This window comes from Pseudomonas sp. B34(2017) (assembly GCF_002112915.1).
GTDB lineage: Bacteria > Pseudomonadota > Gammaproteobacteria > Pseudomonadales > Pseudomonadaceae > Aquipseudomonas > Aquipseudomonas pharyngis.
Window position 1 is genome coordinate 284,137 of the sequence record NZ_NEJA01000003.1, and the last position, 111,382, is coordinate 395,518.

111 protein-coding genes and 2 pseudogenes (2 of these 113 running past the window's edge) are annotated in these 111,382 nt (G+C 60.5%); 62 read left to right on the forward strand and 51 right to left on the reverse strand.

Annotated elements, in window-relative coordinates; genetic code table 11:
• The 11 genes from CAF80_RS10895 to CAF80_RS10950 form a co-directional block, all read left to right on the forward strand.
• On the forward strand, positions 1-1,245 hold the 3' portion of the coding sequence (locus tag CAF80_RS10895) for a type VI secretion system tip protein VgrG (protein ID WP_085667341.1). It extends 792 nt beyond the left edge of the window; only the last 1,245 of its 2,037 coding nucleotides appear in the window; its start codon lies beyond the left edge, outside the window; the stop codon is at positions 1,243-1,245.
• A gap of 5 nt (positions 1,246-1,250) precedes the next feature.
• Positions 1,251-2,264 carry a tetratricopeptide repeat protein gene (locus CAF80_RS10900; protein WP_085667342.1) on the forward strand — a complete coding sequence of 338 codons (1,014 nt, stop codon included), beginning with the start codon at positions 1,251-1,253 and terminating at the stop codon, positions 2,262-2,264.
• Between the two features lie 16 nt (positions 2,265-2,280).
• Positions 2,281-5,304, forward strand: a complete 3,024-nt coding sequence (locus tag CAF80_RS28550) for a hypothetical protein (RefSeq protein ID WP_134334180.1) — start codon at positions 2,281-2,283, stop codon at positions 5,302-5,304.
• An 8-nt stretch (positions 5,305-5,312) separates the two neighbouring features.
• Positions 5,313-5,717: a hypothetical protein gene (locus tag CAF80_RS10915; protein WP_074689954.1), complete on the forward strand. Its 405-nt coding sequence runs from the start codon at positions 5,313-5,315 to the stop codon at positions 5,715-5,717.
• Between the two features lie 78 nt (positions 5,718-5,795).
• Positions 5,796-6,185, forward strand: coding sequence for a hypothetical protein (locus CAF80_RS10920; protein ID WP_074689956.1), 390 nt, complete (start codon positions 5,796-5,798; stop codon positions 6,183-6,185).
• A 174-nt stretch (positions 6,186-6,359) separates the two neighbouring features.
• A complete protein-coding gene (locus CAF80_RS10925) occupies positions 6,360-6,758 on the forward strand; it encodes a hypothetical protein (RefSeq protein WP_074689957.1) in 399 nt (132 codons plus the stop codon).
• Positions 6,759-6,875: 117 nt separating this feature from the next.
• Positions 6,876-8,240, forward strand: coding sequence for a lysozyme inhibitor LprI family protein (locus CAF80_RS10930; protein ID WP_074689959.1), 1,365 nt, complete (start codon positions 6,876-6,878; stop codon positions 8,238-8,240).
• Positions 8,241-8,256: 16 nt separating this feature from the next.
• Positions 8,257-9,051 (forward strand): hypothetical protein, encoded by a 795-nt coding sequence (locus CAF80_RS10935; protein WP_254778417.1) that lies wholly within the window; start codon positions 8,257-8,259, stop codon positions 9,049-9,051.
• 28 nt (positions 9,052-9,079) lie between these two features.
• Positions 9,080-10,171 carry a M48 family metallopeptidase gene (locus CAF80_RS10940; RefSeq protein ID WP_254778418.1) on the forward strand — a complete coding sequence of 364 codons (1,092 nt, stop codon included), beginning with the start codon at positions 9,080-9,082 and terminating at the stop codon, positions 10,169-10,171.
• A complete protein-coding gene (locus tag CAF80_RS10945) occupies positions 10,168-10,767 on the forward strand; it encodes a lysozyme inhibitor LprI family protein (RefSeq protein WP_074689961.1) in 600 nt (199 codons plus the stop codon). The genes CAF80_RS10940 and CAF80_RS10945 overlap by 4 nt, the downstream gene beginning before the upstream one ends.
• Positions 10,768-10,771: 4 nt before the next feature.
• Positions 10,772-11,212: a hypothetical protein gene (locus tag CAF80_RS10950; RefSeq protein ID WP_254778419.1), complete on the forward strand. Its 441-nt coding sequence runs from the start codon at positions 10,772-10,774 to the stop codon at positions 11,210-11,212.
• Positions 11,213-11,268: 56 nt separating this feature from the next.
• On the opposite strand, the gene CAF80_RS10955 is transcribed toward CAF80_RS10950, so the two are convergent.
• Entirely contained in the window at positions 11,269-11,637 is a 369-nt protein-coding gene (locus CAF80_RS10955; protein WP_074689965.1) for a DUF6124 family protein, read from the reverse strand.
• A gap of 587 nt (positions 11,638-12,224) precedes the next feature.
• Between CAF80_RS10955 and CAF80_RS10960 the strand changes: the two genes are divergently transcribed.
• Entirely contained in the window at positions 12,225-12,608 is a 384-nt protein-coding gene (locus CAF80_RS10960) for an SCP2 sterol-binding domain-containing protein (RefSeq protein ID WP_039765176.1), read from the forward strand.
• Between the two features lie 36 nt (positions 12,609-12,644).
• On the opposite strand, the gene CAF80_RS10965 is transcribed toward CAF80_RS10960, so the two are convergent.
• The 8 genes from CAF80_RS10965 to exbB form a co-directional block, all read right to left on the reverse strand.
• Positions 12,645-13,406: a Fic family protein gene (locus CAF80_RS10965; protein WP_074689967.1), complete on the reverse strand. Its 762-nt coding sequence runs from the start codon at positions 13,404-13,406 to the stop codon at positions 12,645-12,647.
• Positions 13,403-13,660, reverse strand: a complete 258-nt coding sequence (locus tag CAF80_RS10970) for a hypothetical protein (protein WP_039765180.1) — start codon at positions 13,658-13,660, stop codon at positions 13,403-13,405. Before CAF80_RS10970 ends, CAF80_RS10965 begins: the two co-directional genes overlap by 4 nt.
• A gap of 137 nt (positions 13,661-13,797) precedes the next feature.
• Complete coding sequence (locus tag CAF80_RS10975; RefSeq protein WP_074689969.1) at positions 13,798-15,198, reverse strand: aminoacyl-tRNA deacylase and HDOD domain-containing protein; 1,401 nt, start codon at positions 15,196-15,198, stop codon at positions 13,798-13,800.
• 79 nt (positions 15,199-15,277) lie between these two features.
• Positions 15,278-17,353, reverse strand: a complete 2,076-nt coding sequence (recG, locus tag CAF80_RS10980) for an ATP-dependent DNA helicase RecG (RefSeq protein WP_074689971.1) — start codon at positions 17,351-17,353, stop codon at positions 15,278-15,280.
• A gap of 9 nt (positions 17,354-17,362) precedes the next feature.
• A complete protein-coding gene (locus CAF80_RS10985; protein ID WP_007954418.1) occupies positions 17,363-18,292 on the reverse strand; it encodes a hydrogen peroxide-inducible genes activator in 930 nt (309 codons plus the stop codon).
• Between the two features lie 175 nt (positions 18,293-18,467).
• Positions 18,468-19,214 (reverse strand): energy transducer TonB, encoded by a 747-nt coding sequence (locus CAF80_RS10990; RefSeq protein WP_074689973.1) that lies wholly within the window; start codon positions 19,212-19,214, stop codon positions 18,468-18,470.
• Positions 19,211-19,639 (reverse strand): TonB system transport protein ExbD, encoded by a 429-nt coding sequence (exbD, locus tag CAF80_RS10995; RefSeq protein ID WP_039765185.1) that lies wholly within the window; start codon positions 19,637-19,639, stop codon positions 19,211-19,213. The genes CAF80_RS10990 and exbD overlap by 4 nt, the downstream gene beginning before the upstream one ends.
• Positions 19,640-19,645: 6 nt before the next feature.
• The gene (gene exbB / locus CAF80_RS11000) at positions 19,646-20,599 is read right to left on the reverse strand and encodes a tonB-system energizer ExbB (protein WP_085667343.1); all 954 of its coding nucleotides are present in this window, start codon (positions 20,597-20,599) and stop codon (positions 19,646-19,648) included.
• Positions 20,600-20,787: 188 nt separating this feature from the next.
• Between exbB and CAF80_RS11005 the strand changes: the two genes are divergently transcribed.
• Positions 20,788-21,645, forward strand: a complete 858-nt coding sequence (locus tag CAF80_RS11005) for an SDR family oxidoreductase (protein WP_039765190.1) — start codon at positions 20,788-20,790, stop codon at positions 21,643-21,645.
• Between the two features lie 63 nt (positions 21,646-21,708).
• On the opposite strand, the gene CAF80_RS11010 is transcribed toward CAF80_RS11005, so the two are convergent.
• The 6 genes from CAF80_RS11010 to CAF80_RS11035 form a co-directional block, all read right to left on the reverse strand.
• Positions 21,709-22,449 (reverse strand): hypothetical protein, encoded by a 741-nt coding sequence (locus tag CAF80_RS11010; protein WP_074689978.1) that lies wholly within the window; start codon positions 22,447-22,449, stop codon positions 21,709-21,711.
• A 72-nt stretch (positions 22,450-22,521) separates the two neighbouring features.
• Entirely contained in the window at positions 22,522-22,902 is a 381-nt protein-coding gene (locus tag CAF80_RS11015) for a RidA family protein (protein ID WP_003229509.1), read from the reverse strand.
• Between the two features lie 24 nt (positions 22,903-22,926).
• Complete coding sequence (gene spoT / locus CAF80_RS11020; protein WP_007954439.1) at positions 22,927-25,032, reverse strand: bifunctional GTP diphosphokinase/guanosine-3',5'-bis pyrophosphate 3'-pyrophosphohydrolase; 2,106 nt, start codon at positions 25,030-25,032, stop codon at positions 22,927-22,929.
• A 57-nt stretch (positions 25,033-25,089) separates the two neighbouring features.
• Positions 25,090-25,353: a DNA-directed RNA polymerase subunit omega gene (gene rpoZ / locus CAF80_RS11025; RefSeq protein WP_003229503.1), complete on the reverse strand. Its 264-nt coding sequence runs from the start codon at positions 25,351-25,353 to the stop codon at positions 25,090-25,092.
• 168 nt (positions 25,354-25,521) lie between these two features.
• Complete coding sequence (gmk, locus tag CAF80_RS11030) at positions 25,522-26,142, reverse strand: guanylate kinase (RefSeq protein WP_003229498.1); 621 nt, start codon at positions 26,140-26,142, stop codon at positions 25,522-25,524.
• 13 nt (positions 26,143-26,155) lie between these two features.
• Positions 26,156-27,019 (reverse strand): YicC/YloC family endoribonuclease, encoded by an 864-nt coding sequence (locus tag CAF80_RS11035; RefSeq protein WP_039765196.1) that lies wholly within the window; start codon positions 27,017-27,019, stop codon positions 26,156-26,158.
• Between the two features lie 267 nt (positions 27,020-27,286).
• Here CAF80_RS11035 and rph point away from each other — a divergent pair, with 267 nt between their 5' ends.
• Both rph and CAF80_RS11045 read left to right on the forward strand, forming a co-directional pair.
• Entirely contained in the window at positions 27,287-28,009 is a 723-nt protein-coding gene (gene rph, locus CAF80_RS11040) for a ribonuclease PH (RefSeq protein WP_003229494.1), read from the forward strand.
• A 29-nt stretch (positions 28,010-28,038) separates the two neighbouring features.
• Complete coding sequence (locus CAF80_RS11045; protein WP_039765199.1) at positions 28,039-28,407, forward strand: DUF4870 domain-containing protein; 369 nt, start codon at positions 28,039-28,041, stop codon at positions 28,405-28,407.
• Positions 28,408-28,470: 63 nt separating this feature from the next.
• Here the strand turns inward: CAF80_RS11045 and CAF80_RS11050 are convergent, their stop codons facing one another.
• Positions 28,471-29,250: an exodeoxyribonuclease III gene (locus CAF80_RS11050; RefSeq protein ID WP_007920349.1), complete on the reverse strand. Its 780-nt coding sequence runs from the start codon at positions 29,248-29,250 to the stop codon at positions 28,471-28,473.
• An 82-nt stretch (positions 29,251-29,332) separates the two neighbouring features.
• Here CAF80_RS11050 and pyrE point away from each other — a divergent pair, with 82 nt between their 5' ends.
• Complete coding sequence (pyrE, locus tag CAF80_RS11055; RefSeq protein ID WP_011336558.1) at positions 29,333-29,977, forward strand: orotate phosphoribosyltransferase; 645 nt, start codon at positions 29,333-29,335, stop codon at positions 29,975-29,977.
• 70 nt (positions 29,978-30,047) lie between these two features.
• Here the strand turns inward: pyrE and argB are convergent, their stop codons facing one another.
• The 4 genes and pseudogenes from argB to coaBC all read right to left on the reverse strand — a co-directional run bounded on the left by argB (position 30,048) and on the right by coaBC (position 34,280).
• On the reverse strand, positions 30,048-30,953 hold the full coding sequence (argB, locus tag CAF80_RS11060; protein WP_007954443.1) for an acetylglutamate kinase: 906 nt from the start codon (positions 30,951-30,953) through the stop codon (positions 30,048-30,050).
• A 24-nt stretch (positions 30,954-30,977) separates the two neighbouring features.
• Positions 30,978-32,354, reverse strand: a pseudogene (locus tag CAF80_RS11065) (phosphomannomutase/phosphoglucomutase); the annotation flags it as partial.
• A 256-nt stretch (positions 32,355-32,610) separates the two neighbouring features.
• Positions 32,611-33,066: a dUTP diphosphatase gene (dut, locus tag CAF80_RS11075; RefSeq protein ID WP_007954445.1), complete on the reverse strand. Its 456-nt coding sequence runs from the start codon at positions 33,064-33,066 to the stop codon at positions 32,611-32,613.
• Positions 33,067-33,071: 5 nt separating this feature from the next.
• Positions 33,072-34,280, reverse strand: a complete 1,209-nt coding sequence (gene coaBC, locus CAF80_RS11080) for a bifunctional phosphopantothenoylcysteine decarboxylase/phosphopantothenate--cysteine ligase CoaBC (protein ID WP_039765205.1) — start codon at positions 34,278-34,280, stop codon at positions 33,072-33,074.
• A 134-nt stretch (positions 34,281-34,414) separates the two neighbouring features.
• Here coaBC and radC point away from each other — a divergent pair, with 134 nt between their 5' ends.
• Positions 34,415-35,089, forward strand: coding sequence for a DNA repair protein RadC (gene radC, locus CAF80_RS11085; protein ID WP_039765208.1), 675 nt, complete (start codon positions 34,415-34,417; stop codon positions 35,087-35,089).
• 132 nt (positions 35,090-35,221) lie between these two features.
• On the opposite strand, the gene CAF80_RS11090 is transcribed toward radC, so the two are convergent.
• Positions 35,222-36,808, reverse strand: coding sequence for an ABC transporter substrate-binding protein (locus tag CAF80_RS11090; RefSeq protein ID WP_074689980.1), 1,587 nt, complete (start codon positions 36,806-36,808; stop codon positions 35,222-35,224).
• 446 nt (positions 36,809-37,254) lie between these two features.
• On the opposite strand from CAF80_RS11090, the gene rpmB reads away from it, so the two are divergent.
• On the forward strand, positions 37,255-37,488 hold the full coding sequence (gene rpmB, locus CAF80_RS11095) for a 50S ribosomal protein L28 (RefSeq protein WP_039765213.1): 234 nt from the start codon (positions 37,255-37,257) through the stop codon (positions 37,486-37,488).
• An 11-nt stretch (positions 37,489-37,499) separates the two neighbouring features.
• Entirely contained in the window at positions 37,500-37,655 is a 156-nt protein-coding gene (gene rpmG / locus CAF80_RS11100) for a 50S ribosomal protein L33 (protein ID WP_003177274.1), read from the forward strand.
• An 84-nt stretch (positions 37,656-37,739) separates the two neighbouring features.
• On the opposite strand, the gene CAF80_RS11105 is transcribed toward rpmG, so the two are convergent.
• The 3 genes from CAF80_RS11105 to CAF80_RS11115 form a co-directional block, all read right to left on the reverse strand.
• Positions 37,740-37,943: an I78 family peptidase inhibitor gene (locus CAF80_RS11105; protein ID WP_039765218.1), complete on the reverse strand. Its 204-nt coding sequence runs from the start codon at positions 37,941-37,943 to the stop codon at positions 37,740-37,742.
• Positions 37,944-38,095: 152 nt separating this feature from the next.
• Entirely contained in the window at positions 38,096-38,296 is a 201-nt protein-coding gene (locus CAF80_RS11110) for a hypothetical protein (protein ID WP_039765219.1), read from the reverse strand.
• A gap of 84 nt (positions 38,297-38,380) precedes the next feature.
• A complete protein-coding gene (locus CAF80_RS11115; RefSeq protein WP_039765221.1) occupies positions 38,381-38,743 on the reverse strand; it encodes a cupin domain-containing protein in 363 nt (120 codons plus the stop codon).
• A 235-nt stretch (positions 38,744-38,978) separates the two neighbouring features.
• On the opposite strand from CAF80_RS11115, the gene CAF80_RS11120 reads away from it, so the two are divergent.
• Both CAF80_RS11120 and CAF80_RS11125 read left to right on the forward strand, forming a co-directional pair.
• The gene (locus CAF80_RS11120; protein WP_039765223.1) at positions 38,979-40,472 is read left to right on the forward strand and encodes an aldehyde dehydrogenase; all 1,494 of its coding nucleotides are present in this window, start codon (positions 38,979-38,981) and stop codon (positions 40,470-40,472) included.
• Between the two features lie 184 nt (positions 40,473-40,656).
• Complete coding sequence (locus CAF80_RS11125; protein ID WP_039765225.1) at positions 40,657-41,802, forward strand: MFS transporter; 1,146 nt, start codon at positions 40,657-40,659, stop codon at positions 41,800-41,802.
• A gap of 21 nt (positions 41,803-41,823) precedes the next feature.
• Here the strand turns inward: CAF80_RS11125 and CAF80_RS11130 are convergent, their stop codons facing one another.
• Positions 41,824-43,359 carry a phospholipase D family protein gene (locus CAF80_RS11130; RefSeq protein WP_139831671.1) on the reverse strand — a complete coding sequence of 512 codons (1,536 nt, stop codon included), beginning with the start codon at positions 43,357-43,359 and terminating at the stop codon, positions 41,824-41,826.
• A 376-nt stretch (positions 43,360-43,735) separates the two neighbouring features.
• On the opposite strand from CAF80_RS11130, the gene CAF80_RS11135 reads away from it, so the two are divergent.
• The 8 genes from CAF80_RS11135 (at position 43,736) to CAF80_RS11170 (ending at position 52,892) form a co-directional block, all read left to right on the forward strand.
• The gene (locus tag CAF80_RS11135; protein WP_039765227.1) at positions 43,736-44,398 is read left to right on the forward strand and encodes a DUF1120 domain-containing protein; all 663 of its coding nucleotides are present in this window, start codon (positions 43,736-43,738) and stop codon (positions 44,396-44,398) included.
• A 160-nt stretch (positions 44,399-44,558) separates the two neighbouring features.
• On the forward strand, positions 44,559-45,266 hold the full coding sequence (locus CAF80_RS11140) for a fimbria/pilus chaperone family protein (RefSeq protein ID WP_081353127.1): 708 nt from the start codon (positions 44,559-44,561) through the stop codon (positions 45,264-45,266).
• Positions 45,266-47,689, forward strand: a complete 2,424-nt coding sequence (locus tag CAF80_RS11145; protein ID WP_085667344.1) for a fimbria/pilus outer membrane usher protein — start codon at positions 45,266-45,268, stop codon at positions 47,687-47,689. Before CAF80_RS11140 ends, CAF80_RS11145 begins: the two co-directional genes overlap by 1 nt.
• Before the next feature lie 13 nt (positions 47,690-47,702).
• Positions 47,703-48,245 carry a hypothetical protein gene (locus tag CAF80_RS11150; protein WP_039765231.1) on the forward strand — a complete coding sequence of 181 codons (543 nt, stop codon included), beginning with the start codon at positions 47,703-47,705 and terminating at the stop codon, positions 48,243-48,245.
• Positions 48,246-48,465: 220 nt separating this feature from the next.
• Positions 48,466-49,116 (forward strand): DUF1120 domain-containing protein, encoded by a 651-nt coding sequence (locus CAF80_RS11155; RefSeq protein WP_039765232.1) that lies wholly within the window; start codon positions 48,466-48,468, stop codon positions 49,114-49,116.
• Between the two features lie 101 nt (positions 49,117-49,217).
• Positions 49,218-49,928 carry a fimbria/pilus chaperone family protein gene (locus CAF80_RS11160; RefSeq protein ID WP_085667345.1) on the forward strand — a complete coding sequence of 237 codons (711 nt, stop codon included), beginning with the start codon at positions 49,218-49,220 and terminating at the stop codon, positions 49,926-49,928.
• The gene (locus CAF80_RS11165; RefSeq protein WP_085667346.1) at positions 49,928-52,351 is read left to right on the forward strand and encodes a fimbria/pilus outer membrane usher protein; all 2,424 of its coding nucleotides are present in this window, start codon (positions 49,928-49,930) and stop codon (positions 52,349-52,351) included. The genes CAF80_RS11160 and CAF80_RS11165 overlap by 1 nt, the downstream gene beginning before the upstream one ends.
• 13 nt (positions 52,352-52,364) lie before the next feature.
• Entirely contained in the window at positions 52,365-52,892 is a 528-nt protein-coding gene (locus tag CAF80_RS11170) for a hypothetical protein (protein ID WP_039765235.1), read from the forward strand.
• Here the strand turns inward: CAF80_RS11170 and CAF80_RS11175 are convergent.
• Positions 52,889-54,310 carry a PLP-dependent aminotransferase family protein gene (locus CAF80_RS11175; protein WP_039765236.1) on the reverse strand — a complete coding sequence of 474 codons (1,422 nt, stop codon included), beginning with the start codon at positions 54,308-54,310 and terminating at the stop codon, positions 52,889-52,891. The genes CAF80_RS11170 and CAF80_RS11175 overlap by 4 nt on opposite strands.
• Positions 54,311-54,489: 179 nt before the next feature.
• On the opposite strand from CAF80_RS11175, the gene CAF80_RS11180 reads away from it, so the two are divergent.
• Complete coding sequence (locus CAF80_RS11180) at positions 54,490-54,735, forward strand: DUF1127 domain-containing protein (protein ID WP_039765237.1); 246 nt, start codon at positions 54,490-54,492, stop codon at positions 54,733-54,735.
• Positions 54,736-54,851: 116 nt separating this feature from the next.
• Here the strand turns inward: CAF80_RS11180 and CAF80_RS11185 are convergent, their stop codons facing one another.
• A complete protein-coding gene (locus CAF80_RS11185; protein ID WP_074689992.1) occupies positions 54,852-56,162 on the reverse strand; it encodes an FAD-binding oxidoreductase in 1,311 nt (436 codons plus the stop codon).
• 145 nt (positions 56,163-56,307) lie between these two features.
• Between CAF80_RS11185 and CAF80_RS11190 the strand changes: the two genes are divergently transcribed.
• Positions 56,308-56,661, forward strand: coding sequence for a YkgJ family cysteine cluster protein (locus tag CAF80_RS11190; RefSeq protein WP_007954485.1), 354 nt, complete (start codon positions 56,308-56,310; stop codon positions 56,659-56,661).
• Positions 56,662-56,775: 114 nt separating this feature from the next.
• Here the strand turns inward: CAF80_RS11190 and CAF80_RS11195 are convergent, their stop codons facing one another.
• Positions 56,776-57,264 carry an Lrp/AsnC ligand binding domain-containing protein gene (locus tag CAF80_RS11195; RefSeq protein WP_003177284.1) on the reverse strand — a complete coding sequence of 163 codons (489 nt, stop codon included), beginning with the start codon at positions 57,262-57,264 and terminating at the stop codon, positions 56,776-56,778.
• Positions 57,265-57,418: 154 nt separating this feature from the next.
• Between CAF80_RS11195 and dadA the strand changes: the two genes are divergently transcribed.
• The 6 genes from dadA to CAF80_RS11225 all read left to right on the forward strand — a co-directional run bounded on the left by dadA (position 57,419) and on the right by CAF80_RS11225 (position 63,512).
• Entirely contained in the window at positions 57,419-58,723 is a 1,305-nt protein-coding gene (gene dadA / locus CAF80_RS11200; protein ID WP_074689994.1) for a D-amino acid dehydrogenase, read from the forward strand.
• A complete protein-coding gene (locus CAF80_RS11205; protein WP_039765240.1) occupies positions 58,695-59,048 on the forward strand; it encodes a RidA family protein in 354 nt (117 codons plus the stop codon). Before dadA ends, CAF80_RS11205 begins: the two co-directional genes overlap by 29 nt.
• Before the next feature lie 95 nt (positions 59,049-59,143).
• Complete coding sequence (gene alr, locus CAF80_RS11210) at positions 59,144-60,217, forward strand: alanine racemase (RefSeq protein ID WP_074689996.1); 1,074 nt, start codon at positions 59,144-59,146, stop codon at positions 60,215-60,217.
• Between the two features lie 88 nt (positions 60,218-60,305).
• Complete coding sequence (locus CAF80_RS11215) at positions 60,306-60,854, forward strand: cupin domain-containing protein (protein ID WP_003229444.1); 549 nt, start codon at positions 60,306-60,308, stop codon at positions 60,852-60,854.
• Between the two features lie 181 nt (positions 60,855-61,035).
• Complete coding sequence (locus CAF80_RS11220) at positions 61,036-61,452, forward strand: cytochrome c5 family protein (RefSeq protein WP_039765242.1); 417 nt, start codon at positions 61,036-61,038, stop codon at positions 61,450-61,452.
• A gap of 137 nt (positions 61,453-61,589) precedes the next feature.
• Positions 61,590-63,512: an acetyl-CoA hydrolase/transferase C-terminal domain-containing protein gene (locus tag CAF80_RS11225; protein ID WP_085667347.1), complete on the forward strand. Its 1,923-nt coding sequence runs from the start codon at positions 61,590-61,592 to the stop codon at positions 63,510-63,512.
• Between the two features lie 126 nt (positions 63,513-63,638).
• On the opposite strand, the gene CAF80_RS11230 is transcribed toward CAF80_RS11225, so the two are convergent.
• Together CAF80_RS11230 and rep are read right to left on the reverse strand one after the other, a co-directional pair.
• Positions 63,639-64,211: a xanthine phosphoribosyltransferase gene (locus CAF80_RS11230; protein ID WP_007920398.1), complete on the reverse strand. Its 573-nt coding sequence runs from the start codon at positions 64,209-64,211 to the stop codon at positions 63,639-63,641.
• Between the two features lie 57 nt (positions 64,212-64,268).
• Positions 64,269-66,278 (reverse strand): DNA helicase Rep, encoded by a 2,010-nt coding sequence (gene rep, locus CAF80_RS11235; RefSeq protein WP_039765244.1) that lies wholly within the window; start codon positions 66,276-66,278, stop codon positions 64,269-64,271.
• A gap of 264 nt (positions 66,279-66,542) precedes the next feature.
• Here rep and CAF80_RS11240 point away from each other — a divergent pair, with 264 nt between their 5' ends.
• Positions 66,543-68,213 (forward strand): bifunctional diguanylate cyclase/phosphodiesterase, encoded by a 1,671-nt coding sequence (locus CAF80_RS11240; protein WP_039765245.1) that lies wholly within the window; start codon positions 66,543-66,545, stop codon positions 68,211-68,213.
• A gap of 42 nt (positions 68,214-68,255) precedes the next feature.
• Here the strand turns inward: CAF80_RS11240 and CAF80_RS11245 are convergent, their stop codons facing one another.
• Positions 68,256-69,650, reverse strand: a complete 1,395-nt coding sequence (locus CAF80_RS11245) for a NorM family multidrug efflux MATE transporter (RefSeq protein ID WP_085667348.1) — start codon at positions 69,648-69,650, stop codon at positions 68,256-68,258.
• Positions 69,651-69,808: 158 nt separating this feature from the next.
• Between CAF80_RS11245 and CAF80_RS11250 the strand changes: the two genes are divergently transcribed.
• The 3 genes and pseudogenes from CAF80_RS11250 (at position 69,809) to CAF80_RS29215 (ending at position 72,886) form a co-directional block, all read left to right on the forward strand.
• On the forward strand, positions 69,809-70,729 hold the full coding sequence (locus tag CAF80_RS11250; RefSeq protein ID WP_085606083.1) for a LysR substrate-binding domain-containing protein: 921 nt from the start codon (positions 69,809-69,811) through the stop codon (positions 70,727-70,729).
• 180 nt (positions 70,730-70,909) lie between these two features.
• Positions 70,910-72,031: pseudogene (locus CAF80_RS29210) on the forward strand (Cache 3/Cache 2 fusion domain-containing protein); the annotation flags it as partial.
• Positions 72,032-72,163: 132 nt separating this feature from the next.
• Complete coding sequence (locus tag CAF80_RS29215) at positions 72,164-72,886, forward strand: methyl-accepting chemotaxis protein (RefSeq protein ID WP_371914080.1); 723 nt, start codon at positions 72,164-72,166, stop codon at positions 72,884-72,886.
• A 105-nt stretch (positions 72,887-72,991) separates the two neighbouring features.
• On the opposite strand, the gene CAF80_RS11260 is transcribed toward CAF80_RS29215, so the two are convergent.
• The 3 genes from CAF80_RS11260 to CAF80_RS11270 all read right to left on the reverse strand — a co-directional run bounded on the left by CAF80_RS11260 (position 72,992) and on the right by CAF80_RS11270 (position 76,466).
• Positions 72,992-74,485, reverse strand: a complete 1,494-nt coding sequence (locus CAF80_RS11260; protein ID WP_074690007.1) for a YifB family Mg chelatase-like AAA ATPase — start codon at positions 74,483-74,485, stop codon at positions 72,992-72,994.
• A gap of 806 nt (positions 74,486-75,291) precedes the next feature.
• On the reverse strand, positions 75,292-75,810 hold the full coding sequence (locus CAF80_RS11265) for a Bro-N domain-containing protein (protein ID WP_039765253.1): 519 nt from the start codon (positions 75,808-75,810) through the stop codon (positions 75,292-75,294).
• A 395-nt stretch (positions 75,811-76,205) separates the two neighbouring features.
• The gene (locus CAF80_RS11270) at positions 76,206-76,466 is read right to left on the reverse strand and encodes an accessory factor UbiK family protein (protein WP_011336527.1); all 261 of its coding nucleotides are present in this window, start codon (positions 76,464-76,466) and stop codon (positions 76,206-76,208) included.
• A gap of 398 nt (positions 76,467-76,864) precedes the next feature.
• On the opposite strand from CAF80_RS11270, the gene glnK reads away from it, so the two are divergent.
• The 4 genes from glnK (at position 76,865) to sutA (ending at position 79,648) form a co-directional block, all read left to right on the forward strand.
• Positions 76,865-77,203: a P-II family nitrogen regulator gene (glnK, locus tag CAF80_RS11275; protein WP_002555808.1), complete on the forward strand. Its 339-nt coding sequence runs from the start codon at positions 76,865-76,867 to the stop codon at positions 77,201-77,203.
• Positions 77,204-77,240: 37 nt separating this feature from the next.
• The gene (locus CAF80_RS11280) at positions 77,241-78,578 is read left to right on the forward strand and encodes an ammonium transporter (RefSeq protein WP_007951904.1); all 1,338 of its coding nucleotides are present in this window, start codon (positions 77,241-77,243) and stop codon (positions 78,576-78,578) included.
• 215 nt (positions 78,579-78,793) lie between these two features.
• A complete protein-coding gene (locus CAF80_RS11285) occupies positions 78,794-79,219 on the forward strand; it encodes a secondary thiamine-phosphate synthase enzyme YjbQ (protein WP_011336526.1) in 426 nt (141 codons plus the stop codon).
• A 102-nt stretch (positions 79,220-79,321) separates the two neighbouring features.
• On the forward strand, positions 79,322-79,648 hold the full coding sequence (sutA, locus tag CAF80_RS11290; protein WP_039765264.1) for a transcriptional regulator SutA: 327 nt from the start codon (positions 79,322-79,324) through the stop codon (positions 79,646-79,648).
• A gap of 65 nt (positions 79,649-79,713) precedes the next feature.
• Here sutA and CAF80_RS11295 read toward each other — a convergent pair whose 3' ends face one another.
• The 6 genes from CAF80_RS11295 to CAF80_RS11320 are packed head-to-tail and all read right to left on the reverse strand — an operon-like array spanning position 79,714 to position 84,321.
• Positions 79,714-80,418: an HAD family hydrolase gene (locus CAF80_RS11295; protein ID WP_085667349.1), complete on the reverse strand. Its 705-nt coding sequence runs from the start codon at positions 80,416-80,418 to the stop codon at positions 79,714-79,716.
• Positions 80,415-81,314, reverse strand: a complete 900-nt coding sequence (gene xerC / locus CAF80_RS11300; protein ID WP_085667350.1) for a tyrosine recombinase XerC — start codon at positions 81,312-81,314, stop codon at positions 80,415-80,417. The genes CAF80_RS11295 and xerC overlap by 4 nt, the downstream gene beginning before the upstream one ends.
• A 2-nt stretch (positions 81,315-81,316) precedes the next feature.
• A complete protein-coding gene (locus CAF80_RS11305) occupies positions 81,317-82,042 on the reverse strand; it encodes a DUF484 family protein (protein WP_007951894.1) in 726 nt (241 codons plus the stop codon).
• 13 nt (positions 82,043-82,055) lie between these two features.
• Entirely contained in the window at positions 82,056-82,886 is an 831-nt protein-coding gene (gene dapF / locus CAF80_RS11310) for a diaminopimelate epimerase (RefSeq protein WP_011336523.1), read from the reverse strand.
• 4 nt (positions 82,887-82,890) lie between these two features.
• Entirely contained in the window at positions 82,891-84,138 is a 1,248-nt protein-coding gene (gene lysA / locus CAF80_RS11315; protein WP_064600345.1) for a diaminopimelate decarboxylase, read from the reverse strand.
• A gap of 9 nt (positions 84,139-84,147) precedes the next feature.
• Positions 84,148-84,321 (reverse strand): lipoprotein, encoded by a 174-nt coding sequence (locus tag CAF80_RS11320; protein ID WP_007951888.1) that lies wholly within the window; start codon positions 84,319-84,321, stop codon positions 84,148-84,150.
• Positions 84,322-84,560: 239 nt separating this feature from the next.
• Between CAF80_RS11320 and cyaY the strand changes: the two genes are divergently transcribed.
• The 3 genes from cyaY (at position 84,561) to rnk (ending at position 85,661) form a co-directional block, all read left to right on the forward strand.
• Positions 84,561-84,893: an iron donor protein CyaY gene (cyaY, locus tag CAF80_RS11330; RefSeq protein ID WP_007951887.1), complete on the forward strand. Its 333-nt coding sequence runs from the start codon at positions 84,561-84,563 to the stop codon at positions 84,891-84,893.
• Between the two features lie 4 nt (positions 84,894-84,897).
• Complete coding sequence (locus CAF80_RS11335; protein ID WP_074690015.1) at positions 84,898-85,122, forward strand: DUF1289 domain-containing protein; 225 nt, start codon at positions 84,898-84,900, stop codon at positions 85,120-85,122.
• Between the two features lie 128 nt (positions 85,123-85,250).
• A complete protein-coding gene (rnk, locus tag CAF80_RS11340) occupies positions 85,251-85,661 on the forward strand; it encodes a nucleoside diphosphate kinase regulator (RefSeq protein ID WP_007951886.1) in 411 nt (136 codons plus the stop codon).
• Positions 85,662-85,667: 6 nt separating this feature from the next.
• Here the strand turns inward: rnk and CAF80_RS11345 are convergent, their stop codons facing one another.
• From CAF80_RS11345 to CAF80_RS11355, 3 genes are all read right to left on the reverse strand, one after another.
• Positions 85,668-88,511, reverse strand: coding sequence for a class I adenylate cyclase (locus CAF80_RS11345; protein ID WP_085667351.1), 2,844 nt, complete (start codon positions 88,509-88,511; stop codon positions 85,668-85,670).
• A gap of 194 nt (positions 88,512-88,705) precedes the next feature.
• Positions 88,706-88,951, reverse strand: a complete 246-nt coding sequence (locus CAF80_RS11350) for a TIGR02647 family protein (protein WP_007951883.1) — start codon at positions 88,949-88,951, stop codon at positions 88,706-88,708.
• Between the two features lie 191 nt (positions 88,952-89,142).
• On the reverse strand, positions 89,143-89,427 hold the full coding sequence (locus CAF80_RS11355) for a hypothetical protein (RefSeq protein WP_007951881.1): 285 nt from the start codon (positions 89,425-89,427) through the stop codon (positions 89,143-89,145).
• 136 nt (positions 89,428-89,563) lie between these two features.
• Here CAF80_RS11355 and CAF80_RS11360 point away from each other — a divergent pair, with 136 nt between their 5' ends.
• Positions 89,564-90,223: a glutathione S-transferase gene (locus CAF80_RS11360; RefSeq protein WP_074690019.1), complete on the forward strand. Its 660-nt coding sequence runs from the start codon at positions 89,564-89,566 to the stop codon at positions 90,221-90,223.
• A gap of 110 nt (positions 90,224-90,333) precedes the next feature.
• Here CAF80_RS11360 and argH read toward each other — a convergent pair whose 3' ends face one another.
• Positions 90,334-91,728, reverse strand: coding sequence for an argininosuccinate lyase (gene argH, locus CAF80_RS11365; protein ID WP_085667352.1), 1,395 nt, complete (start codon positions 91,726-91,728; stop codon positions 90,334-90,336).
• 473 nt (positions 91,729-92,201) lie between these two features.
• Here argH and CAF80_RS11370 point away from each other — a divergent pair, with 473 nt between their 5' ends.
• The 7 genes from CAF80_RS11370 to CAF80_RS11400 all read left to right on the forward strand — a co-directional run bounded on the left by CAF80_RS11370 (position 92,202) and on the right by CAF80_RS11400 (position 98,603).
• Entirely contained in the window at positions 92,202-92,948 is a 747-nt protein-coding gene (locus CAF80_RS11370) for a LytTR family DNA-binding domain-containing protein (protein ID WP_074690021.1), read from the forward strand.
• A gap of 138 nt (positions 92,949-93,086) precedes the next feature.
• A complete protein-coding gene (hemC, locus tag CAF80_RS11375) occupies positions 93,087-94,028 on the forward strand; it encodes a hydroxymethylbilane synthase (protein WP_074690023.1) in 942 nt (313 codons plus the stop codon).
• The gene (locus tag CAF80_RS11380; protein ID WP_085667353.1) at positions 94,025-94,792 is read left to right on the forward strand and encodes a uroporphyrinogen-III synthase; all 768 of its coding nucleotides are present in this window, start codon (positions 94,025-94,027) and stop codon (positions 94,790-94,792) included. Before hemC ends, CAF80_RS11380 begins: the two co-directional genes overlap by 4 nt.
• A gap of 16 nt (positions 94,793-94,808) precedes the next feature.
• Positions 94,809-95,951 carry a uroporphyrinogen-III C-methyltransferase gene (locus tag CAF80_RS11385; protein ID WP_085667354.1) on the forward strand — a complete coding sequence of 381 codons (1,143 nt, stop codon included), beginning with the start codon at positions 94,809-94,811 and terminating at the stop codon, positions 95,949-95,951.
• Positions 95,948-97,186, forward strand: coding sequence for a heme biosynthesis protein HemY (locus tag CAF80_RS11390; protein WP_085667355.1), 1,239 nt, complete (start codon positions 95,948-95,950; stop codon positions 97,184-97,186). Before CAF80_RS11385 ends, CAF80_RS11390 begins: the two co-directional genes overlap by 4 nt.
• Before the next feature lie 221 nt (positions 97,187-97,407).
• A complete protein-coding gene (locus tag CAF80_RS11395) occupies positions 97,408-97,959 on the forward strand; it encodes a disulfide bond formation protein B (RefSeq protein ID WP_039765294.1) in 552 nt (183 codons plus the stop codon).
• A 185-nt stretch (positions 97,960-98,144) separates the two neighbouring features.
• Complete coding sequence (locus CAF80_RS11400; protein WP_007951863.1) at positions 98,145-98,603, forward strand: Rsd/AlgQ family anti-sigma factor; 459 nt, start codon at positions 98,145-98,147, stop codon at positions 98,601-98,603.
• Positions 98,604-98,663: 60 nt separating this feature from the next.
• Here the strand turns inward: CAF80_RS11400 and CAF80_RS11405 are convergent, their stop codons facing one another.
• Positions 98,664-99,329, reverse strand: coding sequence for an FKBP-type peptidyl-prolyl cis-trans isomerase (locus CAF80_RS11405; RefSeq protein ID WP_064600324.1), 666 nt, complete (start codon positions 99,327-99,329; stop codon positions 98,664-98,666).
• Between the two features lie 192 nt (positions 99,330-99,521).
• Between CAF80_RS11405 and CAF80_RS11415 the strand changes: the two genes are divergently transcribed.
• The gene (locus CAF80_RS11415) at positions 99,522-100,703 is read left to right on the forward strand and encodes an AlgP family protein (protein ID WP_085667356.1); all 1,182 of its coding nucleotides are present in this window, start codon (positions 99,522-99,524) and stop codon (positions 100,701-100,703) included.
• Here the strand turns inward: CAF80_RS11415 and CAF80_RS11420 are convergent.
• Positions 100,700-101,161: a TIGR02444 family protein gene (locus CAF80_RS11420; RefSeq protein ID WP_085667357.1), complete on the reverse strand. Its 462-nt coding sequence runs from the start codon at positions 101,159-101,161 to the stop codon at positions 100,700-100,702. The two genes, CAF80_RS11415 and CAF80_RS11420, sit on opposite strands and share 4 nt — an antisense overlap.
• A 50-nt stretch (positions 101,162-101,211) precedes the next feature.
• Between CAF80_RS11420 and CAF80_RS11425 the strand changes: the two genes are divergently transcribed.
• The 3 genes from CAF80_RS11425 to CAF80_RS11435 all read left to right on the forward strand — a co-directional run bounded on the left by CAF80_RS11425 (position 101,212) and on the right by CAF80_RS11435 (position 104,451).
• Positions 101,212-103,122, forward strand: coding sequence for an ATP-binding cassette domain-containing protein (locus tag CAF80_RS11425; RefSeq protein ID WP_074690037.1), 1,911 nt, complete (start codon positions 101,212-101,214; stop codon positions 103,120-103,122).
• Positions 103,122-103,703 carry a mechanosensitive ion channel family protein gene (locus tag CAF80_RS11430; protein WP_011336505.1) on the forward strand — a complete coding sequence of 194 codons (582 nt, stop codon included), beginning with the start codon at positions 103,122-103,124 and terminating at the stop codon, positions 103,701-103,703. The genes CAF80_RS11425 and CAF80_RS11430 overlap by 1 nt, the downstream gene beginning before the upstream one ends.
• Before the next feature lie 115 nt (positions 103,704-103,818).
• A complete protein-coding gene (locus CAF80_RS11435) occupies positions 103,819-104,451 on the forward strand; it encodes a LysE family transporter (protein WP_064600316.1) in 633 nt (210 codons plus the stop codon).
• Positions 104,452-104,511: 60 nt separating this feature from the next.
• Here CAF80_RS11435 and CAF80_RS11440 read toward each other — a convergent pair whose 3' ends face one another.
• The 5 genes from CAF80_RS11440 to CAF80_RS11460 form a co-directional block, all read right to left on the reverse strand.
• On the reverse strand, positions 104,512-105,255 hold the full coding sequence (locus tag CAF80_RS11440) for a penicillin-binding protein activator LpoB (RefSeq protein ID WP_074690039.1): 744 nt from the start codon (positions 105,253-105,255) through the stop codon (positions 104,512-104,514).
• A gap of 3 nt (positions 105,256-105,258) precedes the next feature.
• Positions 105,259-105,846 (reverse strand): penicillin-binding protein activator LpoB, encoded by a 588-nt coding sequence (gene lpoB, locus CAF80_RS11445; RefSeq protein ID WP_007951848.1) that lies wholly within the window; start codon positions 105,844-105,846, stop codon positions 105,259-105,261.
• A 36-nt stretch (positions 105,847-105,882) separates the two neighbouring features.
• Positions 105,883-106,257: a YcfL family protein gene (locus CAF80_RS11450; protein ID WP_011336502.1), complete on the reverse strand. Its 375-nt coding sequence runs from the start codon at positions 106,255-106,257 to the stop codon at positions 105,883-105,885.
• A gap of 15 nt (positions 106,258-106,272) precedes the next feature.
• Complete coding sequence (locus CAF80_RS11455) at positions 106,273-107,667, reverse strand: COG3014 family protein (protein WP_074690041.1); 1,395 nt, start codon at positions 107,665-107,667, stop codon at positions 106,273-106,275.
• Between the two features lie 203 nt (positions 107,668-107,870).
• Complete coding sequence (locus CAF80_RS11460; protein WP_074690043.1) at positions 107,871-109,244, reverse strand: COG3014 family protein; 1,374 nt, start codon at positions 109,242-109,244, stop codon at positions 107,871-107,873.
• Between the two features lie 151 nt (positions 109,245-109,395).
• Here CAF80_RS11460 and CAF80_RS11465 point away from each other — a divergent pair, with 151 nt between their 5' ends.
• Together CAF80_RS11465 and CAF80_RS11470 are read left to right on the forward strand one after the other, a co-directional pair.
• Positions 109,396-111,291 (forward strand): FTR1 family protein, encoded by a 1,896-nt coding sequence (locus CAF80_RS11465; protein ID WP_074690045.1) that lies wholly within the window; start codon positions 109,396-109,398, stop codon positions 111,289-111,291.
• A gap of 4 nt (positions 111,292-111,295) precedes the next feature.
• Positions 111,296-111,382 carry the start of a YaiI/YqxD family protein gene (locus CAF80_RS11470; protein ID WP_039765442.1) on the forward strand. 369 nt of this gene lie beyond the right edge of the window, so 87 of the gene's 456 nt are visible here — the first part of the coding sequence; it begins with the start codon at positions 111,296-111,298; the stop codon falls past the right edge of the window.

The following is a 111,382-nucleotide window of genomic DNA, read 5'->3' on the forward strand; positions in this document are numbered from 1 at the left end:
CGCGCCCGCGGCAAGTTCCTCAGCCAGCGCGCTCTCGAACGCCACCGTGCCGACTACCGCCAGGCCGAAGGTCGCGGCGACCAGACCAGACTGGTCAGCGGCCACTTCATGGAAATGTCCGACCACCCGCGCAGCGAGTGGAACGACCTGTGGCTGCTCACCGAAATCTTCCACGAAGGCAAACAGCCGCAAGTCCTCGAAGAATCGGTGACCAGCGACACCACCGACAACAAGGACGACTTCCACCAGGGCTACCGCAACCGCTTCCTCGCCACCCCGTGGGACGTGTTCTACCGCCCAGCGCTGGAGCACCCGAAACCGCGCGTGCTCGGCAGCCAGACCGCCATGGTCACCGGCCCCAAAGGCGAAGAAATTCACTGCGACCAATACGGCCGCATCAAGGTGCAATTCCACTGGGACCGCGAAGGCCTGGCCGACGACAAAACCAGCTGCTGGCTGCGCGTCTCCAGCTCCTGGGCCGGCGACCGCTATGGCGCCATCTCCATCCCGCGCATCGGCATGGAAGTCCTCGTCACCTTCCTCGAAGGCGACCCCGACCAACCCCTCGTCACCGGCTGCCTGTACCACAAGGAAAACCCGGTGCCGTACGCCTTGCCGGCGAACAAAACCCGCAGCGTCTTCAAAACCCTCAGCTCCCCGGGCGGCGGTGGCTACAACGAACTGCGCATCGAAGACAAAAAAGGCGCCGAACAAATCTTCATCCACGCCCAGCGGGACTGGGATGAAAACGTCGAACACGACCAGAAAATCCGTGTCGGGAATGAACGTCACGACACCGTAGAGAAGAACACCTACACCGAGCTCAAGGCTGAAGAACACCGCACCACGATTTCCGATCGCAAGATCGAAGCGCGGATGGACGACCACCTGACTATTGGCGAGAGCCAGCATGTGAAGCTCGGGACTGCGCAACTGACCAGTGTCGGGAAAGAGATTCACATCAAGGCTGGGGACAAGATTGTCATTGAGGCGGGAACTGAGCTGACGATTCTCGGCGGTGGCAGTTTCATCAAGCTCGATGGCGGTGGTGTGACGGTGGTTGGGCCGGTGGTGAAGATTAATGCCGGGGGCTCGCCGGGAGCGGGCACTGGCATCGGGATCAAACCGCCGGTGCTGCCGGGGGCGGCGGATAAGGATAAGGCGGGGAGTTTAATGGATCAGGCGTTGGGGAATGCGCCGCCTGAGAAGGTTAAGCCGAAGGCTTTTTTTGTGTTTTCTGAGTGATCGACATGAATGGTTTTTTGAAGAAGAGGAATGGCTTCGCCGTAGCGGCTTTCACCGCCTCGCTGCTGAGCCTGTTTCATGGCAGCGCTTATGCAGATGAGTGTCCGTCTGAGGACTTTTCCCAGTTCCTGCCGGCGTTCTCTGCGAATGCTGAAACTCAGCAGCGGTTGACTGCGATGACGGTGAAGTCGCTGGTTTTGAAACCTACTGGGGAGAATGGAAATTTTGAGCCGCAAACGAAGGGAGTCAATAGCTCGACATTGGCCTTTCCACTGATGGCACCCATAGCCACAGGCAAGGCAGAAGGCGTCGAAGTCGAAGCGGTTGATGACAGTCATTTCAACGTTGTTGATAAGCGTGCAGGTAACAGCAACATCAAGATCTTTAACTTTTCTCGCCAGGCGTGTTGGGTTCTGGAGGGCGTTGAGGATTGGTCGATTAGCGAGAAAGACCTTGTTATATCGGGTTCTCCGACCATGAGTACGGCAGAGAGCATCTGCTATCAACGCGCGCGGAATTTCGAGGGTCTAGGTGGACTGGAAAAGTATTATCTGACAGGAGAGTTTTTCGAGGCAGCGTTGGAAAACTATGTTTGCGCCGCTGCTTCGGGGGATCCTCAGGCGAGTTTGGATGCTGCGAGTTTGAGTCTCTCTGGCATGGCACCGCAGTTGGAAACAGGCAAGGTTGAGTCGCTTTTCAAAGCTGCGGCAACAACCCTCGCGGATGGCGCCGCTTCTCTATCGACATTTTATTGTTACGGAAACAACCCATCTGCAGAAGGTGCGTGCCAACACCCCGATGAGGCCGAAAAAGAACTTATTCGCTCTGCCTCAATGGGATCGAGGGATGCAATGAACTATTTAGGTTACTCCTTCGAAACGGGAGGGCTAGTAACTCGAGATTTATCAAGAGCATTAGCGTGCTATCGCTTGGCAGCGGATAAAGGTAATGAAACTGCCCTGAAAAATTTTAATCGATTGAAAGCGCAATCAGCTGAAGCCAGCAGCTATTGCTACTAATTTGCAGGAAGCAGAAATGACTGAACCACTTGATTTAAAAAGTAACTACACCGGTGGCGACTACGTTTACAAAATGGGCGGTGATGGTTTTCAAACGAACGCCGCTGGTAAGAAAAAAATTGACTGCTCTCATATGGTAAATCTGCTGCTGACAGGCGCTGGATATAATATTCCATATGAAGACACCCGTAACATGGATACCTCCAGTTACTACACAACGATTGAGCCACAGAACGTAAAGCGAGGTGATATCGCCTTATGGATCAATGCCACTCCTAACAAACCAGGTGATCCGATTTTTCATACAGGGATAATCGAGGACTACAACCCCGCTACAGAAGTTGGGCACATATTCGGTGCTCAAAATAGTACAGGGCCAGCGATAACAATATTTGGCCCCAAACCACCCAGCCACTATTGGCCGAAAGCTACAAAATTCTTAAGAGCAAAGGAAAGTTTTCGAACAGGTACAAACCCTGCACCTGCACCTGCTCCATCTACAACAGTGCCGCTAATAAACTTTCAATATCCATTTCGAAAAGCAGACGGTAAACAGTTTTCTGATGTAGAAGAAATATACAAGTTGCTCGAGAATGAAACATCCGGGCATTATTTGTTGGGAAGTAACAAGTTCTGGCATGGTGGGATTCACATCAGCAATGCCAGCGCGCCTCAATGTATTTTGAACGAACCGATTCGCTGTATGGCTGATGGTGAAGTCGTGGCCTATCGCCTTAACGAGGACTATCAAAAATCGACATTCGGCACAGGAGAAACGGCTAAAAAACTGGATTATTCCAGCTCCTTCTGTCTCGTGCGACATGAGTACAAATCTGCGCCAAATCCTGAAGATGGACCAAGCAAAGGAAAGCAAAACGAACTGGTTTTCTATAGCTTATATATGCATCTTTTGCCTTATAAGCACTATCCTCTAGCGGACAATGAAAAGCCAAATCCGATAGTGACGATGACTGTAAATGATTTTAAGGCGTATGATGACTTTCCCGATACGAATAATTTTCCATCTCCAGGAAAGTTAGCGAAGCACACAAAACTTGAGATTTTGGAAAAACGCTCAGTTGAAAATATTACCTACGCTAAGGGGAAAATACTCTCGGGTAGTGTAAAGCATGGATCAACAAAAGTTCGCGAAGCAGGGCAAGAGGTATGGTTTGCGTACTTAAAAAATAATGAACCATATCAAAACTCTAGTCACAATGCTATTTGGGTAGCAGATGTTCTACCCGAGCGCGCCAAACCGAAATATTGGCAAGGCAAGGTAAAAGCTAAAACCACTCAGCGTTTAGCTATGTTCGATGCGCCGACGAACCCTGCGAACGGGCAACCTGCAGGTGCACGCATTGAAAGCAATCGAGAAATCACAGTAGGCAGTATCATTGAGTTCGATAGCAAAGATGTAGTGAATTTGGTGGTCGGTAATAAACTAAGGCGTATGGCGCCCTGCACCCCAGTGGATGCCAGTATTTGGAATGATAATGGGGCTGTACCAAGTAGTTTTTGGGCGATTATCGAAAGCGAGAAGGATAGTCAGTACACGCAATGGGAGTCGCTCACTCCTACAGATTTTGAAGTTGTCACGACTAGCATCGGAATCAAGGCCGGTGATCCAATTGGTTATTTAGGTAAAGCTGAAAATTTAGTAAATGAAAGCGGTCTTACTGATAGTAAATTTCAAGTTCATATTGAGATATTTACAGCTCAGGCTGAAGTGAAAGACTTTCTAGATAATGTCGCTGCATTAAAAGTCGGACGTCAGTATTTACATTTGCCGAAGGGTGAGCGGCTTAAGAAAAAATCTCCAGCTACTGGAACGAGTGATCCTTTAAAAGAAGAACACGCAATTGATCTAGGCAAGGTGCCGGTTATAAAGGAAGGCAATGAGGATTGGTATGAGATTTCCGTGATTGATGAAGACCAACCGATTTCTGGGTTGGTGAAAAAATCTGACGCGAAATTTATCACTCCACACGATTGGACTAAAATGGGGTTTCAGCTGGTTGAGGAGAACAATTCCGCAGCTGACGGCTTTCTCGATCCCGATGATATGCCTGATTTTTTTAAAGATCTTTTGAAAAAAATAGACAAAAATCATGATGGAGAGATAGAGTCATCTGAACTTGCTGATGCATTGAAAAGTACGGAGACGCGGCAGCATTGGACAAAGTTAGTAGCACACCATCCTACGGAGTGGAAGGATGATACAAAATCAGAAAAATGGAAGAGATTGGATACTCTTTTAGAAGATTCTGAAAAGTTACTGAAGCATGAAAAGGAAAGAATAGATTCATTCATCTTCTGGGATAAATTGACTGATAAAACCCCAGCGGGTACGGGATTGATTTACCATTTTCACCCTATAGGCTTCGTTTCAAATTTTCTCGCGATGGAGGATGATAATGATCTGAAGTGGCTAAAGGTTGAGAAGGGACAGCTGACTTTTGATGTGGAAGGTAATGATATAGAGGATTCGTCGAATTCTTTGCATATGTATTTCAGTCGTAAAGCGCATTGGCCTGGCGGAGCATCCGGTATTACGATCGGGAGAGGATATGATCTTGGTCAAAAATCAGATCCAATGGGTGATCTAACTGCGGTAGGTATTACGGAACCATTGTTGAGTTGGTTAGTTGGAGCAAAAGGTCTAAGTGGTACTGCTGCACGGGATTATCTTAATAGCGCGAGTCCTGAAATTCGGAAAACATTCATTACGCGCAAACAGCAATATAAGTTGTTTGTTTCTGTCTATGAAATTATGAAGAATAGAGTCATAACGATTTCTGAGCAATCTTTCAACGTCGGTCATTATGGTGCGCTTAACTGGGATTCTGTTGATACAAAGATCCAAGATATGATTGTGGACTTGATTTATCGTGGCGATTATAAGCCTTCATCAAGGGAAATTGTTCAGCGACCGTTTGTTGAAAATAATAAAGCTGAGTTGAAGGCTGTCATGTCCCTTGAAGGCAATTGGCCTGGTGTTCCTGCTGCCAGATTTTCTGCACGAAAAAACTATCTCTGAGGTTGAAAATGAAAAATATTGCGCTATTGATTGGCTTAGCCTTCTCAAGCTGTGCATTGGCTACAGAGGAGAAAAAGGTAGCCACGGACGTATATAAAGCAGATACGGCCATGGTCGCTGGCAAGTTGGTTCGCTATTATCAGACTTTTGCTAGCCCCTGCGTTATGGTTCAGATTTTGAAACCGGGTGGAGGGGGGGAGGCCAGTAATTCAAGAAAATTCTGCAATATCTCAGGAAAAAATTTTAGTGATGACTTTTCTGAAGTTGTTTTGGAACGTGGGGAATTTTCGAAGGAAGATCTTTCGCTCACCATGAAGCTTATGCCTCTGACTGAAGGTGCAGATGTTATTGAAGTGTGCAGTTTTAAGGTTGAAGGTGAAGTGCTTGGCGAGCCGGAATGTAATATTAAATAGTAGATAACTAAAGGAGGCGAATTTATATGTTGTATTAATGGGCAGATTTTTTTTTGACCGGGTGGTCTTGGACTTTGCTTGGGAAAAAATAGATCTGTCCCGATCGTTCTTTTTGCAGGCAACGCACGAGAGCCGGTCGTCGATATATACAAAGCCGATGTCGCTCAAGTTTCCGGAAAGCTGGTCCGTTATTACCAAACGTTCGATAGCCCCCGCGTCAATATTCAGATTCTCAAGCCTGGGGGACAGGGGATTGCGAGCGACTCGATGGAGTTCTGCGACATTGAAGGGAAGAACTTTAACAACGGCTTCACCGATGTCTCATTGGATAGGGCCACGTTTTCCGACACCGAATTGCAGTTGACCTTCAAGCTGATGTCGTTGGTTGGAGTGAATGAAACCACCGAATTATGCAAATTCCGCGTTGATGGTGAACATCTCGCTGAACCTGAATGTACGGCGCAGTAAGGGTCGTGCATGTACATCGCTCAGCCACGCCATCGGAGAGTCAAAGTGAAAGTCGTTCCCCTGTTGTTCCTGGCGTTGACGTGGGCGTTGTCCGCAAGCGCAGCTCCAACCGGTGTCAGTACAAGCCATACAATGCCCACCGCTATGGTCGCTGCACTCACGAAGGAAAACCAAATGCCTGCCGAGAGTTTTCGCGCCATTGCAGATGGCGTGGTGAGCTGGAGCGGGGGAACGATGGCTGCCGTGGTGATTGAGGATCCGAATGGCATTTGCGCGATTTACAAGTATCAAGACGGCCGGTTGGATCTGCCTTTTGACGGCGTGCCCTGTAAGTTTCTGGGGCCACCCATGCTGATGTCGGATAGAAAAATTGCTTTGCCCGATGTCGTGTTCGCCGTCGAGTTGTTCGTCCCCAACCGGGGTGGGATGACCAAGCACAAGGTCGCGTTTTATTACGATGCCGAGAAGAACACTTATTGCGAGAGTCAGTCGCTTGCGAGTTGGTATCTGTCGGGAAATCGGGCGCTAGCTCCTGATCTTCAGGATGGGCAGTGTGTAGCGGGATCGGAATAGACCCGGCCCCAAAAAACGTAAAGCGTTGCTCAGCACCTATTGGGAAATGAACATACCCAAGCAATGCGTCACCCGGTTCGCCAAACGCAAAGCCTGAATGACTCAAGGAAGAACACAGTGAAACGTTTTGTTTTTACCCTGCTGGCCGTGCTGCTGCCTGTTTCAGCAGTGTACGCGCAGGATGACTGCAGTCATGTCACCTCAAGCCTAGAGATGGTGCCCTGCTCGGAGGCGGCGAAGAAGGCTGCCGATACGCAGTTGAACCTCAGCTACAAGCAATTGATGGCGCGGCTTGAGTCTGATTATCGGGCAGATCCGGCATTGGGCGCGGAGTACGCGGCGAAGGTCAAAGAGTCGCAACGTGCGTGGTTGAAGTTGCGCGATGCGAATTGTCCGTTGGAGGCATTCGAGATCGAGACGGGGATGCCGGCGCATGTGTTCGCGGTCAACTCGTGCATCACAAGAATGAGTCGCGAGCGCTCGGCGTACCTGGACAAGATCGTCCCTGTTCTTGCATCCGACAAGAGCACTTCGACAGCGCCGGCCAACGGCGCTTGTCCTTCGGAGGAATTCCCTGCTTTCCTGACAGCGTTTTCCGCCAGCAGTGAATCACAGCGTCGTCTCACTGCGATGACGGTCAAGTTGCTTTTGTTGAAGCCGGTTGCAGGCAAGGACCGTAGTACCTTTGAGCCTTCGACCTCGGGCGTCAGCGGAGCTTCCTTCACCTATCCGCTGATGGCCGCCATCACACCCGGCAAGACACCTGGAGTCGAGATTGAAGAGGTCGATGAGAGTCACGTCGATGTGGTCGATAAACGGGCGGGCAACAGCAATGTAAAAATCTTCAATTTCTCTCGTCAGGCGTGCTGGGTGCTTGAAGGCGTTGAAGACTGGTCGATCAGCGAGAAGGATCTTGTCGCAACACGTAACCCTGCAATGAGCCGTGCCGAGAACTTCTGTGATCAACGTGCCGAGGCTTTGGGAGGGCTGGGTTCGCTCGAGCAATACCGTCTGACTGCGGAATTGTTAGAAGCGTCCCTGGAAAATTATGTCTGTGCGGCTGAGTCGGGTGATCCAGAGGCGAGCCTGTCAGCGGCGAGCTTGAGTCTTTCGCAGATGGCGTCTCAGTTGGAAACCAGCAAGGTTGAAGCGTTGTTCAAAGCGGCTTCGAAAATACCGAGTGGTGCGTTGGGCTACGCCACGTTTCTTTGTTCAGGAAACTCCACCGACTATAACGGTCCTTGCCTTCATCCCAAGCAGGCAGAAGAGCAGGTCATTCGGGCGATTACCATGGGCTCAAAGGAAGCGATGTTTTATCTGGCATCTACCCTTGAGGGGGGCGAGTTGGGAACGAAAGATATGTCCCGGGCGTTAGCCTGTTATCAAATGGCGGCTGACAAAGGTTATCGGTCGGGCGTCGACAGTGTGGCGCGATTGAAGTCGCAAGTTCCAGAGCCGATCAAGGCGAGCCATTGCATTTGAAACTCGGAGCGCGGATGTGTCGCGATTCTTTGCCGTTAAATTCCAAGTGAGTGGAACTGTGCCTGACTTGTCGATACCGGGTTTCGTGAGGCCTCGATTTCTGCGGGTATTGCTGATCAGCGTTGCTGCGTTCGCGCAGGCCAGTCATGCCACCGCAAGTGTTGTCTCGGTGGGCAATGCGTCGGGTCAGTCGCAGATCGCGCAAGGCCCAGCCGAAGCTGCGGTCGACATGACACCTTGCCGGTTCTCAATGACGCTCTCGAAAGATCAATGGTTGCAGTTCAATACGCCTGATCTGGTATTCATTGCGGCCAAACAACTGCCTGAAACCACTAACGCCCCGCGTTTATCGCAGGCTCAGACCTCGACTGGTTATGAGTGGAATTTCGAAAAGCCCGCAAAGCTGAGCCAGCCCTGGTTCGGTGTCATGTGTGAAAGTGCCAACAACCTTTCCGCGCTCACCACTCAGAAGCCGCCGCTTGATGACGCGATTGAGTTGCAACTAGTGCGAGAAAGTAACGACCTTAAATGCCCGGCGACCCTGACCGATCATGGTTGGGAGCCGACGTTGTTGGCCGGTGATCCGCAATCCTTCACTTTCGAATCCCTGCAGAGCGCAAGTTCATCAGGATTCGTCATTGGTTACCACGGCAAGAATCCACGTCAGTTCAGCCGTATCACCTTCTGCTTGATGCATAACGAACAGGTGCTGATCGGTTCGGCGGAATCGGGTTCATCAACCTCATTGGCGATCAGCGCCGAAGGCTTTGAACAAATCAAAACAGCGGTGCGCAGCATGGCTTTTGAGTAAGCCTGCGAAGACCGAACGGAGTTACAGCGTGAAAGGATGTTCAATTCTACTCGGTGGCCTTCTGGCCATTGCCGCGTCCGTGGCTTTCGCACCACACGCGCTTGCGGCACCCCAAGTCCTCAAGGAAATCCCGGCAAGCCTGTTGGGGGATGGATCACGGCAAAACGTGTTCGTTCTGGCGGGAGACGCGGACGAGGCATCAAACCGGTTGTTGATCGCGCCGGTGCAAGCGCGCAATGAGGACATATTGCTCGATACATCCAAGGCTTTGCCGCTGACGAAGAGTCAGTACTCGTCTGATCTTCTGGATAGTTTTAGCGTTCGGGTTTTCAACGGTCGGCCTGGAGCCATGACGGTTGTGGATCCACAAGAGGAAGAGGTTCTGGTCAAACAGCGGTTCATTGAGGCGGGGGACTACATTGCGCTGGTGACCAACGAAGAAGACAACGCTGTTTATAACTTCAATCTTTTGTTCACCTTCAATAACGGCTCAAAGCAGTTTGAGCTGAAGAAAGTGCTGCAAGTGGTCAATAACCACTACTGCGATCGCTCGCTTGTGAGCGTAGCGGAGCTGCCGATTGAGACGCTTGGCCCAACCACTCTGGCTTCATTCAACGGCCTTGAAGCGCTTGAAAAGTTGCGGGCTGCAAACGTTGGCAGCCCTCAGGGCGGTTATAAAAAACTGATGACAGTCGGTTCGGCTGACCTGCTGGATAAAGCGCTGGCGGCCTATCGAAAGGGCGACAGCAGCTCGTTCAAGGAAGTGATGAGTAATATGTTGATGGGAAATGACTCGCATGGCGAGTGCTCTCCGGAAAGTTATATCGTCGGAAAATACTACTTCTCGCAGAACCCTGGTTGGTCCAACGACGTCGGTTTTCTGCTGGGCGAGGCGGGTCACTACACGGAGTCTATCCAGTTACTGAATGCAGTGATTGCCCACACCCCGGAACGGACGGTGGCTTACCTGAATCTCGCAGATAGCTATTGGGCCATGAACGATAAAGAGCGGGCGGTGCCGGCGTACAAGCAATATGCATCGCGTATGTCGGAAGCAGGAAAGGCTTCGAAGATTCCCGCTCGGGTTGCTGAGCGCAGTGCCGGAGTATCCGGATCATGATCAAACTCAAGGCGTTCTTTGGGCTGATCGCAGGTGTTTCTTTGACTGCTTTGCTGGTTCCTGCGCATGCCCAAGAAACCTGCGATCCCGACAGCTTTTCCAATCCCGATTTGATCATTTGCGGTCAGCAGACTTTCGAGAAAGTCGACGCAGTGTTGAATGAGCAATACAAGAAAGCGCTGGTCAGTTTGGCGCCCGCCGACAAGAAGCAACTGACTGACGTGCAAAAGAAGTGGGTGCGCTTCAAAGAGGCGTATTGCGAGAATATCTATCAGTCGGCCTTGCCCGGTGCAGAGGCGCCCATTGAAAAGCTTGGGTGCCTGGTGCAAACAACCAATGCCCGGTTGGGGGAATTGGTTGCTCTGCAGACTGGGTTACCCTTGGACGGTTTTTATAAAGCTGCATCGGCCATGGCGGGGCAGGATCGAGAGAAAGGTCTGGCGGCTTCGATGGAGCGATTGGGGGGTGACAACTTTGACGAACCGTTATGGAGGCAATACGTCGATTGGCACTGCGAAATGAGTGAGCGTGTGTTCCGGGAGGACATCGCTAACTGCGCAGTGCGAATGCGTTTTCAATTACCTCTTAATCGTTGAAGGAATGAACGGTTTGAAAACTGCCTCAATGTTCTTTGTTGCGTTGCTGTTTCTTTCTCCGCTTGCCGCCCATAGCGAAGTCTCAACGCGGATTTCTTGCTTTCGCTCACTTGATGGAAAAAACATCAATTTCGAATTCAGAACCTATTTCGACACTGTCACTAAATGGGGCGGCGCAGGTGTCAGGTATAGCAAGTCGAAGAAAGCTATCCCCCTTGTCTATCGGAACACCGAGGACGAGGTCATGACTGAGGAAGGCCCTCATCAGTTCACGACGACGTGGGTAGAAGTTTCTGACGGTGTGGTGACTGGAGAATATGAGATGGCAACTCAGGGTGCGAGGGTGAATTCGATGCATTACAGGAATTACAAATCGGGTAAGCAGTACTCGTTCGATCAGGACATCACCATGGAGGCGACACCTGAGACCGGTTGCCGATGGTAAGAACGAATAGTTTCGAAAGGGGACTCAACGTCCCCTTTTTTCCGCCCGCGATTCAGCTACGGCTTGGCCTGATACTCCCGAAACTCAATGTGATCAAGCGTGCCTTCGACCATCAACCGTACGCCGTCCGCCATTCTGCTCAGGCCCAGTGCCATTGAGCGGCGGGGGCCGTCGAGGTCGTCGGCCAGGTTGGCGGCGAAGGCGCTGATGGACAGGAGGTCTTCGGAGGCGTTGGCCATGAGCGCTTCGGCGTCGGCGTTGGGGCAGAGGGCGAACAGGCCACCCAGGCGTTTTGGGCGTGGGGCGGTGGGTTTGAAATGGTGGTCGAGGGCGCGTTCGGCGGCTTCGTGGAGTTTCTTTGAATCGGGGGATTCGTAGGGGGAGGTTTCTGGTGTTTCTGGTGGATTGGGTGTTGGTTTGATCATGGATGTCATCCCTGGAGTTAAGACGCTGACACCGTTTCGCTTTGCACTTCGAAATAGGTGGCAGCTGTGCGTTGGTGTGCAAGACCGGTCCAGGTGCCCGGCAGACCCAAAGGTCTCCGACGCACAGCCGCCATAACGATCCGCGAGCATAGGAAAAGGCTCGGCGAAATGCCATTGCGATTGTGCACCTGAACCGGACTTGCACGTCCGAGTCACCGATTTTGCGGTGACACATAGAGGCTATCGACGATGGTCCAGCCTGCCTAGTTCACGGACAGCACCGCAGTTTGAAGGAGATTTCCCAAGGATTTGCGGGGTCGAGGAACAAGAAACCATTGCTATCGGCAGCTCCTACAGGAATGTGTTTCTTCAGGTGTAGGACGGGGGATGGTGTGACGCGGAGCGTCACGGGATGCATTCCCACGCGGAGCGTGGGAACGATCAGGTTCGGGGGTTGGGATTCGTGACTTGGTAGTCATCTGGCAGGAAAATCGCTACATCGTCTTCTATCAATCCAGGATAGTGGCGAATCCGTCCGAATCCCTTACACTCCCCCGGCCGTTCATTTTCCTTTTGAGGCTGTGCGCATGAAATTTCGTTTTCTTCTGTGGATGCTGGGTCTGTTGATGGGTAAGGCCAGTCGGACAAATCCTGCATTCCAGCAGCAGTTGGGTGACAAGGATCTGGTGTTTCAGCTACAGACTCTGGACGGGAAAGTGGCGCGGCATTTCGTGGTGAAGGACCAGCGCATTACCAGCAAGTCCGGGGTGGTGGCGGAGCCGGCGTTTGCGATTGCGTTCAAGGACGCGGCGTTCGGGTTTGCCACGATGCAGGCGAAGAACAAGCAACTGGCGTTCATGCAGGGGATTCAGGACAAGTCGATTCAGCTCAAGGGCAACCCGGCGCTGGTCATGTGGTTTCAGGGGTTGATGAAGTATTTGAAGCCTAGGAAGGCCAAGCCGAAGTCATAGGGCTTTCAGGTAGCTTGCCGGGACAGTTCAGCGTTTTCAGCTGTCCGGTTCAGGGGGCTCGGCGTCCAGTGGCTGGCCCCGGTACGTCTTGTAGATCTGCTGGACTTTCGGGTTGTCCAGCTTCTCGTAAGCGATGTCTTCCTTGTCCAGGCCATCCAGGCCTCTGATGCCACTGATGGTCTCTGGCCATTCGTCACGACTGGATATATCGACTACGAACGGGTTGAGGTAGTTATCGAGATGCCTTTCGCGAGGTTCTCGGATCTCGTCGCTGAGTGCCCGCAAGTAGTCGTCTTTGTTTGTTCTTGACCAGTCGATGGCGAACCCGGCTCGATAACAGAGTTCCATGAAGACCAATAGAATCGCGCGTCCATTGCCGTCCAGGAAGGGGTGTGCGAAAGCCAGTTGGCCCATCACTCCACCGGGATGGTCTCTGAAGCGTTTTTTGTCTGATGCGAGCTTGAGCGCATAGTCGACAGACATTTTGATGGAGTCCGGGCGCTCGAAGACGGTGCTGCGAGGGTCGTCGAGAGAGCCCTTGAAGACTGCCAGGTGAGGGACAAGCTCGTTCCGGTCTTTTCCTGCCCAGTGATAGAAGCCGGAGAACAGGATTTCGTGAACCTTGAGTACAGTCTGGTAATCGATTGGCTTTTTCTTGGCCAGATAGGCAAGCGCCTCTTCGATACTCAATTCGAACGAAAGATGCTCTGACTCTTTTACTTCAACGGGATCTTTCAGTTGCAGCGAGTTTTGAAGATATCCAGCCTTGTCGAAGTCGCCGAATGGATCAAAAGTCATGCGCTACGTTTCTGTGCACGCCTTTCCTGAAGATAGCGCCCTTGGAGCGCCAGGATTTCAGATTTGCTCAGAACGCCTTTTCTCTTGAGATTGACGAGCAGCTGTTCGATGCCATCCAGCTCGACGACATCGCCAGACAAGCGGGTAATACCCACGGCCATACGACTCATGCCGTCACGACTGGCTGTAACCTTGTTGTCTTTGGCAAGCTTGCGCACTTCGCTTGCAACGCTGACAGCATCTGTTTGGGTCATCGGAAATTCCTCTGAATGCCGTCAAATCATAGCAGGGCGCTTGTTTGCTGTCGTTGCTGGCAAAGTGGCCGAAATCTGTGGAGCCAGGGCCCAATCTGCAATCAAAACAGGCCCTGGTTGACGTTCCGAAGAATGCTTTAAGCCTGGCTGAACTGCGAAGCCAGTTCACGCAGCAGCACTTCCGCCTCAAGCACTTTGCTGACAACGTCATTGGCCTTGTCGCGGCTCAGGCCAACACGTTCCAGCAGCGCATCCGGAATGTCTTCATCCGGGCCGGAGCCGATCCCGCGACTGCGCAACAGGCGCACGGCCAGGCAGACGAGGTTCGGGTATTCGGCGTAGGCGCCGTCGTAGTTCGGGTCGTGCTGGAAGCGCAGGGCGGTGGCCAGTTCGTCCGGCATGTCCCAGTAGCGCATCAGCCAGGAGCCGATCTGTTCGCGGCTGATGCCCAGCAGGTGTTGCTCGACATAGCTGTGGCACAGGTGCGGGTTGACCTCCAGGTGGCGGCAGATCAGCGAGAAGTGTGGCGGGAACACGTGGGCCAGCAGCAGGTAGCCGAAGTTGTGCAGCAGGCCGGCGAGGTAGGTCAGGCCGGATTCCGGGCGCTGGGCACGCGGCATGGCGCGGGTCAGGCCTTCGATGACGGCGGCGGTGTAGATCGATTGCTGCCAGTACGGCGTGGTGTGCTGCGGGTGGTCTTTCGGCAGGCTCAGGGTCTTGCCGAGGGCCAGGCCCAGCGCCAGGTTGATCACCAGATCGAAGCCCAGCACGCGGACGATCGCGTCTTCCACCGAACGGATCTTGCCCGGCGAGGCGTAGTACGGCGACGCCGCCCAGCTCACCACTTGCGCGGCCAGTGCCGGGTCGGTTTCGACCACGCCGGTGATGTCGTCGATGGTGGCGTTCGGGTCGACGCGCAGCTTGATGATTTTTTGTGCGGTTTCCGCCAGCGGCGGAATTTCGATGGTCGCTTCCAGACGCTGCTGGATGCGTCGCGCGGTGAACGCCTGCACGGCCTGGGTGATTTCCTCGCGGTCATCGTCCGGGCGGTCGAGGTTCGGGCGGATGCTGCTCAGGGCTTCGCCGAAGTTGGCGGCGCTGGCCTTGGTCAGCATGGTCTTGAAGTCTTCGCTGGCGATTTCCAGCAGCAGGCCCGGCTCGCCGGAGTTGATCAGCAACTTCGGCTCGCGCAGCAGGCCTTCTTCGTAGAGGCACGGCGAGCTGGTCAGCGCCGGCAGGCCCGGCAGCAGGCTCAGGCTGTGTTTGCCGAGCATCTTTTCCAGGCGCTCGGTGGACACGGCGGTCAGGCGACGGCCCGTCAGCTCGGCGAGGCGGTTGAGATCCAGCAACTGGCTCTGTGGAAACAGCACCATCAGCGCACCGACCGCGTCGTCCAGCAACACCGCCTGCACTTTGCGCGAGGCGTTGAGGCCGTGGTGGTCGAGCACTTCTTCGTAGGCGACGCCCAGCTTGTTGAGCAGCAGCCGAATAACAGACGGAGCGTGCGGTGATTCGGGGGCGAGAGCAGCTTCGGTCATGGTCTGTATCCGTTTTTGAAACAATTGCAGGAGTATAACCAGCTTGGTTGGAACGAGCTGTCAGAAACTGCGACGGTGCTCACACTTGGCCGTATTGCTGCCCGTGTCGCAGCCAGCGGTCGAGCAACGGGCTGACGTGGGTAGGCCAGCGTTCGAGCAAGGCCTGGGCGGCATCGCGCACGGCGGGCAGCAGATCGGCGTCGCGCATCAGGTCCGCGACCTTGAATTGCAGCAGGCCGGTCTGGCGGGTGCCGAGCATTTCGCCGGGGCCGCGCAGTTCGAGGTCTTTTTCGGCGATGACGAAACCGTCGTTGGTCTCGCGCATGATGCCCAGGCGCTGGCGGCCGATCTGCGACAGCGGCGGATGGTAGAGCAGCACGCAATGGCTGACCGCGCTGCCCCGGCCGACCCGACCGCGTAGCTGGTGCAGTTGCGCAAGGCCCAGGCGCTCGGGGTTTTCGATGATCATCAGGCTGGCGTTGGGCACGTCGACACCGACTTCGATCACGGTGGTGGCGACCAGCAGTTGCAGGTTGCCGGCCTTGAATTCGGCCATGACGGCGGCTTTCTCGGCGGGTTTCATGCGGCCGTGGATCAGCCCGACCTTTAGCTCGCCGAGGGCGGCGGTCAGGTCTTCGAAAGTGGTTTCGGCTGCCTGGCAGGTCAGCTCTTCGGATTCTTCGATCAGCGTGCACACCCAATAGGCCTGACGGCCCTCGGCGCAGGCGCTGCGCACCCGTTCGATGACTTCGACGCGGCGGGTGTCGGTGACCAGCACGGTGTTGACCGGGGTTCGGCCGGGCGGCAGTTCGTCGAGGATCGAGGTGTCGAGGTCGGCGTAGGCGCTCATCGCCAGTGTTCGCGGAATCGGCGTGGCGGTCATGATCAGTTGATGCGGGCACATGCGCCCGCCGACACCTTTCTGCCGCAACGCCAGACGCTGCTGCACGCCGAAGCGGTGCTGTTCGTCGATGATCACCAGCGCGAGGTTCTTGAACTGCACTTCGTCCTGGAACAGCGCGTGAGTGCCGACCACCATCGGCGTGCCGCTGGCGATCTGTTCCAGCGCGGCGACGCGGTTCTTGCCCTTGAGCTTGCCGGCCAGCCACGCCACGTCGATGCCCAGCGGTTCGAGCCAGCGCTTGAAGGTGATGAAGTGCTGCTCGGCGAGGATCTCGGTCGGCGCCATCAGCGCGACCTGATAGCCCGCCTCCAGCGCTTGCAGCGCGGCGAGGGCGGCGACCACGGTTTTGCCCGCACCGACGTCGCCCTGAATCAATCGCAGCATCGGTTCGTGCTGGCTGAGGTCGTAGGCGATTTCATTGCCGACCCGCTGTTGCGCGCCGGTCGGGTTGAAGCCGAGGTTGGCCAGGTATTTCGCCGGCAGCTTGGTGGCTTTCGGCATCGCCGGCGCGCGCAGGGAGCGCATGCTTTCGCGCAGGCGCTGCTGCGATAGTTGGTGGGTCAGCAGTTCTTCGAAAGCCAGGCGATGCTGGGCCCAGTGATGGCCGAGGGCGAGTTCGTCGACGTCGGCATCGGCGGGCGGGTTGTGCAGGTAGCGGATCGCGTCGGCCAGCGGCGCCAGTTGATAGTCGCGGGCCAGTTCGGTCGGCAGCCAGTCGGGCAGGGTGGATGGCTTGAGCAGGGTCAGGGTCTGCATGCACAACTGGCGCAGACGCGCCTGTGTCAGGCCTTCGGTCAGCGGGTAGACCGGGGTCAGGGTTTCATCCACCGGTGGCGGTTCGTCGCCGTTGATGGCGCGGTATTCCGGGTGGTAGATCTCCAGCCCCGAGGCGCCGGGCCGGGCTTCACCGTAGCAGCGAATCCGCGTGCCGCGCTTGAGGCCTTCTTTCTGCGCGTTGCTGAAGTGGTAGAAGCGCAGGCTCAGTCCGCCGGTGCCGTCCTGCAAACGCACGACGAGGCTGCGACGCCGGCCCATGACCACGTCGGCGCCGCTGACGGTGCCTTCGACCACGGCGTCCTGTCCCGGCCGCAACGCGCCGATCGGCACCACGCGGGTGCGATCCTGATAACGCAGCGGCAGGTGGAACAGCACGTCCTGGAGGTTTTCCAGACCGACCTTGGCCAGTTTCTCGGCCATGGCTTCACCGACACCCTTGAGTGCGGTGACCGAGACCTGCGACAGCTCAGTCATGACGCTGGCTTAACCGGCCGTAACCGGTGCGGCTGGTTTGGCGACCGAGCACAGACGAATGGAGTCGGCGAGGATCTCGATGGCTTTCGGCCGTGGGAAGCTCGCACGCCAGGCGATGGCCACGGTGCGGAACGGCACCGGTGCCGACAGCGGGCGCACTTCGATCACGCCGGGGGCGTAGTGGTGGCTGTCCACCGCTGACAGCGGCAGGATCGAGATGCCCAGACCGGACGCGACCATGTGGCGAATGGTTTCCAGTGAGCTGGATTCGACCGTGGTGTGCTTGGCGCCGTCGTTGCCCTTGGTCAGGGTCGGGCAGGCTTCCAGCACTTGATCGCGGAAGCAGTGGCCTTCGCCGAGCAGCAGCAGGCTCTTGTCGTTGAGCAGCGCGGCGTCGATGGATTCTTTCTGGGTCCACGGGTGCTGGGCCGGCATCAGGACGTAGAACGGCTCGTCGTAGAGTTGCAGGGTCAGCACGTCGGCTTCGTTGAACGGCAGGGCGATGATGATCGCGTCCAGCTCGCCGTTGCGCAGTTTGTCGCGCAGCACGTGGGTGAAGTTTTCTTCGATGTACAACGGCATCTGCGGGGCGACCCGGTGCAGTTGCGGAATCAGGTGCGGGAACAGGTACGGGCCGACGGTGTAGATCGCGCCGACTTTCAGCGGGGCGGTCAGCTGGTTCTTGCCGGCCTGGGCCAGTTCGCGGATGCCCTGGGCCTGCTCCAGCACTTTCTGCGCCTGGGCGACGATGCCTTCACCGACCGGGGTCAGGCGCACGGCGCTTTTGCTGCGCTCGAAAATCAGCACACCGAGTTCGTCTTCAAGCTTTTTCACGCCCACCGACAGGGTCGGCTGGCTGACGTGGCAACGCTCGGCCGCGTGGCCGAAATGCTGCTCTTGGGCGAGGGTAACGATGTAGCGTAATTCTGTGAGAGTCATAGCAAGCGTCCATGAAGATGCGGGCCAAGCATACCGGCTGCAATCGATAGACGCACGTTATCAGACTGAGTGATGAATGCGACACCGGGCAATGCCGGTTTGCCGTGGATGGATAAGCGAAAGGCACCTTTCGGTGCCTTTTGGGCTGGATCAGGCCGGGCTTCGCGAGTGCGAATCAGCGGCGGCGCTCCAGCGAGTACACAAACGGCGCAACGATTTCGATCGCGCCATTGGTCAGCATGTCCGCCGGTGGCTTGGGCAGCGGCTGGGCGCGGCGGATCATTTCCAGGGTGGCCCGGTCCAGATCGGCGTTGCCGGAGCGGCTCACCAGTTCGAACGACAGCACGTTGCCTTCGCCATCAACCACGAAACGCAACCGGTTCAAGCCTTCCTTGCCCCGTGCCTGAGCGCTGGCCGGGTACTTCTTGTACTTGGCCAGATGCGCGAGCAGGGTGCCTTGCCAGCTGGCCTTGGCGGCCAATTGTGCAGGCGACGGGCCCGGTGCAGGCTGGGCGGATTTCTCCGTCGGGGCCTGAGTCGGCTGGGTATCGGCCGGCTTCTCTTCGGACGGTTTCTCCTTCGGCGGATCGGGCAGTTTCTTCTCGATCGGCTTCGGCGGTTTGGGTTTCGGCTTGGGCTTGGGGTTGGGCACCGCGATCTCGGCTTTCGGCGCTTCGGCCAGTTTCGGGATCGGCAGTTCCTCAACCGGAGCCGGTGGCTGCGGTGGCGTGACGACTTTCGGCGGTGCGGGCGGTGGCGGGGCCGGAACCGGTGCCAGCTCGACCATCATTGCCTGCGGCGGCAATTCGATGGGCGGGCGGACGTTCCAGTTCAGCGCCAGCGCGATGGCCAGCGCGTGAACACCCAGCACCACGGCCAGGCTACCGCTGTAACGCGTCAGCTTATGGCGCGTGGTGATCATTTCTTGACTGCGCTCTCGAGTCCGACCAGACCGACCTTCAGGTAACCGGCGGCGCGCAGGTTATCCATCACGCTCATCAGGTCGCCGTAATCCACGCCTTTATCGGCCTGGAAGAAGATCGTCGTGTCTTTCTTGCCTTGGGTCTTGGCGTCGAGGACTGCGCCGAGGGTTTCGGCTTTCACTTCGTCATCGCCAATGAACAGGCGCTGGTCAGCCTTCACGCTGAGGAACACCGGTTTCTCAGGCCGCGGCGCCGGTTTGGCGGTCGAGGCAGGCAGGTCAACCTTGATGTCCACGGTGGCCAGCGGCGCGGCCACCATGAAGATGATCAACAGCACCAGCATCACGTCGATGAACGGCGTGACGTTGATTTCGTGGTTCTCGGCCAGATCGTCGTCTGCGCCTTCTTTCAAATGCAGGCCCATGGCCGATTACCCCACTTTCACCATGTGCGGTTGCGAGCTGTTGCGCTCAGGCTGGTGGTCGAGGTCGCGGCTGACCAGCAGCAGCACCTGAGCTGATGCATCGGACACCTGAGCCTTGTAACCGGCGATGGAGCGGGCAAAGACGTTGTAGATGACCACGGCAGGAATCGCGGCTACCAGACCCAGTGCGGTAGCCAGCAGCGCTTCAGCGATACCCGGTGCTACGACGGCAAGGTTGGTGGTCTGGGTTTTGGCGATGCCGATGAAGCTGTTCATGATGCCCCACACGGTACCGAACAGACCGACGAACGGTGCGGTGGAACCGATGGTGGCGAGGACGCCGGTGCCGCTGCTCATGTTGCGGCCACAGGCGGCAACCAGACGCTCGAGGCGGAAGCTGACGCGTTCCTTGATGCCTTCTTTCTCGCGGGCGTTGGTCGACAGGCGCATTTCTTCCAGTGCGTCGTGTACCAGCAGGTTGGCGAGGGTGCCTTCCTTCGCGGCGGTGGCGCTGGCCTCTTTGAGCGTGGCGGCTTTTTTCAGGGCGGCAATCTCGCCGCGCAGACGACGCTTGGCGCCCATCAGCTCGAAGCCCTTGGCGATCCAGATGGTCCAGGTGATGATCGAGGCGATGGCCAGACCGATCATCACGGCTTTAACGATCACGTCGGCGTTCTGGTACATGCCCCATGGCGACAGGTCGTGGGCCATGCCCAGGGTGTTGTCGGCTTCGAGGACTTCCGGCGCGTCGGCGGCGCTGGCGTCTACGGCCTGCACCGGGTCGGTCGCGGCAGGTGCGGCGGCCGGAGCGCTCTGCTCGGTGGCGGCTGGCGCGGCCGGGGTTTGTGCGTCAGCGAAGGCGGCGGCTGGCGCCAGCATCAGGCTGAGCAGCAGGGCAGCCACGGCGCTCCAGGCGCGAGGTCGGTTGGTTGGCGAAGCGGAGTTTTGAATGCGTGTCATGCTGGCCGGACCTGAGATAGAAAAACGGTAATGCTCTTCCAGGCCTCGTGAGGCCGAGAACAAAAGTGGCGTGCATTATTGCAAGTAATTCTTGTTAACAGAAGTAATAGAGTTGCTTTTTTTCCTTCATTGCTAGCCGCTCGTCCTTTGCCGAGGCTAGTCTGTCGCTTTCCGATGGGAGATTTTTGATGTCCGCGCCTTCTGTTTTGATCGCCGGTTGTGGTGATGTCGGCAGTCGTCTGGCCACGCAATTGCTGGCTGCCGGCTTCCAGGTCTACGGCCTGCGCCGTGATATTTCACGTTTGCCGGACGGCGTTATCGGTGTCGCCGGTGACTTGTTCAATGAAGATTGCCCCGAGACCTGGCCGGTGGGCGCTATCGATTACCTGGTGTATAGCGCGGCGGCCACCGATCACGATGAGGTCGGTTATCGCGCGGCTTATGTGCAGGGTTTGCAGCATGTGCTGGGTTGGCTGAACGATTACGGTCAGGAGCCGGAGCGGCTGCTGTTCGTTTCCAGCAGCAGTGTTTATGGCCAGCAAAACGGCGAATGGGTTGATGAAAAATCCGAAACCGTCGCTGCGGGTTATTCCGGTCGGGTGATGCTGGAGGCCGAGCAGGTTGCGCTCAACAGCGGCATTCCTGCGAGCATCGTGCGCCTGACGGGTATTTATGGCCCTGGTCGTGAATGGCTGCTGACCCAGGTGCGTCGGGGTTATCGCGTGGCGGTCGATCCGCCGCTGTATGGCAATCGCATCCATGCCGATGACGCGGCGGGGTTGATGGCGTTTCTGCTGGAAGCGGCTCGCAGAGGCGGGGCGCTGGATGACATCTATATCGGCGTGGACGATGCGCCGGCGCCGCTGGCCGAGGTGGTAGCGTGGCTGCGTGAGTATCTGGGTGTCACCGAGTGGTCGGAAGACGAGAGCGTGCGTCGCACCGGCAGCAAGCGTTGCAGCAATGCCCGGGCGAAGGCGCTGGGATGGGTGCCGAAGTATCCGAGTTATCGCGAGGGGTATGCGGCGATTCTTGAGGGGCGCTGCTGATCTTCGGTCGTAAAAAAGGCGGAAGCAAATGCTTGCTCCCGCCTTTTTTGTCTCAAGCGCCGATCACTGCTTCTCGAGCAACCACTTGCGTTCACCCGGGGTGAACTGCGGTTGTTCGTCCGCCAGTGCCGTGTTCACGGCCTGCAGGATTTCCAGCTCTTTGCCCTTGCGAACAAAGATCCAGTTGTTGCCCTGGCCGTTCTGCTGCAACCACATGCTGTCGTTGCCGCTGCTCATCGATGCGCAATCGCCTGCGAGGCACAGCGCATAGCGGTCGGCACCCGGCAGGCCGGAGACTTGACCGTCCGCCTGGAACTGCACGGTGGCGCCTTCGCCCTGGCCGCTGGTGATCGTCCAGTTGCCGCCCAGATAAGCGGAATACAGCGCGCGTTCGAAGCTGGCGCCGATCGGTGCGCCGTCCGGCACCGGGATCTGTGCGCGGTCGAAGACTTGTTCCGGTTCATTTTCGTTGGCAGCTTGTTGCAGTTGGCCGCCGTCGCGTTTCAGCTCGCTGGCGGAGCTGCCATAGAAGTCGACTTTCCAGGCGCCGGACTGTTCGCCGAGCAAGCGACCTTCGACGTTTTCGAAACCGTTGGTGTAGCGGGCCTGACCGGCCTTGGTGTTGACGTCCCACTCCAGGTTCGGGCCGTAAGCCTGAAGCGCTTCGCGCAGGGGGCCGCCCTTGGCAGCGGCATCGATGGCGACCTGATTTATCCAGGTGCCGCTGATGTCACGGTCGGCAGGGTTGCTGGCGCAACCGCCGAGGAAAATGGCGAGCAGCGAGAGAGCAAGCGCTTTGCGCATGGTGGAATCCTTTCAAAACCTTTTCTTTACCGCAGAGCAGTCGGCGCGGCGTCTGAAGCCGCGCCGTGCGCATTACTCGATGACCAGAATGGCATCCATTTCAACCTGCGAACCCTTTGGCAGGGCTGCCACGCCGATGGCGGCACGCGCCGGGTACGGCTGGTCGAAGTACTTGCCCATGATCTCGTTGACCTTGGCGAAGTGGCTCAGGTCGGTGAGGAAGATGTTCAGCTTGACGATGTCCTTGAACGAACCGCCGGCGGCTTCGGCCACGGCTTTCAGGTTCTCGAACACCTGGACGGTCTGGGCTTCGAAGCCTTCGACCAGTTCCATGGTTTTTGGATCGAGGGGAATCTGACCCGACATGTAAACGGTGTTGCCAGCCTTGATCGCCTGGGAGTAAGTGCCGATGGCGGCCGGGGCCTTGTCGCTGGTGATAACAGTCTTGGTCATGTATGACTCCTTGTAATGATTGAGTTATGCACGCATGCGGGTGATGCGGATCACCCCGGTCAGGGCGCGCAGTTTCTTGATCACGCGGGCCAGGTGCACACGGTCGTGGACGCTGACCACCAACTGGACAACGCTGATGCGACCATCGCGTTCGTCCATGCTGATCTTCTCGATATTGCCGTCGGCTGCGTTGACGCTGCTGGCCAGCAGGGCGATCAGGCCGCGCTGGTGCTCCAGCTCGACGCGCAGTTCGACGTTGAATTCGCCGGTGACATCCTTGGCCCACGAGAGCTGGATGCATTTTTCCGGGTTGTGACGGATTTCGCTGATGTTGCGGCAGTTGTCCAGGTGCACGACCATGCCCTTGCCCGCCGACAGGTGACCGACAATCGGGTCGCCCGGGATCGGCGTACAGCATTTGGCATAGCTGAGAACCAGGCCTTCGGTGCCGCGAATCGCCAGCGGACCTTCCGGGCTTGGCAGTTGTTCGCCTTCGCCGAGCAGGCGGCGCGCCACGACGTAGGCCATGCGGTTGCCCAGGCCGATGTCTTCGAGCAGGTCTTCGATCAGTTCGAGGCGGTACTCGGTGAGCATCGCCTTCACGCGTTCGGCCGGAATCTGTTCCAGCGCGCTGTCGAAGCCGTTGAGCACCTTGTTCAGCAGGCGTTCGCCGAGGCTGATGGATTCGGACCGGCGTTGCAGTTTCAGCGCGTGGCGAATATGGGTTCGCGCCTTGCCGGTGACCACGAAGTTGAGCCACGCCGGGTTCGGCCGTGCGCCGGGAGCGCTGACGATCTCGACTGTGGAGCCGCTTTGCAGCGGTTCGGACAGCGGCGCGAGACGACGGTTGATCCGGCAGGCGATGCAGCTGTTGCCGACGTCGGTGTGCACCGCGTAGGCGAAGTCCACAGCCGTGGAGCCTTTGGGCAGCTCCATGATCCGGCCTTTGGGCGTGAACACGTAGACCTCGTCCGGGAACAGGTCGATCTTCACGCTCTCGATGAATTCCAGCGAGTTGCCGGCGCGTTGCTGCATTTCCAGCACGCCCTTGACCCACTGACGGGCGCGGGCGTGGGTGCCTTTCGGCTGCTCGTCACCGCTGGATTTGTACAGCCAATGGGCGGCGATGCCGTTGTTGGCCATCTCTTCCATTTCACGGGTGCGGATCTGGATTTCGATCGGGACGCCGTGCATGCCGAACAGCGTGGTGTGCAGCGACTGATAGCCGTTGGCCTTGGGGATCGCGATGTAATCCTTGAAGCGCCCCGGCAACGGTTTGTACAAATTATGTACAGCACCCAGCACGCGGTAGCAGGTATCGACCTTGTCGACGATGATCCGGAACGCATAGACGTCCATGATCTCGTTGAAGGCCCGACGCTTGCCGCGCATTTTCTTGTAGATGCCGTAAAGATGTTTCTGGCGACCGCTGACTTCACCCTGGATGCCGTCGATGGCGAGGCAGTGGCCGAGGGATTCTTCGATCTTGTTGACGATTTCCTTGCGGTTGCCCCGGGCGCGTTTGACGGCCTGGTAGATCCGCGCGGAACGCATCGGGTGCATCGCCTTGAAGCCGAGGTCTTCGAATTCGATGCGGATCGCGTGCATGCCCAATCGGTTGGCGATGGGTGCGTAGATCTCGAGGGTTTCCTTGGCGATACGCCGGCGTTTTTCGCCGGACAGCACTTCCAGCGTGCGCATGTTGTGCAGGCGGTCGGCAAGCTTGACCAGGATCACGCGAATGTCGCGTGCCATGGCCATGGCCATCTTCTGGAAGTTTTCCGCCTGGGCTTCAGCCTTGGTCTCGAAGTTCATCTGGGTCAGTTTGCTGACCCCGTCGACCAGTTCGGCCACGGTTTCACCGAACTGCGCTTGCAGCGCTTCCTTGGCGATACCGGTGTCTTCGATCACGTCATGCAGCATCGCAGCCATCAGGCTCTGATGGTCCATGTGCATGTCGGCAAGAATATTTGCCACGGCAAGAGGATGCGTGACGTACGCCTCGCCGCTACGGCGGCGTTGGCCGTCGTGGGCTTGTTCGGCGTAGAAATACGCTCGGCGGACCAGGTTGACCTGGTCGTTGCCGAGGTAGGTCGATAAGCGATCGGCGAGGGCGTCTATGCTCGGCATGATGTCTCCTGCCGTAGGCTGTGATCCCGCGCCGTGCTACGTCGACCAGGCATAGGCTTAGACGGCCTCGTTGGACTCGTCCTCGAACGCAGCGAAGACAGGGTCTTCGTGGACGATTTCCTGCTCGGCGATGAACTCGTAGCTCATCAGGCCTTCAGCGATTTCACGCAGCGCAACTACGGTCGGTTTGTCGTTTTCCCACTGAACCAGGGGCTCTTTGCCGCCGGTGGCCAGTTGACGGGCACGCTTGGTAGAGAGCATGACCAGCTCAAAGCGGTTTTCCACGTGTTCTAGGCAGTCTTCAACGGTTACGCGGGCCATGGTATTCCTCGGAGCGAATGCAATATGCGCGCTGCCCGGTTGGGCGAGCGGACTCAACAGTTTAAAAAATCACCAGCGATTAGGGAAGCGCTGATTTTTTGACCAGACTCTTCAACGCGCTGCAAGTGCCAATGTAAAGCCCTTGCAGCGGTTTTGGGAAGTGCTGTTTCAGCCCAGCAATTCAGCCAGCAATTTGCCGAAACGCACTTGCTGGCGTTTCTGTTGCAACTGATTGGCGCGGAAAATCGCCTTCAGATCGTCCAGCGCATGGGCGAAATCGTCATTGATGATCAGGTAGTCGTACTCGACGTAATGGCTCATCTCGCTGACCGCTTCACGCATCCGGCCGTCGATGATCTCGTCGCTGTCCTGGCCACGGTTGGTCAGGCGCTGGTGCAGGGCCTGCAGCGATGGCGGCAGAATGAAGATCGAACGGGCCTGCGGCATCAGCTTGCGCACTTGCTCGGCGCCTTGCCAGTCGATTTCCAGAATCAGGTCGTGGCCTTCGTCCAGGGTCTGCTGCAGGCGGCTTTGCGAGGTGCCGTAGAAGTTGCCGAAAACTTCGGCGCGTTCCAGGAAGTCGCCGTGCTCACCCATCTTCACGAACTCTTCGCGGGTCACGAAGTGATAGTTCACGCCATCCACTTCGCCCGGGCGCATGGCGCGGGTGGTGTGGGAAATCGAAACGCGGATTTCCGGGTTGGCGTCGGTCAGGGCCTTGACCAGACTGCTCTTGCCCGCGCCCGAAGGGGCGGAAATGATGTACAGGGTGCCGGTGCTGTGGGTCATGTCGGGGGTAGCCTTACTCAATATTCTGCACTTGTTCGCGCATCTGCTCGATCAACACCTTGAGGTTGACCGCCGCCTGGGTGCTGCGCGGGTCGAAGGCCTTGGAGCCCAGTGTGTTGGCTTCGCGGTTGAGCTCCTGCATCAGGAAGTCCAGGCGCCGGCCGGCGGCACCGCCGGACTTGAGCACCCGGCGAACTTCGATGATGTGGGTGCTCAGGCGATCCAGTTCTTCGGCCACGTCGCTCTTTTGCGCGAGCATGACCATTTCCTGTTCCAGACGCTGCGGATCCATCTCGGCCTTCATGTCGGCGAAACGGTCGAGGACTTTCTGGCGCTGGGTGGCGAGCATCTGCGGAACCAGTTCGCGCAGGGTCACTACATCTTCTTCGATGGAGGTCAGGCGATCGTTGATCAGGCGTGCCAGCTCCGCGCCTTCGCGCTCGCGGCCGGCCTTGAGGTCTTTCAGGCCCTGATTGAACAGGGCCAGCGCCTCGGCGTTCAGCGCCTGCGGATCGGAGGCGTCGGCCACCAGTACGCCCGGCCAGGCCAACACTTCCAGCGGGTTCAGCGCCGCCGGGTTCTTGATCAGGTCAGCAACGGTTTCGGCAGCGGCGACCAGTTGCGCGGCGCGCTCGCGATCCACCTGCAGCGGCTTGCCGGTGCTTTCCTCGGTGAAACGCAGGGTGCATTCCAGTTTGCCGCGCGACAGGCCCTGGCGCAGGGCTTCGCGGACAGCGCCTTCGAGGTCGCGAAACGACTCCGGCAGGCGCAAGTGGGGTTCCAGGTAACGGCTGTTGACCGAGCGCAGTTCCCAGCTCAGGGTGCCCTGGACGCCGGCTTTTTCGACGCGGGCGAAGGCGGTCATGCTGTGCACCATGGGGTGACCTCGCGATACAGATCGGCGCGAATTGAAGCTCCGCAGCTCGATATCAATGAATTTAAGCCGACTGGCAGCAAAGGCGCAGGATTGTAGCGCAGTGCGGCAGATGCGCCCAAACACACGGTGTGACAAAGGGCTGCAGGCCGTCGGCAATGCGCGTTTCAGGGCCTTCGGTCGTCGGCCGGATTTTTTAACGAGTGCCCAGGCGCGGTGCGCGGCTCTATAATGCTCCGCAGTTTTCCGTCCCCAGTACAGGTATCTCCTATGAAACGTCCTAGTGGTCGCGCTGCCGATCAGCTCCGCTCGATCCGCATTACCCGCAACTACACCAAACACGCCGAGGGATCGGTACTGGTCGAATTCGGTGATACCAAAGTCATCTGCACCGTCAGCGTAGAAAACGGCGTGCCGCGTTTTCTCAAAGGCCAGGGCCAGGGTTGGCTGACCGCCGAATACGGCATGCTGCCGCGCGCCACCGGCGAGCGTAACCAGCGTGAAGCGAGCCGTGGCAAGCAGGGCGGTCGTACCCTGGAAATCCAGCGCCTGATCGGCCGTTCCCTGCGCGCCGCGCTGGACATGTCCAAGCTGGGCGACGTCACCCTGTACGTCGATTGCGACGTAATCCAGGCTGACGGCGGCACCCGTACCGCGTCGATCACCGGCGCCATGGTTGCGCTGGTCGATGCACTGAAAGTGATCAAGAAGCGTGGCGGCCTGAAAGGCGGCGACCCGCTCAAGCAAATGATCGGCGCCGTTTCCGTGGGCATGTACCAGGGCGAGCCGGTGCTGGATCTGGACTATCTTGAAGATTCCGCTGCCGAGACCGACCTCAACGTGGTGATGACCAGCACTGGTGGCTTCATCGAAGTGCAGGGCACCGCCGAAGGCGCGCCGTTCCAGCCTGAAGAGCTGAACGCGATGCTGGAGCTGGCCAAGAAAGGCATGAACGAGATCTTCGAACTGCAAAAGGCTGCACTGGCCGACTGAGCAGGTTCGTAACCCGCAAGGAGGACACGATGAGTGATGAGCAAGAGTTGCTGCCCAAGCCGAGCCAGGAGGTTCGCCAATGGGCCATGTTTTGTCACTTGTCCGCCTTGCTGGGGATCTGGATTCCGTTCGGCACGCTGATCGGGCCGCTGGTCCTGTGGCAGATGAAGCGCGAGACCGATCCGTTCATCGACGCCCAGGGCAAGGAAGCGTTGAATTTCCAGATCACCGTGGCGATTGCTTCGATGGTCTGCTTCGTTCTGATGCTGTTGCTTATCGGGTTCGTGCTGTTTGGCCTGCTGGCCATTGCGGCGCTGGTGCTGACGATTATCGGCGGAGTGAAAGCCAACGAAGGCTTCCCTTATCGTTATCCGTTCACCTGGCGGTTGATCAAATAACGAACGATCGCCCACAAAAAAACCGACGGTGAAGTCGGTTTTTTTGTGTCTGCGAAAGGCCGCTTAGATGGTCAGCGTCCAGTCGTAGTCGACGATCAGCGGCGCGTGCTGCGAGAACCGAGGCTGACGCGGCAGGCGTGCGCTGCGCACGAAGCGTCGCAGGCCCGGGGTCAGGATCTGGTAGTCGAAGCGCCAGCCCAGATTCAGCATCTCGGCCTGTTCGTTGTCCGGCCACCAGCTGTACTGGTCACCTTCGCGGCTGACTTCGCGCAGGGCATCTACGTAGCCCATGTTGCCGACAATCTCGTCCATCCAGGCGCGTTCCGGCGCCAGGAAGCCCGGTGATTGCTGGCTGTCGCGCCAGTTCTTGATGTCGAGCTTCTGCTGCGCGACGTACAGCGAGCCACAATAAATGTACTCGCGACGTTTGCGCCGCTGTTTGTCCAGGTACTTGCCGAAGTCGTCCATGAGCTTGAACTTCTGGTTCAAGTCCTCATCGCCGTTCATCCCCGAAGGAAGCAGCAAGGTGGCAATACTGACTTTGTCGAAATCTGCTTGCAGGTAGCGCCCGTAGCGGTCGGCCGTCTCGAATCCGAGACCGCTGATGACAGCCTTCGGTTGCAACCGCGAATACAAAGCCACGCCGCCTTGGGCAGGGACTTCAGCATCGCAGGCATAAAGGAAGTAGCCATCCAGTTGGAAGGCTGGGTCGTCCAGTTCAAAGGCGGAGGCACGGGTGTCCTGCAGGCAGATGACGTCGGCATTCTGTGCCTGCAGCCAACTGAGCAAACCGCGCTCGACTGCAGCCTGAATACCATTGACGTTCACACTGATGATCCGCATAAATGGCCCCAAAAATCGCGTGCGTGTATGATACACGGCGTCAAGCTAATTAGCTAAATCCGTGGTATTTGGGGTTTTTTTCATGCAAGCGTATCAGCGCGATTTCATTCGTTTTGCCATCGATCGCGGCGTTTTGCGCTTCGGTGAGTTCACCCTGAAGTCCGGGCGCACCAGTCCTTACTTCTTCAATGCCGGCCTGTTCAACTCGGGTTCCGCGCTCGCGCAGCTGGGACGTTTCTACGCCGCAGCCATCGCCGAGAGCGGCATTCCGTTCGACGTGCTGTTCGGCCCGGCCTACAAAGGCATCCCGCTGGCGGCAACTACTGCTGTGGCGCTGGCCGAGCACCACAACCGTGACCTGCCTTGGTGCTTCAACCGCAAGGAAGCCAAGGCCCACGGCGAAGGCGGCAGCCTGGTCGGCGCGCCGTTGACCGGCGACGTGCTGATCATCGACGACGTGATCACCGCCGGCACCGCGATCCGTGAAGTGATGCAGATCATCGCTTCCCAGGACGGCGCCAAGGCTGCCGGCGTGCTGATCGCCCTGAACCGTCAGGAGCGCGGCAACGGTGAGCTGTCGGCCATTCAGGAAGTCGAACGTGATTTCGGCATTCCGGTCATCAGCATCGTGTCGCTGAACCAAGTGCTGGAATTCCTGGCAGACGACCCGCAGCTCAAGCAGCACCTGCCGGCCGTTGAAGCCTATCGCGCCCAGTTCGGCGTCTGATCGCAGCTTCAGGCAAAATAAAGACCCCGCTCAGCCAGGCTGAGCGGGGTCTTTTTATTTGCGCGAGCGCTTATGGACGCTTGCGATTGCTGATCAGCGTACCCACACCGGTATCGGTGAAGATTTCCAGCAGGATCGCATTCGGAACGCGGCCGTCGATAATCAGCGAGCTGCCCACGCCGCCCTGAACCGCTTCCAGTGCACAGCGAATCTTCGGCAGCATGCCGCCGTAGATGGTGCCGTCGGCGATCAGGTCGTCGACCTGCTGGGTGCTCAGGCCGGTCAGTACGGTGCCCGACTTGTCCATCAGGCCGGCGATGTTGGTCAGCAGCATCAGCTTCTCGGCTTTCAGCGCTTCGGCAACCTTGCCAGCCACCAAGTCCGCGTTGATGTTGTACGACTCGCCGTTTTCACCCACACCGATCGGCGCGATCACCGGGATGAAGTTGCCTTTGACCAGCAGGTTCAGCAGTTCGGTGTTGATCCCGACCACTTCGCCCACATGGCCGATGTCGATGATTTCCGGTTGGGTCATCTCCGGGGTCTGGCGGGTGACGGTGAGCTTCTTCGCACGAATCAGCCCGGCGTCTTTACCGGTCAGGCCGATGGCGCTGCCGCCGTGACGGTTGATCAGGTTGACGATGCTTTTGTTGACCTGACCCCCGAGGACCATTTCCACCACATCCATGGTCGCGGCGTCGGTAACGCGCATGCCGTCGACGAAGTGGCTTTCGATCGACAGACGCTTGAGCAGATCACCGATCTGCGGGCCACCGCCGTGCACGACCACCGGGTTGATGCCCACGGCCTTCATCAGCACGATGTCGCGGGCGAAGCCGGTTTTCAGCTCCTCGCTTTCCATCGCGTTGCCGCCGTATTTGATCACCAGGGTCTTGCCGACGTATCGGCGGATGTAAGGCAGCGCTTCGGACAGGACCTTGGCAGTGTTGGCGGCGGCATCGCGTTCGAGGGTCATTCAGGGCTCCGGGTGAATCAGCAATCAGAACGGTAGTTGGAGATCAGGTGCAACGCGTTTCAGTTGGGCATGGAACACAGCCTTGATGCGCTGCAGTTCCGCCTCGTCATCGGCCTCGAAGCGCAGCACCAGCACCGGTGTGGTGTTGGACGCGCGCACCAGGCCCCAGCCTTTGGCGTAGTCGACCCGCACGCCGTCAATGGTGGTCAGGTCGGCGCCTGGGCCCCACTGGGCATCGTGCAGTGCATCAATGATGCTGAATTTGCTCTCTTCGGTCACATGGATATTGATTTCCGGCGTGGAAATATCGTTCGGGAAGGTCGCGAACAGCTCCTCGGCCGAAGATTTTTCCTTGCTGAGGATTTCCAGCAGCCGTGCGGCGCTGTAAATGCCGTCGTCGAAACCGAACCAGCGTTCCTTGAAGAAAATGTGCCCGCTCATCTCGCCGGCCAACAGTGCGCCGGACTGTTTCATTTTCTTTTTGATCAACGAGTGACCGGTCTTCCACATTAGCGGCCGACCGCCATATTCCTTGATCAGCGGGATCAGGCGACGGGTGCATTTGACGTCGAAGATGATTTCCGCGTCCGGGTTGCGCGCCACCACGTCACGGGCGAACAGCATCAGCAGGCGATCCGGGAACACGATGGTGCCGGTGTTGGTCACCACGCCGACGCGATCGCCGTCGCCGTCGAAGGCCAGGCCGATGTCGGCGTTGGTTTCCTTGACCTTGGCGATCAGGTCGACGAGGTTCTCAGGCTTGCCCGGGTCCGGGTGATGGTTCGGGAAGTTGCCGTCGACTTCGCAGAACAGCGGGATGACTTCGCAGTTCAGCGCTTCGATCAGTTGCGGGGCGATCACGCCGGCTGCGCCGTTGCCGCAGTCGACCACGACTTTCAGGCGGCGGGCCAGTTTGATGTCCTGGACGATTTCGGTGGTGTAGCGGTCGAGAATCTCGACCTGGGTCACGCTGCCCGTGCCGCTGCTCAGGTTGCCGGTCTTGATGCGCTCATGCAGGACCTGGATCTGTTCGTTGGCGAGGGTGTCGCCGGCGATCACGATCTTGAAGCCGTTGTAGTTCGACGGGTTGTGGCTGCCGGTGAGCATCACGCCGGATTTGCCGGCCAGCACGTTGGCGGCGTAGTACAGCGCAGGCGTCGGCACCAGGCCGACGTCGCTGACATGGCAGCCGCTTTCGGCGATGCCGCGGATCAGTTCGGCAACCAGTTCCGGGCCGGACAGACGGCCGTCACGACCGACGGACACGTTCGGTTCGCCCTGGGCCAGGCTTTGGGAGCCAATGGCGCGACCGATCCAGTAGGCGGTTTCGCCATTGAGGAATTCCGGCACGGTGCCGCGAATGTCATAGGCGCGGAAGATGCTGTCGGGAAGCTTCGGGGCGACTTGGGCGGGGGTGCTCATCTGCAAAAATGCTCCATCTCGAAAGTGGCTGGACACACCGACGACTATTCGACGGCAAGCTCAAACTGAAGGGTATGACGGCGGTTTTCACAGAGAGTTCGTGGTGTGAAAGGGCCATGACGCCTCGTACGGCGTGGCTTTGGCCTGTCAATGCCTTGATTTTCAGCGGTAAAGCTTTCAGATGAATCTGCCTATTTTTATGGCGAAGGAGCAGGCTCCCTCGCCATAAAACCAATCACTTGGTGCCGGAATGGCCGAAACCGCCAGCGCCGCGTTCGGTTTCGACGAACTCTTCAACCATTTCGAAGTGCGCCTGAACCACCGGCACCAGCACCAGCTGCGCCAGGCGCTCGCCGACCGGCATGGTGAATTCGGTCTGGCCACGGTTCCAGCAGGACACCATCAGCGGGCCCTGGTAGTCGGAGTCGATCAGGCCGACCAGATTGCCCAGCACGATGCCGTGCTTATGGCCCATGCCCGAGCGCGGCAGGATCAGCGCGGCGAGGTTCGGATCGCCGATGTAGACCGACAGACCGGTGGGGATCAGCACCGTTTCACCCGGCTTGATCACGATGTCCTCTTGCAGCATGGCGCGCAGGTCAAGGCCGGCGGAGCCCGGTGTGGCGTATTGCGGCAGCGGGAATTCGGTACCGATGCGTGGGTCGAGGATCTTGGCTTGCAAAGCGTGCATGTAAATTAAACCTGGTTCAGACGTTCGGCGATAAAAGTGACCAGTTGGCGAGCGATCTTGCTCTTGCTGGTCTGGGCGAAAAGCGTGGCGTGCAGCGCACGGTCGATGACGCTGCAGGCGTTTTCTTCGCTGTTGAAACCGATGCTCGGGTTGGCGACGTCGTTGGCGACGATCAGATCGAGATTCTTGTCCTTCAGCTTGCGCGCAGCGTAGTCGAGCAGGTGTTCGGTCTCGGCGGCGAAGCCGACACTGAACGGACGGTCGGGACGGGTCGCGATGGTGGCCAGGATGTCCGGGTTGCGCACCATTTGCAGGACGAAGCCGTCGCCGCTCGTAGGGTCTTTCTTCAATTTTTGCGGGGCGACGACTTCCGGACGGTAGTCCGCAACCGCCGCCGAGGCGATAAAGATGTCGCAAGGGATCGCGGCTTCACACGCGGCGAGCATGTCGCGGGCGCTGACCACGTCGATCCGGGTGACGCGATCCGGCGTCGGCAAATGCACCGGGCCGCTGATCAGGGTCACGCGGGCGCCGGCTTCCACCGCCGCTTCGGCCAGGGCGAAGCCCATTTTTCCGGAGCTGTGGTTGGTGATGTAGCGCACCGGGTCGATGTTTTCCTGGGTTGGGCCGGCGGTGATGACCACGTGCTTGCCGGTCAGCGCCTGACGCTGGAAGCAATCCGCCGCGAGTTGAGCCAGATCGGTGGCTTCCATCATGCGGCCCATGCCGACGTCGCCGCAGGCCTGGCTGCCGGAGGCCGGGCCGAAGGTCTTCAGGCCACGGCTTTCAAGGAGTTGCAGGTTGGCCTGGGTCGCCGGGTCGCGCCACATGGCCTGGTTCATGGCCGGGGCGACGGCCACGATGGCGTCGGTGGCCAGCACCAGGGTGGTCAGCAAATCGTTGGCAATGCCTTGGGCCAGACGGGCCAGCAAGTCGGCGGTGGCCGGGGCGATCAGCACCAGATCGGCCCATTTGGCCAGTTCGATGTGGCCCATCGCCGCTTCGGCGGCCGGGTCGAGCAAGTCCAGGTGAACCGGGTGGCCGGACAACGCCTGCATGGTCAGCGGGGTGATGAATTCGCTGCCGCCACGGGTCATGACCACGCGCACTTCGGCGCCCTGATCGATCAGGCGGCGCACAAGGTCGGCGCTCTTGTAGGCAGCAATGCCGCCGCCGACGCCCAGAACGATGCGTTTCCGATACAGCCGCTGCATAGGTCTGCCTTTCATTTCGTTGGTGACATACGTGGCGAACCCCCTCCCCAGGGTGAATTCGCCCGCAAAAAAGATGGGCTACGATATCACAGCGACCGCTACGGAACAGCGGCGCCCACAGACAAGGAAGGTGTATGAGTATTCGCGATTGGCCGGCGGCGGAAAGGCCGCGGGAGAAGCTGTTGGAGCAGGGCTCGGGAAGTCTTTCCGATGCCGAGTTGCTGGCGATTTTTCTGCGCACCGGGGTATCCGGCAAAAGTGCGGTGGATCTGGCGCGACACTTGTTGAATCAGTTCGGCAGCCTGCGAGCGTTACTGGAGGCTGATCTCGGGGCGTTCAGCGAGCAATTGGGACTGGGACCGGCGAAATTTGCTCAATTGCAGGCCGTGTTGGAGATGGGGCGGCGACACTTGGCCGAGCGCATGCGCCAGAAAACGGCGTTGGAAAACCCGCAGGTCGTGCGTGATTACCTCAAGGCCATGCTGCGCCACGAGCCGCACGAGGTGTTCGGTTGCCTGTTTCTGGATTCCAAACATCAGGTGCTGACCTTCGAGACGCTGTTTCGCGGCTCCATCGACAACACGGCCGTGCACCCCCGGGAAGTCGTGAAGCGTTCGCTGGCCAACAACGCGGCGGCGGTGATCCTGTGCCACAACCATCCGTCGGGGAACAGCGATCCGAGTCAGGCTGATCGATTATTGACCAAGCGTTTGCAGAAGGCTTTGGAGCTGATCGACGTGCGGGTGCTGGATCACTTCATCGTTGGCGATGGCGAGCCGTTGTCGATGGCTGAGTGCGGCTGGATGTAGCTCCGAAGGGAGAATGCAAAACCCTGTGGGAGCTGGCTTGCAAGCGATGACGGCGGCACATTCAGCACAATGTTGTCTGTCAGTCCGCTATCGCTGGCAAGCCAGCTCCCACAGGTTTTGTGTTGTGGCGGATTACTTCAGGGTGACCTTGGAGTAATCCTGCCGCCCAAACGGGCTCACCGAGTAACCCTGCACGTCCTTACGCGTCAGCGCATATGCCGTCGGATGAGCCAGCGGCAGCCACAGCGCCTGCTGCTGGATCTGCGCCTGCGCCTGCTCATACAGCTTGGTGCGTACGCCTTGTTCGCTGGTGGTCTTGCCGGCGCTGATCAGCTTGTCCAGGTCGGCATTGCAGTAGCGGGCGAAGTTGGTGCCGGATTTGACCGCCGCGCAGGAAAACTGCGGCGTGAGGAAGTTGTCCGGGTCACCGTTGTCACCGGCCCAGCCCATGAACAGCAAGTCATGTTCGCCAGCCTTGGCGCGACGGATCAGTTCGCCCCATTCGATCACGCGGATTTCCGCTTGAATGCCGATTTCTGCCAGATCCGATTGCAGGAGCTGCGCGCCGAGGCTCGGGTTCGGGTTGAGCAGGCTGCCGGACGGGCGCGTCCAGATGGTGGTCTGGAAACCGTCCTTCAATCCGGCCTTGGCCAGCAGGGCCTTGGCCTTGTTCACGTCGTGGGCGTAACCCGGCAGGTTCTTCGCGTAGCTCCAGGTGTTCGGCGGGTACGGGCCGTTGGCGGCTTCGGCGGTGTCCTCGAACACGGCTTTCAGGTAGTTGGCCTTGTCGAAGGCGAGGTTGATCGCCTGACGCACTTCCGCTTTGTCCAAGGGCGGATGCTGGCTGTTGATGCCTACGAAAGCAGTCATGAACGCGTCAGTCTTTTCGACTTTCAGCGTCGGCTCTTGCTTGGCAGCCTGTACGTCCAGTGGTTTTGGCGACAGGGCAATCTGGCACTCGTTGCGCCGCAGCTTTTGCAGCCGCACGTTGGCGTCCGGGGTGATGGCGAAGATCAGTGGGTCCACCGCAGGTTTGCCGCGGAAGTAATCCGGGTTGGCCTTGTAGCGGATCGAGGCGTCTTTCTGGAACCGGGTGAAGACGAACGGCCCGGTGCCGACCGGCTGGCTGTTGAGCTTGTCGGTGGCGCCGGCCTTCAACAGCTTGTCGGCGTATTCAGCAGAATAAATCGAGGCGAAGCCCATGCTCAGGGTCGCGAGGAACGTCGAGTCCGGATGATCGAGAGTGAAGCGCACGGTCAGCGGATCCAGTGCGTCGATCTTCTTGATCAGGCTCGGCAACTGCATCGACTGGGCGTGTGGGAAGCCGCTCTGGGCGACTTTGTGCCACGGGTTGGCCGGGTCGAGCATGCGGTCGAAACTGAATTTGACGTCTTCGGCAGTCAGCTCGCGGGTCGGCTTGAAGTAGTCGGTGGTGTGGAACTTCACCTGCGGGTGCAGCTTGAAGACGTAGGTCAGGCCGTCGGTGCTGACTTCCCAGCTGGCGGCCAGGCTCGGGACCACCTTGCCGCTGGCGGTGTCGAAGTCCACCAGGCGATTCATCAGCACGTCGGCCGATGCGTTGGTGGTGGTCAGCGAGTTGTACTGCACCACGTCGAAGCCCTCGGGGCTGGCCTCGGTGCAGACGCTCAGGGCGGCGGCCTGGGCCAGTGGACTCAGTAACAGCGGGGCGAAGAGCAGGGGGAGGGCAGCGAGGCGCATGGTCGGCTTCCTTTACAGATCGAAGGCCCATCTGCAAGTGCAGTCTGGAAAAGGCCTACCCTAGTGGTCGCGATTGCAAATGACTATCCCCTTTTTGCATTTTCGGAGCTGCGCGGCTGAGGATTTGTCGGAACAGACGGTAGGAAAAGTCTCGATTGCGGGCATGGCCGATTTTCTTCGACGAATGGTAAAAATTGCCGGCAGCCTTTGCCCAAGGCGCTTGCGGCCGGGAAAAGCGGCTTTTTAGCCATTCTTTGCGCACGGAAAGTTGTTGCTCCGTGGTCTTTCTGGTATAAAGCAGCGCTCTTTTCTAGGGGCCCGGTTCCTTCGCTTGTAGGTGTAGCCGGTAAGACCTCTAAAGAATCGCGGCGCCTGGCGCCACAATGACTAGAGATTAAGCGGCCAACCCATGCCGGGTTGGGCATGTGGTTTTAGAGGGCTGAGGCATGTCTAGAGTATGTCAAGTTACCGGTAAGGGTCCGGTGACTGGGAACAACATTTCCCACGCAAACAACAAAACCCGTCGTCGTTTCCTGCCGAACCTGCAGCATCACCGCTTCTGGGTTGAAGAAGAGAAACGTTTCGTGCGTCTGCGCGTATCTGCCAAAGGCATGCGTATCATCGACAAGCGTGGCATCACTGTCGTGCTGGCCGAACTCCGCAAAGCTGGCAAGATCTAAGGGAGCTAATCATGCGTGAATTGATTCGTTTGATTTCGAGCGCCGGTACTGGTCACTTCTACACTACCGACAAGAACAAGCGCACTACTCCGGACAAAATCGAGATCAAGAAATATGATCCGGTTGTTCGCAAGCACGTGATCTACAAGGAAGGCAAAATCAAGTAATTGATTTTTCCCGACTTACGAAAAAGGCCCGTATCTCACGATACGGGCCTTTTTTGTGCCTTCGAATATAGATTTGCCAGCCGTTTAGCCAAAGCTGAATGATTCGATATTGCCTGCCTTATTGACCCTGATGACTATACGCTCAGGATTCAACTCGCGACTCATCAGATCCCTGGGGCCAATCACTTGCATGCGGCCGGTCAACTCGGTGATGTAACGTTTGACGCTCACTACATAGCGGCTGCCTGCCAAATGTCGAATTTGTTGCAGGACCTGTTCATTGGTCATGTTCTTTAATCCTTTTGATTGAATGTCGAGTCCGTCCGGGCCATTCAGTACTCCGTCTGGGCAGGTGCCCGGTGCGGTATATATTTATGTGCAACAAGGCCCCCACATTGCTGTGCAGGCCTTGTTGCAGGGGGGGCTTCAACCTCTGATCATCATTTGAAGATTTCAAACCACACGATCTTGTCGTCACGAGTCACGATTTGCACGAGCTGATACTTCTTCATGGCATTGTCTACTAACCTTTGCTTTTCGACACGAAAGCCGGTCAGCTCGGCGATGTAGACTTCTACCGACTCCACGTACGGCGTGCCGATCAAGTGGTGAATTTTGTTGAAGATTTCAATGTGGATCACGCTGCATCTCCTTATGCATGATTGAGACGTCCTTATGGACGACCCGATTTTCAATCCCTCAACGCCTGGTCATGCACTACTTAGTTATTTTTTTGCTTCGAAGATCACATAGACCTTGCGACAAGCCTCCAGCACTTCCCAGGTGCCACGGAAACCGGCCGGAATCACGAAGCGGTCGCCGACACGCAGAGTCTTGGCGTTCCCATCGTTGTCACGCAATACCGAAACGCCCTGCAGGATTTCGCAGTATTCGTGCTCGGTGTAATTCACCGTCCACTGCCCGACCGCACCTTCCCACACGCCGACACCCATTTGCCCGCAAGGGCTGTCGTACTGATTGAACACCGCCTGCTCGGGATCGCCCTTGAGCACTTTGGCCGGGTCCGGGCGATAGCGTTCGGCTTCGGTTGTGGTCAGGCTGATGTCGACGACGTTCTGGATGTTCATTGTTGTTTTCTCCCGTGATGACGGCGCGGTGGCTTGAAAGGGCCAAAGTCTATGTTGATTAAATTGAACGCCGCAAGGCGCTATAACCGCCTTATGTCAAATATATTGAAACAACCCCGGCCGCTGGTTTAGGGTGGCGGATGCCTTGGGCCGAAAAGCAGGCTGGCCGGGCAGTATTCCTGAGGACGACCGCGACGATCGCGGCGCTCGTATTGAACAAGAGGAGGACACTCGAATGACCACCCTGACTCGTGCCGACTGGGAACAACGCGCCCGCGACCTGAAGATCGAAGGCCGCGCCTTCCTCAATGGCGAGTACACCGATGCCGTCTCCGGCGAGACCTTCGAGTGCATCAGCCCGGTCGATGGCCGTCTGCTGGGCAAGATTGCCAGCTGTGATGCCGAAGACGCCCACCGCGCCGTGGAAAACGCCCGCGCCACGTTCAACTCCGGCGTCTGGTCGCGCCTGGCGCCGACCAAACGCAAAGCCACCATGATCCGTTTCGCCGGCCTGCTCAAACAGCACGCCGAAGAACTGGCCCTGCTCGAAACCCTCGACATGGGCAAACCGATCAGCGATTCGCTGTACATCGACGTGCCGGGTGCCGCGCAAGCGCTGAGCTGGAGCGGTGAGGCGATCGACAAGATCTACGACGAAGTTGCCGCCACCCCGCACGATCAACTGGGTCTGGTAACCCGTGAGCCGGTTGGCGTGGTCGGGGCCATCGTGCCGTGGAACTTCCCGCTGATGATGGCCTGCTGGAAACTCGGGCCGGCGTTGTCGACCGGTAACTCAGTGATCCTCAAACCGTCGGAAAAATCCCCGCTGACCGCCATCCGCATCGCCGAACTGGCAGTCGAGGCCGGCATTCCGAAGGGCGTGCTGAACGTGCTGCCGGGTTACGGTCACACCGTCGGCAAGGCGCTCGCGCTGCATAACGACGTCGATACCCTGGTGTTCACCGGCTCCACCAAGATCGCCAAGCAGCTGATGATCTACTCCGGCGAATCGAACATGAAGCGCGTCTGGCTGGAAGCCGGCGGCAAGAGCCCGAACATCGTGTTTGCCGATGCGCCGGATCTGCAAGCCGCTGCCGAATCCGCCGCCAGCGCCATCGCCTTCAACCAGGGCGAAGTCTGCACCGCAGGTTCCCGTCTGCTGGTCGAGCGTTCGATCAAGGACAAATTCCTGCCGATGGTGATCGAGGCGCTGAAAACCTGGAAACCGGGCAACCCGCTGGATCCGGCTACCAACGTTGGCGCGCTGGTCGACACCCAGCAGATGAACACCGTGCTGTCCTACATCGAGTCGGGCCACACCGACGGCGCCAAACTGGTGGCCGGCGGCAAGCGCATTCTTCAGGAAACCGGTGGTACTTACGTCGAGCCGACGATTTTCGACGGCGTGAGCAACGCGATGAAGATTGCCCAGGAAGAGATCTTCGGCCCGGTGCTGTCGGTTATCGCCTTCGATACCGCCGAGGAAGCGATCAGCATCGCCAACGACACGCCTTACGGCCTGGCGGCGGCAGTCTGGACTCAGGACATTTCCAAGGCGCACCTGACCGCCAAGGCACTGCGTGCCGGCAGCGTGTGGGTCAACCAGTACGACGGCGGCGACATGACTGCACCGTTTGGCGGCTTCAAGCAGTCGGGCAACGGCCGCGACAAGTCGCTGCACGCGTTCGACAAATACACCGAGCTGAAGGCGACCTGGATCAAGCTGTAAATCGTTGACGGGAGCCTGAGTGAATCAGGCTCCCGAATCGAACGGAGATCCCTGTGGGAGCGAGCCTGCTCGCGATAGCGGTGTGACAGTCGACATCAATGTTGAATGTGACACCGCTATCGCGAGCAGGCTCGCTCCCACATTGGTTTTGTGTGAATAAAAATTATCCACAGGAGCGTGGACCATGCGTTGGGCGACGTATTTCGCCGTGTTGGCGTCTGTCTTGAGTGTTGGCCTGGCCCTCGGTGTCAGCATGCCGCTGGTGTCGTTGCGCCTGGAGGGCTGGGGTTACGGCTCGTTCGCCATCGGCGTGATGGCGGCGATGCCGGCCATTGGCGTGTTGCTGGGGGCGAAGGTTTCCAGTCATCTGGCCGCGCGCTTCGGCACGGCGAACCTGATGCGCCTGTGCCTGTGGGCCGGGGCGCTGTCCATCGGCCTGCTGGCGCTGCTGCCGAGTTACCCGATCTGGCTGGTGTTGCGGCTGATGATCGGCGTGGCTCTGACCATCGTCTTCATCCTTGGCGAGAGCTGGATCAATCAGCTGGTGGTCGAGCAGTGGCGTGGACGACTGGTGGCGCTGTACGGCAGTAGTTACGCGTTGAGCCAACTGTCCGGTCCGTTGCTGTTGGGCGCGCTGGGCACTGATCACGATTATGGTTTCTGGGTCGGTGTCGGTCTGTTGATCGTATCGCCGTTTCTGCTGCTGGGCCGCAGCGGTGCGCCGAGCAGCGAGGCCAGCAGCGTGACCTTCGGCGATCTGTGGGGCTTCGCTCGCGAACTGCCGGCCATCGCTTGGGCGGTGTCACTGTTCGCCGCGTTCGAAGCGATGATCCTGACGCTGCTGCCGGTGTATTGCCTGCAACAGGGCTTCACCGCTGAAATCGCGCTGGCGATGGTCAGCACCGTGGTGGTGGGCGATGCGCTGTTGCAATTGCCGATCGGTGCGCTGGCCGACTACCTGTCGCGACGGACCCTGTTCACCGCCTGCGCCGTGGTGCTGATGCTGTCGAGCCTGGCGATCCCGATGCTGCTCGACACCCTGCTGATCTGGCCGCTGTGGGTGCTGTTCGGCGCCAGTGCCGGTGGTCTGTTCACGCTTTCGCTGATTCTGATCGGCGAGCGTTACCGCGACGATGCGCTGGTGCGCGCCAATGCGCATGTCGCGCAGCTGTGGGGTGTCGGTTGTCTGATCGGGCCGTTGATGGCGGGCGCGGGCAGCCAGTGGATCAGTGGACATGCGTTGCCGTGGCTGATGGCGGCCGGCGCGTTCGGGCTGGTGATTCTGCTGTCGCGGCAAGGGGCGTTCGGCAAGGTGCCGGAGCCCGCTTGATGAGGCGGCTGGAGCGGGTTGCTACAGCATCCGCTCCAGTCCCACGGTGGTGCTGAACCACGCATTGAAGCGCCGCCACCAGTTGCCGGGCTCCTTGGTCAGCGTGTGCATCTGGCCATTGTCCTCGGTGACCCACACCACTTTTCCGTCCTGCAGTTTCGCTTCGTAGCTGAGCGCCGGCGCCATGCCCTGCAAGGCCAGTTCGCGCACGTGCGCCGCCAGTTCGGGGCTGTCTACCAGCACCCCGACTTCGGTGTTCCACAGCACCGAGCGCGGGTCGAAATTGAACGAGCCGATGAACGATTTTTTGCCGTCGAAGATCATCGCCTTGCTGTGCAGGCTCGAATCCGAGCCGCGATAGGACTTGCTGTAAAACAGGTGCGGGCCGCTGCCGTCGTTATCCCCAGGCTGGCGCCGCAGCTCAAACAGCTTCACGCCATGTTCCAGCAACGCCTTGCGATACGGCGCATAACCGCCGTGCACCGCCGGCACGTCGGTGGCTTCCAGCGAGTTGGTCAGCAGGCTTACCGACACGCCCGCATCGGCGCGGCCGGTCAGGTAGACCAGCCCCGGTTGTCCCGGCACGAAGTACGCAGAAATCATCACCAGTTCTTTGCTGACACCGGTGAGCTCCGGCGCCAGTTGGGTCGTCAGCAGCAATTGCGGATCGGGTTCGCCCTTGGCCAGCACCTTGCTCGGCGCATCCCACAACGCCTGATTCCAGGCCCAGATCAGCTCCCGGCGCCAGACGTCCATGCGCGGAGCGGTGCGGTAAGTCATCAACTGCTGATACAGCGCGTGATTCTGTTTGCGGGTCTCTTCCAGGGATTCTTCCAGGCGCGTGCGGGTGTTCTGCAGGTCTTTGGCCGTGGGTTTGCTGGAGAGGAATTCGTCGATCGGCTTGCTCAGGGCACTGTTCCAGTACTGGTCGAAACTGTGCCCGAGCTGTTCGGCGACCGGCCCGACACTGAGCATGTCGATGTCGGTGAAGTTCAGGTTGGGCTCGGCATCGAAGTATTCATCGCCCAGATTGCGCCCGCCGACGATGGCCACACTGTTGTCCGCCAGCCACAACTTGTTGTGCATGCGCCGATGTTGCAGCGACAGGTTGAACAGCCGCCCGGCCGCACGGGTCACGCCGGTGCTGCGCCCCAGGTGCAGCGGATTGAACAGACGGATCTGGATCTGTGGATGCGCCGCCAGTGTGGCGATGATGAGGTCGAGACCGTCGCTGGTGGTGTCGTCCAGCAGGATCCGCACCCGCACGCCACGGTCGGCAGCCTTCAACAATTCTTCCACCAGCATTCGGGTGCTGATGCCGTCATGGACGATGTAGTACTGCAAGTCGAGACTGCTTTGGGCGTTGCGGATCAGCTCGGCGCGGGCGGTAAAGGCTTCGGTACTGTTGGACAGCAGGCGAAAGCCGGACTGGCCCTTGTAGGGCGCCGCCTGGGCCTGGATCGAACGGCCGAATGCCGATCCGTTGGCTGGCAGGGTCTGGCTGGGTTCTCGTGGAACATCCAGTGAGGCGCACCCGGCGAGCAGCAGGACGAACATCAGTGCAAATGGCAGGGAATGTCTTGAGCTCAAGTCGGATCGTTCCGGGTGTGGGCGAGGTCAGGAGTATGGCACGGCGTACGCAGCGTGTTATCCGTTCGACGGTCAGTCAATCCGAGCCCTGGACCAGAGCGGCTTGTAGCTTATGACTGTCGGGCAAGCGAGAGTTCTTAAACGAATTGACGATTTTTCCGGCTCACATCAGCTACGCCTTGCAGCGATTTTTCCAGTGCTAATCGCGCCGTCGCCTTACATCACTGCCGGGAAACAATTGGAATAATGACAACGCTGATTTTGAGGCAGGAAGTTTCCTGTTTTACAGCAGAAGAAGCGCAGCTGGCTGTCATCTTTCGATTCTTATGGAGTGAGAATTTTCATGCGCAAGACCTTTCGTGCAATTGCTGTCGCAAGCGCCCTGTCACCGGCCTGGGTCATGGCCGACAGCGCGGATCTGACGATCACGGGCACCATTGTTCCGACCTCCTGTACACCGGCCTTCGCCGGCGGCAATACCGTTGATCTGGGAGACATTTCCGCCGGTTCGCTGAACCGGGATCGCCAGACCGAACTGCAGAACCGCAACATCACGCTGAGCGTCAGTTGCTCCGCAGCCGCCCCCATGGCGATCAAAGTGCATGACAATCAGTCTCATACGCAGCGGCCCGGGATTGTCATCGATGGCTACGACTGGGCCATGTACATTTACGGAATCGGTGAAGTGGCCGGGGCGAAGATCGGTGGCTACGGCCTGCGGTTCGGCACACCCACCGTCGACGGTCAGCCGTCGATGGTCATGTACAAGCAGGGCGACATGGCCAACTGGGACTCTCCCGAAACGGCAACGCTGGTCGGGAAAAACGCCGAAGGCGGCAACCTTCGGTACTCGTGGGGTGCTTCGCTGGCGGCAGGTCCGACGCCGGGCATTGTCCACACGTTCCCCATGACCCTGGTTCCCGTCATCGGCCCGTCGTCGAGCCTGCCGATCACCTCCGAGTTCGCACTCAACGGGTCGGCTACGTTCGAGTTGCTTTACCTCTGAGGGAATGCGGGTGGTTGTGCCGGGTTTGAGGCGCAACAGGGTTTTGCAGTGACTGCCGACAGGCTCGGCCTTTGTGTGGCCTGTCATTTCCTATCAACCTGATCGGCTGGCTCGTGGCCTGGCGGTGCTGCCGGCTGCGCGCTTGTCTGTGGACAACGACATGAACGGCTTCATGCGCAGCGCCATCATGAGTGTGCTGTTGGTGGTTTTATCGGAGCCCGGCCAGCTCCGGGCGGCGGGGATGGTTCCCGAAACGCCGGTATTGGTGCTCGACGAAGGACTGGGCGAGGCGGGGATCAATGTGTTCAACAGCGAGCCCCATCCGGCGCTGTTGCACACCTCTGTCGAGGACGTGCCGCAAGACACCGAACCCTTGCTTCTTCTGACGCCGCCGGTCGCCCGGGTCGAGCCCGGGGCCACACAGCGCGTGCGATTCATTTTGCGCAGCGCCGCACCGCTGAAGACCGAGCGTCTCAAGCGGGTGGTGTTCGAAGGCATCGCGCCGCAGGATGCGACGGGCAAGGCGCAGGTCAACCTGAGCGTGCGCCAGAACATCCCGGCGATCCTGCGTCCGGCGAAATTGCCGATCGACCGTGAGCCCTGGAAGCATTTGGTCTGGCTACGACAAGGCTCCGAGATAAAGGTCCGCAATCCCAGTCCGTATGTGGTGCGGCTGGGTCATTCGGTGATGTTGTTGCCTGGTGGCAAAGAGATGGATCTGGGGCGTACCTATGTGTTGCCTGGCGAGCAGCTGACCCTGAGCGGGACGGCTGAATCGAGCCGTTCACAGCTCCAGGTGCGACTGTTTCCAGTCACTACGTACGGTTTCGCCATTGCGCATTTCGACGCTCCGTTGGTGACGGATTGATGCAGCGATATTGTCTGGCCGGCGCGGCGCTGATGATCATTCTGAGTGCCGCTCCGATCGCCAGAAGCACCGAGCGTGTGTCCGTGCAGTTCAATCAGGATGTCCTGAAATCCCGCGGGCTGGACCCGCGTCTGGCCGAGTACTTCAGCCAGGCGCCGCGCTTTCGCGAGGGCGAGCAGGCGGTAGCCCTGTCGGTCAACGGCGTTCCCAAGGGGCGGTTGCAGGTCGTATTCGATGCCGAAGGCGAGTTGTGTTTCACGCCGTCACTGCTGGAAAGGGGCGGCATCAGAGCCACCACTCGAATCGAGTCGGCGGGTGGACCGGGATGTGTGCCGTTCGGTCAGTACGTTCCTGACGCGGTAGTGCAAACCGATCCCTCGCAGGGGCATGTCGCACTGCTGGTGCCCACCGATGCGCTGATGCCAGATCGCCCGGTTCGCCGCAGTTTCCTCAACGGGGGCGCGGCAGGCCTGTTCAACTACGACGCCTTGCTGCTTGGCAGTCGGTTCGCCGGCCAGTCCTCGCAGTTCCGCAATCTGAATACCGAGCTTGGGCTGAATGCTGCGGATTGGTCGTTTCGCAGTCGTCAGGTGTACAGCGATTTCGCCGGTCAGGATCGCCTCGAGCACCTGTATGCCTATGCCTCGCACACCTCGGAGCGCTATCGGGTCAACCTGCAATTGGGTCAGTTGAACATGGCTTCCCCGTTGTTTTCCGGCGAGGCCTTCAACGGCTTTCAGGTGCAGCCGGAACTGGCCCTGATGGCGCTGGACGATGACAGCTCCGGTGCGCGGGTAGAAGGGATTGCCTATTCCGCCGCCCGAATCGAAGTTACGCAGAACGGTGCGCTGATCTACACCACGGTGGTGCCCGGCGGCCCGTTCACCCTGGTCGGTTTGCCGTTGCTCAGTCAGAGCGTGGATCTGGAAGTGACGGTGCATGAAGAGGACGGGCAGCAGCGGCGCTTCATTGTGCCGGCGACGCAGTTGCGAGGCGCAATGACGGGGCGGGCGGCCGGTTATGGGCTGGCGGTCGGCCAAGTGCGACGCTATGCCGATGATGATCGTGATGCGCCGTCCTTCGCGGCTGCCAGCAAGGACTGGCGGCTGGGCCAGCGTGGGCAGGTCACGGCCGGTGCCATGCTCGGTACAGGTTATGAGTCGGTGGGCTGGGCGATACAGGGCAGCGTCGGCAATCGACTGGTACTGGGGGGCCGGCAGTTGGTTTCCCGGGCGCAGGATCAGGCTGCATCCGGCACTCAGTTGCAATGGACGGCCAGCGGTCCTCTGAGTGAAAGGCTGTCGGCGAGTGTTGCGCTGACCCGGCAGACTCAGGGGTTTCGCACACTCTCGGATACCACCTGGGACTCGCACAATGATCAGCCGTTTCAGCGGATGCGCAATCAACTGACGGCGAATCTCAGCACCAGCAGCCCGCTGTTCGGTGGTTTTTCCGCCAGCTATTCGCGGTTCTCCCTGTTTGACGGGACGGCCACTTCAAGAGTCGCCCTGGCCTGGTCGCAGAGCATTCGGCGAGCCAGTGTGACATTTACGGTTGAGCGCGATGTCGCGGGGGATTCGAACGATGCTCGCGGTACGGCAGCCTATCTGAGTGTCAGTCTGCCGTTAGGTGTCCGGCAGACGTTGCGCAGCTATGTGCGCAACGACGACGCGGGCGGCACTCGCAGCGGCCTGCGATTCAATGAACAACTGAGCGACACCCTGGCTTACAGCATCGGCGCCGAGCGACCGGATGAAAGTGGCGCCGGATTCAACGGGCGGGTCAATCTGTTGCCCCGCTACAGTCAGATGGACATGGGCTATTCGCGCAGCGGAGCCGGTAACCAGAACTATGACATCGGCCTGCGCGGCGGTGCGTTGCTGCATGGTGAAGGCGTGACCCTGTCGCCTTATCCGCTGCGCGAAACCTTCGCCTTGCTCAAGGCCGGCGACAGTGCGGGAGTCAAGCTCAACACCCCGCGCGGCCCGGTCTGGACCGATTATGCCGGGCACGCCGTGGCGGCGAGTCTGCCGGCGTACAGCAAGGGACGGGTCGAACTCGACACGGCCAGCCTGGGGCGCAATGTCGATGTGCACAACGCTTACCAGGAAGTCGAAGCCGGGCGTGGTGCGGTAGCGCACCTTGCATTCGAGATGGTCACTGCGCGGCGCCTGCTGTTACAGGCGCGCACCGCCGACAACGTGCTTCTGAGCAAGGGTGGAGCGGTTTTCGACGCGCAGGGACAGTACATCACCAACGTGCTGGAAGCCGGCACGATCTTTTTGCCCGATGTCCTGCCCGACACGATTTTGCATGTGGTGCTGCCCGATGGCAGTCGCTGCCGGTTGATCTATTGCATCGACGAACAACCCGACACGCAGTCGCTGTACGAAACGGCACAAGCCACCTGCCAAGCGGTTTAAGGAGTCAGTCACCATGCAGCATTTGAAAACCGGCATGATCGGTCTGGCATTGCTCAGTACCGCATTTATTGCCGATCAGGCACAGGCGCAGTCGGACTGTGCAGTCAGGCTGGGGCAGCCTTCCGTCGATTTTGGAGCGATGACGCGCGGTCAGTTGCTGCAACAGCCCATAGAGAATGACCAGTTGAGTTTCGGGCGCCGCCGGGTGCAGATCACCGTTCAGTGTGAGCGGACAGGACCGTTGCGACTCGACCTGGTCGCGCCAGCAGCGGACGCCGTCGACTATCGTTTTAGCGCCGGGGTGTTGAGGGTTCAAGTGGTGGCTGTCCGGGTGGATGGCAAGGCTGTGCAGTGGCTTGGTTTTGAACCGGGTGCGGCATCCGGTGCGGCTGTCTGGCCCGCCGGGCAAAGCCTGATTCCCGCGCGGGCGGGCGTTGCACTGGAAGGTCAGCGCATGGACGTCGAAGTGGAACTTGAAGGACGGGTAGGGTCAGCGCAGACCCGGGTTGCCGATCTGACCCGGTTCGGGATCGATCTGCGCTTTCAGGCGTACTGAATCTCGGACCCCGGAGACAGGGCGGTTCAAAGCATCCGACCACGGCAGCGTAGGATCCCGCCACCAAGCTCAAATTACCTATTAAACCAGTCGTGATTTCGCTGTTTAAGCGCTCCCGTTTCCTACAGATTTATCTCTCATAAGCCGCAATCATCAGCCCGCTTACTTACATACCAGGTTTGTAGGGAGTGGACAGTCATTTAATGGAAGATTACGGCTTATGAAAAAGACATCCCGTCTTGCGGTACTGGCTGCAGCGTTGCTGCCAGCATGGGCAATGGCAGAAAGCGTTGACCTGAATGTCATCGGTACCATTATTCCGACCTCCTGCATTCCGGCCTTTGCCGGTGGCGGCACGGTGGATCTGCGCAAGATTTCGGCGGCGACGTTGAATCCGACCACTCAGACCCTGTTGGCCGGTCGCGATGTGTCCCTGCACATCAATTGCGATGCACCGGCCCCCGTGGAAGTGTCGGTGCGTGACAACCGGGCCGGCACCAAGTTGCCCGGCATCAGTGATGGTGCCGGTCAGAGTGATCCGGCACTGTTTTTCGGGCTGGGCGAAATCAACGGTACGCCTATTGGTGGTTTCGCCTTGCGCCATGGCATTCCGGAGACCGACGGCAATGCCCAGACGCTGCTGACCCGAACACTGGCGGCCCCGGCATGGCGTGTGCCGACCAGCACACTGGTCAGCAATGCGCCGCAACTGTACTCGTGGGGCGACAATGCCGCGGCCGGTCCGGTTGCGGCTCGTCATCACGGTTTCCCGATGCACCTGCTGCCGATCATCGGCCCAAGCAACGCCCTGCCGATTGCCAACGAAATCCCGCTGGACGGCTCCGTGACGTTCGACATGTTCTACCTCTGATGACAGCGTCCCGGTGTCTCTCAGGCACCGGGACCGGCTGGCACAAGCGAGCGCGGTCCGGCATTTGCCGGGCCGCATCCAGGATTTCACGGATTATCCCGATGCTCATTTCTTTCAAGTCTGCTCTCAAGACTGCAGCGCTGTGCCTGTTCGCATGGCTTTCAGTGCCGCTGGCCCACTCCGCCGGAATGGTTCCGCAGACGCCGGTGCTGTTGGTGGAGGAGGGCATGGGTGAAGCGGTGATGAATGTGCGCAATACCGACACGCGCCCCGCATTGCTGCACACCACCGTCGAGAATATCGAGGACAGCGACGATGTACTGCTGGTCTTTACCCCGCCCATCGCTCGTGTCGAACCGGACGGCATTCAGCAAGTGCGATTCATTCTGCAAAGTCAGCAACCGTTGAAGACTGAACGCCTGAAGCGGGTGATCTTCGAGGGGATCCAGCCGGCCAGTGACGCCGCCGGAGCGCGGGTCACTCTCGGTGTCCGTCAGAACCTGCCGGTGATTCTGCGCCCCGCCGGATTGCCGGTGGAGCGCGAGCCCTGGAAACGGCTGAGCTGGTCAATAGATGCCGCTGGTGTGCAGGTCGTCAATCCGAGCCCCTATGTGGTTCGGCTGGCGAAAACCATTGTGCCTCTGCCGGGCACCCGCACGGTTAACCTGCCGAAGACCTACATCTTGCCCGGCGAGCGCCTGCACGTTGATTTCCCGTTGCACGCCTCGGCTCAGACGATGGCAGTGAGGATTTTTCCGGCCACCACCTACGGCTTTGCGGTCGACCATTACGACGCGCCGGTTACTCGCTGATGAAGGTCTGCGTTCGTTGGGGCGTGTTGCTGCTGGCGGTCAACGGCACGGTGCTGGCGGCCGAGTCACTGGAGTTCGACGCTCAAGTGTTGAGGGAACGCGGCATCGACCCTGCGCTGGCGGCGTACTTTCGGGAGGCGCCGCGCTTCGCCCAAGGCGAGCATTCCGTGGCGCTTGAGGTCAACGGACAGGCCAGAGGCCGTGTGCGGGTGTCGTTCAACGAGCGCGGAGAATTGTGCCTGCAACCCCAATGGCTGAACGCTGCCGGAGTACACCCGCCACCCTCGATGACCAAGTTGCGACCGGAGCAGTGCATGACGTTGGTGGAGGGATTTCCCGAAGCGGTCGCGTATCTGGATCCGGGACGCGAACGGATTGACCTGCTGGTACCGACCGACAGTCTGATGCTGGCGGAGCGTGCGCCAAACAACTTCGCCCATGGTGGTACGGCCGGCGTTTTCAATTACGACGCGTTGATGGTCGGCAGTCAGCATGAAGGCCAACACGACAGGTTTCAAAGCCTGGGCTCAGAGGTCGGCGTAAACGCCGGGGATTGGGTATTGCGCAGTCGGCAGTCTTACACGTCGACCTCCGGCAAGTCGCGGTTCGAGCACCTGTATGCCTACGGTGCGCGAACCCTTGAGGACGCCGAAGCCAGCCTGCAGGTCGGGCAATTGAATCTCGCGTCGACCTTGTTTGCCGGTGAACCATTCAACGGTGTGCAGATCCTGCCGGAAGCGGCATTCACCCAGTTGCGAACGGCGCAGGACGGCGCGCGGGGGCAGGTGGAAGGTGTCGCGTATTCGCCGGCCCGCATCGAAGTCCGGCAGAACGGCGTGATGATCTACACCACCATGGTGCCGAGTGGACCGTTCACGCTGCGAGCGCTGCCGCTGCTGAGCAATCAGATTGATCTGGACGTGACTGTGCACGAGCAGGATGGGCAGGCGCGGCGCTTGCGGGTGCCGGCGGCCAGTCTCCACGAAGCACAATGGGCCGGGCCGAGCGGGTTCAACTTCGCGCTGGGCACGGTGCGACGGCTGGGCTCGGACGACCGACAGACGCCTTCTTTCACGGCGTTCAGCAAGGATTGGGATTGGGGGCAGGCCACCCGTCTCACCGCCGGTGTGCTCGCGGCAACCGACTACCTGTCGACAGGCTGGGGCCTGCAACGACAATGGGCCGGCGGCTACGCACTGGGCGTGAAGCAGGTGCTGTCCGATGACCGCTCCAGTGGCGCGGGAGGCAGCCAGACGCAGCTGACGCTTAGTGCGCCGCTGTCCGAGCACCTGTCGACGAGTCTGGTTGCGGTGCGCCAGAGTCGGAATTTTCGCACGCTGTCAGACACCGGCTGGAATCAGGCGCTTCACCGGGCAGAGTCTCCCGGTCGCGATCACCTGGTGTTTTCTGTCACCGGTTCGGTGGATCAATGGGGTGCATTCGGGGCGACCTGGTCGCGATATTCGACCCAGGGTGAACCGTCGCAGTCGCGTCTTGGCCTGTCCTGGTCGCGTACATTGCCTGAGCGCATCAGCCTTTCGTTGAACCTGGAGCGTGCTATCGGCGATACGGCGCCCGATCGCCTGGGCAATTCCGCTTACCTGACACTGGGAATGGCGCTGGGTGGCCAGCGAAGACTGCGCGGCTATTTGCGCCGTGATGATCGATCCGGCCTGCGTCGGGGCGTGGCCGTCAGCGATGTGCTGGGGGAAAACCTGGCCTACAGCGCCAACGCTGAATACCGCGATGAAGCGGCAGCGAGCTATGGTGTGCGCTTCAATGCCCTGCCGCGCTACACCAGCCTGGACGTTGGTGTCGGCCAGCGATCCGGCGCGACCGATTACGACGTGGGGCTGCGCGGTGGTGTGGTGCTGCATCGCGAGGGCGTAACCTTGTCGCCTTATCCCCTGCGCGACACCTTCGGCGTACTCAAGGCCGGTGATCGATCGGGCGTGAAACTGAACACGCCTCAAGGGCCGGTCTGGACCGATGGCTCGGGCCACGCAGTCGCGGCGAGCCTGCCGGCCTGGTCGACGGCACGGTTGGAAGTCGACCCGCTCAGCCTGTCGCGCAACGTTGAAGTGCTCGACGGGGTGAAGGAAGTGCAGCCCGCCCGTGGTTCGGTGCAGCATCTGGACTTTTCCCTCGTCACCGTCCGGCGATTGTTGCTCAACGCCATGACCGTCGACCGGCAATGGCTGACCAAGGGGTTGAGTGTTCACGATGAGCAGGGCCGCTACCTGACAACGGTCCAGGATGCCGGAACGATTTTTCTGCCCGACGCAAAAGCGGGTCAGCGCCTACATGTGCAGCTCCCTGACAACACGCGGTGCGTGTTGCGTTTCCCGCTTCCCGAATCCCCTGAAGACAGCGCGCTCATCGAGCGGGTCGATGCCACCTGCGCGCCGGCCGAGCTGTCCTGAACGAGTGCATCTGATGAAATTTCTGCCGGTTTGGATCGTGTTGCCGTGTCTGGTATTTCAACAGGCGTTCAGCGCCGAGACGTGTCAGTCGAGTCTGTCGCCCGCGAGCGTGAACCTGGGTAGCGCAACGCGCGCCGACCTGTTGCAACGCACGGCGCTTGATGGCCGGGGCCCGGGCTTTGGTCTGCGCAGCGTGCACTTGCGGGTGCACTGTCCCGACGTGCGCTTGATGCGCTGGGCATTTGTCGCGCCCCCCGCCGATCCGCAACGTTTCCGTTGGGCGGCGGGCACGTTGCAACTGCGTATCGTGGCTGCTCGTGTCGACGGTGCGGCGGTGCACTGGCGCCTGGACAGCGGTCAACCGGTCGAAGGTGATTTCCTGCGACCGGGCATCCACGTTGTTCCATGGCGGGCGGACGCCGGTATACAGGGCAGTCTGCTGGAAGTGGAGCTGGAGCTGGATGCGCGGGTCGATGACGCCTCAAGCCGCCCCGTCGATCCGGTGCGGTTTGAAGGTCAGGGCGCCTTTATGGTGGATTAATCGGCCTCGGCCAACAGCTTGATCGCCGCCGCGCCAACCTTGCGCACCGCTTCTTCGATCAGTGCTGTGGGTTTGGCCGCGTAGTTCATGCGCAGGCAATTGCGGTATTTGCCCGAGGCGGAAAAGATGCTGCCGACGGCAATCTGTACGCCCTGATCGTGCAGCGCACGATTCAGTTTCAGCGTATCGAAACCTTCCGGCAGTTCGACCCAGAGCATGAAGCTGCCCTGCGGGCGGCTGGCGCGGGTGCCGGCCGGGAAGTAGCGCGTCACCCAATCGATCATCACGTCGCGATTGCGCTGGTATTGCGTGCGCATCCGCCGCAAATGCGGTTCGAAGTGCCCGGCCTTGAGAAATTCGGCGATGGCGATCTGCGGTTGCGGTGCCGTGGAGCCAGTGCTGATGTATTTCATGTGCAGCACCCGCTCGAGATAGCGGCCGGGCGCGACCCAGCCAATGCGCAGCCCCGGCGCCAGGGTCTTGGAGAACGAACTGCACAGCAGCACGCGGCCGTCTTCGTCGAAGGATTTGATCGTGCGCGGACGCGGGTAGGTGTAGGCCAGTTCGCCATACACGTCGTCCTCGATGATCGCCACGTCGAAGCGCTGGGCCAGGTTGAGCAGGGCGCGTTTACGCGACTCCGGCATGATGTAGCCAAGCGGGTTGTTGCAGTTGGGCGTGAGCTGGATGACCTTGATCGGCCATTGTTCCAGCGCCAGTTCCAGCGCTTCGAGGCTGATGCCGGTGAGCGGATCGGTGGGGATTTCCAGGGCTTTCATGCCCAGCCCCTTGAGGGTCTGCATCGCGCCGTGAAAGCTTGGCGAGTCCACCGCAACGATGTCGCCGGGTTCGCAGATTGCGTGAATGCTGGTGGACAGCGCTTCGTGGCAACCGGTGGTGACCACCAGATCGCTGGCGCTCAACTGGCAGCCGGAATCGAGCATCAGCCGGGCAATCTGTTCACGCAATTCGAGAGTGCCGTGGATGTTGTCGTAATACAGACCGGGCATGTCCTGACGGCGGCTGATACGGGCCAGTCCGCGCAGCAGCGGTTTCATGGTCGGTGACGAGATGTCCGGCATGCCGCGACCGAGCTGCACAACGTCCTTGCGCGGTACCGCGCGAATCAGTTCCAGCACCTGATCCCACTGGGAAATTTCCACCGGTCGTTGCGCCGGGCGCCCGACCGCCGGCAGTTCCGGCAACTCGCGACCGACCGGCACGAAGTACCCGGACTTGGGTTTCGGCGTGGCCAGGCCGCTGTCTTCCAGCATCCGATAGGCCTGCTGCACCGTGCTCAGGCTGACCCCGTGTTCGACGCTCAAGGCGCGCACCGACGGCAGGCGATCACCAGGACGGTAGAAGCCTTGTTCGATGCGGGTGCCGAGCAGTTCGGCGAGATTCACATAGAGCGTCATGGCACTGCCTCGATGCAGATGATTCGTTAAACCAGTACAGATGCGGCGTAAATCGACAATTCAGTCGCAGAGACAGCAAATCTGTATGGAAATAATACAGATGTGTTGAATCTGTAATGATTTTGCTCGCCCGCGCATCATGGAATCTCTGGCTACCCAAGTAAACAGGAGCAACGAAAATGAACGGCTTGAGCGATGTGCGGCTGACGTTACACAGTCAGGAACTGGAGGCAGGGCAACAGGACAATGCGCGCAACGAGAGCATGTGCAACGCGCCGTCGGGCCTGAGTCGCTGGGACCTGTTCTGGCATCGTCTGCACACGCGCAAGGCGTTGTTGCGCTTGACACCGGAACAGCTCAAGGACATCGGGCTGACCCGCGAGCAGGCGCTGGAGGAAGGGTTGAAGCCGTTCTGGCGGATCTGAGATCTGTATCAGGATCGTTCCCACGCTCTGCGTGGGAACGCCGCCCCGGACGCTCCGCGTCCGCTGTGACGCAGAGCGTCACTGGATGCATTCCCACGCAGAGCGTGGGAACGATCTCAGACCAACTCTTTGAGCCGATGCCACAACATCCCCAACGCCAACAGCGGCGAACGCAGATGCTTGCCGCCGGGGAATGTGATGTGTGGCACTTTGGCGAACAGGTCGAAGCCACCGCTGTGCTGGCCGCTGATAGCCTCGGCCAGCAGCTTGCCCGCCAGGTGCGTGGCATTCACGCCGTGGCCGGAATAGGCCTGGGCGTAATACACGTTCGGCTGCTCCGCGAGCCGGCCAATCTGCGGCAGACGGTTGGCGCCGATACCGATCATCCCGCCCCACTGATAATCGATCTTCGCTGAGGCGAGCTGCGGAAACACTTCGAGCATCTTCGGCCGCATGTACGCGCCGATGTCCTTTGGATCACGCCCCGAATAATGGCAGGCGCCGCCGAACAGCAGACGACGATCTGCCGAGAGCCGGTAGTAATCCAGCGCCACCCGCTGGTCGCAGACCGCCATGTTCTGTGGCAGCAGGGCGTGGGCCTGTTCTTCGCTCAGCGGTTCGGTGGCGATGATGTAGCTGCCGGCCGGCAGTACCTTGCCGCTGAGTTGCGGATTCAGCCCATTGAGATAGGCGTTGCAGCCGAGCACCAGGGTTTTCGCCCGCACCGAACCTTGCGCTGTATGCACCCGGACTTCCGGGCCGTAGTCGATGCGAGTGACCGCCGATTGCTCGAACAGCTTCACCCCCAGTTGCTGCGCTGCTGCGGCTTCGCCGAGTGCCAGGTTCAGTGGGTGCAGATGCCCGGAACCCATGTCGATCAGGCCGCCGACGTAGCGTTTGGAGCCGACCACGGTGTGCATCTCGTTCGCTTGCAGCAGACGGGTTTCGTAGCGGTAACCGAGGCCGCGCAGTTCTTCGGCGTCTTCGGCAAAACCTTCAAGGTCGGAAGGTTTGTTGGCGAGGTCGCAGTAACCCCAGGTCAGGTCGCAGGGGATCTGAAATTTTTCGACGCGCTGGCGGACGATTTCCACCGCTTCCAGGCCCATGAGTTTCATCTGACGTACGCCGTCGGCGCCGATCACGTTGGCGAACTGATCGAGGCCGTGACCGACCCCGCGAATCAGTTGCCCACCGTTGCGACCGCTGGCGCCCCAACCGATCCGGTGCGCTTCCAGCAACACCACGCTCAAGCCCCGTTCAGCCAGTTCCAGCGCGGTGTTCAGCCCGGAAAAACCGCCGCCGACCACGCACACGTCCGCGATCAGTTCACCTTGCAGCACCGGATGATCGGGCTGCGGCAGGCTGCTGGCGGCGTAATAAGAGGCAACGTGGGGTTGGCTCGCGGTGGCGTGGGCGCGGGCATTCATGGGCGTCATCCTGAGCGGGTGTCGAGAAAATTTGACGGAGCATAAGCCGCAGGCCCGAGGCCGGGCAACATTGGTCGGCCCGTGGTGTCTGGATCACGGCTTTTGCGGCACAATTGCCGCCTATTTCGCTCCGGTTACCGCTGCAATGAGCTGCAACAGTCAGAAAATCCGCACCCTGCGTCAGCAGATTCCCACGTTCGAATGCGTGCCGGGCTGTCATGACTGTTGCGGGCCGGTGACCACCTCGCCCGAGGAAATGTCCCGCCTGCCGCGCAAGACCCGCGCCGAGCAGGACGCAGCGATGGAAGAGCTCAACTGTGTGCATTTGGGGCCGAATGGCTGCACGGTGTATGACGAGCGGCCGCTGATCTGCCGGTTGTTCGGCACCACCCAGACCTTGCCGTGCCCCAACGGCCGGCGACCGGTGGAACTGATTCACCCACGGGTCGAGAAGCAGGTGTTCGAGTACATGGCTGAAAACCGGCAAGTGCTGGTCTGACTCTGATCGTTCCCACGCTCTGCGTGGGAATGCAGCCCGGGACGCTCCGCGTCCCTTCCAAAGCCGAACGCGGAGCGTGGGAACGATCCAGTGGGCAGGTACTGGTCTGAGCGATCAGTCCGGAATCGGCAGGCTCAGGCTCTCTTTCACTTCTTCCATCACGATGTAGCTCTTGGATTCGCGCACATGCGGCAGCTTGAGCAGGATGTCGCCCAGCAGCTTGCGGTACGAGGCCATCTCGGAAATCCGCGCCTTCACCAGATAGTCGAAATCCCCTGATACCAGGTGGCACTCCAGCACGTGGGGCAATTTCAGCACCGCACGTCGGAACTCTTCGAAAGTATCGCCGGATTTGTAGTCGAGACTGATCTCGACGAAAACCAGCAGACTACCCTTCAAGTGCTGCGGATTCAGGCGGGCGTTGTAGCCCATGATGATCCCCTCGCGCTCCAGGCGACGCACCCGCTCGGTGCACGGCGTGGTGGAGAGCCCGACCTTCTCGCCTAGTTCGGTGAATGAAATCCGCCCGTCCGCCTGCAGGATCCGCAAGATGTTGCGGTCGATCTTGTCCAGCTCACGTTTGGTCTGAGTGTTGGTACGCATAGGGGATGCGCCTCCGTGAAAAGGGTTTTTGCCGAGAATTGTCGCCAAATATAGGCGCTTATACAGTGAAAAGCACTGGCAAATCTTTTTTACACTGCGCGCATCATTGCTCTAACAACAGACGTACGCGGCACGCCGCGATGAGGGATACAAAATGCGCGTTATGGTCTTGGGTAGCGGCGTCATCGGTACCGCCAGTGCTTACTATCTGGCCCGTGCCGGGTTTGAAGTGGTGGTGGTCGACCGGCAGCCCGCCGCGGCCATGGAGACCAGTTTCGCCAACGCCGGCCAGGTTTCGCCGGGCTACGCCTCGCCGTGGGCTGCGCCGGGCGTGCCGCTCAAGGCCATCAAATGGCTGCTGCAACGCCACGCGCCGCTGGCGATCAAGGCCACCGCCGACATCGACCAGTACCTGTGGATGGCGCAGATGCTGCGCAACTGCACCGCCAATCGTTACGCGGTGAACAAGGAGCGCATGGTGCGTCTGTCCGAGTACAGCCGCGACTGCCTCGACGAACTGCGCGCCGAAACCGGCATCGCCTATGAAGGCCGCAGCCTCGGTACGACCCAGTTGTTCCGCACCCAGGCACAACTGGATAACGCCGCCAAGGACATCGCCGTATTGAAAGAATCCGGCGTGCCGTTCGAAGTCCTCGACCGCGCCGGCATTGCCCGCGTCGAACCGGCGCTGGCGGGTGTCACCGACATCCTCGCCGGTGCCCTGCGCCTGCCGAACGACCAGACTGGCGACTGCCAGATCTTCACCACCCGCCTCGCCGAAATGGCCACCCAACTGGGTGTGGAATTCCGTTTCGGCCAGGATATCCAGCGCCTCGACTTCGCCGGTGACCGCATCAACGGCGTGTGGATCGACGGCAAGCTGGAAACCGCTGACCGCTACGTACTCGCCCTCGGCAGCTACTCGCCGCAACTGCTCAAGCCGCTGGGCATCAAGGCACCGGTTTATCCGTTGAAGGGCTACTCGCTGACTGTGCCGATCACCAACCCGGCGATGGCTCCGACTTCGACCATTCTCGACGAGACTTACAAGGTCGCGATCACCCGTTTCGACAACCGCATCCGCGTCGGCGGCATGGCGGAGATCGCCGGTTTTGACCTGTCGCTGAACCCGCGTCGGCGCGAGACCCTGGAGATGATCGTCAACGACCTTTATCCTCAGGGCGGCAATCTGGCCGAAGCGAGTTTCTGGACCGGCCTGCGCCCAACCACCCCGGATGGCACGCCGATCGTCGGCGCCACCCCGTTCAAGAACCTGTTCCTGAACACCGGTCACGGCACCCTCGGCTGGACCATGGCGTGCGGCTCCGGTCGCTTGCTGGCTGACCTGATGGCGAAGAAAAAGCCACAGATCAGCGCCGAAGGCCTCGATATTTCCCGTTATGGCAACACCACCCAGGAGTCCGCAAAGCATGGCAATCCAGCGCCAGCTCACCAATGAGCGCATGAGTCAGATCGTCAGCCACAACGGTACGGTGTATCTGTCCGGGCAGGTCGGCGATGACTTCAACGCCGGTGTCGAACAGCAGACCCGCGACGTCCTCGCCAACATCGAGCGCCTGCTCGATCTGGCCGGCACCGACAAACAGCATTTGCTGTCGGCGACGATCTACCTGAACGACATCGAGGCGCACTTTGCCGGCATGAATTCGGTGTGGGATCAGTGGCTGCCCAAGGGCGCCGCCCCGGCCCGTGCCACCGTTGAAGCGAAGATGGCCAAGCCGAGCATCCTGGTCGAGATCTCCATCGTCGCCGCGTTGCCGTAACCCGTTGTAAAGATCCCTCTCCCGGTGCTGTTGGCGGTTCACGCCGTCAGCCAGCGCCGGTTTTTATTCCCATGACCGCCAAGAAGTCTGCTGCCATGCGTCCTGCCCGTGCCCTGATCGACCTTCAAGCCCTGCGTCACAACTACCGTATCGCCCGTGAAGTCACCGGTGCCAAGGCACTGGCGGTGATCAAGGCCGATGCCTACGGCCATGGCGCGGTACGTTGCGCCCAGGCGCTGGAGGTTGAAGCGGACGGCTTCGCGGTGGCATGCATCGAAGAAGCCCTGGAACTGCGTGCCGCCGGGATTCGCGCGCCAGTGCTGCTGCTTGAAGGTTTTTTCGAGGCCGATGAGCTGGCGCTGATCGTCGAGCACGATTTCTGGTGCGTGGTGCATTCGCTGTGGCAGCTCGAAGCGATCGAGCAGGCGGCGTTGAGCAAGCCGATCACCGTGTGGCTGAAGCTCGATTCGGGCATGCATCGCGTGGGCCTGCATCCCAAGGATTACCCGGCGGCTTACCAGCGTCTGCTGGCCAGCGGCAAAGTAGCGAAAGTCGTGCTGATGAGCCATTTCGCCCGGGCCGATGAACTGCACGAGCAGAGCAGCGCCGATCAGGTCGCGGTGTTCGAAGCCGCGCGTCAGGGCCTGGCGGCCGAAGTCAGCCTGCGCAACTCGCCGGCGGTGCTGGGCTGGCCGCAGATTCACAGCGACTGGGTGCGCCCGGGCATCATGCTCTACGGCGCCACCCCGTTCGAAGAAGCCAACGCCGTGGCCGAGCGCCTGCAACCGGTGATGACGCTGGAGTCGAAAGTCATCAGCGTGCGTGAACTGCCGGCCGGCGAACCGGTGGGCTACGGTGCGAAATTCATCACCGACAAGCCGATGCGCATCGGCGTGGTCGCTATGGGTTATGCCGATGGTTATCCGCGTCAGGCGCCGACCGGCACCCCGGTGCTGGTGGCCGGCCAGCGCAGCCGCATTCTTGGGCGGGTGTCGATGGACATGCTGTGCATCGACCTGACTGACGTACCGCAGGCCGGCCTCGGTTCGACCGTCGAGCTGTGGGGCAAGAACATCCTCGCCAGCGATGTGGCGAAGTGGGCGGACACCATTCCGTACCAGATCTTCTGCAACCTGCGCCGGGTGCCAAGGCTCTATTCCGAGGGTTGAAGCGCTAGCGGGGCCCAAGTGTTGTAAATACTGAACGCTGTCGCCATGATAACGCTCAATATTTCTACAACATCAGGAGGCTCCAGCCTTGGACGTCGGTGAACGACTGCAATCGATCCGCAAGCTCAAAGGGCTTTCCCAGCGTGAACTCGCCAAGCGCGCGGGCGTCACCAACAGCACCATTTCGATGATCGAAAAGAACAGCGTCAGTCCTTCGATCAGTTCGCTGAGGAAGGTTCTGGGCGGGATTCCCATGTCCATGGTCGAGTTCTTTTCCGAAGAGATCCTGCAGGAAAAACCGACCCAGATCGTCTACAAGGCCAACGAGCTGATCGACATTTCCGACGGCGCCGTGACCATGAAGCTGGTCGGCCGCGCGCACCCGAGTCGGGCCATCGCGTTCCTCAATGAAATCTACCCGCCGGGCGCCGACACCGGCGAAGAAATGCTGACCCACGAAGGCGAGGAAACCGGGATTCTGGTGGAAGGGCGCCTGGAACTGGTGGTAGGCCTTGAAACTTTTATCCTCGAAGCCGGCGACAGCTACTACTTTGAAAGTACCAAGCCGCATCGTTTCCGTAATCCGTTCGATGCACCGGCGCGACTAATCAGCGCAGCCACGCCGGCGAATTTTTAAACCAAGAGGCGCCAGGCCATACGGCGAAGGCACCCGAAACGTTTTTCCACAGCGCGATATAACCCCTTCGAATTTGGGGTTGTTTCAGTGAAGCGGGGTAACCGCTATACTTGCGCCCGCCTGCGAACCGTGGCCGCAGGCGTGAATAGCCACCATTGAGGGTGAACGCGTGAACCTAATTATGAAAATGCTGGCTGCACCAGCAACCGTACTGGCCCTCTGGGCTGTCAGCGCTCAAGCTGCGACGAATGACGACATTGCCAAGCGCCTCGAGCCGGTGGGCCAGGTGTGTGTTCAAGGGCAAGAGTGCAAGGGGATGGAAGTCGCTGCTTCGGCAGGCGGCGGTGGTGGCGCCAAGACGCCGGACGAAGTGATTGCCAAACATTGCAACGCTTGCCACGGCTCCGGCCTGTTGGGCGCACCGAAAATCGGTGACACCGCCGCTTGGAAAGAGCGCGCCGATCACCAGGGCGGCCTCGACGGCATCCTGGCCAAGGCCATCACCGGCATCAACTCGATGCCGCCAAAAGGCACATGCGCCGACTGCTCCGATGAAGAGCTCAAGGGCGCGATTCAGAAGATGTCCGGCCTGAAATAAGCCGCGCTTCTGACGAAAAAAAACCGTCTTCGGACGGTTTTTTTGTGCCCGCGATTCAGGCCTGAGGCTGTTCATTGCAGCAAACAACCGGCAATCTCGGTCGTACCCCTATTCACGGAACGGGCAGGAGGCTTCAGATGGTGCAGTTGTGTTCGATCGAACAGGCAGTGGACGACGTGCTGGCGAGGTTGCCGGTGCACATCCACATGGGTCTGCCGCTGGGGCTGGGCAAACCCAATCCCTTCGTCAACGCGCTGTACCGGCGGGTGGCCGGGTTGCCCGAACGGCAGCTGACGATCTACACCGCCTTGTGCCTCGGCCGTCCGGCCTTGGGCGATGGTTTGCAGAAGCGCTTCATCGAACCCTTCGTCGAGCGGGTGTTCGGCGATTATCCGGAACTGGAATTCCTCGCCGACCTGCACCGCGACAGCCTGCCGTCCAACATCCGCATCGAGCAATTCTTCATGCAGCCCGGCAGCCTGCTCAACAGCGCGCCGGCCCAGCAGGATTACGTCAGCAGCAACTACAGTCACGCCGCCCGCGACATCAACGCCGCCGGGCTGAACCTGGTGGCGCAGTTGCTCGCCAGCAGTAGCGAACATCCCGATCGCCTGAGCCTGAGCTGCAACCCGGACATCACCCTCGACCTGTTCCCGATGATCGCCAAACGCCGGGCGGCGGGGGAGACCATTCTGCTGGTCGGCCAGGTGCACACCGAGCTGCCGTACATGCCGGGCGACGCCGAAGTCGACATCGATACCTTCGACCTGCTGATCGACGAGAAGGACAGCAGCACGCTGTTTTCCACACCGAACATGCCTGTCGGCTTTCAGGATCATTTCATCGGTTTGCACGCCAGTACCCTGGTACGCGATGGCGGCACCTTGCAGGTCGGTATCGGCTCGATGGGCGATGCGCTGACCGCCGCGTTGCTGGCGCGTCAGGCCGACAACGCCGGATACCAGGACTTGCTGGCCGATGTGAACCTCAGCCAATGGGCGCAGTTGATCGAACGCGAGGGCGGCATCGAACCCTTCGCCAAAGGCCTGTACGGTTGCAGCGAAATGTTCGTCAACGGCCTGCTGGTGCTGGCCGAAGCCGGGATCATCCGGCGCAAGGTCTACCCGGATGTGCAGACCCAGCAGCAGGCCAACGCCGGGACCCTCGACGAGGCGGCGCAAACCGATGGCATCTCGATCCACGGCGGTTTCTTCCTCGGGCCGCGCAGTTTCTATGAGCGCTTGCGTGAGTTACCGCTGAGCAAACGCCTTGAATTCAACATGACTCGCATCAGCTACATCAACGAACTGTACGGTCAGGAAGAACTCAAGCGTCTGCAACGCCTGGATGCGCGGTTCATCAACACTGTGTTCACCATGACCCTGTTGGGTGCCGGGGTGGCGGATCAACTGGAAGACGGGCGGGTGCTCAGCGGCGTCGGCGGCCAGTACAACTTCGTTGCCCAGGGCCATGCGCTGCACGATGCGCGTTCGATTCTGCTGCTGCGCAGTTGGCGCGAATCCGGCGGCGATGTCAGTTCGAACATTGTCTGGGAGTACGGCCACTGCACGATTCCGCGGCACCTGCGCGACATCGTGGTCACCGAGTACGGTATCGCCGATTTGCGCGGCAAGTCGGATGCGGTGGTGATCGAAGCGCTGTTGAACATCAGCGACTCGCGCTTCCAGCAGGGCCTGATCGAGCAGGCGCAGAAGGTCGGCAAGCTGCCGAAGGATTTCCGTCTCGATCCGCGCTTTACCGACAACACCCCGCAACGCTTGCAGGCGATTGCCGCACGGCATCCGAACCTGTTTCCGGAGTATCCGCTGGGCTGCGATTTCACGGAGGTCGAAAAGGATCTGTTGCGGGCGCTGAACTGGCTCAAGAGCAAATTCAAGCTGACGGAGATTCTGGAACTGGGCAAGGCCGCGCTGGATGCGCCAGAGGCTTCACTGTATCCGGAGCATCTGGCGCGCATGCAGCTCACTGATCCGGAAGGTCTGAAGGAAGACCTGTTTCAGCGGTTGCTCCTCACTGGCCTCAAAGCTACCGCGCAATAACTCCAACACCCGAAGCAACTGTGGGAGCCAGCCTGCTGGCGATTGCTATCCGCCAGTCCTGAAGATGTTGACTGACACGACGCCATCGCCAGCAGGCTGGCTCCCACAGAGGTAATGCAGTGTTGCTTACTCGATGAAGGTAACCACGCCATCCTTCAGCGATTTCACGCGAGCCAGCGACTCGACGCGATAACCCTGCGAATCCAGCTCCGCACGGCCACCCTGGAACGACTTCTCGATCACGATGCCCAGGCCCGCGACGGTGGCGCCGGCCTGTTTGATGATCGAGATCAGCGCCTGGGACGCCTTACCGTTGGCCAGGAAGTCGTCGATGATCAGCACACGGTCGCTGCTGGTCAGGTGACGCGGGGAGATGGCCACGGTGCTTTCGGTTTTCTTGGTGAACGAGTAAACGGTCGCCGACAGCAGGTTTTCAGTCAGGGTCAGGGACTGTTGCTTGCGGGCGAAGATCACCGGCACGCCGAGGTTCAGACCGGTCATGATCGCCGGGGCGATGCCCGAGGCTTCGATGGTGACGATCTTGGTGATGCCGGAATCCTTGAACAGCGAGGCGAATTCGTCGCCGATCAGCTTCATCAGGGCCGGGTCGATCTGGTGGTTCAGGAAGGCGTCGACCTTCAGGACCTGGTCGGAAAGCACAATGCCTTGTTCGCGGATTTTCTGGTGCAATGCTTCCATGAAGCTGTCCTCATTTGGCGCTTTGTGCGCCGAAGGTCTAGTAAAAAGTGGTCAATTCTAGCGCTTTAACATCGCGCGTATATCAGCCAGTGCGCTGTTGCCCCGCACGGCTTTGACTTCGGTCGGTGTGTCGTCGTTGCCTTCCCAGGCCAGGTCGTCCGGCGGCAGCTCATCAAGGAAGCGGCTTGGCGCGCAGTCGATGATCTCGCCGTACTGTTTGCGCTTGGCGGCGAAGGTAAACGCGAGGGTCTGGCGCGCGCGGGTAATGCCCACGTAGGCCAGGCGGCGTTCTTCTTCGATGGTGTCGGCTTCGATGCTGGAGCGGTGCGGGAGGATTTCCTCTTCCATGCCCATGATGAACACGTAGGGGAATTCCAGGCCCTTGGACGCATGCAGGGTCATCATCTGCACGCCTTCGGCGCCGTCTTCCTCTTCCTGCTGACGTTCCAGCATGTCACGCAGGACGAGTTTGCCGATGGCGTCCTCGACGGTCATTTCGCCGTCTTCGTCTTTTTCCAGGGTGTTCTTCAAGGCTTCGATCAGGAACCAGACGTTGCTCATCCGGTAGTCCGCAGCCTTGTCGCTGGAGCTGTTGGTGCGCAGCCAGTTCTCGTAGTCGATGTCCATGACCATGCTGCGCAGGGCGGAGATCGGGTCTTCGCCGGCGCACTGCTCGCGCACCTTGTCCATGAAACGCTTGAAGCGCGACAGACGGTCGGTGAAGCGGCTGTCCAGATGTTCGCCCAGACCGAGTTCGTCGGTGGCGGCGTACATCGAGATCTTGCGTTCGGTGGCGTAGTTGCCGAGCTTTTCCAAAGTCGTCGAGCCGATTTCCCGGCGCGGCACGTTGATCACCCGCAGGAAGGCGTTGTCGTCGTCCGGGTTCACGATCAGGCGGAAGTAGGCCATCAGGTCTTTCACTTCCTGACGACCGAAGAAACTGTTGCCGCCGCTCAGACGGTACGGCACCTGATGGTGCTGCAGTTTCAACTCGATCAGCTTGGCCTGGTAGTTGCCGCGATAGAGGATCGCGAAGTCGCTGTACGGGCGGTCGGTGCGCAAGTGCAGGCTGAGGATTTCCATGGCCACGCGCTCGGCTTCGGCGTCCTCGTTGCGGCAGCGGATCACGCGGATCTCGTCGCCGTGGCCCATCTCACTCCACAGCTGCTTTTCGAATTCGTGCGGGTTGTTCGAGATCAGCACGTTGGCGCAGCGCAGGATGCGGCTGGTGGAGCGGTAGTTCTGCTCCAGCATCACCACTTTCAGGGACGGATAGTCGTCCTTGAGCAGCATAAGGTTTTCCGGTCGCGCGCCGCGCCAGGCGTAGATCGACTGGTCGTCGTCGCCCACCACGGTGAACTGGTTGCGTTTGCCGATGAGCATTTTCACCAGCAGGTACTGGCTGGCGTTGGTGTCCTGGTATTCGTCGACCAGCAGGTAACGCACCTTGTTCTGCCATTTTTCGAGGATGTCGGCGTGCTCTTCGAAGAGTTTCACCGGCAGCAGGATCAGGTCGTCGAAGTCCACCGCGTTGAACGCCTTGAGCGTGCGCTGATAGTGGGTGTAGACGATGGCGGCGGTCTGTTCCTTGGGGTTGCGGGCGTTTTCCAGGGCCTGGGCCGGCAGGATCAGGTCGTTTTTCCAGGCGCCGATCATGTTCTTGATCTCGTCGACGCCGTCGTCGCCTGCATATTCCTTCTGCATGATGTCGGTCATCAGCGACTTGACGTCGGTTTCATCGAAGATCGAGAAACCGGGTTTGTAGCCCAGCCGTTCATGTTCCTTGCGGATGATGTTCAGGCCCAGGTTGTGGAAGGTGCAGACCGTCAGCCCGCGTCCTTCACCTGGACGCAGCAGGGTGCCGACACGTTCTTTCATCTCGCGCGCGGCCTTGTTGGTGAAGGTCATGGCGACGATGTACTGGGCGCGGATGCCGCAGTTCTGGATCAGGTGCGCAATCTTGCGCGTGATCACGCTGGTCTTGCCGGAGCCAGCACCGGCGAGCACCAATAGAGGGCCGCCGACGTAGTTCACGGCTTCTTGCTGCCGGGGATTGAGTCGGGACATACGAAAATTCGGGAGTCGTTGACGAAATGGGCCGGCATTTTAACAGGCTCAGCGATTTGTGCTGCTCTCTCCGACTTGTGACGCAGCACGCGATTCAAATTTGCCGGTTTTGTTACTTTCACGCAGGATGCGCGGTGATTTTGCGGCTAATGTTCTCATTCGTGACACAAAATAACGTTTTGATAACCGTTGTCGTTTGGTCATTGGTTGCCGCAACGGCATAATGCCCGCCGCCCACATCATTGCAGAGTCTAGGGAGTCAGCTTGACTACGCCTGTCGAACCCTTGCGTTTGCTGCTACTGGCCGAAGAGCCAGCGTGGACAGCGTTATTGCGCGAGTGTCTGGCGCCGTTGGGAAGTACGGCGGTGCTGATCAGCGCGCCGAGCTGGGAGTCGGTCAGCAGCCTGTTCGAAGACAACCGCCACGCGGTGTTGTTGACCGTTCCCGCGTTGCAGCCGGCGCCCGGCCGTTGCAGCCTGCCGACGGTGTTGCTGTTGGAACACGAGCCGGCGACCGCGCCCGACGGCGTCAGCGACTGGCTGGTGTTCGATGCCCTCGATCCCGGCATGCTCCGGCGTTGCCTGCGGCATGTGCGCGAACGCGGCGTGCTGGAAAACACCCTGCAACGCCTGGCCGAACAGGATCCGCTGACCGGCATCGCCAACCGCCAGGGCTTCCAGACCCTGCTGACGGCGCGCCTCGCCGAAAACGACGGTCGCGGCCTGGCCCTCGGGCACCTTGATCTCGACAACTTCCGTCACGCCAACGACGCCCTTGGCCACCAGGCCGGCGACCGCCTGATCCTGCAAGTCGTCGCACGGCTGAAAAGTCAGCTGGAAGTCGGCGATCAACTGGCGCGCCTCGGCAGCGATGAATTCGCCCTGCTGATCGACACCCGCCGCGCCCCGCAACGGGCGGAATGGATGGCCGAACGCATCACCGAAGCCCTGGCCGAACCTTACTGGGTCGACGGCGAAAGCCTGCTGATTGGCTCCAGCCTGGGCATCGCCCATGCCCGCGCCCAGGGTGGCGCCGATCCGCTGATGTGGCACGCGCATATCGCCATGCAGCAGGCCAAGAGCACTCAGGGCTGCACCTTTCACATCTTCAACGAGCGGATCAACCGCAACGCGCGGAGCATGGCCGACCTCGAAAGCGAACTGCGCCGGGCCTTGCGTCGTGACGAGCTGGAGCTGCATTACCAGCCGCGCCTGAACCTGCAGGACGGCCAGATCGTCGGCCTCGAAGCGCTGGTGCGCTGGCGCCACAGCGAACGCGGCCTGCTACCACCGAGCGAATTCGTGCCGCTGGCCGAGCAGAGCGGTCTGATCGTGCCGCTGGGTTACTGGGTGATTTCCCGGGCCCTGCGCGACATGCAGGCGTTGCGCGAGCGCGGACTGCCGGCGCTGCACATGGCGATCAACCTGTCGTTCCGCCAGTTTCAGGACAGCCAGTTGCTGCCGACGCTCAGCCGTCTGATCGCCGAGCGCGGCGTCGAGGCGCAGTGGCTGGAATTCGAACTCACCGAAACCGCCGTGATGCGCCGCAGCGATCTGGTCAAGCAGACCATGGACGCCCTCGGTCGCCTCGGCGTGCGATTTTCGCTGGATGATTTCGGCACCGGGTTCTCATCGTTCGTGCACCTCAACAGCCTGCCGATCACCTTGCTGAAGATCGACAAGAGCTTTGTCGGCGGCATGGAGCAGCGTGAAGAGAACCGCAAACTGGTGCACGCGATGATCAATCTCGCGCACAACCTGCACCTGGAAGTGGTGGCCGAAGGGGTGGAAACCCGGGAGCAACTGGATCTGTTGCGCGGGTTTGGCTGTGATCAGGTGCAGGGTTACCTGATCAGCAAGCCGTTACCGTTGGCGGAACTGGTTGAATATCTGGTGGTTGACGCCAGCCAGCCGCCGCTGGGTATCGTGGTTTAGCCTCAAATCCCTGTGGGAGCGAGCTTGCTTCCACAGGGAAACTCATTCCGGCTGAGCGATCTTGAAGCCTTGAGATTGCGGCTCGAGCCGAATCATCCGCTTCATCTTCCATTCGAACGCCAGCGTCAGGCTCACCGCCGCGCAGGCCAGCCCCAGCGCCAGACCCCACCAGACGCCGGTCGGCCCCCAGTGCAGATGGAACGCCATCAGCCACGCCGCCGGCGCACCGATCAGCCAGTAGCAAACGAGCCCGACCAGGAATGTGGTCTTGGCATCCTTGAGCCCGCGGATGCAGCCCATGGCAATCGTCTGCGTGCCGTCGAACAGCTCGAACCACGCCGCCACGGCCAGCAGGCTGACGGCCAGACGAATCACCTCGGCAAACGCCGGGTCGTTATGGTCGAGGAACAAACCGACCAACTGATTCGGCAGCAACCAGAACACCATCGCAAACCCCAGCATTACCACCGCACCAAAGACGATGCCGACCCGTCCCGACATCCGCGCATCGTTCAATTGCCCGGCGCCGTAATGCTGGCCGACGCGCATGGTGATCGCATACGACATCCCCGCCGGAACCATGAATGCCACCGAGACAATTTGCAGGGCGATCTGGTGCGCCGCCAGTTGCGTGCTGCCCATGGTGCCCATGCACAGCGCCGCGAAGGCGAACAGCCCGACTTCCACCGCGTAGGTGCCGCCGATAGGCAAGCCCAGGCGCCAGAGTTCTTTCAAATACTGCCGATTTGGCCGCGACAGACCTTCGCGAAGCGGGTAGGCGTCATAGGCCGGATGCCGGCGAATGTGCCAGGCCAGTGCCAGCGCCATGCAGTTGGCAACGATCGCCGTGACCAGACCGATACCGGTCAGCCCCAGTTTCGGCAGGCCGAACAGGCCGGTGATCAGCGCGTAGTTGAGCAGGAAGTTGGCCACCGTACCGGCGAGGCTGATGACCATCACCGGCGTTGCCCGGCCGATGGCGCTGGTGAAGCCGCGCAGGGCCATGAAGCTCAGGTAGCCGGGCAGGGCGAAGGGCAGGGCGATCAGGAACTGCCCGGCGGCGTTGACGTTGGTCTCGGTCTGGCCGAACAGCAGCAACACCGGTTTCAAGTTCCACAACAGCAGCCCGGCACCGAGCGCCATCAGCCACGCCAGCCACAATCCGGCCTGGGTCAGTTTGGCGGCGCCGAGGATGTCGCCGGCGCCCTGACGAATCGCCACCAGAGTGCCGACCGCCGCGATCACGCCGATGCAGAAGATCGACACGAACGAATAGCTCGCCGCGCCCAGACCGCCACCGGCCAGCGCTTCGGGACTGAGGCGCGCCATCATCAGGGTGTCGGTCAGCACCATCAGCATGTGCGCCAACTGCGAGGCGATCAACGGCCCCGCCAGCCGCAGGATGGCCCAGAGTTCGGTACGCACAGGACGCTGCATGGCGTTCACATCCTTATAAAAGAGGGAGCAAGAGACCGTCGATTCTCAGGGTTTGGCGCAGGTTGCACAAAGGGATAAAAAGGATGGATGGCATGATTAAAACTCATCCTTCCGCGATTCTGCTAAGTTGGCGCAATCCCGCCATAGGAGCGCTGTGCATGTCCCGTCGTCTTCCCCCCTTGTATGCCCTGCGCGCATTCGAAGCGGCGGCCCGCCACAGCTCGTTCACCCGGGCGGCCGAAGAGCTGTCGATCACTCAGAGTGCAGTGAGCCGGCACATCCGCACGCTCGAAGAGCATTTCGCCTGCCGCTTGTTCCACCGCAGCGGGCGCAACCTGCAACTGACCGAGTCGGCACGTCTGCTGCTGCCGGGCATCCGTGATGGCTTTGCTGCGTTGGAACGGGCCTGCAATACCTTGCGCGCCGAAGATGACATCCTGCGAATGAAAGCCCCGTCGACCCTGACCATGCGCTGGTTGCTGGCGCGGCTCAGTCGTTTCAGGCATTTGCAGCCAGGCAACGAAGTGCAACTGACCAGCGCGTGGATGGACGTGGACTCGGTGGACTTCAACAACGAGCCCTTCGATTGCGCGGTGCTGCTGAGTGACGGACATTTCCCGCCGGACTGGGAAGCCAGCCTGCTGTTTCCGGAGGAGCTGATTCCGGTTGGCGCGCCGAACCTGCTCAACGATCAGCCGTGGGACGTGGCGCGGCTGGCCAGCGCCGAGCTGCTGCACCCGACGCCGGATCGCCGCGACTGGCGCAGTTGGCTGGAACACATGGGGCTGTCGGATCAGGTGTCGCTCAAGGGCGGGCAGGTGTTCGACACCCTGGAGCTGGGCATGATCGCGGCAGCCAGGGGCTATGGGGTGTCCATGGGCGATTTGCTGATGGTGGCCGAGGATGTCGCGCAAGGGCGCCTGAGTCTGCCGTGGCCGACGGCGGTCGCCAGCGGATTGAATTATTACCTGGTATGGCCAAAGACCCGCCCCGGAGGTGAACGTTTGCGCCGCCTCAGCGACTTCCTGCAAGGCGAAGTCCGCGCCATGACGCTGCCGGCGGTCACGCGCTTGAGCTGAATCGTTCGAGCCTGCACAATGCCGGCCTTTCGCCATAACCCTGCTGTTCGCTCAAGTATTCGGTTTTACCGCCGAATACGTGCATGTGGAACCGTCGTGCCGGTTACCACGATTCACCCCCATTAGAAAATTATCCGAGCTGCGATCAAGGAGGATCGGAAGTTCGGCCAGGAGCTGTCCATGTCTCAACCTCGCGCTCGGATCGCCTCGCAGCTGGGCCTCGCGCTCGCCGTGATACTGGCGATTGTCATCAGCGGCAGTACAGTCTTTGCTTTGCGTTCGCTGGATACCGCCAACCTCGCCACACGTGAGGAGCACCTCGCCAGTGAGGCGCGTCTGCTCGCCGACCAATTGAGCACCTTCCACGGCACGCTGCGCGAAAGCACCCAGCGCCTGAGCGGGCTGTTCGAGAAGCGCTTCAGCGCCGGCCTGAGCATTCATCCGAGCGAACCGGTGACCGTTGCGGGCACCCAGACGCCGGGCCTGCACCTGGGCAGCGAAGTGTTGAACAACAACTTCAAGGAAGTCGACGAGTTCAAGCAGATGACGGCGGGCGTTGCCACGCTGTTCGTGCGCAGCGGCGAAGACTTCATTCGCGTCAGCACCTCCCTGAGCAAACAGGACGGCACCCGCGCCATCGGCACCGTGCTCGACCACGCTCACCCGGCCTATGCGAAGTTGATGGCGGGGCAGGGTTACGTCGGCCGCGCCTTGCTGTTCGATCGTTCCTACATGACTCAGTACACCCCGGTGCGTGACAGCAGCGGCAAGGTAATCGCGGTGTTGTTCGTCGGCTTCGATTACACCGACGCGCAGAACGCCCAGTTCGCCAATCTCAAGCGCTTCCGCATCGGCCAGACCGGTTCGCTGGCATTGCTGGACGAGAAAAACCAATGGCTGGTGGCCCCGGCGGGCGTGCAGGCGCTGGATCAAGCGATTCCGGTAATCAACGATCTGGCGAAAGCGCCGGGTAAAGGCCGGTTCTGGAGCGACAAGTCCGAAGATTTCTACAGCATCGCCGTGCCGTTCGAAGGTGGTCCGTGGTCGGTGGTGGCGAGCATGCCAAAGGCCGAGATCCGCGCGGTGACCTGGAGCGTCGGCACCCAGCTGGCCATCGGCAGTCTGCTGGCGATGCTGCTGGCGGTGGGCTCGGTGGTCTGGTTGCTGCGCAGCAAACTGGCGCCTTTGGGCGATCTGGTACGTCAGGCCGAAGCCTTGGGTGCCGGTGATCTGAGCGTACGTCTGAGCGTGTCGAGCAATGACGAAATCGGTCAACTGGCGCGCGCTTTCAACCAGATGAGCCAGGCCCTGTCGACCATGGTCGAGCACATTCGTCGCGCCTCCGAAGAGGTCAACCGTCGGGCTCAGGCTCTGTCCGGTCTGTCCGGCGGCGCCTATGAAGGCATGGAGCAACAGTCCGGCGAGATCACCAGCATGGCCGGTGCAGTTGAAGAGTTCTCCGCCACTTCGCTGAACATTGCCGACAACATGGGCAACACCCAGCGTCTTGCCCAGGAAAACGCCCAGCAGACCCAGATCGGTCGCACGTCGATGGAGGAAGCGTCTTCCTCGCTGGAGCAGATTGCCGGCGCACTGAACACCACCGCGACCGTGATCAACACGCTCGGTCAGCGTTCCCAGGAAATCGGCGGCATCGTCAGCGTGATCACCTCGATTGCCGAACAGACCAACCTGTTGGCACTCAACGCCGCCATCGAAGCGGCCCGTGCCGGCGAGCAGGGTCGCGGCTTTGCCGTGGTGGCCGACGAGGTGCGCAGTCTGGCTTCGCGTACCCGTCAGGCGACGGATGAAATTTCCAGCATGATTCACAGCATTCAGCAGGAAACCGGCAACGCCATCAGCAACATGGAGCAGGGCAATCTGCTGATGCAGGAAGGGCTGTCGCGCAACGCCAACGTCGCTTCGGCGCTGGCGCGCATTGACGAGCAAAGTCGCTCGGCGGGTGAGCAGTTTGCCGCGATCACCACCGCGACTCAGGAGCAGAGCAGCACCGCGACTTTGCTCAGCAGCAACTTGCAGAGCATCGCGATGGCCAACAGCGAGCAGCGCGAAGTGGTATCGAACCTGGCCATCACCGCCAAGGAACTGGAAGGCCTCGCAGCCGACCTGCGCCAGGAAGTCGACCGCTTCCGGTGAGGCGTCTCTGAAATAGCTATCGCGAGCAGGCTCGCTCCCACAGGTTTTTTGTTGGACCTGTGAGAGCGAGCCTGCTTGCGTTTGGGCCCGCCACGACCTCGACACTTACTGAGTCGCCGGCCGATACTGCAACGCTTCGGCCAGATGCTCGCGACTGATATCTGCGCACTTTTCGAGATCCGCCAGCGTCCGCGCGACCTTGAGCAGCCGGTGCGCCGAGCGCAGCGACAAGGTCAATCTTTCGCACGCGTTCTCCAGCCAGGTTTCATCGGCTGTGGATAACTTGCAGTGCTTCTTCAGCCCCGGCAAATCGAGAAACGCATTGGCGCAACCCTGGCGTTTTTGCTGACGCTCGCGGGCCTCAGCGACCCGCGTGGCCGCGCTGGCGCTGTCCTCTCCCGGTTTTACCGCAGGGTTCAGCGCTGTCGCCTCCCGCGCTACTGTCAGGTGCAAATCGATCCGGTCCAGCAACGGCCCCGACAGTTTGTTGCGATAGCGCTGCACCATGTCCGGCGTGCACGAGCATTTGCCGCTCGGTTCGCCGAGATATCCACAGGGGCAGGGATTCATCGCCGCCACCAATTGGAATCTCGCGGGAAACCGCACCCGTTCCTTGGCCCTTGCGATCACGATGCAGCCGGATTCCAGCGGTTCGCGCAGCACCTCCAGCACCTTGCGATCAAACTCGGGCAGCTCATCGAGAAACAGCACGCCGTGATGGGCGAGGGTGATTTCGCCGGGCTGAGGTTTTGAACTGCCACCGACCAATGCCGGCCCGGAAGCCGAGTGATGCGGTTGGCGGAACGGGCGTTGCGGCCAGTGAGTCAGCGGCGCGCCGCTGGCGACGGATTGAATCGCCGCCACTTCCAGCGCTTCACTCTCGGTCAGCGGTGGCAGCAGCCCTGGCAAACGACTGGCCAGCAATGTCTTGCCCGTCCCCGGTGGCCCGCTGAGCAGCAGGTTGTGGGCACCGGCGGCGGCAATCAGCAGCGCCCGTTTGGCCGCCAGTTGGCCCTGTACTTCATTCAGGTCGGGATAGGGTTTCGCTGCGTGGATCAGCCCATCCGAGACATAAGGCTCGACCGGTGTATGCCCGTTGAAATGCGCCACAGCCTCCAGCAGATGATCCACCGCAATCACCCTCAGCCCCGACGCCAGACACGCCTCTTCGGCATTCGCCCGCGGCACCACCAGCGTCCGCCCGGCCTTGCGCGCTGCCAGTGCCGCCGGCAACACCCCGCGCACCGCCCGCACGGCGCCGGACAACGCCAGTTCGCCAAGGCACTCCACATCATCCAGCGTCAACGTCGGCACCTGCACACTCGCCGACAGAATCCCCAGCGCAATCGCCAGATCGAACCGCCCGCCATCCTTGGGCAGATCCGCCGGTGCCAGATTCAGAGTGATCCGCCGCGCCGGAAACTGCAGCCCGGAATTGATGATCGCACTGCGCACCCGATCCTTGCTCTCTTTCACCGCCGCTTCGGGCAGGCCGACCATGGTCAGCGAGGGCAAACCGTTGGCCAGGTGAACTTCGACGGTGACGGCGGGAGCATCCACGCCTATCTGGGCGCGGCTGTGGACGATGGCGAGGGACATGGTCGTTCCTTGAGTTGAATCGGGGGGCCGCTTCCTGCGGGTTTTTGAAGGGTAGTTGAGCGGGGTTCTAGCGTTTGAGTAGAGGTTTACAAGACGTATCAGAAAGCGGTTGTGCGGGCCTATGCACTCACGCTGAAGCGTTGACTCTCGAGAAGTATTAAAGGATTCTCGCGCTCGAGGACTGCAATTGCGCATCTGTCGGGACTGGGCACCAGCAAGGCTCCCCCGCATTTTTGGCAGTAGAGAAGCTGGTTTCTCTGAAGTAGTGACGACGGGCCAGTCCGTTGGATTCTGAACCCAAGGCCATAAAGCCAGGAGCTAAGGAATCGCTGCGACTACTCCTCCAAATACAAAAAAGGCGTCCTGTCGGACGCCTTTTTCTTTTTCTGATTCAGTATCTTCTGCCTGCCAATAGACCACTTGGCTCAAGCTCAGGTCCGCACGTAACGGCGACTTCAATATACCTCCGTTGATTGGCTGACATATTTCCAGCCAGTCGGAGTGCTTCGAGGTGTAGTTCCACAACCTGAAGTAGCTTTGCCTTTCGCTTTTTTGGGCTCATACGCACCTCGTGCGATTGGATTTCTGATTTGGATGTTATTGACCGTCCAGAGAAATGACAACAGAAGATAGCCACCAGAGAGCGTGCAGCGAAGTCAGACGCGGGGGACGTGTTTTGTAGGACGCTACTACTGTGAGTGGAGGATTTTGGAGTAGCGGGTTGAAGATTTTTGAAACGAAAAGGTCACCTCAGTGACACACCTGAAATGACCATAAGTCGGGCTGCTGAATGGGTGATAAGGCATTCAGATCAACTGCCTGGCCTTTCTCCACCAAGAACTTATCAGTGAGTGTTTTAACTGTTCCCGTTCTACCACCATCAACGGCACATCCTGCAACCGAATCCACGGCTGGTTATTCCAGTGCAGCAAACTCAACGACATCTCGGGCCAATTCAGCAGGCTTAGCTGTGGGCGTTCGCTTGTTGTGGGGTGCTGGGCGTCGCGCAGGGTGGGGATGACCTGATGGGTGAGCCATTCGCGTAGCGCTCGGTATTCGGGGCAGTAGTGATAGACGAGGAGGGCGTAGATGCCGGATTCGCTAATCAGGAGGGTGTTTTCGATCTGGTTGTGGATCAGGGTTTTGCGGGTTTGGTATTGGTCGGGGTCGAGTTTTCGCAGCATGCGTTCGTTAAGGTAAATGTGCAGCAGGCGGCCCAGGTCGCGGGCAGAGAACCAGGGTTGGTTCTGGATGAGCAGGGCGTGAAGGTGGAGTTTGTGGCGGGTGAAAACCTGAGGAGTGAGATACGTATCTTCGTTATTCATTGAACAGCTCCTTTTGCTTTAGGGCTGCCCTCAATTGTCGCCAAACAATTGGGTGGCAGTCGTACGCGGGTTGGCGAACCGGAGCAAAAGGGACCCGGCAGACCCGAAGGTCTCCCACGCACAACCGCCATGACTCGATGTGGCGGTAAACATAACCGCCATCATGGTTGTCGTGCGCCTTAAGCTTTCCGGGTCGCCAAACCCAGTGCTGAACACTCAGCATTGGGTGAGCATAGGAATCAGGGCTTCACGACGCAATCGGACGGCGGGGTTGCAAGCTGTAGGATTCTGCCGAGATTCGGCAGCGAATCCTGAATGGCGGGAAGGTCGTTCCGACCTTCATTCGCGGGCAAGCCCGCTCCCACAAGGGGCCGCATTCACAAAGACACGAGGTGTTACTCAGCCGGCGGCGTCAGCTTCGCTTCCAGCTCAGCCACCTTCGCCTCAAGGCTCTCGAGCCGGGCGCGAGTACGCGCCAGCACCACCATCTGACTGTCAAACTCTTCGCGGCTCACCAGGTCCAGTTTGCTGAAGGCACTTTGCAGCAGCATCTTGAACTGGCTTTCGATTTCGGCTTTTGGCAACGGCGTGTCGCCGCTGAACAGGCGGGAGGCGGTGCCGCTCAGGGCGTCGAGGAAGTCTTTGGGCGCGAGCATGGGATATGTCCTGGAAACAATGGCCGGCAGTGTATCACGCAGTGTCTATAGTCATTGGCGCAGGCACGGATGCACGCTTTTCGCGCAACGGGATGCACGGCCACGCACCGTTGTTGTGCGTATCCGGAGTGCCATTTGGGTGATGGCATCTGTGGCAGCGGCCAAGGGATTGAAATCAGTGGTTTTTGGCGAGATGGCAAGCTTTCTGCTTAGTCACCCTCGACCCATGCACTGATGCAGTCGCTGTGACGAATGCAGTGCGGCAGACGGAGCGGGGAGTTTCGTCTGGAGCGGTTAGCTGGCGTCGACAACGAAGCGTTACAAAGCCAGGCACTGCGCTTAGACTTGAGTCGGGTTTGTTTTCCTGGGGCAAGTCCACCAATTCGGGAGAGAGTTTCATGAAGCTAGTCACTGCCATCATCAAGCCGTTCAAGTTGGACGACGTGCGCGAGTCGCTGTCCGAAATCGGCGTGCAGGGCATTACCGTTACTGAAGTCAAAGGCTTCGGTCGGCAGAAGGGTCACACCGAGCTGTATCGCGGCGCGGAGTATGTGGTCGATTTTCTGCCCAAGGTGAAAATCGACGTTGCCATCGACGACAAGGATCTGGATCGGGTTATCGAGGCGATAACCAAGGCTGCCAACACTGGCAAGATCGGTGACGGCAAGATCTTCGTGGTCAATCTGGAACAGGCGATCCGCATCCGTACCGGCGAAACCGATACCGACGCGATCTAAACGCCGCCACAAACCCAACGCCCCAGGAGAAAACAATATGACTCTGCGTAAATTCGCAGGGCTAGGAGCCCTGTTGTCTATCGTAATGCCCGGCCTGGCCATGGCGGCAGACGAAGTGGCAGCCCCAGTCCTGAACTCCGGCGACACCGCCTGGATGCTTACTTCCACAGCCCTCGTGCTGTTCATGACCATTCCCGGCCTCGCGCTGTTCTACGGCGGCATGGTTCGGTCGAAAAACATTCTTTCCGTGATGATGCAGTGCTTCGCCATTACCGGTCTGATCAGCGTCCTGTGGGTCATTTATGGCTACAGCATCGCGTTCGACACCACCGGCATGGAGCAGGGCGTCGTCAACTTCAATTCGTTCGTGGGCGGTTTCGGCAAGGCGTTCCTGGCCGGCGTCACCCCAGCGAGCCTGACCGGCCCGGCGGCGCTGTTCCCCGAGGCGGTCTTCATCACCTTCCAGATGACCTTCGCGATCATCACTCCGGCGCTGATCGTCGGTGCGTTCGCCGAGCGGATGAAGTTCTCCGCGATGCTGATCTTCATGGGCATCTGGTTCACCCTGGTCTACGCACCGATCGCGCACATGGTCTGGTCCGGCAACGGCGGCCTGATGTGGGACTGGGGCGTACTCGACTTCGCCGGCGGCACCGTGGTGCACATCAACGCCGGTGTGGCCGGTCTGATTGCCTGCCTGGTACTGGGTAAACGCAAAGGTTTCCCGACCACCCCGATGGCGCCACACAATCTGGGTTACACCCTGATGGGCGCGGCGATGCTGTGGGTCGGCTGGTTCGGCTTCAACGCCGGCTCCGCTGCGGCCGCCAACGGCACTGCCGGCATGGCGATGCTGGTGACCCAGATCGCGACCGCCGCTGCTGCATTGGGCTGGATGTTCGCCGAGTGGATCACCCACGGCAAACCAAGCGCACTGGGTATCGCATCCGGCGTCGTTGCAGGTCTGGTCGCGATCACTCCGGCCGCTGGCACCGTGGGCCCGATGGGCGCACTGGTGATCGGTCTGGCAGCAGGCGTGGTGTGCTTCTTCTGCGCCACCACCCTGAAACGCAAACTCGGTTATGACGACTCCCTGGACGCCTTCGGAGTGCACGGTATCGGCGGTATCCTCGGCGCGATCCTGACCGGTGTGTTCGCTGCACCGTCGCTGGGTGGCTTCGGCACCGTCACCGACATCGCCGCACAAGTCTGGATTCAGTGCAAAGGCGTCGGCTTCACCGTGATCTACACCGCCATCGTCACTTTCATCATCCTCAAGGTGCTGGATGCCGTGATGGGTCTGCGCGTGACCGAGGAAGAAGAATCGGTCGGCCTGGATCTGGCACAACACAACGAGCGCGGCTACAACCTGTAAGCACGCGCCGCAAAAAACTTGCCCGGCTCGCCGGGCATTTTTTTGTCTGGAATTTGTCTTCCCCAATACAGCTCAAAGGATTTTTCGTACTGCTTTGGTCGTGTTTACGACGAGTGTTTTTCTGCGGCCAAAGTCTTACATCATTGAAGGAATATTAGGGCCTTTGTTTTTTTCCAGAGCGCGCTAGAATGCGCCCCGAACGTGCGGAGAACTGTATGTGGCAACAGACTCTGATAACCCTGCGGGCACGGCCCCGGGGCTTTCATCTGGTGACGGACGAGTTGCTCGCCGGTCTGCCTGAACTCAAGGCATGCCGGGTCGGTCTGTTGCATTTGTGGCTGCAGCATACCTCGGCGTCGTTGACCATCAACGAGAACGCCGATCCGGCGGTACGTCGCGACTTCGAACGATTTTTCAATCGTCTGATCCCACAAGGAGCAGACGGCTATGAGCATAACGACGAAGGCCTGGACGACCTCCCGGCGCACTTCAAGGCCAGCGTGCTGGGCTGTCAGATCAGTTTGCCGGTAACGGCGGGCCGACTGGCACTGGGCACCTGGCAAGGCGTTTACCTGGGCGAGCACCGTGATCATGGCGGTGCCCGTAAAGTCCTCGCCACCTTGCACGGTGAAGGGGCATAAACCGTTGGTCACCAATGGTTACCGATTTTTTTCCGGCGACTTTCGACAGTCGCCAAAGCTGGTCTATAACTAATCTGCTTTTCGCAAGTCATGAGGTAGAACATGAGCGACGATGATCTGGAAAACGACGACCTCGAAGTAGGCGACGAAGACGAGGCCGAAGACGGTCTGGAAGCAGCAGCGGAAGACGCTGCTGAAGACGATGGCGGTGACGATACGCCGGTCCCGGCTGCCAAAGGCAAGGCCAAGGCGGCGGTGTCGGTCGACGAGTTGCCGAGCATCGAAGCCAAGAACAAGGAGCGCGATGCCCTGGCCAAGGCCATGGAAGAGTTCCTTGCGCGCGGCGGCAAGGTGCAGGAAGTGGAGGCCAACGTGGTCGCCGATCCGCCCAAGAAGCCGGACAACAAGTACGGCAGCCGCCCTATCTGAGGCGTGGCGCTTGCTTGCTGAAAAAGCCCGCCGTCGCTGCGGGCTTTTTCATGGGCGAAAGAAAATCAGCCGCGGCTGTTCCAGCGGGCGAGCACCGCGGGCAGATCGTTCAGGCTGCGAATCTCGGCATCCGGCAGGCGCTCCGCTTCCCAGACCTTGCCGGCGGGGTTGAACCAGATCGCTCGCAGACCGGCCTGCTGCGCCCCGGCGATGTCGTCCCCCGGGTGATCGCCGATATGCACGGCGGCTTCGGCGCTCACGCCACCGCGCTGCAACGCTTCATGGAACAGGCGCGCATCCGGCTTGGCGATGCCGATGTCTTCGGCGCACAGCGCAAACTTGAAGTAGTCCGCCAGTCCGAGACGACGGACATCGGCGTTGCCGTTGGTGACCACCCCGAGAGCGTAGTGTTTGGCGAGGGTTTCCAGGATCGGCTCGACCTCCGGGAACACCTCGATCTGATGCCGCGCATGCAGAAACACTTCAAAACTCTTGTCTGCCAGATCCGACGCTTCGCTGTGGGCGTATCCGGCTTCCTCCAGCGCATGGAACAGCACTCGCCGGCGCAGCGCGCTGATGCGGTGCTTGAGTCCCGGCTCGTTGGCCAGCACCCGTTCGCGGATCGACCACAGATGCTCCACCGGCACCGCGCCCAGATTCGGCGCATGTTCGCTCAGCCATTCGCGCAAAACCGCTTCGGCGCTGACGATCACCGGGGCGGTGTCCCACAGGGTGTCGTCGAGATCGAAGGTGATCAACTGGATGCTCATGAATCGTCGCCTTTCATGCGTTTGGCCCGTGGATGGGCGCTGTCGTAGACCGCCGCCAGGTGCTGGAAGTCCAGGTGGGTATAGATCTGGGTGGTCTTGATGTCCGAGTGGCCGAGCAATTCCTGCACCGCGCGCAGATCCTGAGAGGACTCGAGCAAATGGCTGGCGAAGGAGTGCCGCAGCATGTGCGGGTGCAGGTTCTGTCCCAGTTCGCGCTCGCCGGCCAGTTTGACCCGCACCTGAATTGCGCGCGGGCCGAGGCGTCGACCTTGCTGGCTGACGAATACGGCGCCGTCCGCCGGATTGGTCAGCGCCCGCAACGGCAGCCATTGCTCCAGTGCTTCCCGGGCTTTTTTGCCGACCGGCAACAGGCGCGTCTTGCTGCCCTTGCCGAGTACCTGAACCAGGCCGTCGGCCAGATCGAGCTGATCGAGATTGAGCCCGGTCAGCTCCGACAGGCGCAGGCCGGAAGAATAGAACAGCTCCAGAATCGCCTGATCGCGCCGCGCGAGAAAATCGTCCTCGACCGCACCTTCAAGCAGTTGCAGGGCGCGGTCCGTGTCGAGGGTTTTCGGCAGGCGGCGTTCGCCTTTGGGCGGTGCCAGGCCGGTGGCCGGATCGTGGTCGCAGAGGCCTTCGCGATTCAGATAGTGATAGAGCCCGCGCACCGCCGAGAGCAGGCGCGCCAGACTGCGCGAGGACTGGCCCTGGGCATGCAGGCGGGCGATCAGGCTGCGCAGACGCTGAATGTCCAGCGCCTGCCAACTGCCGATGTTCTGTTTGATGCACCAGCCGAGGACTTTGTCGAGGTCGCGGCGGTAGGCCGACAGCGTGTGTGGCGACACCTGCCGCTCACTGCGCAGGTGTTCGCAGTAAGCGTCCAGTTGTCGTTCCATGCTCAGCGTACCGAGCGCAGGGAGCTGTTGACCCGTGGCAGCACGCGACCCATGACTTCGGCGATGTAGCTGAGGAACAGCGTGCCGACCGAGCTCTTGTAGTGCTGCGGATCACGGCTGGCGATGGCCAGGATTCCGTGGATGCCCTGGTGGCTGACGGCGACCACGGCGGTGGAGCCGATCTGCTTGCGCTGTTCTTCGCCGAACAGGAAGTCCAGCTCGTGCTCACGCAGGCTGCCGCTGACGCTCTTGCCTTCGGTGAGCAACCCGCCGATGGCCGTCTGCGCGTCGGCGTGGGTCACCCAGCGGCCGACCGGGGCCGGGTTGTCGCCGAGCAGAATCAGGCTGACAAAGGGCACCTGAAAATCCTGGCGCAGGCTGTCTTCGACGCTGATCACCACATCTTCCAGAGTGGCAGCGTCCATCAGGGCGAGGATCAGGCGACGGGTCTTGTCGAACAGGCGATCGTTGTCCCGAGCGACGTCCATCAAATGCGAGAGGCGATGGCGCATCTCGATGTTGCGGTCGCGCAGGATGGCCATCTGGCGCTCGACCAGCGAAACGGTATCGCCGCGCTGATGGGGGATACGCAGGGACGGCAGCAGTTCTTCATGCTCGACGAAGAAGTCCGGATGAGCCTCCAGGTACGCGGCAACTGCTGCCGCCTCCAGGCTCTCGGACGCTGATTCACCGGACTGTCGGGCGGGTACCTGAGGCTTATCGGTCATGGCTTCTGCTCACTCAAAGACGCACTTGTCCTTCGTATACGCGCACTGCCGGGCCGGTCATCAACACCGGTTGGCCGGGGCCTGCCCACTCAATGGACAGGCGCCCGCCCGGCAGGTCGATCAACAGTGGCGAATCCATCCACCCCTGACTGATCGCCGCTACAGCAGCAGCGCAGGCACCGGTGCCGCAGGCCTGGGTTTCCCCGGCGCCGCGTTCCCAGACGCGCAGTTGTGCGCGATGGCGGTCGATGACCTGGAGAAAACCGACGTTGACCCGCGCCGGGAAGCGCGGGTGATGTTCGATTTTCGGCCCCAGTTCATGCACCGGTGCAGTGTTGATATCGCTGACTCGCAGCACCGCATGGGGGTTGCCCATGGACACCGCGGCCAGATCGACCGGCGTACCGTCGACATCGACCTGATAACTCAGGGCCTGCTCCGGCGCCTGGAACGGAATGTCCGCCGGCACCAGGCGCGGGGCGCCCATGTTCACGCCGATCTGGCCGTCGTTACGCACGTCCAGTTCGATGATGCCGCCCTTGGTCTCGACGCGGATCTGCCGTTTGGCGGTCAGACGCTTGTCGAGCACGAAGCGGGCGAAGCAGCGCGCACCATTGCCGCACTGCTCCACTTCGGAACCGTCGGAGTTGAAGATCCGGTAACGGAAGTCCACATCCGGATTGCTCGGCGCTTCGACGATCAGCAACTGGTCGAAACCGATGCCGGTGTGCCGGTCGCCCCACATTTTTGCGTGCTTGGGCTGAATATGCGCGTGCTGGCTGACCAGGTCGAGGACCATGAAGTCGTTGCCCAGGCCGTGCATCTTGGTAAAACGCAGCAGCATGGGGTTACTCCGGCAGCAGGCTTTCGCCGGCAAACAGCTCGGCCACGGTTTCGCGGCGACGCACTTCAAAGGCCTGATCGCCATCCACCAGCACTTCGGCGGCACGGCCGCGGGTGTTGTAGTTGGAGCTCATCACGAAACCGTAGGCACCGGCCGAATGCACGGCCAGCAGATCGCCTTCTTCCAGCGCCAGTTCGCGTTCCTTGGCGAGGAAGTCGCCGGTTTCGCAGATCGGGCCGACCACGTCGTACTTGCGTGCGGCGGTGTCGCGCGGTTTGACCGCGGTCACGTCCATCCAGGCCTGGTACAGCGCCGGGCGGATCAGGTCGTTCATGGCCGCGTCGACGATGGCGAAGTCTTTGTGCTCGGTGTGCTTGAGGTACTCGACCTGAGTCAGCAGCACGCCGGCGTTGGCGACGATGAAGCGGCCCGGTTCGAACACCAGCGCCAGATCACGGCCAACCAGACGCTCGCGCACAGCCTTGATGTAATCGGCAGCCAATGGCGGCTCTTCGTCGCGATAACGCACACCCAGGCCGCCACCGAGATCGATGTGGCGCAGGTGGATGCCGCAATCGCCGAGGCGATCGACCAGATCCAGCAGACGATCAAGGGCATCGAGGAACGGCGGCAGAGTGGTCAGTTGCGAACCGATGTGGCAGTCGACGCCGACCACTTCCAGGTTCGGCAGGTGCGCGGCACGCACGTACACGTCTTCGGCGTCGGCGATGGCGATGCCGAACTTGTTCTCTTTGAGACCGGTGGAGATGTACGGGTGGGTGCCGGCATCGACGTCCGGGTTCACGCGCAGCGAGATCGGCGCGCGAACGCCCAACTCGGCAGCGACCACTTGCAGGCGCTCGAGCTCGTCGGTGGATTCGACGTTGAAGCAATGCACGCCGACTTCCAGCGCACGGCGCATGTCGTCACGGGTCTTGCCGACGCCGGAGAACACGATCTTGTCCGGGCTGCCGCCGGCGGCCAGCACGCGTTCCAGCTCGCCACGGGAGACGATGTCGAAACCGGCGCCGATACGGGCCAGGACATTCAGGACGCCGAGGTTGGAGTTGGCCTTGACCGCGAAGCATACCAGGTGCGGCATGCCGGCCAGCGCATCGGCGTAGGCCAGGTACTGGGCCTCGATGTGGGCGCGGGAGTAGACGTAGGTCGGTGTGCCGAAGCGATCGGCGATGGCGGACAGCGCCACACCTTCCGCGAACAGCTCCCCGCCACGGTAGTTAAAAGCGTCCATGGCGATCCCTTAGTAAACGTCGTGCTTGTGTGCCTTGGAGACAGGCTGCTTTTGCGAAGACTGGGCTTGCTCGGCCGGGTCCTGATCTTCATCGGGCAGGTACAGCGGGCCTTTCTGACCGCAGGCCGAAACGAGACAGGCAACCGCGACGAGCGCAGCAAGGGAAGAGATCAGGCGCTTCATGGCGAAATCCTTGAAAATGCGTTAATTGCGCCGGAGTATACCGGCCACCCGGCAGCTTGCCTATGCGACGGAACTCCCGTCCGGCGGGGCTCGGGCTGCGGCGCGGAAACTTTTCCCGCGTGGCGGGTGGATATTTCGTCGCCGGGCAGGGCGCTTGGTCGTTATCCTTTGCAATCGGCTGGCAGCGTCCGTATCTTGCGGCGCTTGAGCCTGATCAGACATTTTTTGAGGTTGCCGCAATGAGTTTGTCCGAAGCCCGTTTCCACGATCTGGTCGATGAAACCCAGGAAAAACTGGAAGACATCTTCGACGACAGCGACCTGGACATCGACATGGAGAACTCGGCCGGTGTGCTGACCGTCAAGTTCGAGAACGGCACCCAGCTGATCTTCAGTCGTCAGGAACCGTTGCGGCAGCTGTGGCTGGCCGCGGTGTCCGGCGGTTTCCACTTCGACTACGACGAAGAAAGCGAACGCTGGATGTGCGACAAGAGCGAAGAACAGCTGGGCGAAATGCTCGAGCGCATCGTCAAGCAGCAGGCCGGCACCGAATTCGATTTCGAAGGCCTGTGATTTCGTGACTGACACCGCGCCCGCCCGTCCGCCGAAGCCGCTCTACAGCAACGTCAGCCCGGCCGTGCCTTCGCCGTGCACCGGCGTGTGCCGGCTGGATGAGCAGAAGGTCTGCCTCGGTTGCATGCGCCATGTCGAAGACATCCGCGAGTGGCGTTCGGCCGATGACGAGCGCCGTCGGGTGATTTGTGCGCAGGCCGCTCAGCGCCGGCAGCTCGCCGGCGCGTAGCTTGTATATTTTTTGAGCTGTGATAGTGTCCGGAAACGCCTCAACCCATCGAGGCCTGGTGAAAACCCCGTCTTTTTTGGCGGGGTTTTGCTTTTTTTGTGTGCAGAAGAAAGGAGTCTGCCCGGATCATGACCGCACCTTCCATCACCCTTACCCGTCTGGACGTGCAACGTCTGGAGCGCCTGATCGACAGCCTGGATGACACGCTGCCGGGCGTGATCGCGCTGCAAACCGAACTGGACCGCGCCGATACCCTGGTCGGTCACGATGAAGTGCCTGCCGATGTCGTGACGATGAATTCCCGTGTGCACTGCCGCGAAGAAAGCAGTGGCAAGGACTACCACCTGACCCTGGTCTATCCGAAGCACGCCAACGCCGACGAAGGCAAAGTCTCGATCCTGGCCCCGGTCGGCAGTGCGCTGCTGGGCCTGAAGGTTGGTCAGCACATCGACTGGCCAGCCCCGGGCGGCAAGACCCTGAAACTGACCTTGCTCGAAGTCGAATCGCAGCCGGCCAACGGCGGTGATTTCCCGGAGTAACCCGCCTCAGACCTGCTCGAGCGCCTCGTTCAGAGAGCGTTCCAGGTCGGCCTTGTAACGCAGATACAGATTGCTCGAACTCTGCCCGTCACCGATCACGCCCGACAGGTCCAGGTCGGTGATGTAGCAGCGGTAGCGCTCGGTTTCCCGGCGCTGCCCGACGATCTCCCGGGCGACCACGCTGAACAGCTGGTCGCCATGTTCCAGCTCGCTGAATTCCCGTTGATTGCAATACAGCGTGACCTGCACCTCGCCGGGCGCGGCTTTGCCGACGATCGCCTGCACGTCGTAGAACGGTTTGTTGACCGGCGTCTGCGGCGCCGGGCGCATTTCGACCCGTCGCGCGCGTCCCGGCCCTGATGGCAATAACTGGTAATACAAGATTTCAAGGCTGGCGGCATGGCCCGCATCCATCGGCAGCAGCGCTTCGCGGCGGAACTGGATCGACTGCAGGAACCGCTGCAATGGCACCAACAGGCTTTGCTCGTCGTGAAAGGGCAAGTGCTGTTGCCACAGCGCATTGAATTCGTCGAGTACGTACAGCTCGGCGGTTTGTTCGGTGATCCGGTAGAACACCTGAATGCATTCAGGCTGGCCCATCGGCAGGATCAGCGCCAGGTCGTGGTCTTCCAGCGCCATCGGGTCCAGGTGCAGCGGACTGTAGCGCGGCTGTTCCTCGCCCAGGTAATCGAGCAGCGCCGGCAGGGTGGCGAGGGCGACATGGCTGACCTGGCCCGGCACCAGTTCCAGCACGTGGTAATGCTGCTGCACCTGGATCAGGTAGCGGTGATTCAGGTCGCTGAGCAACAGGGTCTGCGCGGTGTCGACAATTTCTTCCACCCGGCGGGCGATGAATTGCGCGCGGTTATGACAGAAACAGCGCACTCGCAGCGAGGGTTGTTGCGCTCCGCGCGGCAGATTGTTGAGGTAATCGCGCAGGCAGTCCATCAGGGCATGCGGGCCGTCGAAGCGGTTGACCAGCACTTCGTTCCAGCTGTTAAGCGTGACCTGATCCAGGGTCAGCACCAGATTCTCGCGCACACCGGCATAGCTCAGGGAGTCCGTGCGCTCGGTGGTCATCAGGATGTTCAGGTCGCGGTGATGCTTGAGCGGATCGACCCCGACATTCACCAGCATCAACACTTCGGTCGGCACGGCGGCGCGCAGCAGCGGTTCTTCGGCAACGGTCGGCAAGGGCAGGGGGATGCTCTGTTGCAGGCTGCCGAGCAGGTTGAACAGCTCGAACTCGCTCATGTCGCTGGTGCCGGGGTGCAGGGCCAGTCGGGTGCTGCTGTCGATCACGCCGTTGCGATGGCACCAGGTCAACAATTCCAGCAACTCGCGGCTGCGCTTGATCGGCGCGAAGTGTTCCCACTCCAGCGCCGTCAGGCTGCCGTTGTACAGGCCCCATTGGGTCTGGCCCGGTTCCTTTTTGTTCGGCGATTGCACCAGGGTCAACGTGTCTTCGGCCAGGTCCGGGGCGATGCCGGGATTGATGAACTCGACCTTGTCGGCCTTGCGTTCGAACGCTGCGTACAGCCGCCGGCCGAGAACGTTGAGGTCGCGCTTGTTGATCAGGCTGACAGTCTGTTCGGTGCGGGCGAACTGGGTCAGGAAGCGGTAGCTGTAATTCAGTTCGTTGACCAGCGCCCGGCGTTCGGCGCTGACCTGGCGGACTTTCCACTGGCTGCGGCTGTCGAGCAGCGCCAGTTGCCGCTGATCCCAATGCCATTCGCTGGCCAGTCTTTCCAGCAGTGAGCGCTGCCAACTCTGGGTTCGGCTGTTGCCGGTGAGCTTGCGGTTGACCTTGAGGTACAGCGCACGGCGTACCAGCTCAAGCCGCTCCGGTTCGTTGCGCGCTGTGAGGTATTCCTCGATCCGGCGGTAGACCACCATATACGGATCCAGCTCGTCGAGGTCCAGCCGATTGGCGAACACCGCTTGCTTGAAGCGCAGGCTCAGGCACTGCACATGCGGATGCTCGCTGGCGTAGACCTCGGTCAGCAGCAGCTTGAGCACCGATTTGTAAGGTGACTCGATGCCCTTGAACAGTTGCCACAGCCCGGCGCCGACGAATTCGCCCGGCGGAATGTGCGCCATCGGCCCCAGGTCGAGGGTTTCATCGTTGCGGATGAAGCGCTTGGAAATCAGGGTATGGGTGTACGCGTCATAGGCGCGTTCTTCGTAGACCGGCACCAGCCACCAGATCGGCGTGCGCCCGGCCAGCCAGATCGCGGTGCGGTAGAACTCGTCCAGCAGCAGATAGTGCTGGGTGGTGCCGCAATCTTCGGAGCTGAGCTGAGTATCGCGTTCGCCTTTGACGAAACGTACCGGGTCGATCAGGAAAAAGTGCGCCTCGGCTCCCTGGCTGGCGGCCCAGGTTTCGAGCAACTGGCACTTCTTGCGCAGTTCGGCCAGCTCACTATCGCTCAGGTCGGGGGCGTGGCAGACCCACACGTCCATGTCGCTCTGGTCTGCCTGGGCCAGCGTGCCGAGGCTGCCCATCAGGAACAGACCGTGAATCGGCCGTGGCGGGTTGCTTCCGTGACGCGGCTTGTAGGAAAACGAGCGGGTCAGGCGCTGGGCTTCGGCGAGCGCCTCGGCGTCAGGCTCGTAATTTGACAGCCCGGTTGGCGTGCTGCCCGAGACATAACCCGGCAGCAGCGGATGATTAACGTGAAAAAACAGCGGCAGCAGCGTCAGCACACTTTGCTGGCGCGTCGACAGGCCTTCCCGCGCCCGGTTCAGGCGGCCTTCATTGAGTTTCAGAAAGCGTGCACGTAGCTGGCTGAGTACCTTGCGGTCGATGCCTTCGTCGAGGTCGGGGCGGATTTCATGGGTGCGGGTCATGTCGGCTCAAACCGGCGCGCAGGGCTCGGAGGCAAGGGGTCTCGGGTGTCCGGGAGTTTAGCGCCTGAGCGGCAGGAGTTTTAAGCTGAATTTGTTTTTTGACGTCAGATTTCTATCGCGCGGTGATGGACGACGTTCATGGCTGGCCCGCGGAAATCCCGTGACAGGGGTTTCCGTGGGCAAAGTCGGAAGGATCAGGCGGTTTGCTGCTCTTTGAGAATCGTCAGTACGGTTTGCACGTTTTGTGCGGCATCGCGACCTAGGCTGGTCAGGTAACCGCCATCAGGCTGGTCTGTCAGTTCTTTTTCGAACAGGCGTTGTGCGGCGGCAATGTGCTTCGGGGCAGCGGTCTGATGAATTTTCAGACCTTCCTGGGAACTGTCCAGGTTGAAGAGTGCAAGGACTTCCAGTTCGGCAACCAACTCAGGGGTAAGCGACATAAGGACTCCAGACTTTCTAGGAATTGGACGACAGCGCCCCTAAGGTGAACCTGCCGGCGCGGCCTGTCCAGTGCGCGTGTCAGGGTTTTTGTCCCGGGGTGGATTCCAGTGTAGTCAGGGGGCGGCAGAAGGCCGCGCAGATGGGTGACAAATTGTGTGGGAGCAGGCGGGCTCCCACAGGGCGGGGCCGTTTACTGCTTTTCCGGTGGCAGTTCCGGCAGTGCGCGCAGCGCGGTTTCGTACCACTCGGTATCGAACGCGCGGTCTTCGTCGAGCATCGCGTCGATTTCACAGGCCAGCACGTGGGCCATCAGATTCAGGATGTCATCACGCTCGTAACCGACCAGCGTCAGCTTGTTGAAGGTTGCCTTGGCCGCTGGCGGGTTGTCGCTTTCGATCTGGTTCTCGATCGCTTCGATCAGCGTCGATTCGGTGAACTCTTCTTCATCATTGTCGATGTCAGTCGGCTCGCTCATGGCAGGCTCCTCAAGGAAAGGCGCCAGTTTACCCGCATTCAGCGGCGTGATGCTGCTGGCGCGAATCCCTGGCGCGAATCCCTGGTGCGATCTATAAACAGGCACTGCCCACCCCGCACGGCCTGGAGGCTATGTGATGTTCAAGCTCTATGGATTCTCCGTCAGCAACTACTACAACATGGTCAAGCTGGCGCTGCTGGAAAAAGACCTGCCGTTCGAAGAGGTCACGTTCTACCCGACGCCAACGCCGGAGTCCCTGGCCATCAGCCCGCGCGGCAAGGTGCCGGTGCTGGGGACCGAAGGTGGCTACATCAATGAAACGATGGTGATGCTCGAATACCTTGAAAGCAGCCAGAAGGGTGTCCCGCTGTTGCCGACCGAGCCGTTTGCCCGCGCTCAGGTGCTGGCGGTGGCCAAGGAAATCGAGCTGTACATCGAGCTGCCGGCCCGTGCCTGCTATGGCGAGGCGTTTTTCGGTACGACGCTGCCGGAAGCGATCAAGGAGAAAACCAAGGCTGAATTGCTGCTGGGCTTTGCGGCGCTGGGCCGTCACGGCAAGTTCGCCCCGTATGTGGCGGGCGACAGCCTGAGCATTGCGGATTTGTACTTTCTCTACAGCGTCCCGCTCGCGGCAGCGGTGGGGCACAAACTGTTCGGTCTGGATTTGCTGGCGCAGATGCCGAAGGCCAAGGCGCTGCTGGAGCGGCTTGAGCAGAATCCGCACGTGCAGAAGATTGCGGCGGATAAAGATGCGGCGATGCCGGCGTTTTTGGCGATGATCGCTGCGAAGAAGTAGCAGTTTTAGCGTTTTTGAAAGAGCAATCGCCAGCAGGCTGGCTCCCACACTGAATTTGTATTCACAGATCCAGAATGTGGGAGCCAGCCTGCTGGCGATGCTTCTGGCTTTTAGCGGCTGGCGATCAGCGCCTGACCGCGAACCACGGCAGCCTTGACCTGCGCCGGCGCAGTGCCGCCGATGTGGTCACGGGCATTTACCGAGCCTTCGAGGGTCAGCACGGCAAACACGTCCTGCTCGATCTGGTCGCTGAACTGGCGCAGTTCTTCCAGGCTCATTTCCGCCAGATCCTTGCCGGTGTCGACGCCATACTTCACGGCGTGGCCGACGATTTCGTGGCAGTCACGGAACGGCAGGCCACTGCGAACCAGGTAGTCGGCCAGATCGGTAGCGGTGGAGAAACCGCGCAGCGCCGCTTCGCGCATGATCGCGTGCTTTGGCTTGATCGCCGGGATCATGTCGGCAAAGGCACGCAGCGAGTCGCGCAGGGTGTCGGCGGCGTCGAACAGCGGTTCCTTGTCTTCCTGGTTGTCCTTGTTGTAGGCCAGCGGCTGGCCTTTCATCAGGGTCAGCAGGCCCATCAGGGCGCCGAACACGCGGCCGGTCTTGCCACGTACCAGCTCCGGAACATCCGGGTTTTTCTTCTGCGGCATGATCGAGCTGCCGGTGCAGAAACGGTCCGGCAGATCGATGAACTGGAACTGCGCGCTGGTCCACAGCACCAGCTCTTCGGAGAAGCGCGACAGGTGCATCATCGCGATGCTCGCGGCCGAGCAGAATTCGATGGCGAAGTCACGGTCGGACACGTTGTCCAGCGAGTTGCCGCCGACGGCGTCGAAGCCCAGCAGTTGCGCGGTGTATTCGCGGTCGATCGGGTAAGTGGTGCCGGCCAGTGCGGCGCTGCCCAGCGGCATGCGGTTGGTGCGCTTGCGGCAGTCGACCAGACGCTCGTAGTCGCGGCTGAGCATTTCGAACCAGGCCAGCATGTGGTGCCCGAAGGTCACCGGCTGAGCGGTCTGCAGGTGGGTGAAGCCCGGCATGATGCTCGCGGCTTCACGCTCGGCCTGCTCCAGCAGGCCTTTTTGCAGGCGGGTGATTTCGCTCAGGATCAGGTCGATCTCGTCACGCAGCCACAGGCGTATGTCGGTGGCGACCTGGTCGTTACGGCTGCGGCCGGTGTGCAGCTTCTTGCCGGTGACGCCGATGCGGTCGGTCAGGCGTGCCTCGATGTTCATGTGCACGTCTTCGAGGTCGACGCGCCAGTCGAACTGGCCGGCCTCGATTTCGCCCTGGATGGTCTTCAGGCCATCGATGATGCTGTCGCGCTCGGCATCCGTCAGCACGCCGACCTTGGCCAGCATGGTGGCGTGGGCGATCGAGCCCATGATGTCGTGGCGATACAGGCGCTGGTCGAAAGTGACGGAGGCGGTGAAGCGGGCGACGAAGGCGTCGACGGGTTCACTGAAGCGGCCGCCCCAGGACTGATTGGTCTTGTCAGTGCTCATGAATTCGCTCGTATCGGCTTGAAGAAAGAAGGCGTGAAACGCTGGCGCGGATAATAACAGGGTTGCCAATCCTGTCGCTGACACTGGTCGATACGTTTTTTTCTCATTCGCTCCGCCATAGTTGTCGGCGTCCCCGGGGGATTTGCGCAAGGATATTTTCCGATTGAGCAATATCGGCCCGACGAGCGTCTACAGTAGGACATAGGGGTCGGGTGACCACGGATCGGGCAAAGATCCGGCCACCGACTATAAGAAGAGAGAGGGGTGGGTGTATTGGCCATTGGCATACCCTGCGTAAAACGCAGTCGGCGACGGGCGTCGGGCGGTACGTTGCGGGTGTCGGCAAATATTGCCGGCCGACGTACGGCACTTTTTGGCGCTCGCGCTAGTCTTAGCGTGGATCGCGGTGACGGACGTCACTCCACTTGTCTACGCTATCCTTGTGCGAGACTCACGCAGGAATCCAGCGCAATATGAATGTCCTGATCGTTGATGACGAACCACTGGCCCGCGAGCGACTCAGCCGAATGGTGAGCGAGCTCGAGGGCTACACAATCCTGGAGCCCAGCGCCACCAATGGCGAAGAGGCGTTGGCACTGATCGACAGCCACAAGCCGGATATCGTACTGCTCGATATCCGCATGCCGGGCCTCGATGGCCTGCAGGTGGCTGCCCGTCTGTGCGAACGCGAAACCTCGCCGGCCGTGGTGTTTTGCGCAGGTCCCGATGAATTTGCCGTGGAGGCCCTGCAGGCCAGCGCCGTGGGCTATGTGGTGAAACCCGTGCGAACCGAACATCTGCATGACGCCCTGAAACGGGCTGAACGTCCCAATCGGGCCCAACTCTCGGCCCTGACCCGTCCTGCCGCCGAAAGCGGTAACGGCCCGCGCAGCCACATCAGCGCCCGGACCCGCAAAGGCATCGAACTGATCCCGCTGGATCAGGTGGTGTACTTCATTGCCGACCACAAATACGTGACCTTGCGCCACGAAGCTGGCGAAGTCCTTCTGGATGAGCCGCTCAAGGCGCTGGAAGACGAATTTGGCGAGCGCTTCGTGCGGATCCACCGCAACGCACTGGTCGCCCGCGACCGTATCGAGCGACTGCAACGCACACCGCTGGGCCACTTCCAGTTGTTCCTCAAGGGCCTCAACGGTGACGCGCTGATTGTCAGCCGTCGACATGTGGCGGGCGTGCGCAAAATGATGCAGGGGCTTTAGTCCGCAGGCTTCGGGCGGTTCTTCGTTCATTTCACCAGGCATTGCAGGCCAGGGAGGCCACGCCGTATCTGATTCAGGTCAAAGTGGATTTGGCTGAGCTGTTATTATCCGCCGTATCTATTCAGTACGGATTGATCCATGTCCTCTCGCGAAATCCGCATCGCCACCCGCAAAAGTGCTCTGGCCCTCTGGCAGGCCGAATACGTCAAAGCCCGTCTTGAAGCATCCCACCCGGGCCTGCTGGTGACGCTGGTGCCCATGGTCAGTCGCGGCGACAAGCTGCTCGATTCGCCCCTGTCGAAAATCGGTGGCAAGGGCCTGTTCGTCAAGGAACTGGAAACCGCGCTGCTGGAAAACGAAGCCGACATCGCCGTGCATTCGATGAAAGACGTGCCGATGGATTTCCCCGAAGGCCTCGGTCTGTTCTGCATCTGCGAGCGCGAAGATCCCCGTGACGCGTTTGTCTCCAACACTTATTCCAGCCTCGATGCATTACCCGCCGGCAGCATCGTCGGCACTTCCAGCCTGCGGCGTCAGGCGCAGTTGCTGACACGCCGTCCGGATCTCGAGATCCGTTTCCTGCGTGGCAACGTCAACACCCGTCTGGCCAAGCTCGACGCCGGCGAGTATGACGCGATCATCCTCGCGGCAGCGGGCCTGATCCGCCTCGGTTTCGAAGATCGCATCACCTCGGCCATCAGCGTCGATGACAGCCTGCCGGCCGGTGGCCAGGGCGCCGTCGGTATCGAATGTCGCAGCGCCGACACCGAAATCCATGCCTTGCTCGCGCCCCTGCATCACGCCGACACCGCCGACCGTGTCACCGCCGAGCGTGCTCTCAACAAACATCTGAATGGCGGCTGCCAGGTGCCGATCGCTTGCTACGCCGTGCTCGAAGGCGATCAGTTGTGGCTGCGCGGTCTGGTGGGCGAACCGAGCGGCGGCAAGCTGCTCAGCGCACAGGCTCGTGCACCGCGTGCCGCAGCCGAGACGCTGGGTGTGCAGGTGGCCGAAGACCTGCTCAGCCAAGGCGCCGACGATATTCTCAAGGCGGTCTACGGCGAGGCAGGTCACGAGTGACCGCCTGGCGCCTGCTGCTGACGCGCCCGGTGGAGGACTGTTCGGCGCTCGCCGCCGTGCTGGCCGAACAAGGGTTTTTCAGCAGCTGTCTGCCGCTTTTGGAAATCGCGCCACTGCCGGTCTCTGACACAATGCGCCGCACGATCATGCAACTGCCGCGTTACAGCGCAGTGATCGTGGTCAGCAAACCGGCGGCGCGGATCGCGGTGGATCTGCTCGACGCTCTGGGTCTGGCGACTCCCACAATGCCGTGGTTCAGCGTAGGCGCGGCGACCGCAGCCATCCTTCGGGATCGGGGGCTGGATGTGAGCTTCCCGGACGCGGGCGACGACAGCGAGGCCTTGCTGCAATTGCCGCGTCTGCTTGAGGCGGTGGCCGCGCCCGGTTCGCAGGTGTTGATCCTGCGCGGGGAGGGCGGACGCGAGCTGCTGGCCGAGCGCCTGCGCGCGCTTGGTGCTAGTGTCGAATACTTGGAGTTGTACCGTCGCGACCTGCCGGACTATCCGCCGCAGGAGCTGCCCCGCAGGATTGCAGCGGAACGCCTGAACGGGCTGGTGGTCAGCAGTGGACAGGGTTTTGAGCACCTGCGCCAACTGGCTGGTGATACCTGGCCGGTGCTTGCGCGGTTGCCGTTGTTTGTTCCAAGCCCAAGGGTTGCCGAGCAGGCCAGTGCCGCCGGGGCCCGAACAGTTGTGGATTGTCGCGGCGCCAGTGCCGCGGCCTTGCTGACGGCGTTACGGGAGCATCCCGTGCCCGTTCTCTAATGCAAAGGATGGATACGTGAGCGAAACAGCCTTGCCTAAAGATGACGTTCAACCTGTGATCGATGCACCGGTTGATGCACCGCCACCGGCCGCGGAACCGCGCCGAGGCAACGGATTGGCCATTCTCGCGCTGCTGCTCGGCGCTGCCGGTGTTGCGGTGGGTGGCTGGGGTGTCTGGCAGGTGCGACACCTGCAGACCAGCACTCAGAATCAGTTGAGTCAGGTTCAGGCGTTGAACGATCAGGCCCAGACCCTGAAGCTCAATGAGCAACGACTGACCGAGCGCCTCGGGCAATTGCCCGGCGCCGATGAACTTGCCGAACGTCAGCGTCTGGTGACCCAGCTTCAGGGCGATCAGCAACGCCTCAACCAGCGTCTGGAAACAGTCCTCGGCGCCAGCCGCAAGGACTGGCGTCTGGCCGAGGCCGAGCACTTGCTGCGTCTGGCCAGCCTGCGTCTTTCAGCTCTGCAGGACATCAGCAGCGCCCAGGCGCTGGTGCAGGGTGCCGATGAAATCCTGCGCGAGCAGAATGATCCCGGCTCGTTCGCCGCCCGCGAGCAAGTGGCGAAAACCCTGGTGGCGCTGCGCAGTACCGAGCAGCCGGATCGCACCGGGCTGTTCCTGCGCCTGGGCGCCTTGCGCGATCAGGTCGTCGGCCTCACCGAGCTGGCGCCGGAATACAAGGATCGCGGTGATTCGCTGCTGGGCCTGACCTCCGATGGCGACGGCGCCAGTCGCTGGGCGCAGTGGTGGGATCAGGTATCGCGCTACATCCGCATCGATTTCAACGCCGATAAAAACGTCCGGCCGCTGCTCGCCGGCCAGAGCCTGAGCCAGGTGCGTCTGGCCCTGAGCCTTTCGCTCGAGCAGGCGCAATGGGCTGCGCTCAACGGTCAGGCGCCGGTGTACACCCAGGCGCTGGCCGAAGCGCGTGACGTCCTCACGGGCAACTTCAATCCGGACAACCCGCAGAGCAAAATCATGCTCGAGCAGGTCGCGGAATTGAGCAAGCAACCGGTTACCGTCAATACGCCGGATCTCGCCGGAACCTTGAGCGCAGTGCAGGCGTATCTGGAGCGCCGCAACGTCAACGCCGAGGATTCGGTGAAACCCTTCGCCAAACCGGCCGCCAGTACTGCGCAGGAGGCGACACCATGAAGCGCCTGTATGTGATCGTGTTTCTGGTGATCGCGGCAACGGCGGCGCTGGGCCTGGCGATTGCCGAGCATTCCGGTTACGTGCTGGTCGCCTACAAAAGCTTTCGTTATGAATCGAGCCTGTGGGCGACCCTGGCGGTGGTGGCGGTGCTGTGGCTGCTGGTCTGGGGCATCAAGGCGCTGGTCGAGCTGGTGCTGACCTCTGGCGGTGTGGTCAATCCATGGTCGCGTCGTAACCGCAGCCGCCGCGTGCAGGTAGCAATCGAGCATGGTCAGCTCGACCTGGCCGAAGGCCGCTGGGCCAGCGCCCAGCGTCACCTGTACCGGGCCGCTGAAGCCGAGCGTCAACCGTTGCTGTATTACCTGGGGGCTGCTCGAGCCGCCAACGAACAAGGCAACTACGAGGAAAGCGATCGCCTGCTGGAACGCGCCCTCGAGCGTCAGCCGCAGGCCGAGCTGGCGATCGCCCTCAGCCATGCGCAGTTGCAGACCGATCGTGGCGATACCGATGGGGCGCTGGTCACCTTGCAGGCGATGCACGAACGCCATCCGCACAATGTCCAGACCTTGCGACAGTTGCAGCGCCTGCATCAGCAGCGCGGTGACTGGTCGTCCGTGATTCGGTTGTTGCCGGAGCTGCGCAAGGACAAAGTCCTGCCACCGTCCGAACTGACCGAACTCGAACGTCGCGCCTGGGGGGAAAACCTGTCCCTCGCGGCCCAGCGTGAAGAGGACGGCGCAGTCGGTTTACAGTCGCTCAACCGCGCCTGGCAGCAACTGACTTCTGCCCAGCGCCAGGAGCCGGCGCTGGTGCTGGCCTACGCCGAGCAGCTGCGTCAGCTGGGCGCCCAGGTCGAAGCGGAAGAAGTGTTGCGTACGGCGCTCAAGCGCAAGTACGACAGTCATCTGGCGCGTCTCTACGGTCTGGTGCGCGGTAATGATCCGACACGTCAGTTGCAGACGGCTGAAGGCTGGCTCAAGGATCATCCGGGCGATGCCAGCCTGCTGCTGACGCTGGGACGCCTGTGCCTGCAAGCCAGTCTGTGGGGCAAGGCGCGGGACTACCTGGAAAGCAGTCTGCGAGTGCAGCGCAATCCGGAAGCGTGCGCCGAGTTGGCGCGGCTGCTGGCCCGGCTCGGTGACACCGAGCGCAGCAATCTGCTGTTCCAGGAAGGGCTGGGTATGCTGGATGAGCGCCTGCTGGCTGCACCATTGCCGGTAGCCGTTCGAGCATGATCAGAAAGGGGGAGCGTTGCTCCTCCATTTCTTTCCCGGCGACTGAATTGTTACCGGTAAATCCCCTCCCGAGCAAAATCCTACAGTGGGCTACACCGAATCCTTCGGTGCCTGTCGGGATTTCCCTACACTTCTGATGAAGTGTCGCCAGTGACCTGCCTTGAAAGCCCGAGGCGCTTTCCTCTACCGTAACTGCCTGTCTTTATTGTTACGGATAAGCCATGTCGTTGGCCTGCTCACGCTCCCTGTTTTTTATGGCTTTCACTGCGGGGATTCTGGCCCTGGGAGCTTCTTATTACCTCGAATACGCGGTCGGTCTGGTGCCCTGCAGCCTATGTCTGGTCCAGCGTCTGTTCATGTGTGTGCTCACCATGTTTTGTGGTGTGGCGGCGGTCCATGGGCCGCAGCGTGTCGGTCTGTCGCTGTACTGGATGATGGCGTTGCTGACCAGTCTTGGCGGGATGACGGCGGCCTGGCGACAAGTGCTGTTGCAAAGTGATTCCCTGCAAAGGCTGGCGCATTGCGGGCCAGGGCCGGAGGAAATGTTCAGCAGCCTGCCGTGGTTATGCGCACTGATGCGTATGTTCAACGACACTGCCGATTGCACGGAGTTGTCCTGGACACTGTTCGATTTGAGCATTCCGGAGTGGAGCCTGCTGTTCTTCGTGGGGATGTCGATCCTTGCCGCTTACCAGTTGCTGCGACAGGTCTGGATGGCTTTACAGCGACCACTTAGCGGCCAACCGTCGCACCCGGCGCTGGTCAGGGATTAAACACTTGTATGAACTTTCTCTCCTGCGTACCTTGAAGCCATAGGCGTGCGGGCATAATCTGGCCCGCACGTGTCATTGGAATTGTGTTGCTCGATGACGCTCTGCCTGGCCGCCTCTCAAAGCAATATTCACAAGAAGAGGCGCGGGTGTAGGGCAGCATGACCCACAAGGGAAGAGAGATCACCATGCTCGAAAGTTGTCAGAATGCTCAGGAACGTTGGGGTGGAGTTCATCTGCTGATCGACCGCTGGCTGCAGGAGCGTGAGGAATTGATCGCTGCCTATGACAAGCTGGGCGCCAAACCTCAGGCGCTGTCCGAGGATCGAAAGCCTTTGCAGGAATTCTGCGGTGTGCTGGTCGATTACGTCTCGGCCGGGCACTTCGAGATCTACGAACAGCTGACGGGCGAGGCCAAGGCCTTCAACGACAAACGCGGCCTGGAACTGGCCGAGACGATCTATCCGCGGATCGATGTCATCACCGAAAAACTGCTCGCGTTCAACGACCTTTGCGATGAAGGCAAATGCGTTGCGGAGAAATTCAAGGAGCTGGGCGGCCTGCTTCACGAGCGCTTCGAACTGGAAGACTGCCTGATCGAAGTGCTGCATACCGCACACAAGGAAGAGGATTCGGTTCAGGCCTGAACCGAACCTCGCAAGACACAGAAACGGTGCGCCCCAAACGCACCGTTTTTTATTGGGCGATCAACTGGTCGCGCCGCGCAATTCCACTTCGAACACCAGCGGTGTGAACGGCGCGATCAAGTCGCCTGCACCGTCGGCGCCATAAGCCTGATCCGATGGAATCACCAGACGCCACTTCGCGCCGACCGGCATGTTCTGCAGCGCGGTGCGCCAGCCGGCGATCACGCTGTCGAGATTGAACCACTGCGGCTGGCTGTTCTGATCGAACACGGTGCCGTCCGGCAGTCGGCCGATGTACAGCACCTGCACTTTTCCATCCGGGCCGGCCTTCGTGCCATTCCCCGGCGCAAGCTCGGTCAGCAGGATGCCGTCGGCCAGCTCCTTCACACCCGGTTTGGCTTTTTCGGTGGTGAGAAAGCGTCGCTCGTTTTCCATCGCGGCTTCAGTCGAAGGCATCGCCGCCTGCTCGGCCGTCTGCGATTCGTGATCGGCGAGGATCTGCTCGATGCGAGCCTCGCTCAGTGCCAGCGGCTTGCCTTGATAGGCCTGCTGCAGGCCTTCGATCAACGCCTGGATCTGGAGCTGCGGTACTTCCTGACGCAGTCGTTCGCCGAGGCTGGCGCCGAGGCTGTAAGCCAGATCGTGGGCGTCATTCGCCGTCGTTTTTTCGTCGGCCTGAGCCACGGAAAAAATCATGCAGAGGGATAAAAAAAAGTAGCGCGACATGGGCACTCTCCATCCTGAATTGCGGTGGATTATGCCAGCGCGAACGTCTGCAACGGTGAACTGCTTTTGCCAATGCGCAGAAGTTTTTTGCAAGCCTGCAACCGAGTGCTTTCGATACTGTCAACATGCCCTAGCGGCGGTAGCAGCAGAGGTCTAGTATGAGCCGCACTCACGTCAGCCAGGAGGTAAACCATGTCGGCCACCAAGAAGCCTGTAAACACTCCGTTGCATTTACTCCAACAACTCTCGGGCAGCTTGCTCGAGCATCTGGAAAACGCTTGCTCCCAAGCCTTGGCTGATGCTGAAAAACTGCTCGCCAAACTGGAAAAGCAACGCGGCAAGGCGCAAGAAAAACTGCATAAGTCCCGCACCAAACTGCAGGACGCAGCAGCAGCCGGTAAAGCCAAGGCGCAGACCAAGGCCAAGGCTGCCGTGAAGGAACTCGAAGACCTGCTCGATGCGCTGAAGGAACGTCAGTCCGACACCCGCAGCTACATTCTGCAACTCAAGCGCGATGCCCAGGAAAGCCTGAAACTGGCCCAGGGTGTCGGTCGTGTTCAAGAAGCCGTAGGCAAGGCGCTGTCCCTGCGTTCGGCCAAACCTGCAGCGGTACCTGCGAAAAAAGCAGCCGCCAAGCCTGCTGCAAAAGCACCGGCCAAAGCGCCTGCGAAAGCCCCTGCAAAAGCGCCAGTGAAAGCCGCTGCAAAACCAGCCGCGAAGAAACCCGCAGCCGCCAGCGCTGCCAAACCTGCGGCCAAAACCACAGCGGCCAAACCGGCTGCTGCAAAACCAGCCGCCAAACCTGCGGCGAGAACCGCTGCTGCGAAAGCGGCTCCAGCGAGAACTGCCGCTGCGAAACCTGCTGCCAAAGCAGCCGCCAAGCCGGCAGCAAAACCAGCCGTTAAAGCCGCCGCTAAACCAGCCGCCAAAACTGCTGCTGCCAAGCCTGCGGCGAAAACCGCTGCCAAACCGGTTGCTGCCAAACCTGCTGCCAAAGCGGCGGCGAAACCAGCGGCCAAGCCTGTGGCAAAAGCTGCGGCCAAACCCGCTGCAAAACCAGCGGCCAAACCGGCTGCTGCAGCGAAGCCTGCAACCACCGCAGCCAAGCCAGCGACCGCTGCTAAACCGGCCGCCAAGCCAGCCGCGAAACCCGCTGCAAAACCAGCAGTGAAAAAACCTGCCGCTGCCAAGCCGGCTGCCGCGAAACCCGCTGCAGCAAAACCGACCGCTGGTCCTGCTGCCAAACCTGCCGCACCGGCAACTCAGGCTGCGACCGCTGCACCTGCACCCGCCGCCACTACCTCGACCACCGCAACCACGCCATCGTCGGCGCCGGTGTCGAGCGTCGCCAGCAACCCGTCCAGCGCTTCCTAAGCGCCGGTCGCCGCGACGCGCAGCACTTGCAGCGCGTCGCGGTTCAGGTTGGCCGCAGGGCCGGCCAGCACTTCCAGCCAGTCACTCGATTCCTTTGAATGACGCTTCCAGCCTTGCGCGGCGCCTTCAAGTCGTGACAGCAGCGCACGCTCCGCCTCCAGTTCCAATCCCTTGATCTGCTCACGCATCCCCTTGAGCACCGGATCGGTGTCGGCCAGGGTTTTCCACTGCATGCGCAATGCGCGTAACGGCTGGACCACTTCCCGATCCCAAGGCTCTGTCATTTCCAGAAGCTGCCGGGCGCGTGCCTCGTCATAGGTCACATCGCGTTGTTCCAGCCATAAACCGCACAACATCAGGCACACGTTGGCCCCCGCCGATTGCAGGCGCAGGCAGGCATCCTCCACGCCGGGACGGGCGTAGACGGCAAGGGCAAAGCTCCACAGGTCAGAGGACATCGTGCTACTCGCGCCAGTTGCGGGGGAAGCTGGTAGACTCCGCCGCCATTATGATCCGACTTCAGAACCTGACTTTACAGCGTGGCCCGCAACGTCTGCTAGAAGACGCCGAGCTGACCCTGCACGCCGGCCACAAAGCCGGCCTCATCGGTGCCAACGGCGCCGGCAAATCCAGCCTGTTCGCCTTGCTCCGCGGTGAGTTGCACCCGGACTCGGGCGACTGCCTGCTGCCGGCCGACTGGCGTATCGCCCACATGCGCCAGGAGGTCGACACGCTCGAGCGTCTGGCGGTCGACTATGTACTCGACGGTGACCTGCGCCTGCGCGAAGTGCAGCGTGAGCTCGCAGCGGCCGAAGAGGCCCACGACGGCACTGCGCTGGCCCGCCTACATGCCGAGCTCGACAGCGCCGACGGCTACACCGCCGATGCGCGTGCACGCAAGTTGCTCGCCGGTCTTGGTTTCACCAACGAGCAGATGGATCGTCAGGTAGGAGATTTCTCCGGTGGCTGGCGGATGCGTCTGAACCTTGCGCAGGCTTTGATGTGCCCATCGGACCTGTTGCTGCTCGACGAGCCGACCAACCACTTGGACCTCGACGCCATCATCTGGCTCGAAGAGTGGCTGAAAAGTTACCCCGGCACCTTGCTGCTGATTTCCCACGACCGGGATTTCCTCGATGAAGTGGTCGATCACGTGGCCCACGTCGATCAGCGCAAGCTGACGCTCTACCGTGGCGGCTACACCGCGTTCGAACGCGCCCGTGCCGAGCGTCTGGCCCAGCAGCAACAGGCCTACGAGAAGCAGCAGGCGCAGCGTGCGCACATGGAAAGCTACATCGCCCGGTTCAAGGCCCAGGCCACCAAGGCCCGTCAGGCCCAGAGCCGGATAAAGGCGCTGGAGCGCATGGAAGAGTTGTCGGCGGCCCACGTCGATTCGCCGTTCGATTTCGTTTTCCGCGAGTCGACCAAGATCTCCAGCCCGCTGATCGACCTGTCCGATGCGCGCCTGGGTTACGGCGAGAAAACCGTGCTGGAGAAGGTCAAGCTGCAACTGACCCCCGGCGCGCGGATCGGCTTGCTCGGCCCCAACGGCGCGGGCAAGTCGACCCTGATCAAGAACCTTGCCGGCGAACTCGAACCACTGGCCGGGCGCCTGACTCGCGGTGAGAACACTGTGGTTGGTTACTTCGCCCAGCATCAGCTCGACTCGCTGGATTCCAAGGCCAGCCCGTTGCTGCACTTGCAGCGTCTGGCGCCAACCGAACGCGAGCAGACCCTGCGCGATTTCCTTGGTGGTTTCGACTTCCGTGGCGCACGCATCGATGAGCCGGTGCTGAATTTCTCCGGTGGCGAAAAGGCCCGTCTGGCCCTGGCGTTGATCGCCTGGGAACGGCCGAACCTGTTGCTGCTCGACGAACCGACCAACCACCTCGATCTGGAAATGCGCCTGGCGCTGACCATGGCGTTGCAGGAATTCAGCGGCGCGGTGCTGGTGGTTTCCCACGATCGGCATTTGCTCAAGAGCACCACCGACAACTTCTTCCTGGTCGCGGACGGCAAGGTCGAGGAGTTCGATGGCGACCTCGAGGACTACGCCCGTTGGCTGGTGGAATACCGTCAGCGCAACGCCCCGGTCAGCAACACACCGGTCAACCCGGACAAGACCGACAAGAAGGCCCAGCGTCAGGCCGCCGCTGCGTTGCGTCAGCAACTGGCGCCGCACAAGCGCGAAGCCGACAAGCTCGAAGCCGAGCTCGGCAAGCTGCACGAGAAACTGGCGAAGGTCGATGCCAGCCTCGGCGACAGCGACCTCTACGAGCCGGCGCGCAAGAACGAACTGCGTGACCTGCTGGCCGAACAGGCCAAGCTGAAAGTCCGCGAAGGCGAGCTTGAAGAAGCGTGGATGGAAGCTCTGGAGACGCTGGAAAGCATGCAGGCGGAGCTGGAGGCGTTGTCTTGATGGAAGCTTTCAAACTTCCATTGCCGGCAATGTGGGTCGAGCCGATCTGGCTCGGCGTGCAGATTCTGCTGATCCTGCTGGCCGGCTACTTCGCCCAGCGCGTCGTCGCCCGATTCCTGACTCGCCTGGGCGAGAAGTATCCGTTCCCGCCGCAGTTGCTGATGCCGCTGCGCGGCGGTCTGCGCTGGCTGATCATGGGCAGTGCGCTGATCTTTGTGCTGGAGCGTCTCGGGGTGTCGGCCACGGTGCTCTGGACCGCGTTGTCGGGCTTCGTCGCGGTGGCGGCGGTGGCGTTCTTCGCCATGTGGAGCGTGCTGTCGAACCTGCTCTGCGCGATTCTGATCTTCACCGTGGGCCCGTTCCGTTTGGGCGACGTGGTCGAGTTGGTGGACACCACTGACAAGCCCGGCGTCAAAGGCCGGGTGGTGGCGATCAATCTGCTCTACACCACGCTGATCGAAGCCGAAGAGCTCGGCACCGGCAGCGCCATGGTGCAGGTGCCCAACAGCCTGTTCTTCCAGCGTTCGGTGCGCCGCTGGCGGGGCACTGATGTGTTCCCTTCCAGCGGTTTCGAAAAGTGATCGGACGCCGGCCACATTGGTCGGCGGTCGCAACATCCTGCAAAAAATCGGTAGTCATCCAGCCAATTCCGCATTAGCTTTGAGGATTGTCACGAGTCCGAAGTCGAGGTGTGCGATGGAGCTTCAAACATGGCTGGCGTTTTTTGCCGCCTGCTGGGTGATCAGTCTTTCTCCGGGTGCCGGCGCCATTGCGTCGATGTCCAGCGGTCTGCAATACGGTTTCTGGCGCGGTTACTGGAATGCCCTGGGCCTGCAGATCGGACTGGCTGTGCAGATTGCCATCGTCGGCGCCGGGGTCGGCGCGATCCTCACCGCTTCCGCCACTGCGTTTCACGCGATCAAATGGTTCGGTGTCGCGTATCTGGTTTATCTGGCAATCAAGCAGTGGCGCGCACTGCCGATGGACATGAGTGACGACGCGGCGGTCCGGCCGATCGGCAAGCCGCTGGCGCTGGTGTTCCGTGGTTTTCTGGTGAACATCAGCAACCCCAAGGCCCTGGTGTTCATGCTCGCGGTGCTGCCGCAGTTCATCAATCCGCATGCGCCGCTGCTGATCCAGTACGTGGTGATCGGCGTGACCATGATCGCGGTCGACCTGATCGTCATGGCCGGCTACACCGGTCTGGCGTCGAAGGTGTTGCGCCTGTTGCGTACACCGACCCAGCAGCGACGCATGAACCGCACGTTTGCCGGGCTGTTCATTGGCGCTGCGGCGTTCATGGCGACGTTGCGCAAAGCGGCCGCATAAAGCGTGCAGCCACAAAAAAGGCGACCTGAGAAGGTCGCCTTTTTCGTTTCCGGCAGTCGGTCAGTGAAGAATCACTGGCGCCGTATCGCGCGGCAGATTGTTACGCGGCTGCGGTTCGCGCGGCTGCTCGTAACCGCCACCGCCGAGCTGCATGCTCAGTTGTCCGGCCACGTCTTCGCCCAGTGCCTTCGAGACGTCACGCACCACCCGTGGGCGGTTGAGCGAGATCTTGATGTCGCGGTGATTCACCAGTTTGGTGTCCTGTGCCTCACCCATCGCCGTGAAGGCTGAGGTGATTTCGTAGGTCTTGGTGTTGATCAGGCTGAAATCGGCCACCAGCGTCAGACCTAGCACGGCGGAATAGCTGTCGGTGTTCGCCAGCTCGTTTACGTCCTGAGTGAAGTCGATGTCCGACACGGTGCCGAACAGCACGTAGTCGGCACCCTTGAAGTTGCCGGCCTTGATCCGCTTGATCACGTCGTAGACGTCACCCTTGGACGACGCCGTGTACGGCGTGCCCTGCACCAGCTGGAACATGCCGGTACGCAGGATTTCACCCTTGATGTCGCCGGTGAACTTGCGCAGCTCGGTCTGTTCGATGTAGCTGGTGGTGGCTTCGAGTTCGTTGTAGCTCGAAGAACCGCTGGAACTGTAGTAGCCCTCGCGGTAATTGTTCTGGGCCGAAACGATGTGGATGTATTGCTCCACACGCTCCTGATACGCCAGATCCGTCACCGCGACTTTCGGGGCCGCCTGCACGTTGAACGCGCAAGCCAGGGCCATCATGCCAATCCATGTGCGCATCGATTAACGCTCCGTGGTTTTGCGGATCTCTTTTTCGTCCATCCACTCGGCCAGACCGCTTTCAACGTCGATCAGTTGCAGGCTGAATTTGTAGAAGACGTCCTTGTAGTCGCTGCTGCGCTTGACGATCGAGCTGATCGAACCTTCAAGACGGTATTTGGCGGCGATCATGTTGCCGGTCTTGGCCACGGTGCTTTTCTTGTACAGGCCGCTCTGGTTTTGCAGCTTGAGCTGGTCGACCTGGCTCTGCATCGCGGTGTTGTCGCTGGCGAAACGGGCGGTGCCGGACTTCATCAGCTGGGTCTTGATGCTGGTGGTGATTTCGCGGGTGTCGATGTATTCGCTGGTCTTGTTCTTCACGTCGTAGACCTGCACCACAGGGCGACCCTGCAGAATGCCGGACTGGGCCAGGGAACGGGTCATCGACTCGGCGATCATCTGCAGGTCGGTCGAACCGAACTCGTTGGTCACGGTTTCAACGGCCTTGGTGTCGCCGTAGCTGATGTTCTTGCTGCCCAGGGTCGGCGAAGTGTTGGCGCAACCGCTGGCCAGCAGGGCGAGGACGGCGATGAAGGAAAAGCGTGCAAACATGGGAGTGCTCTCTGAATCGGGAATAGGGTGTCGGGCTTAAGGCGTCTTGAGTTCCAGACGGAAGTCCACGGCTTTTGGCGTCGGGGCGATGCCCTGGATGAAGCTGGTCTGGGCGCCGTACATCATCTGGCTCTTCCAGACTTCTTCTTCGGCGATCGGGAAACCTTCCGGCCCGAGCCAGGCGAAGCGGTAGTAGAACGTCTTGTTGCTGTTGAGGGTGTTGCTCAACTGCACGTTGACGGTCATGAAGCCGTTTTCGCGGGCCACGCGCATCGCGCCGACCACGATGTGTTTCTGCGGGCCCATGGCCACGACCTTGCTCGCGGCACTGCCCGGCTCCGGTGGTGGCGGGGTGGCGCAGCCGCTCGCCAAAAGGGCGAGGGCGGCGACGGCGATGAGTTTGAAGCGCATGCAAAGACTCCGTTCTTAAGGTTGTTTGAGGCTGGCCACGGCGGTGGCGCCAGCGCTCGGGGTGACGTGGGCGGCGAGGCCGGCAGCGAACACCTGATTGCCGACGGCGCGCAGGGTGATCACCTGATAACGCTGATCGACGGTGACCTTGACCTGAGAGCCACCGACGGCGCTCGGCAGAGTGACCAGGTGCTCACCTTTCTTCAAGCGCAGACGTACAACCTGAGTCATGTCCGGCAGGGTACGCCACGTACGGGTATCGGCACCTTCGAGCACAGCTGAAGAAATACCTACGGCCAGACCCGCCAGCGGGTTGGTTTCGTTGATTTTCTTCTGCGCCACACCTTTGGTGATCGCGCGCACGGTGGTGCGCAGGATGATCCCCGGCATGTCATCGCGCAGGGCGCGGCGGGACATGGCGGTGGTACTGTTCAGCGCGGTCAGGTCGACCTGTTGGCCATCGACACCGATCTGCGCGAACGTCGCGGTGGAGGTGTCGGGCTTGATGATCGGGAACGACAGCGGAGTAATCACTACGTTGTTGTAGATTGGCAGCGGCAACGGCACGCGGATCGAATCGCGGGCCGGCGCCAGACCGCTTTGCACCACGATCAGGATGTCGCTGTCATCGCTTTTGACCGGTTTGTCGAGGTTGACCAACGCCTGCTCCAGCAGTGGCGTGTTCGGGCGCAGTTCGGCAGCCTTGCGATAGCCCGGCGCAGCGAGGTCTTTTTCGCCCAGAGCTTCATAGACGAAACCGGCCAGGTAATGGCTGAACGCACTCTGGTAGCTGTTTTTCAGGCCGACCACTTCCGGCGCGTCAAGGCTGGCGACCGGGTAACCCTGCAAGTCCTTGTACTCGGTCTTGATGCCTTCTTTCTCGGCTTCCTCTTCGCTCTTGAGGTATTCCTTGTCGCGCAGGTCGGCGATCACCGCTTCACGCTCGTGCGTCTTCTTGATCGCGGTGCGGGCGCCGTCGAAATCGTTGACCGCCAGCAGGTTCAGGGCCATCTGCGTAGTCAGCATGACTTTTTCGTAGTCGTAGCCTTCGTAGCGGCGCACCTTGTCGTTGACCAGGAAACTGCCGAACTGGGCCAGGTACTTGTCGGTGTCGAGCTTGACCGAATCTTCCCACTTGCCCACCACCTGGTCGGCGCTGGTCCAGGCATTCTGGCTGCCGGAAAGATCGCCCTTGGCACGCAGCAATTCACCCTTCTCGAAGTAATAGAGCAGGTCCTTGTCCGGGCCGGTGTTGTTTTTTTCCAGCAGGGTCAGGGCGGCCTCGACGTTGCCGGTGGCCAGTTGCTGGTTGGTCTGGGCCAGTTCGGAATCGTAGTTGCGAAACGCCGAACAGCCGGACAGCAGGGTGACAGCGCTGAGCGCGATCAGAGTGGGAGCGCGGAATGCCATGGGGTTACTTCTTCCATGAGTAGCGACAGCCTCGGGTGCGGGTCGGGCTGCTGGGACCGATCGACAGTGGCACTGGCCTCCTGCCAATTCCTCATAAAAAGAGGAGCTTTAATGCCTCAACGCGATAGCGCGGGCGCGGCATTATAAGCGGGCGATGCTGGCTATGTAATAGCTTTTTAATTGCACTGGTTAGCTGGGTGCCATTACTTATCCGGCAGTCTGGCATTGCCGATTACGTTGGCGATATCTCTCAAAACTCGCAGGTTGACCAACTGGTGATCGCGGTCGATGCGCAGGGTGACCGATGACGCTCCGGGTGCATTGGGCGCATTGAATTGATGATCGCCTTTCTTCAGCCGGATGCGTGCCACCAATGTCTTGTCGGGGAGCGTGCGCCAGGTTCGGGTATCGGCCTCCTCAAAGGGGTCGTGCTCGGTGACGACCAGCGAGGCCTTGGCCGGATTGCGTTCGTTTTCCTGGGCCTGGGAAATGGCGGCCATATTGGCGCGGAACATTGCCCGGGAAATGATCGCCGGCATGTCATCGCGCAGCGTACGAAACGCCATGTCGGTGACGCTGTTGATCACGGTCAGCGGGCGTTTGCGGCCATCCACCAGGATGTGGTCGAACGCTGGTGTGACGGTGTCCGGCACCAGGATGGGAAACGAGATCGGTGCGGTAATGACCAGACTTTCATTGAGCCGCACCGGGATCGGCACCGTTACCGAGCTGCGGGCCGGCGCCAGACCGCTCTGGACGACGATCAGAACATCGCTTTCATCATCCTTGGCCGGCGGCTGGTCGAGATTGCGCAACGCCTGTTCGAGGAAGGGGATATTCGGGCGCAACTCGATTGCCTGGCGATAACCCGGTGCGGCCAGATCCCGTTCACCCAGCGCTTCATAGGTGAACCCGGCCAGGTAATGGCTGAAAGCACTCTGGTAGCCGTTCTTCAGTTCGATAACCGCTGGCGCGTCCAGGGTGGTGACGGGATAGCCCTGCAGATCCTTGTATTGCACGACGATGCCCTGAGCTTTGGCCTGTTCCTCGAGTTCTTCATACTGGCGCTCCCGCCGGCGGGCGATCAGTGCTTCACGTTCGTGGGTCTTCTTGATGTCTGCCCGGGCGCCGTCGAAATCGCTTTCGCCCAATTGGTTGAGGGCCATCTGTGTGGTCAGCATGACTTTTTCGTAGTCATAGCCTTCGTAGCGGCTGAGCTTGTCGTTGACCAGCAGGGTGCCCATTTCATAGGCAAACCGGTTGAGCAGCTTCATGGGCGCGGAAGGTACGGCCTCTTCGCGTTGAAACACCATCCGGTCGGCGCTGCGCCAGGCTTTCTGGCTCTGGGGGCGTGCGTTGGCGAAGCTGAGGATCGAGCCCTTTTCGAAGTAATACAGCAGATCCTTTTCTTCCCAGGGGTTGTTCCATTCCAGCAGGTCCAGGGCACCCTGATAGTCGCCGAGCATCAGCCGGTCGTTGGTTTGCTGCATTTCCAGGTCGTAATTGCGGTAAGCCGCGCAGCCGCTCAGTTGCAGGATCGTGCTGATTAATACCGGGAGTAGCAGGCATTGGCGCATGGAGTGCAGCTCTTCCTGGAGCAGAGAGGCGAAAGGTGAAGGATTATAGGGGTGGGCAGTGGCCATGTGCCGGGTATTGGAGAGAAAGCTTGAGGGAATCGCGCTCGAAGTGAACAATATGTAACTTCGCATTTCCATTTGAGACTCATTCATGACTGCCGCGTCCCGATTTCTGGCCTGGCTGGTGTTCCCGCTGTGCGCCCTGAGCAGCTTCAATCTGCTGGCCGACACCGTGGAAGGCGCGCCGCAAGCGTTGCACCTGCTTGATTACATCAGCGCCGATTACCCGCCGACGGTAGCGGCAGGCAAGGTCATCGACGATGGCGAATACCGCGAGCAACTGGAATTCACCCAGGTGCTGCAAGGGCTGATCGCCGACCTGCCGGCCAAACCGGAGAAAGCGGCGCTGGAACAGGGCGTCAGCGCCTTGCACGCCGCGATCACGGCGAAACAGGACGGTGCGGACGTCGCCCGTCAGGCTCGGCAACTGGGGGCGAAACTGGCGGTGGCTTATGAAGTCAGCCAGGCCCCGATCATCACCCCCGACCCGACCCGCGGTGCGCCGCTCTACGCGCAGAACTGCTCGGTGTGCCATGGCGACACCGGTGCCGGCGACGGCCCGGCGGGTCTCGGCATGACGCCGGCGCCGGCCAATCTGCGCGACGCCGCGCGGATGGATCGCCTGAGCCTGTACGCGATCTACAGCACTCTCGGCCAGGGCGTCGAAGGCACTGACATGCCAGCCTTTGCCGATCAACTGGACGACCGTCAGCGCTGGGATCTGGCGACCTATATCGCGCAGTTCAGCGCCGATCCGGCCACGGCCAAATCCGACAAGACCTACAACATTGCTGATCTGGCCCGCCAGACCCCGGCCGAGGTGCAGGCTGCCGAGGGCGCTGAAGCCGCCGCGATCTTCCGTGCGCAACGGGCGCAGCCGCCGCAGGTCAAGCGCGGCCCGGCGCAGTTGCTCGACTACACCGCCGCGACCCTGGACAAGAGCCTGGCGGCGTACCGTGCCGGTGAACACGATCAGGCTTACGACCTGTCGGTGGCGGCGTATCTGGAAGGCTTCGAACTGGTCGAAAGCTCGCTGGACAACGTCGACGCCAACGTGCGCAAGGACACCGAAAAGTCCCTGATGGCCTATCGGCAATCGCTGCAGGACGGCTTGCCGGTGGAGCAGGCCGAACAGCGTCTCGATGCGGCCAAGGCCAAACTCAAGGAGTCTGCCGGCCTGTTGGGCAGCGATGGATTGAGCTGGTCGCTGAGCTACATCTCCGGTCTGCTGATTCTGCTGCGCGAAGGTCTGGAAGCGATTCTGGTGCTGGCGGCGATCCTCGCGTTCTTGCGCAACACCGGCCAGCAATCGGCGGTGCGCAGCGTCAACGTCGGCTGGGGTCTGGCATTGCTGGCCGGTCTCGGGACCTGGGCGCTGGCGGCGTACGTGATCGATGTCAGCGGCTCCCAGCGTGAACTGCTGGAAGGCGCCACGGCGCTGTTTGCCAGCGTCATGGTGTTGTGGCTCGGGGTGTGGATGCACGACCGTCGGCACGCGGCAGCCTGGCAGGACTACATCAAGCAGAGTCTGGTTGGCGGAGGCGGGCGTTTCGGTTTCGCGATCCTGGCGTTCTTCTCGGTATACCGCGAACTGTTCGAAGTGATCCTGTTCTACGAAACCCTGTGGCTGCAGGCCGGTCCCGCCGGGCATAACGCGGTACTTGCTGGTGGTGCGACGGCGCTGGTGCTGCTGTTCGGTCTGGCGTGGGTGATCCTGCGCGGTTCGGCGAAACTGCCGCTGGCGCTGTTCTTCAGCATCAACGCAGCGCTGCTCTGCGCGTTGTCGGTGGTGTTCGCCGGCCACGGCGTGAAGGCGTTGCAGGAAGCCGGGATCTTTGGCACCCGGCCGGTGGCGTTCTTCGATTTCGACTGGCTGGGCATTCATGCCGATGCCTATTCGCTGACGGCGCAGGCCGTGGCGATTGCGGCGATCATCGTGCTGTATGGCCGCAGTTGGTTGGCTGAAAAGCGCCGAGTGGCGGCTTGAGATGATGCGCGTATGGATCGATGCCGACGCCTGCCCGAAGATGGCCAAGGAGCTGGTGGTGAAGTTCGCCCTCAAGCGTCGCTTCGAAGTG

Bases quoted from the DNA above. Each gene is read 5' to 3' on its own strand.
- sutA (WP_039765264.1), top strand. From the start codon at position 79,322: ATGAGCGACGATGATCTGGAAAACGACGACCTCGAAGTAGGCGACGAA.
- CAF80_RS11035 (WP_039765196.1), bottom strand. From the start codon at position 27,019: ATGGTGCACAGCATGACCGCCTTCGCCCGCGTCGAAAAAGCCGGCGTC.
- spoT (WP_007954439.1), bottom strand. From the start codon at position 25,032: ATGCCGAGCATAGACGCCCTCGCCGATCGCTTATCGACCTACCTCGGC.
- CAF80_RS11010 (WP_074689978.1), bottom strand. From the start codon at position 22,449: ATGCGCAAAGCGCTTGCTCTCTCGCTGCTCGCCATTTTCCTCGGCGGT.
- CAF80_RS11355 (WP_007951881.1), bottom strand. From the start codon at position 89,427: ATGAGCGAGCCGACTGACATCGACAATGATGAAGAAGAGTTCACCGAA.
- CAF80_RS28550 (WP_134334180.1), top strand. From the start codon at position 2,281: ATGACTGAACCACTTGATTTAAAAAGTAACTACACCGGTGGCGACTAC.
- CAF80_RS11350 (WP_007951883.1), bottom strand. From the start codon at position 88,951: ATGTCGCTTACCCCTGAGTTGGTTGCCGAACTGGAAGTCCTTGCACTC.
- CAF80_RS11360 (WP_074690019.1), top strand. From the start codon at position 89,564: ATGTTCAAGCTCTATGGATTCTCCGTCAGCAACTACTACAACATGGTC.
- CAF80_RS10945 (WP_074689961.1), top strand. From the start codon at position 10,168: ATGATCAAACTCAAGGCGTTCTTTGGGCTGATCGCAGGTGTTTCTTTG.
- CAF80_RS11400 (WP_007951863.1), top strand. From the start codon at position 98,145: ATGCTCGAAAGTTGTCAGAATGCTCAGGAACGTTGGGGTGGAGTTCAT.
- dapF (WP_011336523.1), bottom strand. From the start codon at position 82,886: ATGCTGCTGCGTTTTACCAAGATGCACGGCCTGGGCAACGACTTCATG.
- CAF80_RS11135 (WP_039765227.1), top strand. From the start codon at position 43,736: ATGCGCAAGACCTTTCGTGCAATTGCTGTCGCAAGCGCCCTGTCACCG.
- CAF80_RS11190 (WP_007954485.1), top strand. From the start codon at position 56,308: ATGAGCTGCAACAGTCAGAAAATCCGCACCCTGCGTCAGCAGATTCCC.
- CAF80_RS11250 (WP_085606083.1), top strand. From the start codon at position 69,809: ATGTCCCGTCGTCTTCCCCCCTTGTATGCCCTGCGCGCATTCGAAGCG.
- CAF80_RS11125 (WP_039765225.1), top strand. From the start codon at position 40,657: ATGCGTTGGGCGACGTATTTCGCCGTGTTGGCGTCTGTCTTGAGTGTT.
- CAF80_RS11145 (WP_085667344.1), top strand. From the start codon at position 45,266: ATGCAGCGATATTGTCTGGCCGGCGCGGCGCTGATGATCATTCTGAGT.
- CAF80_RS11455 (WP_074690041.1), bottom strand. From the start codon at position 107,667: ATGGCATTCCGCGCTCCCACTCTGATCGCGCTCAGCGCTGTCACCCTG.
- CAF80_RS11320 (WP_007951888.1), bottom strand. From the start codon at position 84,321: ATGAAGCGCCTGATCTCTTCCCTTGCTGCGCTCGTCGCGGTTGCCTGT.
- CAF80_RS11450 (WP_011336502.1), bottom strand. From the start codon at position 106,257: ATGCGCTTCAAACTCATCGCCGTCGCCGCCCTCGCCCTTTTGGCGAGC.
- CAF80_RS11370 (WP_074690021.1), top strand. From the start codon at position 92,202: ATGAATGTCCTGATCGTTGATGACGAACCACTGGCCCGCGAGCGACTC.
- CAF80_RS10965 (WP_074689967.1), bottom strand. From the start codon at position 13,406: ATGACTTTTGATCCATTCGGCGACTTCGACAAGGCTGGATATCTTCAA.
- CAF80_RS11005 (WP_039765190.1), top strand. From the start codon at position 20,788: ATGTCCGCGCCTTCTGTTTTGATCGCCGGTTGTGGTGATGTCGGCAGT.
- CAF80_RS11050 (WP_007920349.1), bottom strand. From the start codon at position 29,250: ATGCGGATCATCAGTGTGAACGTCAATGGTATTCAGGCTGCAGTCGAG.
- CAF80_RS11170 (WP_039765235.1), top strand. From the start codon at position 52,365: ATGAAATTTCTGCCGGTTTGGATCGTGTTGCCGTGTCTGGTATTTCAA.
- rpmB (WP_039765213.1), top strand. From the start codon at position 37,255: ATGTCTAGAGTATGTCAAGTTACCGGTAAGGGTCCGGTGACTGGGAAC.
- CAF80_RS29215 (WP_371914080.1), top strand. From the start codon at position 72,164: ATGGCCGGTGCAGTTGAAGAGTTCTCCGCCACTTCGCTGAACATTGCC.
- CAF80_RS11150 (WP_039765231.1), top strand. From the start codon at position 47,703: ATGCAGCATTTGAAAACCGGCATGATCGGTCTGGCATTGCTCAGTACC.
- CAF80_RS11205 (WP_039765240.1), top strand. From the start codon at position 58,695: ATGGCAATCCAGCGCCAGCTCACCAATGAGCGCATGAGTCAGATCGTC.
- CAF80_RS11015 (WP_003229509.1), bottom strand. From the start codon at position 22,902: ATGACCAAGACTGTTATCACCAGCGACAAGGCCCCGGCCGCCATCGGC.
- CAF80_RS11130 (WP_139831671.1), bottom strand. From the start codon at position 43,359: ATGTTCGTCCTGCTGCTCGCCGGGTGCGCCTCACTGGATGTTCCACGA.
- alr (WP_074689996.1), top strand. From the start codon at position 59,144: ATGCGTCCTGCCCGTGCCCTGATCGACCTTCAAGCCCTGCGTCACAAC.
- xerC (WP_085667350.1), bottom strand. From the start codon at position 81,314: ATGGAACGACAACTGGACGCTTACTGCGAACACCTGCGCAGTGAGCGG.
- CAF80_RS11155 (WP_039765232.1), top strand. From the start codon at position 48,466: ATGAAAAAGACATCCCGTCTTGCGGTACTGGCTGCAGCGTTGCTGCCA.
- CAF80_RS11090 (WP_074689980.1), bottom strand. From the start codon at position 36,808: ATGCGCCTCGCTGCCCTCCCCCTGCTCTTCGCCCCGCTGTTACTGAGT.
- CAF80_RS11185 (WP_074689992.1), bottom strand. From the start codon at position 56,162: ATGAATGCCCGCGCCCACGCCACCGCGAGCCAACCCCACGTTGCCTCT.
- CAF80_RS11195 (WP_003177284.1), bottom strand. From the start codon at position 57,264: ATGCGTACCAACACTCAGACCAAACGTGAGCTGGACAAGATCGACCGC.
- exbB (WP_085667343.1), bottom strand. From the start codon at position 20,599: ATGACACGCATTCAAAACTCCGCTTCGCCAACCAACCGACCTCGCGCC.
- radC (WP_039765208.1), top strand. From the start codon at position 34,415: ATGAGTATTCGCGATTGGCCGGCGGCGGAAAGGCCGCGGGAGAAGCTG.
- CAF80_RS11390 (WP_085667355.1), top strand. From the start codon at position 95,948: ATGAAGCGCCTGTATGTGATCGTGTTTCTGGTGATCGCGGCAACGGCG.
- CAF80_RS11175 (WP_039765236.1), bottom strand. From the start codon at position 54,310: ATGACGCTCTATGTGAATCTCGCCGAACTGCTCGGCACCCGCATCGAA.
- exbD (WP_039765185.1), bottom strand. From the start codon at position 19,639: ATGGGCCTGCATTTGAAAGAAGGCGCAGACGACGATCTGGCCGAGAAC.
- hemC (WP_074690023.1), top strand. From the start codon at position 93,087: ATGTCCTCTCGCGAAATCCGCATCGCCACCCGCAAAAGTGCTCTGGCC.
- rph (WP_003229494.1), top strand. From the start codon at position 27,287: ATGAAACGTCCTAGTGGTCGCGCTGCCGATCAGCTCCGCTCGATCCGC.
- CAF80_RS11420 (WP_085667357.1), bottom strand. From the start codon at position 101,161: ATGTCCTCTGACCTGTGGAGCTTTGCCCTTGCCGTCTACGCCCGTCCC.
- CAF80_RS11220 (WP_039765242.1), top strand. From the start codon at position 61,036: ATGAAAATGCTGGCTGCACCAGCAACCGTACTGGCCCTCTGGGCTGTC.
- CAF80_RS11045 (WP_039765199.1), top strand. From the start codon at position 28,039: ATGAGTGATGAGCAAGAGTTGCTGCCCAAGCCGAGCCAGGAGGTTCGC.
- cyaY (WP_007951887.1), top strand. From the start codon at position 84,561: ATGAGTTTGTCCGAAGCCCGTTTCCACGATCTGGTCGATGAAACCCAG.
- CAF80_RS11260 (WP_074690007.1), bottom strand. From the start codon at position 74,485: ATGTCCCTCGCCATCGTCCACAGCCGCGCCCAGATAGGCGTGGATGCT.
- dut (WP_007954445.1), bottom strand. From the start codon at position 33,066: ATGCACGCTTTGCAAGCCAAGATCCTCGACCCACGCATCGGTACCGAA.
- CAF80_RS10960 (WP_039765176.1), top strand. From the start codon at position 12,225: ATGAAATTTCGTTTTCTTCTGTGGATGCTGGGTCTGTTGATGGGTAAG.
- CAF80_RS10925 (WP_074689957.1), top strand. From the start codon at position 6,360: ATGCCTGCCGAGAGTTTTCGCGCCATTGCAGATGGCGTGGTGAGCTGG.
- CAF80_RS10950 (WP_254778419.1), top strand. From the start codon at position 10,772: ATGAACGGTTTGAAAACTGCCTCAATGTTCTTTGTTGCGTTGCTGTTT.
- CAF80_RS10900 (WP_085667342.1), top strand. From the start codon at position 1,251: ATGAATGGTTTTTTGAAGAAGAGGAATGGCTTCGCCGTAGCGGCTTTC.
- rnk (WP_007951886.1), top strand. From the start codon at position 85,251: ATGACCGCACCTTCCATCACCCTTACCCGTCTGGACGTGCAACGTCTG.
- gmk (WP_003229498.1), bottom strand. From the start codon at position 26,142: ATGACCCACAGCACCGGCACCCTGTACATCATTTCCGCCCCTTCGGGC.
- rpoZ (WP_003229503.1), bottom strand. From the start codon at position 25,353: ATGGCCCGCGTAACCGTTGAAGACTGCCTAGAACACGTGGAAAACCGC.
- CAF80_RS11115 (WP_039765221.1), bottom strand. From the start codon at position 38,743: ATGAACATCCAGAACGTCGTCGACATCAGCCTGACCACAACCGAAGCC.
- rpmG (WP_003177274.1), top strand. From the start codon at position 37,500: ATGCGTGAATTGATTCGTTTGATTTCGAGCGCCGGTACTGGTCACTTC.
- CAF80_RS11405 (WP_064600324.1), bottom strand. From the start codon at position 99,329: ATGTCGCGCTACTTTTTTTTATCCCTCTGCATGATTTTTTCCGTGGCT.
- CAF80_RS10985 (WP_007954418.1), bottom strand. From the start codon at position 18,292: ATGACTCTCACAGAATTACGCTACATCGTTACCCTCGCCCAAGAGCAG.
- CAF80_RS11165 (WP_085667346.1), top strand. From the start codon at position 49,928: ATGAAGGTCTGCGTTCGTTGGGGCGTGTTGCTGCTGGCGGTCAACGGC.
- recG (WP_074689971.1), bottom strand. From the start codon at position 17,353: ATGACTGAGCTGTCGCAGGTCTCGGTCACCGCACTCAAGGGTGTCGGT.
- CAF80_RS11280 (WP_007951904.1), top strand. From the start codon at position 77,241: ATGACTCTGCGTAAATTCGCAGGGCTAGGAGCCCTGTTGTCTATCGTA.
- CAF80_RS10915 (WP_074689954.1), top strand. From the start codon at position 5,313: ATGAAAAATATTGCGCTATTGATTGGCTTAGCCTTCTCAAGCTGTGCA.
- CAF80_RS11120 (WP_039765223.1), top strand. From the start codon at position 38,979: ATGACCACCCTGACTCGTGCCGACTGGGAACAACGCGCCCGCGACCTG.
- CAF80_RS10955 (WP_074689965.1), bottom strand. From the start codon at position 11,637: ATGATCAAACCAACACCCAATCCACCAGAAACACCAGAAACCTCCCCC.
- glnK (WP_002555808.1), top strand. From the start codon at position 76,865: ATGAAGCTAGTCACTGCCATCATCAAGCCGTTCAAGTTGGACGACGTG.
- CAF80_RS11345 (WP_085667351.1), bottom strand. From the start codon at position 88,511: ATGACCCGCACCCATGAAATCCGCCCCGACCTCGACGAAGGCATCGAC.
- CAF80_RS11465 (WP_074690045.1), top strand. From the start codon at position 109,396: ATGACTGCCGCGTCCCGATTTCTGGCCTGGCTGGTGTTCCCGCTGTGC.
- CAF80_RS10970 (WP_039765180.1), bottom strand. From the start codon at position 13,660: ATGACCCAAACAGATGCTGTCAGCGTTGCAAGCGAAGTGCGCAAGCTT.
- argH (WP_085667352.1), bottom strand. From the start codon at position 91,728: ATGAGCACTGACAAGACCAATCAGTCCTGGGGCGGCCGCTTCAGTGAA.
- CAF80_RS11270 (WP_011336527.1), bottom strand. From the start codon at position 76,466: ATGCTCGCGCCCAAAGACTTCCTCGACGCCCTGAGCGGCACCGCCTCC.
- CAF80_RS11245 (WP_085667348.1), bottom strand. From the start codon at position 69,650: ATGCAGCGTCCTGTGCGTACCGAACTCTGGGCCATCCTGCGGCTGGCG.
- lysA (WP_064600345.1), bottom strand. From the start codon at position 84,138: ATGGACGCTTTTAACTACCGTGGCGGGGAGCTGTTCGCGGAAGGTGTG.
- CAF80_RS11415 (WP_085667356.1), top strand. From the start codon at position 99,522: ATGTCGGCCACCAAGAAGCCTGTAAACACTCCGTTGCATTTACTCCAA.
- argB (WP_007954443.1), bottom strand. From the start codon at position 30,953: ATGACCCTCGAACGCGATGCCGCCGCCAACACTGCCAAGGTCCTGTCC.
- coaBC (WP_039765205.1), bottom strand. From the start codon at position 34,280: ATGCAGCGGCTGTATCGGAAACGCATCGTTCTGGGCGTCGGCGGCGGC.
- CAF80_RS11430 (WP_011336505.1), top strand. From the start codon at position 103,122: ATGGAAGCTTTCAAACTTCCATTGCCGGCAATGTGGGTCGAGCCGATC.
- pyrE (WP_011336558.1), top strand. From the start codon at position 29,333: ATGCAAGCGTATCAGCGCGATTTCATTCGTTTTGCCATCGATCGCGGC.
- CAF80_RS11105 (WP_039765218.1), bottom strand. From the start codon at position 37,943: ATGACCAATGAACAGGTCCTGCAACAAATTCGACATTTGGCAGGCAGC.
- dadA (WP_074689994.1), top strand. From the start codon at position 57,419: ATGCGCGTTATGGTCTTGGGTAGCGGCGTCATCGGTACCGCCAGTGCT.
- CAF80_RS11230 (WP_007920398.1), bottom strand. From the start codon at position 64,211: ATGGAAGCATTGCACCAGAAAATCCGCGAACAAGGCATTGTGCTTTCC.
- CAF80_RS11440 (WP_074690039.1), bottom strand. From the start codon at position 105,255: ATGCGCACATGGATTGGCATGATGGCCCTGGCTTGCGCGTTCAACGTG.
- CAF80_RS11295 (WP_085667349.1), bottom strand. From the start codon at position 80,418: ATGAGCATCCAGTTGATCACCTTCGATCTCGACGACACCCTGTGGGAC.
- lpoB (WP_007951848.1), bottom strand. From the start codon at position 105,846: ATGTTTGCACGCTTTTCCTTCATCGCCGTCCTCGCCCTGCTGGCCAGC.
- CAF80_RS10975 (WP_074689969.1), bottom strand. From the start codon at position 15,198: ATGACCGAAGCTGCTCTCGCCCCCGAATCACCGCACGCTCCGTCTGTT.
- CAF80_RS11285 (WP_011336526.1), top strand. From the start codon at position 78,794: ATGTGGCAACAGACTCTGATAACCCTGCGGGCACGGCCCCGGGGCTTT.
- CAF80_RS11265 (WP_039765253.1), bottom strand. From the start codon at position 75,810: ATGAATAACGAAGATACGTATCTCACTCCTCAGGTTTTCACCCGCCAC.
- CAF80_RS11180 (WP_039765237.1), top strand. From the start codon at position 54,490: ATGAACGGCTTGAGCGATGTGCGGCTGACGTTACACAGTCAGGAACTG.
- CAF80_RS11425 (WP_074690037.1), top strand. From the start codon at position 101,212: ATGATCCGACTTCAGAACCTGACTTTACAGCGTGGCCCGCAACGTCTG.
- CAF80_RS10990 (WP_074689973.1), bottom strand. From the start codon at position 19,214: ATGATCACCACGCGCCATAAGCTGACGCGTTACAGCGGTAGCCTGGCC.
- CAF80_RS11160 (WP_085667345.1), top strand. From the start codon at position 49,218: ATGCTCATTTCTTTCAAGTCTGCTCTCAAGACTGCAGCGCTGTGCCTG.
- rep (WP_039765244.1), bottom strand. From the start codon at position 66,278: ATGTCCCGACTCAATCCCCGGCAGCAAGAAGCCGTGAACTACGTCGGC.
- CAF80_RS11435 (WP_064600316.1), top strand. From the start codon at position 103,819: ATGGAGCTTCAAACATGGCTGGCGTTTTTTGCCGCCTGCTGGGTGATC.
- CAF80_RS11305 (WP_007951894.1), bottom strand. From the start codon at position 82,042: ATGACCGATAAGCCTCAGGTACCCGCCCGACAGTCCGGTGAATCAGCG.
- CAF80_RS11225 (WP_085667347.1), top strand. From the start codon at position 61,590: ATGGTGCAGTTGTGTTCGATCGAACAGGCAGTGGACGACGTGCTGGCG.
- CAF80_RS11140 (WP_081353127.1), top strand. From the start codon at position 44,559: ATGAACGGCTTCATGCGCAGCGCCATCATGAGTGTGCTGTTGGTGGTT.
- CAF80_RS11460 (WP_074690043.1), bottom strand. From the start codon at position 109,244: ATGCGCCAATGCCTGCTACTCCCGGTATTAATCAGCACGATCCTGCAA.
- CAF80_RS11395 (WP_039765294.1), top strand. From the start codon at position 97,408: ATGTCGTTGGCCTGCTCACGCTCCCTGTTTTTTATGGCTTTCACTGCG.